Annotated in this window: 82 protein-coding genes (1 of these 82 only partly in view); 41 read left to right on the forward strand and 41 right to left on the reverse strand. The window is 61.4% G+C overall.

Translation table 11 applies throughout. The features are described 5' to 3' along the window. A protein-coding gene (locus ACF8GF_RS14840; protein WP_020189868.1) for a DOPA 4,5-dioxygenase family protein crosses the window boundary here: on the forward strand, positions 1–229 show its 3' portion. The gene continues 104 nt to the left of window position 1, outside the view; 229 of the gene's 333 nt are visible here — the last part of the coding sequence; its start codon lies beyond the left edge, outside the window; the stop codon is at positions 227–229. Between the two features lie 120 nt (positions 230–349). On the opposite strand, the gene trpA is transcribed toward ACF8GF_RS14840, so the two are convergent. Beyond that, positions 350–1,159 carry a tryptophan synthase subunit alpha gene (trpA, locus tag ACF8GF_RS14845; protein ID WP_011953131.1) on the reverse strand — a complete coding sequence of 270 codons (810 nt, stop codon included), beginning with the start codon at positions 1,157–1,159 and terminating at the stop codon, positions 350–352. Beyond that, positions 1,156–2,373, reverse strand: a complete 1,218-nt coding sequence (gene trpB / locus ACF8GF_RS14850) for a tryptophan synthase subunit beta (RefSeq protein ID WP_010951489.1) — start codon at positions 2,371–2,373, stop codon at positions 1,156–1,158. The genes trpA and trpB overlap by 4 nt, the downstream gene beginning before the upstream one ends. Positions 2,374–2,483: 110 nt before the next feature. Here trpB and ACF8GF_RS14855 point away from each other — a divergent pair, with 110 nt between their 5' ends. After that, positions 2,484–3,380: a LysR family transcriptional regulator gene (locus ACF8GF_RS14855; protein WP_176682986.1), complete on the forward strand. Its 897-nt coding sequence runs from the start codon at positions 2,484–2,486 to the stop codon at positions 3,378–3,380. Here ACF8GF_RS14855 and ACF8GF_RS14860 read toward each other — a convergent pair. Further along, positions 3,377–3,700, reverse strand: a complete 324-nt coding sequence (locus ACF8GF_RS14860; protein WP_016712811.1) for a YqjD family protein — start codon at positions 3,698–3,700, stop codon at positions 3,377–3,379. The genes ACF8GF_RS14855 and ACF8GF_RS14860 overlap by 4 nt on opposite strands. Positions 3,701–3,850: 150 nt before the next feature. Here ACF8GF_RS14860 and ACF8GF_RS14865 point away from each other — a divergent pair, with 150 nt between their 5' ends. Beyond that, positions 3,851–4,066 (forward strand): dodecin, encoded by a 216-nt coding sequence (locus tag ACF8GF_RS14865; RefSeq protein WP_012269893.1) that lies wholly within the window; start codon positions 3,851–3,853, stop codon positions 4,064–4,066. A gap of 101 nt (positions 4,067–4,167) precedes the next feature. Continuing rightward, on the forward strand, positions 4,168–4,389 hold the full coding sequence (locus ACF8GF_RS14870) for a DUF1161 domain-containing protein (protein WP_020191565.1): 222 nt from the start codon (positions 4,168–4,170) through the stop codon (positions 4,387–4,389). A 101-nt stretch (positions 4,390–4,490) separates the two neighbouring features. On the opposite strand, the gene ACF8GF_RS14875 is transcribed toward ACF8GF_RS14870, so the two are convergent. Then, on the reverse strand, positions 4,491–5,495 hold the full coding sequence (locus tag ACF8GF_RS14875; RefSeq protein ID WP_209968980.1) for an LLM class flavin-dependent oxidoreductase: 1,005 nt from the start codon (positions 5,493–5,495) through the stop codon (positions 4,491–4,493). Between the two features lie 152 nt (positions 5,496–5,647). Between ACF8GF_RS14875 and ACF8GF_RS14880 the strand changes: the two genes are divergently transcribed. Both ACF8GF_RS14880 and ACF8GF_RS14885 read left to right on the forward strand, forming a co-directional pair. Further along, positions 5,648–6,073 (forward strand): OsmC family protein, encoded by a 426-nt coding sequence (locus tag ACF8GF_RS14880; RefSeq protein ID WP_176682988.1) that lies wholly within the window; start codon positions 5,648–5,650, stop codon positions 6,071–6,073. Between the two features lie 75 nt (positions 6,074–6,148). Further along, positions 6,149–6,382, forward strand: coding sequence for a DUF1161 domain-containing protein (locus ACF8GF_RS14885; RefSeq protein ID WP_209968977.1), 234 nt, complete (start codon positions 6,149–6,151; stop codon positions 6,380–6,382). 35 nt (positions 6,383–6,417) lie between these two features. Here ACF8GF_RS14885 and ACF8GF_RS14890 read toward each other — a convergent pair whose 3' ends face one another. Together ACF8GF_RS14890 and ACF8GF_RS14895 are read right to left on the reverse strand one after the other, a co-directional pair. Next, positions 6,418–6,831, reverse strand: a complete 414-nt coding sequence (locus tag ACF8GF_RS14890; RefSeq protein ID WP_176682990.1) for a hypothetical protein — start codon at positions 6,829–6,831, stop codon at positions 6,418–6,420. 55 nt (positions 6,832–6,886) lie between these two features. Further along, positions 6,887–7,300 carry a hypothetical protein gene (locus ACF8GF_RS14895; protein WP_176682991.1) on the reverse strand — a complete coding sequence of 138 codons (414 nt, stop codon included), beginning with the start codon at positions 7,298–7,300 and terminating at the stop codon, positions 6,887–6,889. An 85-nt stretch (positions 7,301–7,385) separates the two neighbouring features. Here ACF8GF_RS14895 and ACF8GF_RS14900 point away from each other — a divergent pair, with 85 nt between their 5' ends. Continuing rightward, on the forward strand, positions 7,386–8,459 hold the full coding sequence (locus ACF8GF_RS14900) for an aminopeptidase (RefSeq protein WP_392487815.1): 1,074 nt from the start codon (positions 7,386–7,388) through the stop codon (positions 8,457–8,459). A 109-nt stretch (positions 8,460–8,568) separates the two neighbouring features. On the opposite strand, the gene ACF8GF_RS14905 is transcribed toward ACF8GF_RS14900, so the two are convergent. Then, a complete protein-coding gene (locus ACF8GF_RS14905) occupies positions 8,569–9,219 on the reverse strand; it encodes an HAD family hydrolase (protein ID WP_176682993.1) in 651 nt (216 codons plus the stop codon). 120 nt (positions 9,220–9,339) lie between these two features. Further along, positions 9,340–9,888 carry a gamma carbonic anhydrase family protein gene (locus ACF8GF_RS14910; protein ID WP_252461741.1) on the reverse strand — a complete coding sequence of 183 codons (549 nt, stop codon included), beginning with the start codon at positions 9,886–9,888 and terminating at the stop codon, positions 9,340–9,342. 66 nt (positions 9,889–9,954) lie between these two features. Between ACF8GF_RS14910 and prlC the strand changes: the two genes are divergently transcribed. The 6 genes from prlC (at position 9,955) to ACF8GF_RS14940 (ending at position 18,314) form a co-directional block, all read left to right on the forward strand. Then, the gene (gene prlC / locus ACF8GF_RS14915; protein ID WP_392487816.1) at positions 9,955–12,042 is read left to right on the forward strand and encodes an oligopeptidase A; all 2,088 of its coding nucleotides are present in this window, start codon (positions 9,955–9,957) and stop codon (positions 12,040–12,042) included. After that, a complete protein-coding gene (locus tag ACF8GF_RS14920; RefSeq protein WP_392487817.1) occupies positions 12,039–12,320 on the forward strand; it encodes a YheV family putative zinc ribbon protein in 282 nt (93 codons plus the stop codon). Before prlC ends, ACF8GF_RS14920 begins: the two co-directional genes overlap by 4 nt. 124 nt (positions 12,321–12,444) lie before the next feature. Beyond that, the gene (locus ACF8GF_RS14925; RefSeq protein WP_392487818.1) at positions 12,445–14,439 is read left to right on the forward strand and encodes a M3 family metallopeptidase; all 1,995 of its coding nucleotides are present in this window, start codon (positions 12,445–12,447) and stop codon (positions 14,437–14,439) included. A gap of 70 nt (positions 14,440–14,509) precedes the next feature. Then, a complete protein-coding gene (locus ACF8GF_RS14930) occupies positions 14,510–15,568 on the forward strand; it encodes a PA0069 family radical SAM protein (RefSeq protein WP_176682997.1) in 1,059 nt (352 codons plus the stop codon). A gap of 302 nt (positions 15,569–15,870) precedes the next feature. Beyond that, positions 15,871–16,590 carry a carbonic anhydrase gene (locus tag ACF8GF_RS14935; RefSeq protein ID WP_003253046.1) on the forward strand — a complete coding sequence of 240 codons (720 nt, stop codon included), beginning with the start codon at positions 15,871–15,873 and terminating at the stop codon, positions 16,588–16,590. A gap of 191 nt (positions 16,591–16,781) precedes the next feature. Then, positions 16,782–18,314, forward strand: a complete 1,533-nt coding sequence (locus tag ACF8GF_RS14940) for a SulP family inorganic anion transporter (protein WP_392460493.1) — start codon at positions 16,782–16,784, stop codon at positions 18,312–18,314. A 281-nt stretch (positions 18,315–18,595) separates the two neighbouring features. Here the strand turns inward: ACF8GF_RS14940 and ACF8GF_RS14945 are convergent, their stop codons facing one another. Then, positions 18,596–19,237: a hypothetical protein gene (locus ACF8GF_RS14945; RefSeq protein WP_176682999.1), complete on the reverse strand. Its 642-nt coding sequence runs from the start codon at positions 19,235–19,237 to the stop codon at positions 18,596–18,598. A 369-nt stretch (positions 19,238–19,606) separates the two neighbouring features. Here ACF8GF_RS14945 and coxB point away from each other — a divergent pair, with 369 nt between their 5' ends. Genes coxB through ACF8GF_RS14965 form a run of 4 tightly spaced genes read left to right on the forward strand, consistent with a single transcriptional unit; the run spans position 19,607 to position 23,847 of the window. Further along, positions 19,607–20,734, forward strand: a complete 1,128-nt coding sequence (coxB, locus tag ACF8GF_RS14950) for a cytochrome c oxidase subunit II (RefSeq protein ID WP_176683000.1) — start codon at positions 19,607–19,609, stop codon at positions 20,732–20,734. Positions 20,735–20,777: 43 nt separating this feature from the next. Further along, complete coding sequence (ctaD, locus tag ACF8GF_RS14955) at positions 20,778–22,367, forward strand: cytochrome c oxidase subunit I (RefSeq protein ID WP_014589242.1); 1,590 nt, start codon at positions 20,778–20,780, stop codon at positions 22,365–22,367. 9 nt (positions 22,368–22,376) lie between these two features. Beyond that, positions 22,377–22,943 carry a cytochrome c oxidase assembly protein gene (locus ACF8GF_RS14960; RefSeq protein ID WP_176683001.1) on the forward strand — a complete coding sequence of 189 codons (567 nt, stop codon included), beginning with the start codon at positions 22,377–22,379 and terminating at the stop codon, positions 22,941–22,943. A gap of 16 nt (positions 22,944–22,959) precedes the next feature. Next, positions 22,960–23,847 (forward strand): cytochrome c oxidase subunit 3, encoded by an 888-nt coding sequence (locus ACF8GF_RS14965; protein WP_176683002.1) that lies wholly within the window; start codon positions 22,960–22,962, stop codon positions 23,845–23,847. 32 nt (positions 23,848–23,879) lie between these two features. On the opposite strand, the gene ACF8GF_RS14970 is transcribed toward ACF8GF_RS14965, so the two are convergent. After that, the gene (locus tag ACF8GF_RS14970; protein WP_176683003.1) at positions 23,880–24,083 is read right to left on the reverse strand and encodes a twin transmembrane helix small protein; all 204 of its coding nucleotides are present in this window, start codon (positions 24,081–24,083) and stop codon (positions 23,880–23,882) included. Between the two features lie 51 nt (positions 24,084–24,134). Here ACF8GF_RS14970 and ACF8GF_RS14975 point away from each other — a divergent pair, with 51 nt between their 5' ends. From ACF8GF_RS14975 to ACF8GF_RS14995, 5 genes are read left to right on the forward strand one after another with little or no spacing between them, the layout of a single operon-like run. After that, positions 24,135–24,872 (forward strand): SURF1 family protein, encoded by a 738-nt coding sequence (locus tag ACF8GF_RS14975; RefSeq protein ID WP_209969946.1) that lies wholly within the window; start codon positions 24,135–24,137, stop codon positions 24,870–24,872. After that, positions 24,841–25,422 (forward strand): hypothetical protein, encoded by a 582-nt coding sequence (locus ACF8GF_RS14980; RefSeq protein ID WP_020191167.1) that lies wholly within the window; start codon positions 24,841–24,843, stop codon positions 25,420–25,422. Before ACF8GF_RS14975 ends, ACF8GF_RS14980 begins: the two co-directional genes overlap by 32 nt. A 9-nt stretch (positions 25,423–25,431) precedes the next feature. After that, positions 25,432–26,511, forward strand: coding sequence for a heme A synthase (locus tag ACF8GF_RS14985; RefSeq protein WP_020191166.1), 1,080 nt, complete (start codon positions 25,432–25,434; stop codon positions 26,509–26,511). Continuing rightward, positions 26,496–27,389: a heme o synthase gene (gene cyoE, locus ACF8GF_RS14990; protein WP_392460495.1), complete on the forward strand. Its 894-nt coding sequence runs from the start codon at positions 26,496–26,498 to the stop codon at positions 27,387–27,389. Before ACF8GF_RS14985 ends, cyoE begins: the two co-directional genes overlap by 16 nt. After that, positions 27,386–28,018: an SCO family protein gene (locus tag ACF8GF_RS14995; RefSeq protein ID WP_021784590.1), complete on the forward strand. Its 633-nt coding sequence runs from the start codon at positions 27,386–27,388 to the stop codon at positions 28,016–28,018. The genes cyoE and ACF8GF_RS14995 overlap by 4 nt, the downstream gene beginning before the upstream one ends. 93 nt (positions 28,019–28,111) lie before the next feature. On the opposite strand, the gene ACF8GF_RS15000 is transcribed toward ACF8GF_RS14995, so the two are convergent. The 3 genes from ACF8GF_RS15000 to ACF8GF_RS15010 form a co-directional block, all read right to left on the reverse strand. Continuing rightward, entirely contained in the window at positions 28,112–28,882 is a 771-nt protein-coding gene (locus ACF8GF_RS15000) for a MetQ/NlpA family ABC transporter substrate-binding protein (protein ID WP_010951512.1), read from the reverse strand. 64 nt (positions 28,883–28,946) lie between these two features. Beyond that, entirely contained in the window at positions 28,947–29,618 is a 672-nt protein-coding gene (locus ACF8GF_RS15005; protein WP_021784592.1) for a methionine ABC transporter permease, read from the reverse strand. Further along, a complete protein-coding gene (locus tag ACF8GF_RS15010) occupies positions 29,618–30,625 on the reverse strand; it encodes a methionine ABC transporter ATP-binding protein (RefSeq protein ID WP_176683007.1) in 1,008 nt (335 codons plus the stop codon). Before ACF8GF_RS15010 ends, ACF8GF_RS15005 begins: the two co-directional genes overlap by 1 nt. Before the next feature lie 227 nt (positions 30,626–30,852). Between ACF8GF_RS15010 and katE the strand changes: the two genes are divergently transcribed. Beyond that, the gene (gene katE, locus ACF8GF_RS15015; RefSeq protein WP_392460497.1) at positions 30,853–32,988 is read left to right on the forward strand and encodes a catalase HPII; all 2,136 of its coding nucleotides are present in this window, start codon (positions 30,853–30,855) and stop codon (positions 32,986–32,988) included. Between the two features lie 60 nt (positions 32,989–33,048). On the opposite strand, the gene ACF8GF_RS15020 is transcribed toward katE, so the two are convergent. The 4 genes from ACF8GF_RS15020 to zur all read right to left on the reverse strand — a co-directional run bounded on the left by ACF8GF_RS15020 (position 33,049) and on the right by zur (position 35,913). After that, positions 33,049–33,756: a PA5502 family lipoprotein gene (locus ACF8GF_RS15020; RefSeq protein ID WP_392460498.1), complete on the reverse strand. Its 708-nt coding sequence runs from the start codon at positions 33,754–33,756 to the stop codon at positions 33,049–33,051. Between the two features lie 126 nt (positions 33,757–33,882). Next, positions 33,883–34,665 carry a zinc ABC transporter permease subunit ZnuB gene (znuB, locus tag ACF8GF_RS15025; RefSeq protein WP_176683010.1) on the reverse strand — a complete coding sequence of 261 codons (783 nt, stop codon included), beginning with the start codon at positions 34,663–34,665 and terminating at the stop codon, positions 33,883–33,885. Beyond that, positions 34,658–35,431, reverse strand: a complete 774-nt coding sequence (gene znuC, locus ACF8GF_RS15030; protein ID WP_003253004.1) for a zinc ABC transporter ATP-binding protein ZnuC — start codon at positions 35,429–35,431, stop codon at positions 34,658–34,660. Before znuC ends, znuB begins: the two co-directional genes overlap by 8 nt. Continuing rightward, positions 35,428–35,913, reverse strand: coding sequence for a zinc uptake transcriptional repressor Zur (gene zur, locus ACF8GF_RS15035; RefSeq protein ID WP_176683011.1), 486 nt, complete (start codon positions 35,911–35,913; stop codon positions 35,428–35,430). The genes znuC and zur overlap by 4 nt, the downstream gene beginning before the upstream one ends. Before the next feature lie 66 nt (positions 35,914–35,979). On the opposite strand from zur, the gene ACF8GF_RS15040 reads away from it, so the two are divergent. After that, a complete protein-coding gene (locus ACF8GF_RS15040) occupies positions 35,980–36,888 on the forward strand; it encodes a zinc ABC transporter substrate-binding protein (protein WP_392487819.1) in 909 nt (302 codons plus the stop codon). 111 nt (positions 36,889–36,999) lie between these two features. On the opposite strand, the gene ACF8GF_RS15045 is transcribed toward ACF8GF_RS15040, so the two are convergent. Continuing rightward, positions 37,000–37,950 carry a homoserine kinase gene (locus ACF8GF_RS15045; protein ID WP_176683013.1) on the reverse strand — a complete coding sequence of 317 codons (951 nt, stop codon included), beginning with the start codon at positions 37,948–37,950 and terminating at the stop codon, positions 37,000–37,002. Between the two features lie 69 nt (positions 37,951–38,019). After that, entirely contained in the window at positions 38,020–38,307 is a 288-nt protein-coding gene (locus ACF8GF_RS15050; protein ID WP_176683014.1) for a DUF2782 domain-containing protein, read from the reverse strand. Positions 38,308–38,382: 75 nt separating this feature from the next. Here ACF8GF_RS15050 and polA point away from each other — a divergent pair, with 75 nt between their 5' ends. Then, positions 38,383–41,130, forward strand: a complete 2,748-nt coding sequence (gene polA / locus ACF8GF_RS15055) for a DNA polymerase I (RefSeq protein ID WP_176683015.1) — start codon at positions 38,383–38,385, stop codon at positions 41,128–41,130. Between the two features lie 545 nt (positions 41,131–41,675). Here polA and yihA read toward each other — a convergent pair. Next, on the reverse strand, positions 41,676–42,308 hold the full coding sequence (yihA, locus tag ACF8GF_RS15060) for a ribosome biogenesis GTP-binding protein YihA/YsxC (protein WP_003252993.1): 633 nt from the start codon (positions 42,306–42,308) through the stop codon (positions 41,676–41,678). Between the two features lie 201 nt (positions 42,309–42,509). Here yihA and ACF8GF_RS15065 point away from each other — a divergent pair, with 201 nt between their 5' ends. The 7 genes from ACF8GF_RS15065 (at position 42,510) to ACF8GF_RS15095 (ending at position 49,748) form a co-directional block, all read left to right on the forward strand. Further along, a complete protein-coding gene (locus tag ACF8GF_RS15065) occupies positions 42,510–42,812 on the forward strand; it encodes a cytochrome c5 family protein (protein WP_209968914.1) in 303 nt (100 codons plus the stop codon). Positions 42,813–42,843: 31 nt separating this feature from the next. Beyond that, entirely contained in the window at positions 42,844–43,461 is a 618-nt protein-coding gene (locus ACF8GF_RS15070) for a cytochrome c (RefSeq protein ID WP_176683016.1), read from the forward strand. Between the two features lie 151 nt (positions 43,462–43,612). Beyond that, positions 43,613–44,245 carry a thiol:disulfide interchange protein DsbA gene (dsbA, locus tag ACF8GF_RS15075; RefSeq protein WP_020191156.1) on the forward strand — a complete coding sequence of 211 codons (633 nt, stop codon included), beginning with the start codon at positions 43,613–43,615 and terminating at the stop codon, positions 44,243–44,245. A 12-nt stretch (positions 44,246–44,257) separates the two neighbouring features. Continuing rightward, positions 44,258–45,112, forward strand: a complete 855-nt coding sequence (locus ACF8GF_RS15080) for an endonuclease/exonuclease/phosphatase family protein (protein ID WP_103443600.1) — start codon at positions 44,258–44,260, stop codon at positions 45,110–45,112. A gap of 27 nt (positions 45,113–45,139) precedes the next feature. Next, positions 45,140–47,077, forward strand: coding sequence for a GGDEF domain-containing protein (locus ACF8GF_RS15085; RefSeq protein ID WP_392487820.1), 1,938 nt, complete (start codon positions 45,140–45,142; stop codon positions 47,075–47,077). Between the two features lie 77 nt (positions 47,078–47,154). Continuing rightward, entirely contained in the window at positions 47,155–47,943 is a 789-nt protein-coding gene (locus tag ACF8GF_RS15090) for an N-acetylmuramoyl-L-alanine amidase (RefSeq protein ID WP_176683018.1), read from the forward strand. 206 nt (positions 47,944–48,149) lie between these two features. Then, positions 48,150–49,748, forward strand: coding sequence for an EAL domain-containing protein (locus tag ACF8GF_RS15095; protein ID WP_392460501.1), 1,599 nt, complete (start codon positions 48,150–48,152; stop codon positions 49,746–49,748). Positions 49,749–49,762: 14 nt separating this feature from the next. Here ACF8GF_RS15095 and ACF8GF_RS15100 read toward each other — a convergent pair whose 3' ends face one another. Next, complete coding sequence (locus tag ACF8GF_RS15100; protein WP_392487821.1) at positions 49,763–51,544, reverse strand: KinB sensor domain-containing domain; 1,782 nt, start codon at positions 51,542–51,544, stop codon at positions 49,763–49,765. Further along, a complete protein-coding gene (gene algB, locus ACF8GF_RS15105; RefSeq protein WP_176683021.1) occupies positions 51,541–52,887 on the reverse strand; it encodes a sigma-54-dependent response regulator transcription factor AlgB in 1,347 nt (448 codons plus the stop codon). Before algB ends, ACF8GF_RS15100 begins: the two co-directional genes overlap by 4 nt. A gap of 210 nt (positions 52,888–53,097) precedes the next feature. Here algB and ACF8GF_RS15110 point away from each other — a divergent pair, with 210 nt between their 5' ends. From ACF8GF_RS15110 to ACF8GF_RS15135, 6 genes are all read left to right on the forward strand, one after another. Further along, the gene (locus ACF8GF_RS15110) at positions 53,098–53,919 is read left to right on the forward strand and encodes a BON domain-containing protein (protein WP_392487822.1); all 822 of its coding nucleotides are present in this window, start codon (positions 53,098–53,100) and stop codon (positions 53,917–53,919) included. 174 nt (positions 53,920–54,093) lie between these two features. Beyond that, positions 54,094–54,384 (forward strand): hypothetical protein, encoded by a 291-nt coding sequence (locus ACF8GF_RS15115; RefSeq protein ID WP_176683023.1) that lies wholly within the window; start codon positions 54,094–54,096, stop codon positions 54,382–54,384. Positions 54,385–54,427: 43 nt separating this feature from the next. After that, entirely contained in the window at positions 54,428–54,589 is a 162-nt protein-coding gene (locus ACF8GF_RS15120) for a DUF1328 domain-containing protein (protein ID WP_003252966.1), read from the forward strand. Positions 54,590–54,594: 5 nt separating this feature from the next. Continuing rightward, the gene (locus ACF8GF_RS15125; RefSeq protein ID WP_392487823.1) at positions 54,595–55,074 is read left to right on the forward strand and encodes an inhibitor of vertebrate lysozyme family protein; all 480 of its coding nucleotides are present in this window, start codon (positions 54,595–54,597) and stop codon (positions 55,072–55,074) included. Positions 55,075–55,820: 746 nt separating this feature from the next. After that, positions 55,821–57,149, forward strand: coding sequence for a glutamate/aspartate:proton symporter GltP (gene gltP / locus ACF8GF_RS15130; RefSeq protein WP_176683025.1), 1,329 nt, complete (start codon positions 55,821–55,823; stop codon positions 57,147–57,149). A 147-nt stretch (positions 57,150–57,296) separates the two neighbouring features. Continuing rightward, positions 57,297–58,526: a nucleoside recognition domain-containing protein gene (locus ACF8GF_RS15135; protein ID WP_176683026.1), complete on the forward strand. Its 1,230-nt coding sequence runs from the start codon at positions 57,297–57,299 to the stop codon at positions 58,524–58,526. Here ACF8GF_RS15135 and ACF8GF_RS15140 read toward each other — a convergent pair. The 9 genes from ACF8GF_RS15140 to ACF8GF_RS15180 form a co-directional block, all read right to left on the reverse strand. Further along, positions 58,508–59,143, reverse strand: a complete 636-nt coding sequence (locus ACF8GF_RS15140; RefSeq protein WP_176683027.1) for an ABC-type transport auxiliary lipoprotein family protein — start codon at positions 59,141–59,143, stop codon at positions 58,508–58,510. The genes ACF8GF_RS15135 and ACF8GF_RS15140 overlap by 19 nt on opposite strands. Further along, positions 59,140–60,078 (reverse strand): MlaD family protein, encoded by a 939-nt coding sequence (locus ACF8GF_RS15145; RefSeq protein ID WP_176683028.1) that lies wholly within the window; start codon positions 60,076–60,078, stop codon positions 59,140–59,142. The genes ACF8GF_RS15140 and ACF8GF_RS15145 overlap by 4 nt, the downstream gene beginning before the upstream one ends. A gap of 3 nt (positions 60,079–60,081) precedes the next feature. Continuing rightward, positions 60,082–60,873 carry an ABC transporter ATP-binding protein gene (locus ACF8GF_RS15150; RefSeq protein ID WP_176683029.1) on the reverse strand — a complete coding sequence of 264 codons (792 nt, stop codon included), beginning with the start codon at positions 60,871–60,873 and terminating at the stop codon, positions 60,082–60,084. Further along, positions 60,870–62,003, reverse strand: a complete 1,134-nt coding sequence (locus ACF8GF_RS15155; RefSeq protein ID WP_176683030.1) for an ABC transporter permease — start codon at positions 62,001–62,003, stop codon at positions 60,870–60,872. The genes ACF8GF_RS15150 and ACF8GF_RS15155 overlap by 4 nt, the downstream gene beginning before the upstream one ends. A 201-nt stretch (positions 62,004–62,204) precedes the next feature. Then, positions 62,205–63,230: a DUF5924 family protein gene (locus ACF8GF_RS15160; RefSeq protein WP_176683031.1), complete on the reverse strand. Its 1,026-nt coding sequence runs from the start codon at positions 63,228–63,230 to the stop codon at positions 62,205–62,207. A 93-nt stretch (positions 63,231–63,323) separates the two neighbouring features. After that, positions 63,324–64,730, reverse strand: coding sequence for a pitrilysin family protein (locus ACF8GF_RS15165; RefSeq protein ID WP_176683032.1), 1,407 nt, complete (start codon positions 64,728–64,730; stop codon positions 63,324–63,326). Positions 64,731–64,760: 30 nt separating this feature from the next. Beyond that, positions 64,761–66,419, reverse strand: coding sequence for a Na/Pi cotransporter family protein (locus ACF8GF_RS15170; protein ID WP_176683033.1), 1,659 nt, complete (start codon positions 66,417–66,419; stop codon positions 64,761–64,763). Positions 66,420–66,690: 271 nt separating this feature from the next. Continuing rightward, positions 66,691–67,461, reverse strand: a complete 771-nt coding sequence (locus tag ACF8GF_RS15175) for a TerC family protein (protein ID WP_176683034.1) — start codon at positions 67,459–67,461, stop codon at positions 66,691–66,693. A 69-nt stretch (positions 67,462–67,530) separates the two neighbouring features. Then, positions 67,531–68,838 (reverse strand): CitMHS family transporter, encoded by a 1,308-nt coding sequence (locus tag ACF8GF_RS15180; RefSeq protein WP_176683035.1) that lies wholly within the window; start codon positions 68,836–68,838, stop codon positions 67,531–67,533. Between the two features lie 267 nt (positions 68,839–69,105). Here ACF8GF_RS15180 and ACF8GF_RS15185 point away from each other — a divergent pair, with 267 nt between their 5' ends. Then, the gene (locus tag ACF8GF_RS15185) at positions 69,106–69,507 is read left to right on the forward strand and encodes a GFA family protein (protein ID WP_176683036.1); all 402 of its coding nucleotides are present in this window, start codon (positions 69,106–69,108) and stop codon (positions 69,505–69,507) included. A 39-nt stretch (positions 69,508–69,546) separates the two neighbouring features. Here the strand turns inward: ACF8GF_RS15185 and ACF8GF_RS15190 are convergent, their stop codons facing one another. The 10 genes from ACF8GF_RS15190 to ACF8GF_RS15235 form a co-directional block, all read right to left on the reverse strand. Continuing rightward, positions 69,547–71,502, reverse strand: a complete 1,956-nt coding sequence (locus ACF8GF_RS15190; protein ID WP_176683037.1) for a DUF4105 domain-containing protein — start codon at positions 71,500–71,502, stop codon at positions 69,547–69,549. Continuing rightward, entirely contained in the window at positions 71,499–71,819 is a 321-nt protein-coding gene (locus ACF8GF_RS15195) for a DUF2388 domain-containing protein (RefSeq protein WP_021784622.1), read from the reverse strand. The genes ACF8GF_RS15190 and ACF8GF_RS15195 overlap by 4 nt, the downstream gene beginning before the upstream one ends. A 36-nt stretch (positions 71,820–71,855) precedes the next feature. Further along, positions 71,856–72,149 (reverse strand): DUF2388 domain-containing protein, encoded by a 294-nt coding sequence (locus tag ACF8GF_RS15200; RefSeq protein ID WP_176683038.1) that lies wholly within the window; start codon positions 72,147–72,149, stop codon positions 71,856–71,858. An 89-nt stretch (positions 72,150–72,238) separates the two neighbouring features. Further along, positions 72,239–72,556 (reverse strand): DUF2388 domain-containing protein, encoded by a 318-nt coding sequence (locus ACF8GF_RS15205; protein ID WP_176683039.1) that lies wholly within the window; start codon positions 72,554–72,556, stop codon positions 72,239–72,241. Positions 72,557–72,865: 309 nt separating this feature from the next. Continuing rightward, positions 72,866–73,081, reverse strand: a complete 216-nt coding sequence (locus tag ACF8GF_RS15210; RefSeq protein ID WP_021784625.1) for a DUF1127 domain-containing protein — start codon at positions 73,079–73,081, stop codon at positions 72,866–72,868. A 445-nt stretch (positions 73,082–73,526) separates the two neighbouring features. Further along, positions 73,527–75,020, reverse strand: a complete 1,494-nt coding sequence (locus ACF8GF_RS15215; RefSeq protein ID WP_176683040.1) for an acetyl-CoA hydrolase/transferase family protein — start codon at positions 75,018–75,020, stop codon at positions 73,527–73,529. Positions 75,021–75,206: 186 nt separating this feature from the next. Beyond that, a complete protein-coding gene (locus ACF8GF_RS15220; protein WP_176683041.1) occupies positions 75,207–76,643 on the reverse strand; it encodes an NAD(P)(+) transhydrogenase (Re/Si-specific) subunit beta in 1,437 nt (478 codons plus the stop codon). A gap of 2 nt (positions 76,644–76,645) precedes the next feature. After that, positions 76,646–76,960 (reverse strand): NAD(P) transhydrogenase subunit alpha, encoded by a 315-nt coding sequence (locus ACF8GF_RS15225; protein WP_003252914.1) that lies wholly within the window; start codon positions 76,958–76,960, stop codon positions 76,646–76,648. An 11-nt stretch (positions 76,961–76,971) separates the two neighbouring features. Further along, positions 76,972–78,093, reverse strand: a complete 1,122-nt coding sequence (locus ACF8GF_RS15230) for a Re/Si-specific NAD(P)(+) transhydrogenase subunit alpha (protein ID WP_392487824.1) — start codon at positions 78,091–78,093, stop codon at positions 76,972–76,974. A gap of 419 nt (positions 78,094–78,512) precedes the next feature. Further along, positions 78,513–79,430, reverse strand: a complete 918-nt coding sequence (locus tag ACF8GF_RS15235) for a LysR family transcriptional regulator (RefSeq protein ID WP_176683042.1) — start codon at positions 79,428–79,430, stop codon at positions 78,513–78,515. 160 nt (positions 79,431–79,590) lie between these two features. Here ACF8GF_RS15235 and ACF8GF_RS15240 point away from each other — a divergent pair, with 160 nt between their 5' ends. Beyond that, a complete protein-coding gene (locus ACF8GF_RS15240) occupies positions 79,591–80,772 on the forward strand; it encodes an acyl-CoA dehydrogenase (protein WP_003252907.1) in 1,182 nt (393 codons plus the stop codon). Positions 80,773–80,785: 13 nt separating this feature from the next. Then, positions 80,786–82,006, forward strand: coding sequence for a CaiB/BaiF CoA-transferase family protein (locus ACF8GF_RS15245; RefSeq protein WP_176683044.1), 1,221 nt, complete (start codon positions 80,786–80,788; stop codon positions 82,004–82,006). Positions 82,007–82,450 lie beyond the last annotated feature (444 nt).

The raw sequence follows: 82,450 nt of genomic DNA on the forward strand, positions 1-82,450 counted from the left end.
CATGGGGCGCATGCACCAGAAACCGGTTGGGCCGCATCCAGACTGGAGTTGCCAGCTGGCGTTCGGGCCGGAAGTGGTGGGGGTGGTTTTGCCCTGGTTGGCGCTGTACCGCAAGGGCCTGGTGGTATTCATGCATCCGGAAACCGGGGATGAACTGGCGGATCACCGGGATCATGCGATCTGGATGGGGGCCGTGCGGCCATTGAATCTATCGGTTTTTGGGGGCTAGGCGGGGGTTGCCTGTGCTGGCCTCTTCGCGGGTGAACCCGCTCCTACAACGATATCGCAGAGCCAGAGGGTGGCACTGGCCCCGTAGGAGCGGGTTTACCCGCGAAGCAGACGACGCGGTTTAGCGGCGTGCGCCACGCACCCCTTCAGCCAATGCCGAGCACAGGCTCAATACATCGGTCACCGCCTGATCGGCGCTCTTGGCCTGGGCGATCTTGTCGACCAGTGCCGAGCCCACCACCACACCATCCGCCAGGCGGGCAATGTTCGCAGCCTGTTCCGGCGTGCGAATGCCGAAGCCAACGCTGATCGGCAGATCGGTATGCCGACGCAGGCGGGCAATGGCTTCGGTCACATGCTCGGTGGTCGCCGAACCGGCACCGGTCACGCCGGCCACCGACACGTAGTAGACGAACCCGGAGCTGCGCTCCAGCACGCGCGGCAGGCGCGCGTCGTCGGTGGTCGGGGTGGTCAGGCGGATGAAGTCGATGCCTGCGGCCTGGGCCGGGGTAGCCAGTTCGGCGTCGTGCTCTGGCGGAAGGTCGACGATGATCAGGCCATCGACGCCCGCTGCCTTGGCTTCAGCCACGAACGTGTCCACGCCAAAGCGGTGGATCGGGTTGTAGTAGCCCATCAGCACGATTGGCGTGGTCTGGTTATCCACACGGAATTCGCGAACCATCTGCAGGGTCTTGGCCAAGGTCTGGCCAGCTTCAAGGGCGCGCAGGGTGGCCAGTTGGATGGCCACGCCATCGGCCATCGGGTCGGTGAACGGCATGCCCAGCTCGATCACGTCGGCGCCAGCAGCCGGCAGGCCCTTGAGGATCTGCAGCGAGGCGTCGTAGCCTGGGTCGCCAGCTGTGACGAAGGTGACCAGTGCCGAGCGGCCTTCGGCCTTCAGCTCGGCGAAGCGTTGTTCAAGACGGCTCATGCCTGTTTCTCCTGGGCGGCCATGTGGTTCATGACGGTTTGCATGTCTTTGTCGCCGCGGCCCGACAGGCACACGACCATCAGGTGGTCCTTGGGCAGCTTCGGTGCGCGCTTGATCGCTTCGGCCAAGGCGTGGGAGCTTTCCAGGGCTGGGATGATGCCTTCCAGACGGCAGGTTGCGTGGAACGCATCCAATGCTTCGTCGTCGGTGATACTGACGTATTCGACGCGCTTCACCTCATGCAGATAGGCGTGCTCCGGGCCGATGCCCGGGTAGTCCAGGCCTGCGGAAATCGAGTGGGCATCGGTGATCTGGCCGTCTTGGTCCTGCAACAGGTAGGTGCGGTTGCCGTGCAACACGCCCGGTACGCCGCCGTTCAGGCTGGCGGCGTGCTTGTCGGTGTGTACGCCGTGGCCACCGGCTTCAACGCCGATGATCTGCACGCTCGGCTCTTCGAGGAATTCATGGAACAGGCCCATGGCATTGGAGCCACCGCCGACGCAGGCAACCAGGCTATCAGGCAGGCGGCCTTCCTTCTCTTGCAACTGGGCACGGGTCTCTTTGCCGATGATCGACTGGAAGTCGCGCACCATGGCGGGGTATGGGTGTGGGCCAGCCACGGTGCCGATCAGGTAGAAGGTGTCTTCGACGTTGGTAACCCAGTCACGCAGGGCTTCGTTCATGGCGTCTTTCAGGGTGCCGGTGCCGGCGGTAACCGGCACGATCTCTGCGCCCAGCAGCTTCATGCGGAACACGTTCGCCTGCTGGCGCTCGATGTCGGTGGCACCCATGTAGATCACGCAAGGCAGGCCGAAGCGCGCGGCGACGGTGGCGGTGGCGACACCGTGCATGCCGGCGCCGGTTTCGGCGATCAGGCGCTTTTTGCCCATACGCTTGGCCAGCAGCACCTGGCCGATGCAGTTGTTCACCTTGTGCGCACCGGTATGGTTGAGCTCTTCACGCTTGAAGAAAATCTTCGCCCCGCCGCAATGCTCGGTCAGGCGCTCGGCGAAGTACAGTGGATTGGGGCGGCCGATGTAGTCGCGCTGGAAGTACGCCAGCTCTTCAAGGAACTTGGGGTCTGCCTTGGCCGCTTCGTATTCGCGGGCCAGGTCCAGCACCAGTGGCATCAGGGTTTCGGCCACATAGCGGCCGCCAAACGAGCCGAACAGGCCATTGGCGTCGGGGCCGGGGCGGTATTGGGACTGGGTCATGGGGCGCTCCAAGGCGTAGTGAATGAGTGATGGGCTTTACTCTAACCACGGCAAGCTCGGCTGAAAACCGATAAGATTGCGCAAACTTGTCAGAAAAACTCACAGGTAAAATGGCCCACGACCTCCCTCCCCTCAATGCCCTGCGTGCCTTCGAGGCTACAGCCAGGCTGAACAGTGTCAGCCAGGCAGCGGAAGCGCTGCACGTGACCCACGGCGCTGTCAGCCGGCAGATCAAGGTGCTTGAGGAGCATCTGGGCGTCGCCCTGTTCGTCAAGGACGGGCGCGGCATCAAACTCACAGATGCGGGTGTTCGTCTGCGCGATGCCAGCGGTGAAGCCTTCGACCGGCTGCGCAGCGTGTGTTCCGAACTCAGCCGTGATGTGAGTGAGGCGCCGTTCGTACTGGGCTGCTCGGGCAGCTTGCTGGCGCGCTGGTTCATCCCGCGGCTGGGGCGGTTGCAGGCGGATTTGCCTGAGCTGCGCTTGCACCTGTCGGCGGGTGAGGGCGACCTTGACCCGCGACGGCCTGGGCTGGATGCGTTGTTGGTGTATGCCGAGCCACCGTGGCCGGCGGACATGCAGGTGCATGTGCTGGCCGAGGAATGCATCGGACCGGTGCTCAGCCCGCATTTCGCAGGCTTCCAGCGCTTGCAGGGGGCGCCCGCCAAGGCGCTGCTGGGCGAAGCCTTGCTGCACACCACTTCACGCCCGCAAGCCTGGCCGACCTGGGCGCTGCAACAGGGCCTGGACCCGGCGGCCATTCACTATGGCCAGGCTTTCGAGCACCTGTATTACCTGCTGGAAGCTGCCGTGGCCGGATTGGGCGTGGCGATTGCACCGCAGCCACTGGTCGCCGATGACCTGCGGGCGGGCCGCTTGAGTGCGCCGTGGGGCTTTTCACCTACCCAGGCGGCGCTGGCATTGTGGGTGCCACGGCGCGCCGCAGACGGGCGCGCCGAGCAGTTGGCGCAGTGGTTACGGGCAGAACTTGCGCGGCAGGGCGCTTAGTTTCGCTTGCACATCAGGTACGCCGCCAGCAGGCCCAGCGCACCAATGGCCACACCGGCGGTGGTGTAGGGGTGTTCCTGGGCGTAGTCCCGGGTGGCTATGCCGGTCTGGCGGGTGCGCTGCTTCACTTCCTCGTACGCATCGCTCAGTAGGCTGCGCGAATGACGCAGTGCGCTTTCAGCGTTGCTGCGGATTGCCTTCACCGACTTCTGGGACTCTTCCGACGCATCATGCTTGAGGTTTTCCAAGCTTTTCAGAAGGCTCTCGATCTCCGCTTCCATGCTTTCCAGGGACGTTTTACGCAGCGAGTTACGGTGCATGTTGACTCTCCTTTGCAGTATGGGCTCTAAGGATTGCGACCCTTGGCCTGCGAGAAAGTGCGATCGAACTTTCGCTGACAGTGACCGCTCGCAGGTAAACCAGGCCTGCGCTGCTAGGCTGAAACTCACTGTCACCCATGGAGAGCACTCATGACCGATCATCACACCTACAAGAAAATCGAACTGGTAGGGTCTTCGCCCACCAGTATCGAAGACGCCATCAACAATGCTCTGGCTGAAGCCGGCAAAAGCATCAAGCACCTGGAATGGTTCGAAGTGGTCGATACCCGTGGCCATATCCGTGACAACAAGGCGGCGCACTTCCAGGTCACGCTGAAGGTCGGCTTCCGTATCGCCAATAGCTGATATAGCGTCGGGCTGCATGATCTCGGCGTGATGAGGTATTCAGGAACGGGGCGCCTTGGTGGGGTCCCCTTCTGATTTCATCTGCACAAGGAAAGCGAGTGATGAACAAACTGATTCTGGCGCTGGGCCTGATGACCCTGGCCGGTGGTGCGCTGGCAGCGGGCAAACCGTGTGAGGAACTGAAGGCGGAAATTGCGGCCAAGCTGGATGCCAAGGGCGTCACTGGCTACAAGCTGGAGATCGTCAAGAAAGGCGAGCCGGCGGGCAAGGTCATTGGTAGCTGTGAGGCCGGTACCAAGGAGATTGTGTACCGCCGCGGCTGATGGGCCCGCTCATTCGCGGGCTTGCCCGCTCCCACAGTCCAACAGCGCAGGCCTTGAAGGCTCCAGTCAAACGGTGGAAACGGGCGAGCCCGCGACGAGGATCACTCGGTCTTGAGGGCCTGCGCCATCAGCTCATATGACCGAATGCGGTCCGCATGCTCATACAGGTCACAGGTAAAGATCAGCTCATCCGCACCCGTCTGTTCCAGCAGCACTTCTACCTTGGCCTTTACCTTCTGCGGGCTGCCGATCATGGCCAACCCCAGGAAGCTGCCCACCGTCTCTCGCTCATGGGGCAACCACAGCCCATCCATGCTTTCCACGGGTGGCTTCTGCATCAGGCTCTGTCCGCGAATCAGCGCCAGGATGCGCTGATAGACCGAGGTGGCCAGGTATTCGGCCTTCTCGTCGGTCTGCGCCACCACCATGGGAATGCCCAGCATCACATACGGCTTATCCAGCGTGGTCGAGGGCTTGAAGTGGTTGCGGTACACGCGAATCGCCTCGTGCATGTAGCGTGGTGCGAAATGCGAGGCGAAGGCGTAGGGCATGCCGCGCATGCCGGCCAGCTGGGCGCTGAACAGGCTGGATCCCAGCAACCACATTGGCACGTCGGTGTCGTGCCCGGGTACGGCGATCACTTTTTGATCATCGGTGCGTGGCCCGAGGTAGCGCGAAAGCTCCTCGACATCGTCCGGGAAGTCATCCGGGCTGCCAGCGCGCTCGCGTCGCAGGGCATAGGCGGTCATTTGGTCCGAACCCGGCGCACGGCCCAGGCCAAGGTCGATCCGCCCCGGATACAGGCTGGCCAAGGTGCCGAACTGCTCGGCAATTACCAGCGGCGCATGGTTGGGCAGCATTACCCCGCCAGAGCCCACGCGAATACGTGAGGTCCCACCGGCCAGGTAGCCGATCAGCACCGAAGTCGCCGAACTGGCGATGCCGTCCATGTTGTGGTGTTCGGCCACCCAAAAACGGTTATAGCCAAAGCGCTCGACATGCTGCGCCAGGTCCAGCGAGTTGCGCAGCGATTGCGCGGGGCCAGCGTCGGCGCGTACGGGCACCAGGTCCAGGGTGGAAATCTTCAGGTCACGCAGCTGCGTCATGGAGCCTCCGCAAAAGTGATTGGCCAGAGGCCTTTTTGATTCTGTATGGGCGCATTCGTTGGATTCAATGGCTGCAAGCATATTGCTCTGAACTTGCGGCAGTCGGCAGGCCTCTGAACCGTAGGTAAGCAACCCAGTGACCAGGAGGCATCATGAAAAAGACAGCATCGGCGATCTGGCAAGGTGGCCTGAAGGATGGAAAAGGTCTGCTTTCTACCGAAAGCGGCGCACTCAAGCAGAACCCTTATGGCTTCAATACACGTTTCGAGGGCACACCCGGTACCAACCCGGAGGAGCTGATCGGCGCGGCGCATGCCGGTTGTTTCTCGATGGCGCTATCAATGATGCTCGGCGAGGCGGGGCTTACCGCAGAGCGGATCGACACGGTTGCAGAGGTGACGCTCGACAAGCAAGCGGACGGTTTTGCCATTACTGCCGTGCACCTGGTGCTCAGGGCCAAGGTACCCGGGGCCAGCGAGGCTCAATTCCTGGAGATTGCCAACAAGGCGAAGGAAGGCTGCCCGGTGTCCAAGGTTTTGAATGCGAAGATCAGCCTGGATGCAGCGTTGGTGGGGTGAAACGGTGCAACGGTAGTGGTTTGCTGTAGTCTAAAGAACGTCGGCAGCGCCACTGCCCTTTTCAGGAGCCGTTCCATGATTCGCGTAGCTACCGCTGTGTTGGCTACCCTTTTCGCCACGTCTGCGCTGGCGGCCGTCAAGCCATGCGAGGAGCTGAAAGCCGAGATCGAGGCCAAGATCCAGGCCCAAGGGGTTACGTCCTACACGCTGGAGATCGTGCCCAACAGCGAGGTCGAGGACCAGAACATGGTCGTCGGGACCTGCGATGGTGGGACGAAGAAGATCATCTATCAGAAGAACGATCGATAAGCATCAGGGCTCGGGGCTGCAAAGCAGCCCCGAATTCACGGTATGCAGAACACTTCGCTAGGCTCGTTCACCACCACCTTGCGGTTGGCGTCATACAGCAGTACCTGCGGCTCCATCACTGGCGCTCGCGCCTCCAGGCGATAGCGCTCGCCGGCCTTGAAGTTGTCAAAGCGCACGGTCAGGTAGCAGGTTCGGTCCCTGGGTTGTGACATGATGCCGCCCGAGTAGATTTCATAATCGAAGCGCACCACCAGTTCGTGTTTGCCCGGCGTCACCTGAAAGTAACGGCCATCCTCCAGGCGCTTGCCGTCAAGGCGGTCGGCCATGATCACCCGGCCGGGGGTCATGGTGTACAGGTCGACCCACGCCTGCTTCGGGTCGACGGGCGGCAAGGGGCTGGCGCAAGCCCCCAGTGTACTGAGGGCGATCAGCATCATGGGCTGGCGCATGGCGAAACTCCCACTTGCGATTTACAAGTAACAAGCATAGCGCCGTTTGTGCGGTTCAGGTGCGTTGGCAACCCGCCGGCAGCCCTTGACCCAGCAGTTTTTGCTGGTGGTCGTAGAGTTTGATCCAAGGGCGGAAGCCAATGCTGCCGGCCTGCAACTGATAACGCTGCCCGGCGCTGAAGTCCTTGAAGGTCAGCTTGATCTGGCAATCGCGCCACAGCGGCTTATCGACGGGGCCGATATTGCTGGGGTTAACCGGAAACTGATAGCGCACGGTCAGTTCATGGCTGCCGGGTTGAACCTCGAAATAGCGGCTGTCAGCCCAGTCACGTTCATCTACCTGCACGGCGTCCAGCGAGGTGTTGTCGTAGCGCGTGAGGTCGATCCAGGCCTGGTTCGGGTCTGGGGCTGGCAATGTTGAACAGGCAGCGATCAACACCAGTGAGCCGGCGACCAACAATGCACGCATGGCGAAACTCCCCCTTGGCGAGATAGTCTTGGAGCGAAATGGCCTTGAGCGAGTCAGACAGTCCCGGATGCTTCGACTTTTTCTTATGCAGCGCTCAGGCCTTGGGGCACTCGACCGCAATTTCACCCGTTTGGTTCCGCTGCTTGCGGCGCTTCTGCTGAACGGTTGCAGCAATGTCACCTACTATGGGCAATTGGCGCAGGGCCAGTGGCAGTTGCTGCGGGCGCGGCAGCCTGTAGAGCAGGTATTGGCCGACCCTGCTACCCCTGCACCCTTGCGCGCGCACCTGCAACAGGCCGAACAGGCGCGGGTGTTTGCCAGCCAGCAATTGAAACTGCCGGACAACCGCAGCTACCGGGTATACGCCGACCTTGGCCGCCCTTACGTGGTGTGGAATGTGTTCGGCGCGCCCGAGTTGTCGTTGCAACCGGTAACGCACTGCTTTCCGATTGCCGGGTGCGTGGCGTACCGCGGCTACTACCGGCAAGGCGCGGCGCGAGGCGCGGCGGCGTTGATGCGCCAGGATGGCCTGGATGTGTACGTAGGCGGTGTGGAAGCCTATTCGACCCTGGGTTGGTTCGATGACCCGATTTTGTCGTCGATGGTGGGCTGGGGCGATGAGCGCCTGGCTACGTTGATCTTTCATGAACTGGCCCACCAGCGCTTCTATGTGCAGGACGATACCGAGTTCAATGAATCGTTTGCCTCGTTCGTCGAGCAGGAGGGGACGCGGCAATGGCGCGCGGCGCGTGGGCTGGCGGCGGTTGGCGGCGATCAGGGAAAGCAGCGCGACCAGTTTATCCGCCTGGTGTTGGCCAGTCGTGAGCGATTGCAGGCAATTTATGCGGGGCCGTTGGATGATGCGCACAAGCGCCGGGCCAAGCAGGCCGAGTTTGAGCGTTTGAGGCGTGAATACCGGCAGGTGCGTGATGGCCAGTGGGGCGGTGACAAACGCTATGACGCCTGGATGTATGGGCCGATGAACAATGCCAAGTTGTTGCCGTTCGGGCTATATGACCAGTGGGTGCCGGCGTTTGCGGCGCTATTTCGTGAGGTGGGTGGGGATTGGGTTCGGTTTTACGCGCGGGTCGAGCATTTGGGGCGGTTGCCGATTGAAGAAAGGAAAGCGGCACTGCAGCGTTTGATGGTTAGCCTTTGAGATTTTGGGGCCGCTTTGCGGCCCATCGCGACACAAGGCCGCTCACACAAAGGCCCTGCTTACGCCGATCGATGTGGGAGGGCCGGCTGCAAAGCAGCTCTGCTGGCCCTCAAGCCTTGCTAAAAGCCTGATGCAAATCGGCTACCGTGGCGAAGTGGAAAGCGGGTTCTTCTGCCATCAGCTCTTCCCGGCTACCAAACCCGTATCCCACCGCCACTGCCTGCAGCCCGTTGCTGCGTGCGCCGATCAGGTCATGCTTGCGGTCACCGATCATCAGCGTCTGTGCAGGGTCCAGCCCTTCTTCATCCAGTAAATGGCGAATCAGCTCGACCTTGTTGGTGCGCGTGCCGTCCAGTTCACTGCCGTAGATCACCTTGAAGTGATGATCGAAGGCAAAGTGCCGGGCGATTTCGCGGGCGAACTCCCACGGTTTGGAGGTGGCAATGTACAACGTGCGGCCCTGCCCGTTCAGGGCTTCGAGCAATTCGGGCACGCCGGCGAACACCAGGTTTTCGTAAAGCCCGGTCACGCGGAAGCGCTCCCGGTAGAAGTTCACCGCATCCCAGGCCTTGGCTTCGTCGAAGCGGTAGAACTGCATGAAAGCCTGCAGCAGGGGTGGGCCGATGAAGTGTTCGAGGCGGGCCAGGTCCGGTTCGTCGATGCCCAGCTTGGCCAGGGCGTACTGGATCGAGCGGGTGATGCCCAGGCGTGGGTCGGTCAGGGTGCCGTCGAGGTCGAAGAGGATGTTTTGCTGGTGCATGTACAGGGTTCCACTTGAGTGCTGCGTGGCCTTCTTCGCGGGCATGCCCGCTCCCACAGGTACAGCGCAGGCCTTGATGGCTCCACTGAACCCGTAGGAGCGGGCGCGCCGCGAATGCGGTCATTCAGGTTGATCGTAGCCTTCGGCCAGGTGCTGGTCCTTGAGCTTCACGTAGTTGCCGGCGCTGTAGGAGAAAAATGCGCGCTCCTTGTCGTTCAGCAGCCGGGCCTGTTTCACCGGGCTGCCCATGTACAGGTAGCCACTGACCAGGCGTTTGCCTGGCGGCACCAGGCTGCCAGCGCCGATGATCACTTCGTCCTCGACGATGGCACCGTCCATGATGGTGCTGCCCATGCCCACCAGGATGCGGTTGCCCAAGGTGCAGCCATGCAGCATCACCTTGTGCCCGATGGTCACTTCGTCACCGATGATCAGCGGGAAACCATCCGGGTTGAAAGGCCCTGCGTGGGTAATGTGCAGCACGCTGCCGTCCTGCACGCTGGTGCGCGCGCCAATGCGGATGCGGTGCATGTCGCCGCGCACCACGGTCAACGGCCATACCGAACTGTCTGCACCGATCTCCACGTCGCCCAGCACCACCGCCGAACGGTCGACGAAGGCCCTGGGCCCAACTTTCGGAGTGTGTTGCTGGAAGCTGCGAATGGCCATGATAGCGTCTCTCATCTGTGCCGATAGGCAGGCTGCCTGCTGCGGTCGGCGTCGATTGTAATTAAGATGGGGCAGTGTTTCTTCTGCCAAGGTATCCAAACCGTGACTGCGAACAACCCGCTTCTGCAATCCCACGATCTGCCGCCCTTCTCGCAAATTCGTGCCGAACACGTGTTGCCGGCGATCGAAGCGATCTTGGCCGACAACCGTAAAGCCATTGCCGAGATCCTTGAAAAGCAGGGCAAGAACCCTACATGGGCCGGCCTGGTGCTGGCCATGGACGAACTGAACGACCGCCTGGGCGCCGCCTGGAGCCCGGTCAGCCACCTTAACGCGGTGTGCAACAGTGCCGAGTTGCGCGAGGCCTACGAGTCGTGCCTGCCGGCGTTGAGTGCCTACTCTACCGAACTGGGCCAGAACCGCGCGCTGTTCGAAGCTTACCAGGCGCTGATCGACAGCCCGGAGGCTGCCGGCTTCGACGTGGCGCAAAAGACTATCCTCGAGCACGCCTTGCGTGACTTCCGCCTGTCGGGTATCGACCTGCCGGCGGACAAGCAGCAGCGCTACGCCGAAGTGCAGAGCAAGCTCAGCGAGCTGGGCAGCCGTTTCTCCAATCAGCTGCTTGACGCCACCCAGGCATGGACCAAGCATGTTACCGACGAAGCTGCGCTGGCCGGCCTGACCGATTCGGCCAAGGCGCAGATGGCCGCTGCAGCCCAGGCCAAGGGCCTGGAGGGCTGGCTGATCACCCTCGAGTTCCCCAGCTACTACGCGGTGATGACCTACGCCAGCGACCGCGCCCTGCGCGAAGAGCTCTACGCCGCCTACTGCACCCGCGCCTCCGACCAGGGCCCGAATGCCGGGCAGTTCGACAACGGCCCGGTGATGCGCGAAATCCTCGACCTGCGCCAGGAACTGGCCGAACTGCTGGGCTACAAGAACTACGCCGAGCTGAGCCTGGCCACCAAGATGGCCGAGTCCAGCGACCAGGTGCTGAGTTTCCTGCGTGACCTTGCCAAGCGTTCCAAGCCGTTCGCCGCCCAGGACCTGCAACAGCTCAAGGCCTACGCTGCCGAACAAGGCTGCCCCGAGCTGGCCAGCTGGGACGCCGGCTACGTTGGCGAGAAGCTGCGCGAGCAGCGCTACAGCGTGTCGCAGGAAGCCCTGCGCGCCTACTTCCCGATCGACAAGGTGCTGGACGGCCTGTTCAGCATCGTGCAACGCCTGTACGGCATCGAAATCGCCGAGCTCAATGGCTTCGACAGCTGGCACCCGGACGTACGTCTGTTCGAGATCAAGGAAAACGGTCAGCACGTTGGCCGTTTCTTCTTCGACCTGTACGCCCGCGCCAACAAGCGTGGCGGCGCCTGGATGGACGGCGCCCGTGACCGTCGCCGCACCGCCGGCGGCCAGCTGCAGAGCCCGGTGGCCAACCTGGTGTGCAACTTCACCCCGGCCGCGCCCGGCAAGCCCGCGTTGCTGACCCACGATGAAGTCACCACCCTGTTCCACGAATTCGGTCACGGCCTGCACCACATGCTGACCCGCATCGAGCATGCCGGCGTGTCCGGCATCAACGGCGTGGCCTGGGATGCGGTCGAGCTGCCAAGCCAGTTCATGGAAAACTGGTGCTGGGAGCCGGAAGGCCTGGCACTGATTTCGGGTCACTACGAAACCGGCGCCGCCCTGCCCCAGGACCTGCTGGACAAAATGCTGGCCGCGAAAAACTTCCAGTCGGGCATGATGATGGTGCGCCAGTTGGAGTTCTCGCTGTTCGATTTCGAGCTGCACGCCAGCCATGGCGACGGCCGCAACGTATTGCAGGTGCTCGAAGGTGTGCGTGACGAGGTGTCGGTCATGCGCCCGCCGGCTTACAACCGCTTCCCCAACAGCTTTGCGCACATTTTCGCGGGTGGTTACGCGGCGGGCTACTACAGCTACAAGTGGGCCGAAGTGCTGTCGGCTGACGCCTTCTCGCGCTTCGAGGAAGAAGGCGTGCTGAACGCCGAGACCGGCCGCGCCTTCCGCGAGGCGATCCTGGCCCGTGGGGGTTCGCGCGAGCCGATGGAGCTGTTCGTCGACTTCCGTGGCCGTGAGCCTTCCATCGATGCATTGCTGCGCCACAGTGGTCTCACCGAGGACGCTGCAGCATGAGTGAGGTAGCTGTGAACAAGACCAAGAAGCGCTTCATTGCCGGTGCCGTGTGCCCGGCGTGCAGCGAGCCCGACAAGCTGATGATGTGGAACGAAGACGGCGTACCGCACCGCGAGTGTGTGGCTTGCGGCTTTACCGACACCCTCAACGAGCAGGGCTTGTCGGTGCCGAAGGAACTGGGCACCCGGGTCAACCACCTGGCGCCGAAAGCCGCGCCGGCCAAGTTGCAGACCGTGCAGTTCTTCCCAAATCCGAAGCTGAAAAAGCCGGCTGAGTAATACGGTCATGCCACCCGGGCGCAATGCCCGGGCAGGCATGGACAGGTGTTAGATAGTCAGGCCACCTGGCACACGCTGGCCATGCAAGCTCTCTTGCTCATTTCTATCAGCAAGGTGATGCACCATGGCCAACCCTCTTCTGCAAGATAGCCATATCCCCGTCGATTACTCTTCCATCACCCTCGAAAACATGCAGGCGGCATTCGCTCACGTGCTGCAGGCACACGAGAACGGTGTCGAACGCATTATCCGTGATCAACGAACCATGCCCACCTGGGATGACATGGTGCTGGCGGTGGATGGGCTGGATAGCCGACTGCTGGCAGTGTTGTATGCCGCCTCACCACTGGTCGGCCGGGATACGGCCTGGGCCAACGCCATCATCGATTTCTACGGCAGAGTGACGGCACGCTTCGAGCAGAAATTCGCCAACACTGGCTTGCATGAGCTTTATGAACGCTTGGCCGGCAGTGACATCGGCAAACAACTGGATACCGGAAAGCGCGCCACCTTGCGTTGGCACCTGGACAAGTTCGCCGCTGGCGGTGCGTTACTCGACTCCACAGGCAAAGCGCGTCTGGCAAACCTTCAGGAGCAGATTGGCACTGTACGCGAGGCGTTCCGCGGCAACATCAACCGGCCTGGGTTCACTGTCACCGATGAAGCCGAGCTGAGCGGCCTCCCGCAGCGCGTACGCGACGAATTGGCTGCAGGAGCGCAACAAGCAGGTAAGCAGGGGTGGCTGATTGCCTGTGACGCGCTGACTACTCGAGAGGTGCTCAAACATGCTGCCAACCGCCAGCTCCGTGAGCGTGTGTACCGGGCTTTCCACGCCCGCGGCATCAGCCATGATCCGCAACAGGACAACGGCACGTATCTGCAGCAACTGGCGCAGTTGCTTGAGGCGAAGGCTCTCCTGCTCGGCTATTCCGGCCATCTTGAGCAGAGCCTGCAGGTGAAAAGTGCGGGTTCGGTAGCCCAGGTGTGCGGCTTTCTCCACGATCTGGCCGATCATGTGCGACCTGCCATGTTGCGGTGGCGTTCGCAGGTGGAGTGTTGGGCTGCCGAGCAGGGCCTGGGCAAACCCCACCCCTGGGATTTCGAGTACCTGCGGCGTGCTTCGCGCAGTGAGTTTCCTGCCGAAGCGCTGCGCGATTACTTCCCGCTGAATACCGTTGTCAGTGCGTTGCAGCAATTGGCGCAGAAGTTGTTTGGTGTAGTGCTGCAGCCCAAAGCGCTGCCTGCTTGGGATGACAGCGTGCAGCCATTCGAGGTGTGGCAGGACAGCGCTTTCATTGGCTTTCTGTATCTGGATGCCGTGCAACACGCAGGCAAGCAGCCAGACGCGGTGTTCACCACTTACGTAAGGAATCGCCGGGTCGATGCAGAGGGTATCTACCAGGCAGCCTCGGTGGTGGTGTTCAGTGATGTACCGCAAGCGCTGTCAGGTTTTCAGCCGTTGCTCGACCATTTGTCACTGCGCAAGCTTTTCCATGAATTCGGCCATGCCCTGCACCACCTGCTGGTGCGTACGACGAACCACGTCATGTCCAACGTGACCGAGTTGGGCACCGATGGTGTGGAGTTGTTCGGCAAGCTGTTCGAGCGTTGGGTCTGGGATGCAGACTATCTGGTGGCGATCTCGGCGCGCACGCAGGACGGCCGCCAACTATCCCGCAAGCAAGCCGATGGCTGCCTGCAGCAGTTACGACAGCAGGGCGTGGAGGAGATCGCGAGTGATCTGTGCCTGGCGTTGTTCGACATGGACCTGCATGGCACACCAAACGATGGCAGGTCCTTGGAACAGCGACTGGGTGATGCCCGCGAGCGTTGTGGTTACTGGCCGCTCGCTGATTTCGAACATCCGGCGCATGCCTTCGACCACCTTGTAAACGGCTACGATGCTGGTTACTACGCCTACCTGTGGTCGGATGTGCATGCCTTCGATGTGTTCACCCGCTTCGAAGCCGAGGGCCTGTTGAACGGAGCCACGGGCCGGGCACTGCAGGAAGCACTGTTCGTCCCAGGGGCATCCCGCCCGTTACGTGAAGGCATCGAGGCATTTCTAGGGCGGCAATCGAGCCAGGCAGCGTACCTCAATTGGCATGGCCTGAATTAGCCAGACCAGAGGTGCTGGAAAGATCCTGGGATGCGTTGTACTGTATATGAATACAGTATTCGGGTGAGCCATGATTCCTCCAGCACCGCAAAAGGGCCGTGGCACGGCACACAACCCACACAACCGCTTTGCCCCTGGTCATTCGGTGGCGGAAGATGACGGCTGGTACCAGGAAGTGCCGCAAACCCAGGGCACCGAGGTGCGGACCGAGACGGCCAAGTCGGTGATCAGCCGCAACACCTCGCCCGACCTGCCCTTCGATCGCTCCATCAACCCTTACCGTGGCTGTGAGCATGGCTGCATCTACTGCTATGCCCGCCCCTCACACGCCTACTGGGACCTTTCTCCCGGCCTGGATTTCGAGACCAAACTGATTGCCAAGACCAACGCCGCCGAGGTGCTGGCACAGCAATTGAGCAAACCGGGCTACGTGTGCGCGCCGATCAATCTCGGCTCCAACACCGACCCCTACCAGCCGATCGAGCGGGAACAGTTATTGACCCGGCGCTTGCTTGAAGTGTTACTGCGTTTCCGTCACCCGGTGACCATTGTCACCAAGGGTTCACTGGTGCTGCGCGACCTCGACCTGCTGGCCGAGATGGCCCGCCAGCGCCTGGCACGGGTGATGATCAGCCTGACTACGCTGGACGATGGTCTCAAACGGGTGCTCGAACCCCGAGCGGCTTCACCCGGTGCAAGGTTGAGGGCCATCCGGGTATTGCGTGAAGCGGGCGTACCGGTGGGCGTTTTGTGTTCGCCGATGATTCCGATGATCAACGACAGTGAGCTGGAGCGCCTGCTGGAGGCGGCCAGGGAGGCTGGCGCACAGAGTGCGGCCTACATGATGCTGCGCTTGCCGCGCGAGGTGGCGCCGTTGTTCGAGCAATGGTTGCAGGACCATTACCCGCAGCGGGCGGCGCATGTTCTGAGCCTGATCCGCCAGAGCCGCGGCGGCGAGCTGTACGACAGCCGGTTTGGCGTGCGCATGCGTGGTGAAGGGGTGTTTGCCGAGTTACTGGCGCAGCGCTTTGCCAAGGCAATGAAGCGGCTGGACTTCGAAGGGCGCGAGGCGCAGGCGCTGGATTGCTCGGCGTTTTGCCCGCCGGGTGGGCAGATGGCGCTGTTCTGACATGAACCCGCCCCCACAGGGGCTGCGCATTGCTCACAACGCAACTAATAACAACCAATAATTGTGCTAATACATATTGGCAACTGATGTTTTTTTGCTATTATCCAACTCCCGCCTTTTTCTCTGGAACGCCCGTTCTAGAGCCTTCTAATTAAGTTTCAGTTAAGTTTTCCCCGCTAGCGTAGGTAATAAGTCCACACCGACTGTGATCTATGGCCCGTGCGTGTCATCTAAAACCCTGCATAGCCTGAATCTTTCACCGGTAAAATGGATTTACCTACACACCGTCAAGAGGATGAATCATGCCCGTCAAGGACCCATCCAAGGTCGTACCGCAGGTCCCCGCGGAAAGCGCCGATGCTGCCCTTAAGCACATCGTCGACGGCTTCCTGCGCTTTCACCATGATGTTTTCCCGGATCAGCAAGAGCTGTTCAAGAAGCTCGCCACCGCGCAAACACCACGCGCCATGTTCATCACCTGTGCCGATTCGCGCATCGTTCCCGAGCTGATCACCCAGAGCTCGCCAGGCGACCTGTTCGTAACCCGTAACGTGGGTAACGTGGTACCGCCTTATGGCCAGATGAACGGGGGTGTTTCCAGCGCCATCGAGTACGCCGTGATGGCGCTTAAAGTGCACCACATCATCATCTGTGGCCACTCCGACTGTGGCGCCATGCGTGCGGTACTCAACCCGCAGTCGCTGACCAAGATGCCTACCGTTGGCGCCTGGTTGCGCCACGCTGAAGTGGCCCGCACCGTGGTCGAGAACAACTGCTCCTGCGGCAGCGAACACGAGACGATGCAAGTGCTGACCAAAGAAAACGTCATCGCCCAGTTGCATCACTTGCGCACCCATCCTTCGGTGGCTTCGCGCCTGGCGGCCGGTGAGCTGTTCATTCATGGTTGGGTGTACGACATCGAGACCAGCAAGATCGAAGCCTATGACGCTGCCAGCGACAGCTTCCTGCCCTTGGCCGCGGGTGAACCCGTGCCCTGCGCCACTCCGAGAGGCCGCTACTAAGCGACCCGTCCGCCGCTAGAACCTTGATAGCCGGCTGCACCCTGTGGGGTGTGGCGCGGCCTTCGGCTGCCTTGAATTCCCTGACTGCCCTGCCGGCAAGCCCGCTGGCGGCCTGCGCTTGCGCGCTCTTCAGGGGCAAATGTGCCCACGGCCAGGGGAATGGCCGTGTGTTTAGAGAAAGGAGAAACACGGTGAACATTACACAGTTGAAAGCGGCCCTGCCGCGTGAGTTGCTGGCGTCGGTGGTGGTCTTCCTGGTGGCCCTGCCGTTGTGCATGGGCATTGCGATCGCCTCGGGCATGCCACCGGCGAAAGGCCTGATTACCGGAATTATCGGCGGCATTGTCGTGGGTTTCCTTGCCGGCTCGCCGCTGCAGGTGAGCGGTCCGGCCGCTGGTCTGGCGGTATTGGTGTTCGAGCTGGTGCGCCAACATGGTATGGCCATGCTTGGGCCGATCCTGCTGTTGGCCGGCCTGCTGCAGTTACTGGCCGGGCGTCTGCGTCTGGGCTGCTGGTTCCGCGTCACTGCGCCGGCGGTGGTGTACGGCATGCTGGCGGGGATTGGCGTGTTGATCGTGCTGTCTCAGGTACATGTGATGTTCGACACCGCGCCGCAACCGTCAGGTCTGCAGAACCTGCTGGCGTTCCCGGCAACCGTGGCGGCAGCCCTGCCACAGGAAAGCGTTGGCTCAGGCTGGATGGCCGGTGCGCTGGGCTTGGGGACCATCGCCATCATGTGGGGCTGGGAGCGCCTTCGGCCGCAGCGGCTGCGCTTCGTGCCGGGTGCCCTGCTCGGCGTCGCAAGCATGACCGCCATCAGCATGTGGCTGGTCCTGCCGGTGAACCGCGTGCAAGTGCCGGCAGACCTGACCGAGGCCATTGACTGGATTCGCCCGGGTGACCTGATGCAACTGGCTGACCCTGCTCTGCTGGTCGCTGCCTTTGCCCTCGCTTTCATCGCCAGTGCCGAAACCCTACTGTCGGCTGCAGCGGTCGATCGCATGCACAGTGGTCAGCGCTCGGATTTTGACCGCGAGCTTTCAGCCCAAGGCATTGGCAACATGCTTTGCGGGGTGCTGGGTGCTTTGCCGATGACCGGGGTGATCGTGCGCAGCTCGGCCAACGTCCAGGCGGGGGCGCAAACCCGGGCCTCGGCAATCTTCCATGGCTTGTGGTTGCTGGCCTTCGTGGTAGCGCTGAGCAGCGTGCTGCAGCAAATCCCGGTGGCGAGCCTGGCGGGGGTGCTGGTGTTTACCGGGGTCAAACTGGTCGACTTCAAGGCGTTTCGCGGGCTGGGCCGTTATGGGCGCATGCCGATGTTCACCTATGCGGCGACTGCGCTGGCGATCATCTTTACCGACCTGCTGACCGGTGTACTGCTGGGCTTTGCCCTGACCTTGCTGAAGCTGGCGTTCAAGGCGGCGCGGTTGAAGATAAACCTGGTGAGCCTGGCCAAGGATGGGCATATGGAACTGCGCCTCAGTGGCGCGGCGACCTTCCTGAAGGTGCCGGCGCTGACCCAGGTGCTGGATACCGTACCGGTGGGCACCACGCTGCATGTGCCACTGGGGAACCTGAGTTATATCGACCACTCGTGCCTTGAATTGCTGGAGGACTGGAGCCGCAGCAATTCTGCCAATGGTTCGCGCTTGTTGATCGAGCAGCGGCGCCTTAAGCGGCGGATCGAGGGGCGGTTGCGGACTACGGCGGGGGTTGGGGCGTAGGAGCGGGTTTACCCGCGAATACGGTAGCGGCGGCAACGGTGAACGGTGGGTGGAAATTGGCCAGCAGGGCCGGCCCTTTCGCGGGTGAACCCGCTCCTACGACGGCCTGTGGCGAACCACCGATGCGTGTGTAGGGGCGGGTTTACCCGCGAATACGGTAGTGGCGGCAACGGTGATCGGTGGGTGGAGATTGGCCAGCAGGGCCGGCCCTTTCGCGGGTGAACCCGCTCCTACGACGGCCTGCGCCGAACCACCGATGCACCTACGCCGTGACAGGTATATCAGGCCGGCTGACCCAGCTCGACACCCAGTTGGCGCGACAGGCACGGCCAGCGCTTCCACGCTGCGCCAGTTGCCGGGCTGCTCAGCTTCTCTCGATAGGCCTCCACCGATTCAACCGCAAAGCTCTCGTCATTGAGCATTTCGTCGACCGAGTGGTGCACCACTTCATCCAGCTGGTTGGCAAAGCTTTCGCCAATCAACTGGTGGGCAATCAGGTTGGCGACAGTGGTATCGACCGGGATCAACGGCTGCTGGAAGTGGCGAATGTACAAGTCATTCACCTCTTCCACCAGGCGGTGCGCCAGGTAGGCTTCATCCAGAAGGCAGTCCAGGCCTACATGCCCTTGCATCAAGCTGGGCGGCTGCAGGAAGTAGGCTTCGGCAATTTTCAGTACAGGTTTGATCTGCGATTCGATCCCGGCTTCGCGGGCGACCTCGTGGGCGGCCTCCAGCAATTCCGGAACCTGGTCGATGTAGGCGCTGACGAAGCGCGCCAAAGTACCCTGGGCGTCCTGCTCAGGCAGTCGGATCGAGGGGTGCAGGTGGGGCAGTTGCAGCTCGAGACGCTGTTTCAATTGGCCGGTCTGGCCTTCATGTTGATGGGCTTGGCTTACCTGCTCGCGTACAGCAGCGATGTTCATGACAACTCCAGGGACATTACGTTTCAAACGGAAGACACTAAATTAGCTCGGTATACAGAATACCTAAGACGTATTTGTTATAAGCCACGCAAACGTGTGCGCTATCAGGCATATGGCTCTGCCATTATTACGCCATGCCCTATCAAGCACGCGGTTTTCAGGCCATTCAGCCATTTCATGAAGTTCATTTCACAGGCTTCATTGCGTGCCATTGGTCGCTGTCTATACTCCCGTTGAACGTGATTCGTTGATGAGGCCCGACTGCTTTTAGCAGGGGCTCGGTCGTCGAAGCCATGCAGTCTTGACCGCCGTTCCCTCTTGCCGCAGGCCACGCCTCCGGGACAACAAGAATTAGAAGGGGAACCCGCAATGATGCGACATCCACATGTCTGGATGGGCCTCCTGTTGTGGTCGGTTTATGGCCAGGCGAACGCCGCCTGGACCGTGAACATGCACCCAGGGGCGACGGAGGTCTCCAACGCCGTCTTCGACCTGCACATGACCATCTTCTGGATCTGCGTGATCATCGGCATCGTGGTGTTTGGCGCGATGTTCTGGTCCATGGTCATCCACCGCCGCTCCACTGGCCAGCAGGCCGCGCATTTCCATGAGCACACGTGGGTGGAAATTCTCTGGACGGTGGTGCCCTTCCTGATTCTGGTGGTGATGGCCATTCCGGCTACCAAGACCTTGATCGACATCTATGACGCCAGCGAGTCAGACATCGACGTCCAGGTCACCGGCTACCAGTGGAAATGGCACTACAAATACCTGGGCCAGGACGTGGAGTTCTTCAGCAACCTGGCCACCCCCACCGACCAGATTCACAACAAGGCGCCCAAGGATGAGCATTACCTGCTGGAAGTCGACCAGCCGCTGGTGCTGCCGGTGGGGGCCAAGGTGCGTTTCCTGGTGACCGCCGCCGATGTCATCCACTCCTGGTGGGTGCCGGCCTTCGCGGTCAAACGCGACGCCATCCCAGGCTTTGTCAACGAAGCCTGGACCCGTATCGAAAAGCCAGGCATCTACCGCGGCCAGTGCACCGAACTGTGCGGCAAGGACCACGGCTTCATGCCGGTGGTGGTCGAGGTCAAGTCCAAGGCCGACTACGACACCTGGCTGGGCGAGCGCAAGGCTGAAGCCGCCAAGCTCAAGGAGCTGACCAGCAAGGAATGGACCCTGGAAGAGCTGGTGGCGCGAGGCGACAAGGTCTACCACACCGCCTGCGTGGCCTGTCACCAGGCCGAAGGCCAGGGCCTGCCACCAATGTTCCCGGCGCTAAAGGGCTCGAAGATTGCCACCGGGCCGAAGGAAGACCACCTGAGCATTGTCTTCCATGGCAAGCCCGGCACGGCCATGGCCGCTTTCGGCAAGCAGCTGTCGGAAGTCGACATCGCTGCTGTGGTCACCTACGAACGCAATGCCTGGGGCAACAACAAAGGCGACATGGTCACGCCGAAGGACGTGCTGGCGCTGAAGCAGGCAGAAGCCAAGTGAACCGGGTTACTCGCGGCAATCAATGGATTGCAGGAGACAGGACATGAGTGCAGTGATCGACGACCACGCCCACGGCCACGACCATGCGCACGGCCCGGCCAAGGGCCTGATGCGCTGGGTGCTGACCACCAACCATAAAGACATCGGCACGATGTACCTGTGGTTCAGTTTCATCATGTTCCTGCTGGGTGGCTCGTTCGCGATGGTGATCCGCGCCGAGTTGTTCCAGCCTGGCTTGCAGATCGTGGAGCCGGAGTTCTTCAACCAGATGACCACCATGCATGGCCTGATCATGGTGTTCGGCGCGGTGATGCCGGCCTTCGTCGGTCTGGCCAACTGGATGATCCCGCTGATGGTCGGCGCGCCCGACATGGCACTGCCACGGATGAACAACTTCAGCTTCTGGCTGCTGCCGGCGGCCTTCCTGCTGCTGGTATCGACCCTGTTCAGCCCGGGCGGAGGGCCGAACTTTGGCTGGACCTTCTACGCGCCGCTTTCCACCACCTATGCGCCAGCCAGCGTCACCTTCTTCATCTTCGCCATCCACCTGATGGGTATCAGTTCGATCATGGGGGCGATCAACGTGATTGCCACCATCCTCAACCTGCGTGCCCCCGGCATGACGCTGATGAAAATGCCGCTGTTCGTCTGGACCTGGTTGATTACCGCGTTCCTGCTGATTGCGGTGATGCCGGTGCTGGCCGGCGTGGTAACCATGATGCTGATGGACATCCACTTCGGTACCAGCTTTTTCAGTGCCGCAGGTGGCGGTGACCCGGTGCTGTTTCAGCATGTGTTCTGGTTCTTCGGTCACCCTGAGGTGTACATCATGATCCTGCCGGCCTTCGGCGCCGTCAGCTCGATCATCCCGGCGTTCTCGCGCAAGCCGCTGTTCGGTTATACCTCGATGGTGTATGCCACCGGCGCCATTGCCTTCCTGTCATTCATCGTCTGGGCCCACCATATGTTCGTGGTCGGTATCCCGGTGGTCGGCGAGTTGTTCTTCATGTACGCCACCATGCTGATTGCGGTGCCCACCGGGGTGAAGGTATTCAACTGGGTCAGCACCATGTGGGAAGGTTCGCTCACCTTCGAAACGCCGATGCTGTTCGCCATCGCCTTTGTCATCCTGTTCACCATCGGTGGTTTCTCCGGGCTGATGCTGGCGATCGCCCCGGCGGACTTCCAGTACCACGACACTTACTTCGTGGTGGCGCATTTCCATTACGTACTGGTACCTGGTGCAATCTTCGGCATCTTCGCCTCGGCCTACTACTGGCTGCCGAAATGGACTGGCCACATGTACGACGAAACCCTCGGCAAACTGCACTTCTGGCTGTCGTTCGTCGGCATGAACATGGCCTTCTTCCCCATGCACTTCGTAGGTTTGGCCGGCATGCCGCGGCGCATCCCCGACTACAACCTGCAGTTCGCCGATTTCAACATGGTGTCGTCGATCGGCGCGTTCATGTTCGGCGCCACGCAGATCTTCTTCCTGTTCATTGTCATCAAGTGCATCCGCGGGGGCGCGCCGGCACCGGCAAAACCCTGGGATGGCGCCGAGGGCCTTGAGTGGTCGATACCTTCGCCTGCGCCCTACCACACCTTCCAGACACCCCCGGAAGTGAAATAGGAACCCGCCATGAACGGCCTGTCGGTGAAACGCCTGGTAACGCGCCTGTTGATGCTGACGGTGGTGATGTTCGCCTTCGGCTTCGCGCTGGTGCCGATCTACGACGTGATGTGCAGAGCCTTCGGTATCAACGGCAAGACCGGCGGCCAATACGAAGGTAGCCAGGTCAGTGACCCGACCCGTGCGGTGCGGGTGCAGTTCATGTCGACCAATGCCAGCGACATGGTCTGGGACTTCTACTCCACTGCCGACCAACTGGAGGTCAACCCGGGGGCGGTGAATCAGATGATCTTCATTGCCCACAACCCGACCGACCGGCCGATGAGTGCACAGGCAATACCCAGCATTACCCCGGCCGAGGCCGCGGCCTACTTCCACAAGACCGAGTGCTTCTGCTTTACCCAGCAGGTGCTGCAGCCCGGCGAACGTATCGAGATGCCAGTGCGCTTTATCGTCGACCGCGACCTGCCGGCCAGCGTGAAGCACCTGACGCTGGCCTACACCTTGTTCGACATCACCGCTCGCCACCCGCCGGTCGCGCATGTCGCGGCCCAGGACGTCCAGGGCGCCCGTTAAGGGAAGGAGAACAGCAATGGCAAGTCATGAGCATTACTACGTTCCGGCGCAGAGCAAATGGCCGATCATCGCCACCATCGGCATGTTCATCACGGTATTCGGCCTGGGCACCTGGTTCAACGACATGAAGGCGGGCCACCCGGATTCGCACGGGCCGCTGATTTTCTTCGTGGGTGCGTTGTTTCTGGCCTACATGCTGTTCGGCTGGTTTGGGGCAGTGGTCAAGGAGAGCCGCGCCGGGTTGTACAGCCCGCAGCTGGACCGCTCGTTCCGCTGGGGCATGAGCTGGTTCATCTTCTCCGAAGTGATGTTCTTCCTGGCCTTCTTCGGTGCGCTGTTCTATGTACGCGTACTGGCGGGACCTTGGCTGGGTGGCGAAGGGGCCAAAGGTGTTGCGCACATGCTGTGGCCAACCTTCGAATTCACCTGGCCGCTGCTGCACACCCCCGACCCCAAGCTGTTCCCTCCCCCCAAGGAGGTGATCGACCCGTGGCACCTGCCGCTGATCAACACCATCCTGCTGGTCAGCTCCAGTGTGACAATCACCATTGCCCACCACGCCTTGCGCCGTGACCACCGCGGTCCGCTGAAATTCTGGATGGCGCTGACCATTGTCCTGGGCATCAGTTTTATCGCGCTGCAGGCCTTCGAGTACTACGAGGCCTATACCAAGCTGGGGCTGACACTGGGCTCAGGAATCTACGGTGCGACGTTTTTCATGCTGACCGGCTTCCACGGTGCCCACGTGACATTGGGCACGATCATTCTGATTGTGATGTTCGTGCGCATTCTGCGCGGGCATTTCAACCCGGAAAAACACTTCGGCTTCGAGGCGGCCAGTTGGTACTGGCACTTCGTCGATGTGGTGTGGGTGGGGTTGTTCATCTTTGTCTATGTGTTGTGAATACGAAAACCCTGTAGGGGCGGGTGAGAACTTCAGAAAGGGGCTTGGGAGACCAATTGACCGCTGATCAAGCCCCAGGCGACCAGGCCTATGGTCAGGGCTGCCAGGGTCACCCGTACAGTCAGGGCCTTTAGCAGACGGGTCGAGTTTTCATCATCTTTGACCAGAAACACCAGGCCACTGAACAGGCTGGCAATGGTGGCCAACAGCATCAGGACAATCGCGGCCTTGAGCATGGCGTTACTCCGGGGGGATGCGGTGATGTGGATAAGTATAGCGAGGCGCCTGTGAGGCCGTTTCGCCCAGGCTGGGTACCGACGCTGGTGGTGCTTGCACTGCTGCCGGGGTTAATTGCGCTTGGTTGCTGGCAACTCGGCCGTGCCGAGGAAAAGCGCGTGCTGCTGGCCACCTATGCAGAACGGCGGATTGAAGCGCCGATCGCCGCCGCCCAGCTCCTCTCACAAGAAGACAACGCCTTCCGCCGCGTGCACCTGTATGGGCGCTTCGACGCCGAGCACAGCGTGCTGCTGGACAACCGCATGCGCGACGGTAAAGCCGGTGTCGAGCTGCTGCAGCCCTTTCACGACCAAGCCAGCGGCCTGTGGTTGCTGATCAATCGTGGCTGGCTGCCATGGATGGACCGCCGGGTGCCGGTGCACTTCGAAACCCCTGCCCAGGCCTTGGCGCTGGATACCTCTGTGTATGTCGCGCCTGGCAGCACCTTCCAGCTGCACCCGGACCCCATCGGCGGGCAATGGCCACATCTGTTGACCGCTATCGATGCAGCGCTGCTATGGCAACAGCTTGATCGTGAAGGCTTCGCCCAGGAATTGCGCCTGGAACCGGGCCCGGCGAGCTATCGCCTGGACTGGCCGGTTGTCGCCATGAGCCCCGAAAAACATGTGGGCTATGCCGTGCAGTGGTTTGCCCTGGCGACCGCTCTGGTTCTGCTCTACCTCTACTTCGGCTGGCACCAAAACAAGGAGAAACGCCATGGCCACCGCCACTCCACTGGACGCGCCTGAACGTAGCAAACCCAGAGCCCGTGGGCGTTTGCAGCTGTTGCTTATTCTGCTGGTGGTGCTTGGGCCGATGGTTCTGGCTACCAGCATGTACAAGCTCAAATTCTGGGTGCCGGAAGGCCGCAGCTACCATGGCGCCATGATTGGCAATGGGGAAAGCCGTGCCGATCTCGGCGTGGCGGGGCAGGACGATCGCTGGCAGTTGCTGGTCAGCGCACCCCAGGCTTGCACCGAAGACTGTCAGCGCCTGGTGTACCTGGCTCGGCAGATTCAGGTCGGGCTGGGGCGTGATGCCAGCCGCGCCAGCCACGCGCTGGCCGCCGCCCAGCCGCTGAGTGCCGACTATCAGGCACTGCTCGGCCGCGAGTACCCGCAGTTGCAGCGCTACCCGCTGGATGCACAACGTTACCAGCAGAAGGTTGCCGAGCCCGGCCCGCAGCTGTGGATCGTCGACCCGCACGGCAACCTGGTGCTGCGCTACGACGGCAAGGTCAACGGCAAGCACGTGCTGGATGACCTGCGCCACCTGCTCAAGCTGTCCAACATCGGCTAGGAGCCTGCCATGGCCAGACCTGGATTTCGCCTTGCTGTGTTCGCCACCCTGCTGGCACTGCTGGTCGTCCTGCTCGGTGCCTATACCCGCCTGACCCACGCCGGCCTCGGTTGCCCCGACTGGCCGGGGTGCTATGGGTTTATCAGCGTGCCCAAGAGTGAAGCGCAGTTGGCCCATGCCGAGCTGCACTTTCCTGAGCACCCGGTGGAAGCTGCCAAGGGCTGGGCCGAGATGGTCCACCGCTACTTTGCCGGTAGTCTGGCCGTGGTGATCGCCCTGCTCGCTTTCCAGGCAATGCGCCGGCATGCCCGTGATGGGCAGCCTTATCGCCTGCCGATGCTGCTACTGGGTGTGGTGCTGGCCCAGGCAGCCTTCGGTATGTGGACGGTCACCCTGAAGCTATGGCCGCAGGTGGTCACGGCGCACTTGCTGGGTGGCTTTACCACGTTGAGCTTGCTGTTCCTGTTGTCTCTGCGTCTGTCCCGGGCCTTTGCGCCCTTGCCGAAACTGCCGCTGAGCCTGCGCCGGATCGCTGCGCTGGCGCTGCTGGTGGTAATCGGCCAGATCGCCCTGGGCGGTTGGGTCAGCGCCAACTACGCCGCCGTGGCCTGCATCGACCTGCCGACTTGCCATGGCCAGTGGTGGCCGGCGGCGGACTTCAGCAACGGCTTCCACCTGACCCAGCACGTCGGCCCCAATTACCTGGGCGGACAGCTGGACAGTGATGCGCGCACGGCCATCCACATCAGCCACAGGCTGGGCGCGCTGCTGGTGACCTGCGTGCTGCTGATGCTCAGCTGGAAGCTGCACCGCTGTGGTCTCCCCGGCCTGGCGCGGCTGGTGCTGCTGGCGCTGGCCCTGCAAGTGGGCCTGGGCATCAGCAACGTGGTGTTCCACCTGCCGCTGGCGGTGGCTGTTGCGCACAATGCCGGCGGGGCGATGCTGCTGCTGAGCATGGTGCTGGTGAACTACCGCATTCGAGTGGTCGACAAGGTTCGAGTGGGTGTCGGCCATGGCTGGCGTCTGCGGCCCGTGGTCGGGGTGGGCATTTCCCATCATATGAGGAACGACTCGTGGCGACGCTTCTAAGCGTACGACGGGCTCGCTGGCGCGATTACCTTGAGCTGACCAAGCCCAAGGTGGTGGTGCTGATGCTGATCACCTCGCTGGCGGGCATGTTCCTGGCCACCCGGGCGGGCGTCAGCTGGAGCGTGCTGTTGTTTGGCAACCTGGGCATTGGCCTGTGCGCGGGTGGCGCGGCGGTGGTCAATCATGTGGTGGATCGGCGCATCGATGCGCTGATGGCGCGCACCCACAAACGGCCTTTGGCCCAAGGCCGAGTCGAGCCACTGCCGGCGCTGTTGTTCGCCTTGGCCCTGGCCCTGTTGGGCATGGTCCTGCTGCTGATGTTCACCAACGCCCTCACCGCCTGGCTGACCCTGGCCTCATTACTCGGTTATGCGGTGCTCTACACTGGCTTTCTCAAGCGCGCCACGCCCCAGAACATCGTCATCGGTGGCCTGGCCGGTGCCGCTCCGCCGTTGCTCGGCTGGGTGGCGGTAAGCGGCCATGTCAGTGCCGAACCCTTGCTGCTTGTGCTGATCATTTTCGCCTGGACCCCGCCGCATTTCTGGGCGCTGGCCATCCACCGCAAGGAAGAATACGCCAAGGCCGATATCCCGATGTTGCCGGTGACCCATGGCGAGTACTACACCAAGCTGCATATCCTGCTGTACACCCTGATCTTGCTGGCAGTGAGCCTGCTCCCGTATGCCATCCACATGAGTGGCCCGCTGTACCTGGCCTGTGCCCTGGCTTTGGGCCTGCGCTTCCTGCATTGGGCCTGGGTGTTGTACCGTAGCAGCCGGCCGCACGCGGCGATCGGCACCTTCAAGTACTCTATCGGCTACCTGTTCGCGCTGTTCATTGCGTTGCTTCTTGACCACTACCTGTTGCTGAACCTATGACCCGAACCCAGAAAACCGTCTTCATCCTCGTTGCCCTGGTCGCGTTGATCATGGGCCTTACCGTCAACAAGGTGCTTAATGGTCGTGACCAGCCTAACCCTGCCGAACTGATCGATGCGGGCATCATCCTGCTGCCGCAGAGCCGCGCCGTGGCCGATGTCACCATGACCAACCAGGACGGCCAGCCGGTGCAGATGGATGCCCTCAAGGGCAAATGGTCGCTGCTGTTCTTTGGCTACACCTACTGCCCGGATATCTGCCCGACCACTCTGGCCCAGCTGCGCCAGGTGAAGAGCGAGCTGCCCAAGGATGCCGTCGACCGGCTGCAGGTGGTGTTGGTGAGTGTGGACCCTAACCGCGATACGCCGAACCAGCTGAAGCAGTATCTGGGCTATTTCGACAAGGACTTTGTCGGGGTGGCGGGGTCGATCGAGGATACCCAGAAGCTGGCCAATGCCTTGAGCATTCCGTTCATCCCTGCGGATACCAGCAAGCCGGGGTATACCGTGGATCACAGCGGTAACCTGGCGATTGTCGGGCCGGATGGGCGACAGCGGGGGTTCATTCGGGCGCCGTTCAACAACCAGAAGCTGGGGGCGCAGTTGCCTGGGCTGGTCAAGCGGGATTGAGTCAGCCCCAAACGCTTCGCGGGTAAACCCGCTCCTACAACGATGTGTGTAGGGGCGGGTTTACCCGCGAAGAGTCCAGCGTGATAGTTCGGCTCAGAACGCCGGAACCACAGCGCCTTTGTACTTCTCGATGATGAACTGCTTCACCTCGGGCGAGTGCAGTGCAGCCGCCAGTTTCTTCATGTCGTCCGAGTCCTTGTTGTCCGGGCGGGCAACAAGGATGTTCACGTAAGGCGAGTCGCTGCCCTCGATGGCCAGCGCGTCTTTTTCCGGGTTCAGCTTGGCTTCCAGCGCGTAGTTGGTGTTGATCAGGGCTGCATCTACCTGGGTCAGCACACGCGGGATGGTGGCGGCTTCCAGCTCACGGAACTTCACGTTTTTCGGGTTTTCGGCAACATCCTTCACGGTCGACAGGATGTTCTTGTTGTCCTTGAGCTTGATCACACCAGCCTTGTCCAGCAGCAGCAAGGCGCGGCCGCCGTTGGTGGCGTCGTTGGGGATGACCACGGTGGCACCGGAGGACAGCTCGTCCAGCTTCTTGATCTTGGTCGAATACACGCCCAGTGGCTCGATGTGCACGCCGGCCACGCTCACCAGGCTGGTGCCCTTGGCCTTGTTGAACTCATCCAGGTAAGGCTGGTGCTGGAAGAAGTTGGCGTCCAGGCGCTTTTCGGCCACCTGCACGTTCGGCTGGATGTAGTCGGTGAATTCCTTGACCTTCAGCTCTACGCCTTCTTTCGCCAGTTGTGGTTTGACGAAGTTGAGGATCTCGGCGTGCGGCACCGGGGTGGCGGCGACGGTGAGGGTATCGGCCTGGGCCGAGAAGGCCGCGACAGCGGCAGCGACAGCAAGCAGCTTCTTCATTGATCACTCCTTGTGAGGGCCGCGACGGCCCCCGAACGGGTCGGCCAGGCCGACCCCATTGGGGTTACTTACGGGAAAAATGCACGACCAGTTTGTCGCCCACGCTCTGCAGGACTTGAACCAGTACCAGCAGCAGTACCACGGTCACTACCATCACATCGGTCTGGAAACGCTGGTAACCGAAGCGGATAGCCAGGTCGCCAAGGCCACCGGCACCCACCACACCAGCCATGGCGGTGTAAGAAACCAGGGTGATGGCGGTCACGGTAATGGCCGCGAAGATGCCCGGACGGGCCTCCGGCAGCAGCGCACTGGTGATGATCTGGCGGGTGGTGGCGCCCATCGACTGGGTGGCCTCGATGATGCCGCGGTCCACTTCACGCAGGGCGGTTTCAACCAGGCGTGCAAAGAACGGCGTGGCACCCACCACCAGCGGCGGGATGGCGCCTGCAACGCCCAGCGAGGTACCGGTGATCAGCACGGTGAACGGGATCATCACGATCAGCAAAATGATGAATGGCAGCGAGCGCAGGATGTTGACCACCAGCGACAGCAGGGCATAGACGCCTTTTTGTTCGAACATCTGCTTTGGCCCGCAGAGGAACAGCAGCACACCCAGTGGCAGGCCTAGCAGCACGGTGAAGAACAGCGAGCCGAACAGCATGATCATGGTATCGACGGTGGCCAGCCAGATTTCGGCCCAGTCGACGTTGGCGAAGAAACTCAGAGCGTCCATCAACGCAGTACCTCCATATGTACGTCAGCTGCCTTGAAGCGGGCGAACGCCGCTTCCATGTCTCCGCCGATCAGGGCGAGAGTGAGCTGGCCATAGGGGACATCCTTGATGCGGTCGATACGCCCGGCGAGGATGCTGTAGTCGACACCGGTTTCGCGGGCTACGGTGCCCAGCAGCGGCGCGTAGGTGGCGTCGCCCTGGAAGGTCAGGCGTACGATACGGCCTGGAACGTGGGCAAAGTCGTCGCGCTGCTCGCCTTCGTCGACCTGCTCGTCTTCCTGGACGAAGCGCCTGGTGGTGGGGTGCTGCGGGTGCAGGAACACCTCGGCCACCGAGCCTTGCTCGACGATCTTACCGGCGTCCATCACTGCCACGCAGTCGCAGACACGGCGGATCACGTCCATCTCGTGGGTGATCAGCACGATGGTCAGCTTCAGTTCACGGTTGATCTCGGCCAGCAGTTGCAGGACTGAGGCCGTGGTTTGCGGGTCGAGGGCACTGGTGGCCTCGTCGCATAGCAGGATCTTCGGGTTGGTCGACAGGGCGCGGGCGATACCGACGCGCTGCTTCTGGCCACCGGACAGCTGTGCCGGGTACTTCTTGGCGTGGTCCGACAGGCCAACGCGAGCCAGTAGCTCGGTGACGCGCTTGTCGATTTCGCTGCGCGACAGCTCGCCGGCCAGGGCCAGCGGCAGGGCGACGTTGTCGGCGACGGTCTTGGAGGCCAGCAGGTTGAAGTGCTGGAAAATCATCCCGACCTGCTGGCGGAAGCCGCGCAACTGGCTGGCGTTGAACGCGGTGACGTCTTCGCCGTCGACGATGATCGTGCCGCCGGAGGGCTCCTCCAGGCGGTTGATCAGGCGCAGCATGGTGCTTTTGCCGGCGCCGGAATGGCCGATCAGGCCGAACACCTGGCCATCTTCGATGGTCAGGCTGGTCGGATTCAGTGCGGGGATTTCCCTACCGGCAACGCGGTAGGTTTTATGTACCTGTTGGAACTCGATCACGTAGCGAACCTTGTGGGGCGCATTGAAATTTGGGTCAGCGGTTAGCTGGGGTCGCGCATTTTAGCCTTTTCCCATAGCTGTTCTTAGCATTTATTTCGTCATGCACCAATCCATCGGGCATATCGCGACAACCGGTAATCCTGATTGAACGCTCGGCAACGCCCTCCAGTCACTACTTGCACAAGCCCTGAACGGGCACGCCTTAAGACTGATGAGGAGAGCCGATCATGCCCAGCAAGAAAACGGATGCGCCCAAGCACAGCGAGGCCGCCGGCACCCAGACCCCCGACCGGGCCAATACCAATGCCAAGCTGCAGAGCCTGGAGGCCGACCGCAGCGATGCGACCGGGCATGCGCTGCGCACCAACCAAGGCGTGCGCATTGCTGACAACCAGAACTCCCTCAAGGCGGGTGATCGCGGGCCGTCGCTGCTTGAAGACTTCATCATGCGCGAGAAGATCACCCACTTCGACCATGAGCGTATCCCCGAGCGCATCGTGCACGCCCGCGGTACCGGGGCACACGGGTTCTTCCAGAGCTATGGCAACCACGCCGAGCTGACCAAGGCCGGCTTCCTGCAAGATCCGGAAAAGATCACCCCGGTTTTTGTCCGCTTCTCGACGGTTCAGGGCCCACGCGGTTCTGGCGATACGGTGCGAGATGTGCGTGGCTTTGCCGTCAAGTTCTATACAGATGAAGGCAATTTCGACTTGGTTGGCAACAACATGCCGGTGTTTTTCATCCAGGATGCCATCAAGTTCCCCGATTTTGTCCACGCGGTCAAGCCAGAGCCACACAACGAGATACCTACCGGCGGTTCGGCTCATGACACCTTCTGGGATTTCGTATCGCTGGTGCCGGAGTCGGCTCATATGGTCATGTGGGCCATGTCTGACCGCGCCATCCCGCGCAGCCTTCGAATGATGGAAGGCTTTGGCGTGCATACTTTCCGCCTGATCAATGCCGAGGGCGTGGCCAGCTTCGTCAAGTTTCATTGGAAACCAAGTCAGGGCGTGCATTCCCTGCTGTGGGACGAAGCCCAGAAACTGGCGGGCAAGGACACCGACTTCCAGCGCCGTGACCTATGGGAAGCCATCGAAACCGGCGACTACCCGGAATGGGAACTGGGCGTGCAGATTGTGCCTGAGGCTGACGAACACAAATTCGACTTCGACCTGTTGGACCCGACCAAGATCATCCCCGAGGAACTGGTACCCGTCACGCCGCTGGGCAAGATGGTGCTCAACCGTAACCCGGACAATTTCTTTGCCGAAGTCGAACAGGTTGCGTTCTGTCCCGGCCATATCGTACCGGGTATCGACTTTACCAACGACCCGCTGCTGCAGGGCCGACTGTTCTCGTACACCGATACCCAGATCAGCCGCCTGGGTGGGCCGAACTTCCACCAGATACCGATCAACCGGCCGGTATCGCCGAACCACAACAACCAGCGTGATGCGCTGCACCAGCACGTCGTGCACAAGGGCCGGGCTTCCTACGAGCCCAACTCGATTGACGGCGGCTGGCCGAAGGAAACCCCGCCTGCGGCGCAAGACGGCGGCTTCGAGAGCTATCAGGAGCGTATCGATGCGCACAAGATTCGCCAGCGCAGTGAGTCGTTCGGCGATCACTTCTCGCAGGCTCGGCTGTTCTTCCAGAGCATGAGCCCGACCGAGCAACAGCACATCATCAAGGCTTACAGCTTCGAGTTGGGCAAAGTGGAGCGTGAACATATCCGTGCCCGGGAAGTGAATGAAATTCTTGCCAACATCGACTTGAAGCTGGCGGCGGCAGTTGCGGCCAACCTGGGCCTCCCTGCGCCGAAAGCGGGTACGGTGCAGGTGAAGGGTAGCCAGCTGGCGCAATCGCCTGCGTTGAGCCAGATGAACCACCCAGGTTCAGTGGGTATCAAGGGGCGCAAGATTGCCGTGCTGGTGGCCGATGGCGTGGACGCTGTCAGCGTGGACAAACTGGTAAAGGCCCTGGAAGCGCACAGTGCCCGGCCGATGCTGCTGGGGCCGACCTCGGCGCCGGTGAAGGCGGCGGATGGCAAGCAACTGCCAGTAGCGGCGTCGATGGAGGGGATGCCTTCGATCATGTTCGACGGGATTGTCGTGCCTGCGGGCAAGGCTTCTACGGATGCGCTGGCGGCTAGCGGATTGGCCAAGCATTTCTTGCTGGAGGGTTACAAGCACCTGAAGGCGCTGGTGCTGACCAAGGAATTGGTGAAATCGTTGGGGCTCAAGGAGGACAAGGGGCTGTTGCTTGGGGATGAGCAGAAGGCAGTGGATGCCTTTGTCAAAGCGGTAGAAGGTCACCGGGTGTGGGAACGGGAGGCGGCTGCTGAAGCTGTTCCTGCCTGATAAGACCTTTTCGCGGGTAAACCCGCTCCTGCTGTAGGAGCGGATTTACCCGCGAAGCTTTTACTGCTGATGCGGGACCAGTACCACCTGTGCCGGCAACGAGCGCTGGATTTCATGCTTCTGCTTCAGCTCGAACCCATCGTCGATCTTGCGCACGCGTTTTTCCAGCAAGGTCTTCAGCCAAGGTGCATCCTCGGTGCGCGGCACCTGGAATACCACCTCACACTGGTAATTCACCACATCCGCGGCAATGTCGTCCAGTTGGCGGCGCAGCCCGCGGCTGTCGGTGGTCTTCAAGGCCACCACGGTGCTCGGCGCTGTCGGGTCGATGATGCGTGCCTTGGGCTTGGCTTCGGCGGCCTTCAGCGCAGCCTCGGCCTTTTCCAGCTCGGCCTTGCGGGCCTGGGTCACGGCGTCCCCGCCGGTCACTGCTGGCGCCTGCGGCATCAGTGCCCGGGCACGGGCCAGCGCAGTAGCTGCCGCGTTCACATCGCCCTTCTGCAGGACGATCTGGCTGCGTTGCAGGTAGGCTTCGGCCAATTGGCGCTGGTATTGCTCCAGGCGTGCATCATCCGGCGACTGGGCCTGCAGTGCTGCAAGCTGGTCTTCGGCGGTAGCCAGCTCGTTGCTGGCGATGTTCTGTTGCAACTGCTGCCAGGCATCTGCTTGGGCAGGTGCGGTGGCCTGGTCGACCGGCGCATTGGAGCAGGCAGCCAGGATCAGGGAAAACGCGGCAACAAGCAGATAACGGGAGGCGAACGGCTTCATTCCTGCGACTCTCTATTTGCGCAAAAAGCGAGCAAGTCTACACCCAGGTGCGCACGCTCGAAAATAGGCCTTACAGACCCTTTACCGGCCAAAGGTTGCAAGGCGTGCCTGCACACGCCCTGCTTTTCAGCGTTTTGGCAGGGCCAGGCTCAGCAAGAATAGCACCGCGGCGCAGACCACGATCGACGGCCCGGCGGGGGTGTCCTTGAACCAGGACATGGCCAGGCCGCCGCAGACCGCAGAGACGCCCAGCAGGCTGGCACCCAAGGCCATCTGCTCTGGTGAGCGGGCGTGCCGCTGTGCCGCAGCCGCAGGGATGATCAGCAGTGAGGTGATCAGCAAAACGCCAACGATTTTCATGGCTACCGCAATCACCACTGCGATCAGCAGCATCAGCGCCATGCGCAGCCCGGCCACGGGCAGGCCTTCGACCATGGCCAGTTCTTCGTGCACGGTAACCGCCAGCAGCGGCCGCCACAGCGCAGCGAGCAGCAGCAGGACCAGTGCACTGCCGCCGAGGATCCAGGCCAGGTCGGTGGGGCTGATGGCCAGCAGATCGCCGAACAGGTAAGCCATCAGGTCGATGCGCACATCGTGCATGAAGCTCAGCACCACCAGGCCCAGCGACAAGGTGCTGGGGGCCAGGATGCCCAGGAGGGTGTCGGAGGCCAGCGGCTGGCGTTGCTGCAATGTCACCAGCAGAATCGCCAGCAACAGGCAGCCCACGGTTACTGCCAGTGCCGGGCTGACGTCCAGGGCAAAGCCCAGGGCCACACCGAGCAGCGCGGCATGAGACAGGGTGTCGCCAAAATAGGCCATGCGCCGCCATACCACGAAGGAGCCCAGTGGGCCTGCAACCAGTGCCAGGGACAAGCCGGCAAGCAAGGCGTAGAGAAGAAAGTCAGCCATGCTTGCAGTGCTCTCCGTGAACATGGGTGCCAGGGGCGACTACCGAGCCATGCAGGTCGTGGCTGTGGTCGTGATGATGGTGGTAGATGGCCAGGCTCGGTGCTGTCTTGCCGAATAGCTCGACGAATGCCGGATCACCGCTGACTTGCTCAGGGTGGCCCGAGCAGCACACGTGGCGGTTCAGGCACACCACCTGGTCGGTAGCGCTCATGACCAGATGCAGGTCGTGGGACACCATCAGCACGCCGCAGCCGTGGCGGTCACGCAGGCGGGTGATGAGGTTGTAAAGCTCGGTCTGGCCGACTACGTCTACTCCTTGTACCGGTTCGTCGAGCACCAGCAACTGGGGTTCGCGCAGCAGGGCGCGGGCCAGCAGCACGCGTTGCATTTCGCCGCCGGAAATAGTCTGGATCGGGCTGTCGATGACTTGCTCGGCACCCACTTCCTGCAGCGCCGACAAGGCTGCCGCGCGGTCTACACCGGGCACCAGGCGCAGGAAGCGCAGCACCGACAGCGGCAGCGTGGCATCAACCTGAATCTTCTGCGGCATGTAGCCAATGCGCAGCTTGGGCTTGCGCCATACCTTGCCACGATGTGGCTTGAGCAGGCCAAGTACGGCGCGCACCAGGGTAGTCTTGCCCGCCCCGTTAGGGCCAATCAGGGTGACGATCTGGCCTGGGGCGACCGACAGGTCGATGCTGTCGAGCACCGCCTCGCCGCCAAAGGTGACGCCGACCTGCTCCAGGCGAATCAGGGCGTCGCTCATGCCGTGCTCCGGCAGCTACCGCACAGGCCGACCACTTCCACGGTCTGGGTCTCGACCGTGAAACCCACGCCTTTGGCGCTGTTGATGATCGCCTCGCTGATGCTGCTCTGCTCAAGCTCGATGGCCACATGGCAGGCCCGACAGATCAGAAACTGGCCTTGGTGCACGTGCTCGGGGTGGCTGCAGCCGATGAAGGCGTTGAGCGACGCGATGCGATGCACCAGGCCGTTTTCCAGAAGGAAGTCCAGCGCGCGGTACACCGTGGGCGGCGCGGCGCGGCGGCCGTCCTGCTCACTGAGCACCGCGAGGATGTCGTAGGCGCCCAGCGGCTTGTGGCTTTGCCACACCAGCTCCAGCACACGGCGGCGCAGGGCGGTCAGGCGCAGGCCCTGGCGGGTGCACAAGGCGTCGGCTTCAGCCAGTGCGCTGTGTACGCAATGGGAGTGGTCGTGAGGACGGTTGGCCAGCGGTGTGATGGACATGGGCAGCGACGGTTCTGGACAGAGACGTTATTATGTTACCTGTTTCTGACGACTCGAGTATTCACCGTGTCCCGATTCCTGGTTCTGTTTGTCGCTTTCATCGCATTCTCCGCGCAGGCCGACGTGCGTGTGCTCACCAGTATCAAGCCCCTGCAGCAGATTGCCGCTGCCGTGCAGGATGGTCTTGGCAGCCCTGACGTGCTGCTGCCGCCCGGAGCTTCACCCCACCATTATGCGCTGCGCCCCTCTGACGTGCGGCGGGTTGGCGATGCCGACCTGCTGTACTGGATCGGCCCGGACATGGAGAACTTCCTTCCGCGTGTGCTGGGAAGCCGCAGCAAGGCCACAGTGGCTGTTCAGGCGCTGCCGGGCATGAAGTTGCGCCACTTTGGCGAGGACAGCCATTCCCATGAGGAAGAAGACCACAGCGACCACGACCATGACCACCGCCCGGGCAGTCTTGATGCACACTTGTGGCTATCGTCGGCCAATGCGCGAGTAATCGCAGCAAAAATGGCGGCTGACCTGGCCAAGGTCGATCCGGCCAATGCGGCTCGCTATCAGAGCAACCTGAAGGCCTTCGATGAACGCCTGGATGCGTTGGATGAGCGTATCAAGGCTCGGGTGGCCGGTATTGCCGGCAAGCCGTACTTCGTCTTCCACGAAGCCTTCGATTATTTTGAGGCTGAGTATGGCTTGAAGCACGCGGGCGTGTTCAGCGTGGCATCCGAGGTGCAGCCTGGGGCGCAACATGTGGCGGCCATGCGCCAGCGTCTTCAGGAAGTGGGCAAGACCTGTGTGTTCAGCGAGCCGCCACTGCGGCCGCGCCTGGCCGAGACCCTGACTGCCGGTTTGCCTGTGCGCCTGGCCGAGCTGGATGCCTTGGGTGGCACCGATCCGGTAGATGGCAAAGGGTATGAGCGCTTGCTCGAGAAGCTGGGCGGTGACCTGGCAGGCTGCCTGGAACAGTTGTAAGCCTGTACCGGCTCCTTCGCGGGTGAGCCCGCTTCCACAGGTACTGCACAGCCCTCAAGGCTGTCGCTATCCCTGTAGGAGCGGGTTCACCCGCGAAGAAGCAGACGCGGTCTACAGCGCGAACGGCAGGTGCAAAGCCACCTGCTGGCGTTGCGCCAGACGTACTTCGAACTCGCTCGGATCGTGGATCATCACATCCATTCCGGCAAACGACTCGGCCGCAATCAGGCGCGACAGCCAGAAACGCACGCAGCCTACCCGCAACATTTCCGGCCACAGCTCGGCTTCGGCTGCAGTGAACGGCCGCAGCGCCGCATAGGCTGCCAGCAGCGCCTGGGCGCGTGGTGCATCTACTGCCCCCTGCTCATCCAGGCACCAGTCGTTCACGGTGATGGCGATGTCATACAGCATCGGCCCGGAGCAGGCATTGTAGAAGTCGATCACACCGGTCAGGTGGGTGCCTTCGAACATCACATTGTCGCGGAACAGGTCGGCATGCAGGTTGGCCCGCGGCAAGGCCAGAATCTGCGCCTTGTGTGCGCTGATTTCGTCCAGCGCCGGCTGCAGCAATGCGGCTTGCTCTGCAGTCAGGCGTGGCAGTAGCTCGGCACCCGAGGCCAGCATCCAGTCCAGACCGCGGTCGGTGCGGCGCTCGATGATGTGCTCGCGGGTGGCCAGGTGAATGTGTGCCAGTAGCTCGCCGACCTGGGCGCAGTGCTGGTTGTTGGGGGCCTTGATGTGCTTGCCCGACAGCCTGGGCTGCAGCAATGCCGGCTTGCCGCACAGCTCGCGCAGGCCGTTGCCGTCGCGGTCACGAATGGCATAGGGCACCGGCATGTCGGCGGCGTGCAGGGTGTCGAGCAGCTCGATGAAGAACGGCATGTCCTCGCTGGGCCCACGCTCGATCAGCGTCAGGACGAACTCCCCCTGTTCGAGGCTGACGAAGAAATTGCTGTTCTCGGTACCGGCGGCAATGCCCTGGAAGTCGAGCAGACGGCCCAGCTCGTACGGCGCCAGAAAGGTTTCCAGCTCAGGCCGGGTCACGGGGGTGAAGACTGACATGATGAAAAATTGCCCATACGGGCACTTCCGCCGGGAAGTGCCGGGTTGATGTGAACGGTGCGCGTCAGCTTACCACTCGAAGATCTTCCAGGACGGAATCAGCATGTCCGGCTGGTCGGATCGAATGAAATTGGCATCAGTGCCATCGGCGCGTACCAGAAAATAAGGCTTGCCGTTTTTCGGCGTGATCTTGATCGCATACAGGAAGCCGTTCTGCCGGTATTCCTGGATGGTTCTATCGCCTTCCGTGCGAATGGTCACCTCGGGATCGGCCGAGGGGGCGTCGTCCGCCGCCAGGGTGACGACAGGCGTGGTTGCCAACAGGCCGAGCAGTAACAGGCGATTGAGTGTGCGCATGATAACCTAGTCCCTTTGTCGTCAATGATTCTGGCTATTCTAGCGCCGGACCCGTCGAAAAGGTTGATTCTGCTCATGAGCCAAGCGCCCCTCGTCCTGGTGGACGGTTCCTCCTACCTTTATCGCGCCTTCCACGCGCTGCCACCGCTGACCACGTCCAAGGGCATGCCGACCGGTGCGGTGAAGGGTGTGCTGAACATGCTCAAGAGCTTGCGCAAGCAATACCCCGACAGCCTGTTCGCCGTGGTGTTCGACGCCAAGGGCGGCACCTTCCGCGATGCCATGTTCGCCGAGTACAAGGCCAACCGCCCCAGCATGCCGGACGACCTGCGGGTACAGATCGAGCCGCTGCACGCCAGCGTCAAGGCACTGGGCTACCCGCTGCTGTGCGTGGAGGGTGTCGAGGCTGACGACGTGATCGGCACCCTGGCGCGCAGCAGCGCCGCCCTGGGTCGCCCGGTGATCATCTCGACCGGCGACAAGGACATGGCGCAATTGGTGGACGGGCACATTACCTTGGTCAACACCATGACCGGAAGCGTGCTGGACGTGGCTGGCGTGCACGAGAAATTCGGCGTCGGCCCGGAACACATTATCGACTTCCTGGCCCTGATGGGTGACAAGGTCGACAACATCCCCGGCGTGCCGGGCGTGGGCGAAAAAACGGCGGTGGGGCTGTTGACCGGCATCGGCGGCGGTCTCAGCGACCTTTACGCCAACCTGGACAAAGTGCCAGCGCTGGCCATTCGCGGCGCCAAGACCTTGCCGGCCAAGCTGGAGGAGCACCGCGACGCGGCATTCCTGTCCTACGAGCTGGCCACCATCAAGGTTGACGTGCCGCTGGATGTGGAGGTCGAGGCGCTGGTGTGCGGTGAACCTGACCGCGAGGCGCTGCTGGCGTTGTACACCGAGATGGAGTTCAAGAGCTGGGTCGCCGAAGTGCAGCGCGATGCGGCCAAGGCCGGTGACGATGTTGCCCCGGCCGTGGAGCCTGCGGCCAAGGTCGAGCCCAAATACGAAACCATTCTCGACCAGGCCCGTTTCGATGCCTGGCTGGAGAAGCTGCGCCAGGCACCGCTGTTTGCCTTCGACACCGAGACCACCGGCCTGGACGCCCAGCAGGCGCAGTTGGTCGGCCTGTCCTTCGCAGTCGAGCCGCATGAAGCGGCCTATGTGCCGCTGGCCCACGATTACGAAGGCGCGCCGGTCCAGCTGGACCGCGAGGCCGTGCTGCTGGCGCTGAAACCACTGCTGGAGGACCCGGCCAAGGCCAAGGTCGGGCAGAACGCCAAGTACGACATCAACATCCTCGCCAATGGCTCCCCCGCCATCGAGATGCGCGGTGTGGCCTACGACACCATGCTCGAGTCGTACGTGCTGAACTCCACCGCCACCCGTCATGACATGGACAGCCTGGCGCAGAAGTACCTCGACCACACCACGATTGCCTTCGAGGACATCGCCGGTAAGGGTGCCAAGCAGCTTACCTTCAACCAGATCAACCTGGACAAGGCCGGCCCCTACGCCGCCGAAGACGCCGATATCACCCTGCGCCTGCACCACGCATTGCAGGCCCGCCTGGCACAAACGCCGAGCGTGCAACCGGTGCTGATGGATATCGAGATGCCGCTGGTGCCGGTGCTGGCCAGGATCGAGCGCCAGGGTGCACTGGTCGATGCCGAGCTGTTGAAGGTACAGAGCGGTGAGCTGGGCGTTAAGATGGCTGAGCTTGAGCTGCGTGCCTACGAGCTCGCCGGTGAGGCGTTCAACCTCGGCTCGCCCAAGCAGCTGGGCGCGATCCTTTACGACAAGCTGGGCATGCCGGTGCTGAGCAAGACTGCCAAGGGCCAGCCATCCACCGCCGAAGCAGTGCTCGACGAACTGGCCGAGCAAGGTTATCCGCTGCCAGAGGTGCTGATGCAGTACCGCAGCCTGAGCAAGCTCAAGAGCACCTATACCGACAAGTTACCGGGGCAGATCAACCCGCGCACCGGGCGTATCCATACCTCCTACCAGCAGGCCGTGGCGGCCACCGGCCGGTTGTCGTCGAGCGACCCGAACCTGCAGAACATCCCGATCCGCACCGCTGAAGGCCGGCGTATCCGCCAGGCCTTCGTCGCCAGCCCGGGTTACAAGCTGCTGGCGGCAGACTATTCACAGATCGAGCTGCGCATCATGGCCCATCTGGCCAAGGACGAAGGCTTGCTGCATGCCTTCCGCAACGACTTGGACGTGCACCGCGCCACGGCAGCCGAAGTGTTCGGTGTGGCCCTGGAAGACGTCACTACCGACCAGCGCCGCAGTGCCAAGGCTATCAACTTCGGCCTGATCTACGGCATGAGTGCCTTTGGCCTGGCCAAGCAGATCGGCGTCGACCGCAAGCAGTCGCAGGACTACATCGACCGCTATTTTGCCCGTTACCCCGGCGTGCTGGCCTATATGGAGCGCACTCGTGCCCAGGCGGCCGAACAAGGCTTTGTCGAAACCCTGTTTGGCCGCCGGCTGTACCTGCCTGACATCAATGCCAAGAACCCTGCCCTGCGCAAGGGCGCCGAGCGCACGGCGATCAACGCGCCGATGCAGGGTACTGCTGCCGACATCATCAAGCGGGCCATGGTCAAAGTGGATAACTGGTTGAGCGAGAGCGGGCTGGATGCCCGGGTGATCCTGCAGGTGCACGACGAACTGGTGCTTGAGGTACGCGAGGACCTGGTGCAGCAGGTGAGAGATGAAATTCGCCAGCACATGAGTCAGGCCGCCCAGCTGGATGTGCCGCTGCTTGTCGAAGCAGGCGTTGGTGCGAATTGGGACGAAGCTCACTGATTGAGCAGGTAAAACTGTGTAGGATCTGCGACGTAGTGACGCGGATCCGTGCACCGCTCAGTGCCGGGGGTGCTTAAGTTTCATGAAACTATCGCAAATAGTTTTATGGGTTTCGGAACTAAACCGGTGAAGCGGAACTCAGAGTAACTGAATGGCTGGTGAAGCCCTTCGATGCTCCTATGTTGTGTTAAGTGTTGGCAGATATCTGGACCCCGCCCTAGCGGTCCGGACTTGGACCCCGAACTTCCCCCTCCCCATACGAAGTCCGGGGTTTTTTTTGCCCGGAATTTGACGGTTGGCTTGTACTGAGCCCCCGTAGGAGCGGGTTTACCCGCGAATGCGATGTCGAATTCACCGCTGCATTCGCGGGTAAACCCGCTCCTACAAGGGCCTGCGCCCAATCACCAAAGCGTGTCCAACCCCGATCAGGTGTAGGAGCGGGTTTACCCGCGAATACGGTAGTGGCGGCAACGATGAACGGCGGGTGGAGAGCAGGCCCGGCCCTTTCGCGGGTAAACCCGCTCCTACGGTTCAGGCGCAAAGCATCAAATGACCGGCTTGTCTTCCAGTTCCATCCAGTCCGCCAGCACTCGGTAGGCGTCTTCCACGCCCAGGCGCTTGGGTGCCGAGAACAGCTGGATAGTAACGCCATCCCCCCAGCCCTTGCGGATTTCCGACTGCACTTTCAGCAGTGTGTTCTTGCCCGCGCCGTGGGTCAGCTTGTCGGCCTTGGTCAGCAGGATGTGCATCGGCATGCTGCTGGCCTTGGCCCAGTCGAGCATCATCTTGTCGAAGTCGGTCATCGGGTGACGCACGTCCATCATCAGGATCACGCCACGCAGGCACTCACGGCTGCCCAGGTAGGCTTCCAGGTGTTTCTGCCAGTGCTGCTTGAGTGGAATCGGGACTTTTGCATAACCATAGCCCGGCAGGTCGACCAAACGCCGTTCATCGTCCAGACTGAAGAAATTCAACAGCTGGGTGCGCCCGGGAGTTTTCGAGGTACGCGCCAGGCTGGCATGAGTCAGGGTATTGAGGGCGCTGGATTTGCCGGCGTTGGAACGGCCGGCAAAAGCCACCTCGTAACCCTGGTCGTCCGGGCATTGTTCGACCTTGGCTGCGCTGAGGGCGAATTTGGCTTTCTGGCAGAGGCCGAGGATGGGGTTCTTGACTTGCATGGGATATCCGATGTGGGTGTTGCCTGACTTTGTAGAGCCAAGCCTGGCAAGCGGTGTCGTTTCCGTTTGGATGGCGGAAGTATATAATGCCCCAGTTTTTGTGTGCTCATTCTCCCAGCGAAGGAGAACGGGCATGGGGTGTCGAACAATAGCTCGCGCAACAGAACGCAGCGCGGCCCCCAACCCTGAAGGTCGTTCCGCATGGCGAAATGGCTGCTTGCTGTCGGTATGTTCCTGCCGTTTTTCAGCGCACAGGCTACACAGGATCCCGAGGTGTTGTACAACCGCACGTGTGCGGGCTGTCACACCGGGCAGTTGCCACAGGCACCCAGACGGGGTGACCGGGCAGCTTGGGAGCCAAGGCTGGCGCAAGGCATGGATGTACTGGTGAAGCACGTGACCCAGGGTTTCAAGGCTATGCCGCCGCGTGGATTGTGCATGGACTGCAGTGCCGAGGACTACCGTTTGGTCATCCTTTGGATGAGCGGCAGTCCCGATACATAACATTTCACCCTTAGCCGTGTTGGATTAGCTGATGAACAAACTAGTCGTGAGTCTGCTGTTGACCTTGGGTGTCGCTGGTGCGGCCACTGCTGCGCAACCTATCAAAGGCGATGCCGCTGCTGGCCAGGCCAAGACCGCCGTCTGTGGCGCCTGCCACAATCCCGACGGCAACAGCCTGGCACCGAACTTCCCGAAACTGGCTGGCCAAGGCCAGCGCTATCTCGAAAAACAACTGCACGATATCAAGTCGGGCAAGCGTACCGTGCTGGAAATGACCGGCATGCTGACCGCATTCAGCGACCAGGATCTGGCCGATATCGCCGCCTACTTCTCCAGCCAGAAAGGCAGCGTGGGTGCCGCCGATCCCAAGCTGGTCGAGCGCGGCCGTGCGCTGTTCAACGGCGGCGACCTGGAGAAGGGCATGCCGGCCTGCACTGGCTGTCACTCGCCTAACGGCGCGGGCATCGCCCTGGCCGGCTTCCCGCACCTGAGCGGGCAGCACTCGCAGTACGTGGCCAAGCAGCTCACTGACTTCCGCGAAGGCAACCGCACCAACGATGGCGATGCCATGACCATGCGCACCATCGCTGGCAAGCTGAGCAACCACGACATCGAAGCGTTGGCCAGCTACATTCAGGGCCTGCATTAACCTTCGGTTAATGTTGTAGGCCAATGATGAAAGGGCGGCCGGGCTGCCCTTTTTTCCGTCCGCAGCCGTTACACTACAGAACTCGAGCCCTTCCCGACCTGTCTCAGTACAGGTCGCGTCGTGGCGACCCATGACTGCTCAGGAGTAAAGCATGCGTAAACTGATTCTCAGCGCTGCGCTGGTCGCCGCCAGCGTATTCGGTATGACTGCCGTTCAGGCCGCCGAGCCTGTTGCTGGCAAGGAATACATCGAGCTGAGCAACCCTGTTCCGGTTTCCGTGCCCGGCAAGATCGAAGTCGTCGAGCTGTTCTGGTACGGCTGCCCGCACTGCTACCACTTCGAGCCGACCATCAATCCTTGGGCTGAAAAGCTGCCCAAGGACGTCAACTTCAAGCGCGTACCGGCCATGTTCGGTGGCCCGTGGGATGCACACGGCCAGATGTTCCTGACCCTAGAAGCCATGGGCGTCGAGCACAAGGTGCATGCTGCGGTGTTCGATGCCATTCAGAACCAGCACAAACGCCTGACCGACAAGAACGACATGGCCGACTTCCTCGCCACTCAAGGCGTGGACAAGGACAAGTTCCTCGCCACCTTCGACTCGTTCGCCATCAAGGGCCAGGTCAAACAGGCCAAGGAACTGGCGAAGAAGTATGAAATCACTGGCGTACCGAGCCTGGTCGTCAACGGTAAGTACCGCTTCGACCTGGGTACTGCCGGCGGACCGGAAGGCGTGCTGAATGTCGCCGACCAGCTGATCGACAAGGAGCGCGCCGCCAAGTAGGCGGCATAACCCATGCCCCGCTTCAGAGCTACGCGTGGCATTGGCCTGCACGAGCCGCAGGTCAACGAACATCACCTGCAGGCCCCGGGCCTGCCTGAGGATGGCCGCCTGCGGCTACTCAGTTTCAACATCCAGGTGGGCATAAGCACCGAGCGCTACCGCCATTACCTGACGCGTAGCTGGCAGCACCTGCTGCCGCATAACGGGCGTGCCGGCAACCTGCAGAAAATCGGCAGGCTGTTGGGCGACTTCGACCTGGTGGCCCTGCAGGAAGCCGATGGTGGCAGCCTGCGCTCGGGCTACGTCAACCAGGTCGAACACTTGGCCCACTTGGGGGCTTTCCCCTATTGGTATCAGCAGCTCAACCGCAATCTTGGGCGTTTTGCCCAGCACAGCAACGGCGTGCTCAGCCGCCTGAAACCGCAACTGCTCGAAGACCATCCGTTGCCTGGCCCGGCCGGGCGTGGAGCGATCCTGGTGCGGTTTGGCGAAGGCGACGATGCGCTGATAGTGGTGATGATGCACCTGGCATTGGGGGCCAAGACCCGCGCCCTGCAGCTGGGTTATATCCGCGAGCTGATTGGCGGTTATCGTCACCAGGTGCTGATGGGGGATATGAACACCCACGCTACCGACCTGCTGGAGCACTCGCCGCTGCGCGACCTGGGGCTGGTCGCCCCACAAGTCGAGGCCACCTTCCCCAGTTGGCGACCGCAGCGTTGTCTTGATCATATTCTGCTCAGTTCAAGCCTCACGCTGGAGCGTGTCGAGGTGCTGGCGCAGCCAATTTCGGACCACCTTCCCGTTGCAGTCGAGATTCGATTGCCTGATGCATTGACTGTGGATACGCTGCCGGTTTTGAGCTAATTGCCATCACCGTTTGCGGACCCGGGCATGACTGAAGACGCTGAGCGCTGGAAAGAAAAATACCTTAAAAGCATCGAGCAGCAAGAAAAGCTCGAACGCCGTTGGGATGCCCGTCTTGACCTGCTGCGTCGGGGCCTGGTGCGCAGCACCCTGGCTGCTGAAGGCAGCGACAAGGTGGTAGACGAGTGCATGAAAGAAATGCGCGACGTCATTCGCAGCCGCAACATGGACGCCGGCCTCGCCGGCTTGATTCCGCGCCTTGAGAAAGCGGTACTGGACTCCGAACAGCGTCGCGAGACCCGCATGAATCAGGTCAGCGATGCGCTGACCGCACTGGTTGGCCAACTGCAAGGCCTCCCGCTACCCAGCGATATCTCGCGGTCATTGAAAAAGCTGGCGAAGAAGCTTGACGGTGGGGTTGCCCAGTCACGCGAGCTACCGCCGCTGTTGAGCGAGTTGAGCGGCCTGCAGGGGCGCGCGCTGTCGGCCCTTGGCAAGCCGGGTGAAGAAGCCCGACCAGGTTTTCTGCAGCGGTTGTTCGGAAGCCGCGAGGAAGATGCACAGGCAGGAGCAGCGCTTGCGCCGGTAGCGTTGCCTGCTGCCGAGATTGTGCCCCATACAGCCGGCAGTACCGAGCCCTTGCGGCCCGATGACGTCGATGCGCTACAACCGCTGCCGGCCCCTGCTGCTCTGGCTGCCGAGGTAGCCGAAGCGCCCGAGCTTGAGCTGGAGGCATTTGGCCCGGCGCTGATCGAAACGGCCGAAATACCGCCAGCCCCTTTGCCACAGGATAAGGCGCCAGTGGCGGATGCTGCAGTTGCCGCCAGCGAGCCGTTGGCTGAGGCAGAACCCTTACAAGCTCTTGAAGAAACCTTTGGTGAAGACGGCCCCTATGCACTGCCCTACGCAGTGGAGCCGCCTTACAGCCAGGTTGCCGCGCACATCGAGCAGACCCTGATCGGTCTGCTCGATGACCTCAGCCTACCCGAGCGACACAAGGCTCAGGCGCTGGAAATGCGCGAGCGGGTTGCCCGCGGCTTGAACTGGTATGAGCTGATCCCGGTGCTGGATGACTTGGCAGTACTCATGCTGGCGATCACCGACAGCGGCCAGCACGAATTCGAAACCTACCTGCAGCAGCTCAATGAACGCCTGGAAGGTTTCCAGAGCCATCTGCACGAAGCCAGCGCCGGCCACGCGGACAACAGTACCGCTGCCCGCGAGCTGGATAGCCAACTGCGTGAGCACGTCGACGGCCTGCAGAGCAGTGTGCAAGGTGCCGCCGATGTAGAAAGCCTCAAGCACATTCTGGAAAACCGTCTGGAAGGTTTGCTGGTGACCATGGACGAGCACAAGCACGAGCGTGACCGCCGCGAGCAGGAACTGGCCGGTCGCCTGCAAGGCTTGTCGGAGCGGGTGGCGAGTATGGAGCATGAGGCGCTTGGCTATCGCGAGCACCTGGAAGAGCAGCGCCAGAAAGCCCTGCTGGACCCGCTCACCGGCCTGCCCAACCGTGCGGCCTGGAGCGAGCGAGTGGAACGCGAAATGCTCGACTGGAAGGAAAACGGCGGCCACCTGGCGATGGCGATTCTTGACCTGGACCATTTCAAGCGCATCAACGACAACTATGGGCATCTGGCTGGGGACAAGGTCCTCAAGATCGTTGCCGACCAGTTGCGCAAGCGTCTACGGGGCCGTGATTTCATTGCCCGTTTTGGCGGCGAGGAATTCGTCCTGCTGCTGCCGCAGACCACGCCGGCAGTCGCCGCGCAAATGGCCGAGGGGTTGCGCGCCACAGTCGAAGCCTGCCCATTCCACTTCAAGGGTGAGCGGGTGGTGATCACCACCTCCATTGGCCTGGGCGCGTTCCGTTCTGGCGATCGCAGCGACCAGGTGCTCAAACGAGCCGATGCAGCGCTGTACCGGGCAAAGGAGCAAGGGCGTAATCGCGTCGAGCAGGGCTAGCCAGCCGCCGTCTCCTCGGCAGGCGCAGCGCAGTTGAGCACGTTATACTGTAGCGCTCATACGCTGAGGCCACTGACGTGCTTTCCACGCTAAAAAAAACCCTGATTTCCTTATTGCTGTTGTCTGTCGCCGGTTGCTCGACGGGCCTGCGCATCGACCGCAGTCATCCTTCTGCCAATCAGGACAACCGCATCCAGTTCGTTGTCCTGCATTACACCAATGCTTCGCTGGAGCGGTCCCTGGCGCTGCTTACCCATGGTGAGGTCAGCAGCCATTATCTGATCGGCGATGGCCCGGCCACGGTGTATCAACTGGTGGATGAAAACCGTCGTGCCTGGCATGCCGGTGATAGCCAGTGGCAGGGGCGCACCTGGCTGAACTCTTCGTCCATTGGTATCGAGATCGTCAACCCGGGCTTCACCGATACCCCGAACGGCCGGGTCTGGCACCCTTACAGCGAGGCGCAGATCCAGTCGCTGATCGCGCTGCTCAAGGACATTGTCAAACGCAACAACATCGAACCACGCCATATCATCGGCCACAGTGACATCGCCCCGCTGCGCAAGCTGGACCCGGGACCATTGTTCCCGTGGAAGCGCCTGGCCGATGCCGGGCTGGGTGTCTGGCCGGATGCCAGCGCCGTGGCACGGCAGCAGGCCTACTTCAGCGTCAACCCGCCAAGCGTTGGCTGGTACCAGCAGGAGCTGGCACGGTTTGGCTATCAGATCGATCAGACCGGCGTGCTGGATGTAGCCACACGCCATGTGATCGCCGCGTTCCAGATGCGCTTCCGCCCGCAGCGTTTCGACGGTATGCCGGATGCGCAGACAGCGGCGATGCTGCAGGTACTTAATCGCATGCGTTGAGTCACGGCGGGCGGGGTACTTGTTGCAGCAGCCTTGCGCTGCGAAGAGGCGTTTTTAGTCGACGCAATTGTATTGACTTTAACGGTCTCACCGCAGCCACAAGGCTGCTTCTATAAAGAGTGTGGGTGGATTGCAGCGAAGCGCCAAACGGTGAGGGTGATTATCGATTCAGTTGCTATACCTTTGTTATCAACTGGATGCCTTTGATGTCAGCCTTCTTCGCCTTGCTGCGCCAAATTTTTTACCGTCCCTGGATGCTGGCCACTTTGGCAGCGCTGGCCAGCGCCGCGGTGTTGCTCTCTGCCAGCATCGGCATTGCCCTGCAACAAATGAAGCAAAGCGAAAGCGAACAGATGAATGCCCAGGGCGAGCGTTTTCTGGACCGGCTCGAACAGGTGTTCGGCCAGTTGCGCGAAGGGGTCGACTTGTTGCAGGCCCAACCCTTGCGCGGCTGCAGCCCGGCGATGCTGGCAGCCTTGCAGCAAGTTGGCCTGAACTCGCGGTTCATCTATGAAGCGGCTTATGTGGATGGCAATGTTGCCTGCTCCAACCGCGGTGATGAGCGAGCGTTCGTTCCCCTGCGGGCGCCAGATATCCAGGGGCCGACGTACAGCTACTGGCTTAACACCACCACCGAGCCGAACGAGAACCTGGCAGCACTGATGCTGGGCCGTGGCAAGTTTCTGGTTTCCACCTCCCGTGGGCATTTGACCGATGTGGTGGACCTGCCCCCGGGCGGCAGCCTGGTGGTGGTGCTGGACAACGGCGCCCGGGCCATTCCGGTGCTCGGCCCGCCACAGGTTTGGCCACCGCCCTCGGCCTGGTCGACCAGCCACAAGTCGCTACTGGAACTCAGCGACCGGCTGATCTACCGAATGCCGACCAAGTCGCCGGATTACCAGTTGGTGTTGATCGCCCCCAGGGCCAGTCTGCCGCTGAGGATGAACGGCATGCTCTGGTTGCTGTTCCCCGGTAGCGTGCTGGCGGCCTGCTGCATCGGTTGGTTGGTACTCCAGTTGATTTTGCAACGGCGGTCGATGAGCTCAGAGTTGCAGAATGCCTTGCGTCGTGGAGAGCTGCAGGTGCTCTACCAGCCAATCATCGAGCTCGACAGCCGGCGCTGTGTGGGCGCCGAGGCCTTGGTGCGCTGGCGTCGCCCGGACGGCACCCTGACCAGCCCGGACCTGTTCATCCCGCTGGCGGAAAATACCGGGCAGATTCGCCAGATCACCGACTTTGTCCTGCAGCGTGTGCTTGAACAGCTAGGACAGCTACTGCGCTCGCACCCCAAGCTATACATATCGATAAACCTGGCGGCCTGCGATGTCATGGTGCCACGTATTGGCCGGGTGGCGGCGCGCTTGTTGGCCTTGCATCGAGTGGCACCCAGCCAGATTGCCTTCGAGGTGACCGAGCGCGGCCTGATCGACGTGGTGGTCGCCCGTGACAACCTGCAGGCGCTGCGCGCTGTGGGGCACCAGGTGCTGATTGACGATTTCGGTACCGGTTATTGCAGCCTGGCCTACCTGCAAACCCTGCCAGTGGACTGCCTGAAGATCGACAAGGCATTCATCGACGCTTTGGGCCACGATGCCGCCAGTAGCGGTGTGGCCCCGCATATCATCCGCATGGCCCATGACTTGCACCTGCGGGTAATTGCCGAAGGTATTGAGTTCGAGGACCAAGCGGAGCTGCTGAACAGCGAGGGGGTCAATTATGGCCAGGGCTGGCTGTTTGCCCGGCCGTTGAACGCCCGGCAGTTTGCCGAGTTGGTGACTCGCGGACACCTGCCGCGGCGGCTGTAGGCGCGGTAAAGCAGTCAGACCGGCAGTGCCATGTAGAACTGGGTCCCCTGCCCCGGCCGGGAAAACACGCCCATGCGACCTCCGTGCAGCTGCACAATCTCCTTGCACAGCGCCAGCCCCAGCCCAGCGCCGCCTTTCTTGCGCCCTACCTGCACGAAAGGCTCGAAGATACGGCCTTGCTGCCCATAGGAAATGCCCTCGCCGTTGTCCTCGACGCTGATGATCACCCGTTCTGCGTGCCGTCGGGCATGCAGGCGTATGCGCCCGCCGTTGGCGGTATGGCGAATGGCGTTGTGCAGCAGGTTGTCCAGCACACGGTCCAGCTGGGCGACGTCGGCCTGGATGCGCGGTAGCGGCAGGTCCAGTTCCTTTATCAGCTCGATCTGCTTGTGCGCAGCCTGTTCGGCAAAACGCAATTGCGCGTGCTCCAGCAGTTCGTCGATGGCACAGGGGGCCAGCTCGAGCTTTTGCAACCCGCTCTGATAACGGGAGAAGTTGAGCAGGTCGTTGATCAGTTGGGTCAGGCGCTGCATTTCTTCGCCGATGGTCTCCAGCAGGTCGTACTCGCGGGCCTCGGGCGGGAACTTGACCCGCTCGCGCAGCAGGCCGAAGGCCATGTGCATGCCGGTCACCGGGGTACGCAGTTCGTGGGATGCGCGCAGCACGAATTCGCTGCGCACCCGTTCGAATGCCCTTTGCTCGGTCACATCGTGCAGGACCATCACCGCGCCGAGGATTGGCCCCTGCGGGTGGCTGACCGGGGTCAGGCTGTAGGTGAGTAGACGTGACTCTTCATCGACCTCCATGTTCAGGTCGTCCGGTGGGCGGTCGAGGCTGCCCCCGCGCAGAACCTGGCGTAGTTGTTGCTCAAGCTCGGGTCGCTGCAAGGCTTCGACCAGGCTGCTGCCCACGCGGCTGTCGTTCCAGGCCAGCTGGCGCTGCGCCACTGGGTTGAGGTGCTCGAGGCGACCCTGGCGGTCGATGATCAGCAGGCCGTCGTCGATGCTGTCGAGTACGGCCTGTAGTCGCTGCTGGCCGGCCAGCAGCTCGTCAATGTTGGTGGCCTGGTGCTTGCGCAAGGCATCGGCCATCAGACCAAAGCTGCGGGTCAGCTGGTTAAGCTCGGCGGCCTGGGTGACAGGCAAGGTAACGTCGAAATTGCCCTTGCCCAGTTGGTCGGCCGCCTTGGCCAAGGCTTCGATCGGCTGGCCGATACGCCGGGCGATGTTGTGCGCGGTGATAAAGCCCAGTACCAGCACCACCAGCCCCATCAGGCCGAGTACACCACTGACCAGCAAGGCACGGTCACGGGTGCGTTCCTCGCTACGGGTAATCTGGTCCAGTGCCTGTTTGTGAGAATCGATGAGGTCGGTGCGCACCTGGTTGAACGCGGCCCCTAGTGGCTGATCGGCACCCATGCTGCGAGCGGGTGTGGCGCTGCCGCGATAGGTCTGGAGGAAGGCCTGGTAATTGCTGCTGGCCTTGCTGAAACCCGTGCGCTCACCGCCTTGCTCCAGCCCCTGGTTGAGCAGGTCCTGGAAGTTTTCCTGCAGCAGCCGCAGGCTTTCCGGGGCAGTGTCCTCATCGAGAATAAGCATCAGCTGTTCGCCCAGGTTCTGGCGCAGCTTAAGCCCCACCTCCAGGACGTGGGTGGTATCACGCACCAGTCGCTGTTGCACTGTCGCCATCTGCAGCATGCTGACCAGGCCCAGCAACAGCCCTAGCAACGCCACGGTGACGAGCGCCGAGATGCTGAGGAAAAGCCGCGTGCGCAGCTTCATGGGCGGCCACTTCATAGGTTGTACTGCTTGCGCTTGCGGTACAGGGTAGAAGCATCGATGCCCAAGGTCTTGGCGGCTTGGTCGAGGGTATCGCTGGCAGCCAGTACGGCACCGATATGGGCACGTTCCAGCTCATCCAGGCTAAGCGCCGCACCTACGCGTGGGGCATTGCCGGCGGGTTGTTCACCCATGCCCAGGTGGCTGATTTCCACGCGTTCCTGCGGGCAGATGATGCTGGCCCGTTCCACTACGTTGCGCAGTTCGCGAATGTTGCCAGGCCAGCGGTAGTTGAGCAGGGCGGTGCGCGCCTCGTCACTGAAACCGCGCGCGGGTCGGGAGTACTCCTTGACGAAACGGGCGAGGAAGCGGTCGGCCAGGATGAGGATGTCTTCGCTGCGCTCGCGCAGCGGGGGCAGGTGCAGGGTAATCACGTTCAAGCGATATAGCAGGTCTTCGCGGAAGCGGCTTTCGCGCACCATCTCTTCGAGGTTGAGGTTGGTGGCAGCCAGGATACGCACATCGGCACGTCGGGTAACCGGGTCTCCGACGCGTTCGTATTCCTTGTCCTGGATGAAACGCAGCAGTTTGGGCTGCAAGGTCAGCGGGAAATCGCCGATCTCGTCGAGGAATAGTGTGCCCCCGTCAGCCTGGTTCACCCGTCCCAGGGTGCTTTCGCTGGCGCCGGTGAAGGCGCCGCGGGTATGGCCGAATAGCTCGCTTTCCATCAGCTCGGCGTTAAGCGACGGGCAGTTGATGGTCACACAGGCTTTGCGTGCACGCTTGCTCCAGCCATGGATGGCCCGAGCCAGCTCGCCCTTGCCGGTACCCGATTCGCCAAGGATGAGGATGTTGGCGTCGGTGATGGCGACTTGGCGGGCAGTTTCAAGCACCGACATCATGGCCGGGCTATGGGAATCCAGGCCGTCCTTGGGCTTGCGTACTTCACCTTCCAAGGCTTCCAGGCGCGCAGAAAGCTGGCGCACCTCCAGTTGCTTGGCGGTGGCCAGGCGCAACTGGTCGGGGCTGCACGGTTTGACCAGGTAGTCGGCAGCGCCGGCCTGTATGGCGTCTACTGCGGTGTCGATCGCCGAGTGCGCGGTGACGATCACCACCCGCATCCACGGGGCCTGGATGCGCATCTGTGCAAGCACATCGAGGCCATTGTCTTCACCCAGGCGCAAATCGAGGAAGCACAGATCGAACACCTGGCGCTGCAGCAGGGTTTCCGCCTGTGCGGCGCTGTTGGCGGTGGCCACGCTGTAGCCCTCGTCTTCCAGGCAGTAGCGGAAGGTGCGCAGGATCGCGGACTCGTCATCCACCAGCAGAATGCGGCCTTGGTTGTCCTGGGCTGATTCCATTTCCTGTGCTCCTTAGGGAAAGATCTTTATTTAGTGTGGGAAAAATCGGGCAAGTTGCATGGTCAATTCTGAAGGATTCTGTCCTTTGCACGCTAGCCAATGGCCAGACGATGTTTACAGGCCGTGATTCTTCAATGATTTGCTTAGAGACACGCGCTGGCACATTGGTTGCGATGATTTTCAGATTTTGCCCACGAAGGAGGCACTGTCATGCCCTTTTCCCTGCGTACAGCCGTTTTGGTCGCCACCCTGCTGCCAATAGTTACCCCGGCATTCACCGACCCTGTGCAGGACGCCCGCCTGGAAGGCGCCCTGCAAACCGCTTTGTCAATGAACCGCATGCTTGATTCATTTCGTATCAAGGTTGAAGTGGACGGCAAGCAGGCGCGGCTTTCCGGTGAGGTGGAGAACGAGGTCGAGCGGCAGTTGGCCGGAGACGTGGCCCGTGCTACCCGTGGCATCGAGCAGGTGGAAAACCGGCTGCAGCTAAATGCCCAACTGGTGGAGCGCCCGCAGGAGCTGCGTGCTTACGCCCAGCGCCTGGAGGACGTGACCCTGGCAGCGGTGATTCGTGCTCGTCTGTTATGGAGCCGCACCACCGAAAAGGCACCTATAGAAGTACAAAGCAGTGAAGGTGTGGTGACGTTGCGTGGCAAGGTCGACAGTGCTGAAGCCAAGGAAATGGCGGGCGTGATAGCGCGTACCACCGACGGCGTGTATTTGGTCAACAACCTGGTCAGCCTAGATAGCGCCGCCATGGCCAAGGCGCGGGAAACACCGGCGGGGGCGCCAACCGGGCCGCAACCAAGCGACAGCTGGATCATCGACAAGATCCAGACCAGCTATCGCTTCAGTCGCAACCTCGATGGCCTGAACCTGAAAGTGGCCAGCGAAGCAGGCTTGGTGCGGCTCTCGGGCGAGGTGGTTAGCGCGGAGCAGAAAACCATCGCTGTGGAGATCGCCCGACAGATCATCGGTGTACGGGGAGTGGATGCTGACCTGCTGAAGGTGGCAACCAAGGTTGAAGGCTGATCGTGCAATTCGCACGACCACACGGGCGTCATCGTGCAGGATACGTCCTTGTGGTGTGCTTGCATGTTTTATAAATTATTGATTTATAAGGATTTTATTTAAATCAAAAGGCTGGCATGCAGGCTGCAATTACCTGTTCAGGTTTGAACAAAAATTACAGCAGGAGGAGCCAGCATGAACCGCCAATCCGTCAACCGCTCGCAGAGCGCCGCACTGCCATTGCGCCAGATGCTGACACTCGGCATGGCGATGCTGCTCACCTTGGCCGCTGGCCTCTTCTATTACAGCTTGCAGACGGCGCGTCTGGCTGAGCAGGTCGCCGCTCAGACTGCCCTGTTGACGCAGATTCAGGCAACTCGTGCCAACACCTTGGTCAAGGCCGCTGACTCCCAGCCAACTGGCCAGGCCATTGCCTCACCGGCCACCCTGGAAAAAGTTGTTCCCCAGGAACGTTGGGTTTTCTGACCTGGCGGCCGGATCGATTCCGCAAAAAGAAAGGAGAACTACCATGCTGAGTTGGGCTATCACTTTTCTCATCATCGCCATTGTCGCCGCCGTACTGGGCTTCGGTGGTATCGCGGGCGCTGCGACAGGTATCGCCAAGATCCTGTTCATTGTCTTCCTGGTGTTGTTTGTAGCCTCCTTCTTCTTTGGCCGCGGACGAGGTTGAAGAAGATGAGCAGGAAGCTTCGTTCAGCCGTGGCTGCTGCCCTGTTGCTGGGCGGCAGCGCGGCGGCCATGGCGGCCATGGCGGCCAATGACGGCCAGTTTCGGGTCGACCAACTGCTCGGCTCGGACCCGGAGTACCGGGAAACCTGGCAGGACACCATCGAAGGCGAGGAACGCCTGCCCGAGTGGGTGCTCAATCTGACCGGCAGTGCCCAGCAGCAGATGTCTGCAGTCACGGAAGACGGCGACAAGTACTTGGTCGGTCCGCTGTGCGAAAAGCAGGACAATTGCACCTATAAGCGGCTGATCGTGGCGTTCAGCTGGGACAAGGATGATGCCTACGGGATGCTCGTGGAGGTGCCCGAAGGTTTGCCGAGCGACAAGTCGCCCACCCGTCATGCGCAGTACCGCTGGCTGGGCAAACCTGACGACGGCATGAAGGCAATACTGCAGGAGCAGCTCAAGCGTGACCCGAACTGGTACTGAGCATTTATTGCCGGCACGGATGAAAGGTCACTCACTGTCACGTAATAGAAGCTGAAGCTTTCTATAGTTCAGCCTTCTATGATGCGCCGCCCCGAGGAGGGGTAGCACATGACCAAGGGGCCGGGCTGCTCTGATTGTTCCAGGATCGGAGAGGCCTAGGGGTACAGGGAGTGCCTCCAGTAATGGGCCGGGTCAGGAAAGGCGAAATCGGAAGTTTCAGGTCGGCGGTGTCACAGGGATGCCTTGCCAGACCTGACTTCCGAGGAGCCATGTAGGAAACGTCGCTTCCCTTGCGCGTTTTTTCCCCTGAGACACATTTTGTCTCGACCGTACATCAATTTTTTTTCGGACTTCTCGGCGCTTCTACAAGTGGCATTTCTGCCATTCGGATTGTCGAACAGGCCATCTTTCGTGTCCTATCTGCACCGCCAAATCTGCCGAAAAATGGCGGGTTGGTCTTGTTCGGGATTCCGAATGTTATAAATCAAGCACTTGCGAAGCTGCCGGCTAGGTCGAAAACAGTATGCGTGAACGGCATGGGTCATGCGTTTCAGGCATTAGCTTTCGCCCCTTGCCGTCGCAATAGTTGCCGCCTTTTTCGCTGGCCAGAGCGCCTTGTCGCTCGCCTGCGGTGTCCTTACATGACGTCGCCTGACGTGAAGCCTTTACTGCCCGTGACCTTGCCTATGGCTCTGTTACGCGTGCTTGCGCCAGGTGCCATGACCACTAAAACAAAGGGTAAAGACATGAAGAAGGCAAAACTGAGCCTCGCCTGGCAGATCGTTATCGGTCTGGTTCTGGGTGTTGCAATCGGCGCGCTACTGAATCATTTCAGTGCAGAAAAGGCATGGTGGATCAGCAACGTCCTTCAGCCCGCTGGTGACATCTTCATCCGCCTGATCAAGATGATCGTCGTCCCGATCGTGATTTCGTCGCTGATCGTGGGTATCGCCGGTGTTGGCGACGCGAAGAAACTGGGCAGCATCGGCCTGAAGACCATCATCTACTTCGAAGTGGTGACCACGATCGCCATCGTCGTAGGCCTGGTGCTGGCCAACCTGTTCCACCCGGGCGCCGGCATCGACATGAGCACCCTGGGCACTGTGGACATCTCCAAGTACCAGGCGACAGCGGCTGAAGTACAGCATGAGCACGCGTTCATCGAAACCCTGCTCAACCTGATCCCGTCGAACATCTTCGCAGCGCTGATGCGTGGCGAAATGCTGCCGATCATCTTCTTCTCGGTGATGTTCGGCCTGGGCTTGTCGAGCCTGCAGGCAGAGCTGCGTGACCCGCTGGTTCGTACCTTCCAGGCCGTTTCGGAAACCATGTTCAAGGTCACTCACATGATCATGAACTACGCTCCGATCGGTGTGTTCGCACTGATTGCCGTGACCGTGGCCAACTTCGGTTTCAGCTCGCTGCTGCCGCTGGCCAAGCTGGTGGTGCTGGTGTACTTCGCCATCGCCTTCTTCGCCTTCATGGTGCTGGGCCTGGTTGCCCGCCTGTTCGGCTTCTCGGTGATCAAGATCATGCGCATCATGAAAGATGAGCTGATCCTGGCCTACTCCACCTCCAGTTCGGAAACCGTGCTGCCGCGGGTGATCGAGAAGATGGAGAAGTACGGTGCGCCAAAGTCGATCTGCTCGTTCGTGGTACCGACCGGCTACTCGTTCAACCTCGACGGTTCTACTCTGTACCAGAGCATCGCGGCGATCTTCATCGCCCAGCTGTACGGTATCGACCTGTCTTGGAGCCAGCAGCTGCTGCTGGTACTGACCCTGATGGTCACCTCCAAAGGTATCGCTGGTGTGCCGGGCGTATCGTTCGTGGTACTGCTGGCCACCCTGGGCAGCGTGGGCATCCCGCTGGAAGGCCTGGCCTTCATCGCCGGTGTGGACCGCATCATGGACATGGCCCGGACTGCGCTGAACGTTGTGGGCAACGCCTTGGCTGCGTTGGTCATTGCTCGCTGGGAAGGCATGTACGATGCGGCCAAGGGCGAGAAGTACTATGCCTCGCTGATGGCCGCGAAGCGGGAAGCTGTAGTGGTTGGCGAAACCGCCAAGCGCTGAGCCTGATGGCTGTTTGACCAAGAGCCCCGACTTGTCGGGGCTTTTTATTATCTGCGAGAACTTGAGCCGCGCCTGCAAAGGCTCGCGATCCCCAGTCACAGGCTGCGATACGCTATTATTCGGGCACTTTTCAGGGGGAACATACGGATGCTCAACGGCCTTTGGCTCGGCTTTTTCCTGGTGGCGGCGGTGTCCGCCCTGGCCCAATGGCTGGTAGGTGGCAACGCTGGCATCTTCGCTGCAATGGTCGAAAGCATCTTCGCCATGGCCAAGCTGTCGGTCGAGGTAATGGTGTTGTTGTTCGGCACGCTGACCCTATGGCTGGGCTTTCTCAAAATCGCCGAAAAGGCCGGCATCGTCGAATGGTTGGCCAAGGTGCTGGGCCCGTTGTTTGCCCGTCTGATGCCGGAGGTACCACCCGGCCACCCGGCCCTGGGCCTGATCACCATGAACTTCGCTGCCAACGGCCTGGGCCTGGACAATGCCGCCACGCCGATAGGCCTGAAGGCCATGCGCGCGCTACAGGAGCTGAACCCCAGCAGCACTACGGCAAGCAATGCGCAGATTCTGTTTCTGGTGCTCAACGCCTCGTCGTTGACCCTGCTGCCGGTGACCATCTTCATGTATCGGGCCCAGCAAGGTGCGGCAGATCCGGCCATGGTGTTCCTGCCAATCTTGTTGGCTACCAGCGTCTCGACATTGGTTGGCCTGCTGTCGGTGGCAGTGATGCAGCGCTTGCGCCTGTGGGACCCGGTCGTGCTCGCCTACTTCATTCCCGGCGCCTTGCTGCTGGGTGGCTTCATGGCTTTTCTTGGCACATTGTCGGCGGCAGCGCTGGCAAGTCTGTCGTCAGTGCTGGGCAACCTCACGTTGTTTGGCGTGATCACGCTGTTCCTGGTAATCGGTGCCCTGAGACGCGTGCAGGTATATGAAGCTTTTGTCGAAGGCGCCAAGGAAGGCTTTGACGTGGCCAGGAACCTGTTGCCCTACCTGGTGGCGATGTTGGTGGCGGTAGGTGTGCTACGCGCGTCAGGTGCCCTTGAGCTGGCCTTGGAAGGCATTCGCCATGCGGTGAACTGGATGGGCATGGACACACGCTTCGTCGAAGGCTTGCCGACGGCGCTGGTCAAACCGCTCTCTGGCAGCGCTGCACGGGCGATGCTGATCGAGACCATGCAGACCCACGGCGTGGACAGTTTCCCGGCGCTGCTGGCGGCGACTATCCAGGGCAGTACCGAAACAACCTTCTATGTGCTGGCGGTGTACTTTGGTGCCGTGGGCATCCAGCGCGTGCGCCATGCAGTGGGCTGCGCACTGCTGGCCGAGTTGTCCGGCGTGATCGCGGCGATCTTTGTCTGCTATTGGTTCTTTGCCTGAACCTTCAGTTGTGCCTGATTGGCCTGGGTGATGGTCCAGTTCACGACTTGCCCCACCAGTTGGTCGCTGGCCTGGCCGAAGCCGGCGACCACTGCTGATACCCGTGTATCGTCCAGCGGTTGGCGGATTTCGAAGCGCTTGCTGGCCAGGATGCGTTGGTTGCGGCCCTGGACCAAGCGAGCGTCATAGCGGATCACCACCTCCACTCCCCCATCTGTGCGGTATTCACTCTGAAATGCCTGCAGCTCGCCGGCCAACTCGTAGTCAGCCTGCAGGTTGCTGTCGTCGGCGCTCAGGCGCTGTACCTGGCCCTCTCGCTGGAACCCATCGAGCAAGCGGTTGCGCAGCAGTACCGGGGCCGCATCGCTCCAGCGCGCGCCCTTGTAGCTGCTCACCACATTGCCTTGGGGAATCACGGCAATCCTTGGCCCCGCCAACACTTCACTGGCCAGTGGCTTGTTCAGGCGCAATGACCAGTCCAGCGCCGGTGCCGTGCGGCTAGGTTGATTTACCGGCAGGCGATAAAGGTCCACAGGTTCGCTCTTCGGCAGGATCGAGCAGGCACTGGCCAGGCTCAGCGAGGCCGCCAGGGTCAGCAGGCGCAGCGACGGATTCATGGCTGGAACTCCTTGTTGTTGTCGCGGCCAAGCAGGTAGCCGCTTGGGTCGGCCTCCAGTTGCCGGGAAATGCCTTTGAGTGCGTTAAGGGTTTCGCGCAGTTCACGAATGGCCGGGGCAAGCTGGTTCAGGCTCTGGGCGCCGTCACCAATAGCCTCGCTGTTGTTCTGGAGCAGGTTATTGATGGTTGCCGTGCTTTGGGCCAGTGACTGCATGGCCTGTTCGGCACTGCCGATCGCCTGTTTGCCTTCGCTAGCCAGCAGGCCGTTGGCATTGCGCATCAGCGCCTGGGTTTCGGCCAGAGTGGCGCTGGCCTGCTTGCCCACCTGCACCAGCTGTGCGATGGCCTCGGCGATGCTGCCGTGCTGCCCGGCAAAGGCGCCGGTGGTCTTGTCGAGGTTGGCCAGGGTGTTACTGAGGTGGCCTATGTTGTCCTCGGAGAACATCTGGTTGGCGTTGTGTAGCAACAGGTTGATGTTGGTCACCAGGTCGCTGCTGTCGTTGAGCAGGCGCGAAATTGGCGATGGCGACGCGATGATCACCGGCAGCTTGCCGTCCTTGCCTTTAAGCTCGGGGCTTTGCGGGGTGCCACCGCTGAGCTGGATGAACGAGTTGCCGGTGACGCCGGCCAGGGTCAGTTTGGCCTGGGTGTCTTCCTTCACGGGGGTATCGGCGCTCAGGCGCACCCGTGCCAATACCCGACGCGGGTCTTTCGGGTCCAGTCGCAGGGTGGACACGTCGCCCACCTTGATGCCGTTGTACTGCACCGTGCTGCCGGGGGAAAGGCCGGACACGGCTTCGTTGAACACCACTTCGTAATCCTTGAAGGCGTCGTCGACACTGGATTTGGCCAGCCACAGGCCGAACAGCATGGCCCCGGTCACCACCAGAACGGTGATCAGGCCGATGAGGACGTGATGGGCTCGGGTTTCCATTGCTCAGCGCTCCTGCCCGGCACGGGTGGCAGCCTGTTCGGCTGCGCGCCCGCGTGGGCCGTGAAAGTATTCTTGGATCCAGGTGTCGTTGGTCTTCTCGACCTCGGCCAGCGGGCCGGCCACCAGGACCTTCTTTTGCGACAGCACCGCGATTCGGTCGGTGATGGTGTACAGGGTGTCGAGGTCGTGGGTGATCAGGAACACCGATAGGCCCAGCGCATCGCGCAGGGTAAGGATCAACTGGTCAAATGCTGCCGCACCGATTGGGTCCAGGCCAGCTGTGGGTTCGTCGAGGAACAGGATGTCCGGATCCAGGGCCAAGGCACGGGCCAGCGCTGCGCGCTTGATCATGCCCCCCGACAGCGAGGCCGGGTACTTGTCGGCAGCCGAGATCGGCAACCCGGCAAGGGCCAGTTTCACCCCGGCCAGGTGCTCGGCATCACTACGAGATAGCCCGGCGTGCTCGATCAGCGGCAAGGCCACGTTCTCGGTCACCGTCAGCGAAGAGAACAGCGCGCCCTTCTGGAACAACACGCCAAAGCGCCGTTCGACCAGTGAACGCTGTTCTTCGCGCAAGCCGGCCAGGTCCTGGCCGAGCACCTTGATCTGCCCTTGATTGGGGCGGCGCAGGCCAATGATGCTGCGCAGAAGCACCGACTTGCCGCTGCCTGAGCCCCCTACCACGGCGAGGATTTCGCCACGGTACAGGTCAAGGTCAAGGTTTTCATGTACCACCTGGCGGCCGAAGCGGTTGCAGATGCCGCGGGCTTCGATTACGCAATCCTGGCCACTCACCAGCCCATCTCCATGAAGAACAGTGCTGCCACCGCATCCAGCACGATGACCACAAAAATCGACTGCACCACTGCCGAGGTCGTGTGTGCCCCCACCGACTCGGCGCTGCCGCTGACCTTGAAGCCTTCCAGGCAGCCGATGGCGGCGATCAGGAAGGCGAAGAACGGTGCCTTGGCCAGGCCTACCAGGAAGTGCTGCACGCCAATGTCGCTTTGCAGCAGCGACAGGAACATGGCCGGTGAAATATCCAGTGTCAGGGCGCATACCACCGCACCCCCAACGATGCCGCAGATCATCGCGACAAAGGTGAGCAACGGTAGCGAAATCAGCAGGGCCAGTACCCGCGGCACCACCAGCAGCTCCATGGGGTTGAGGCCCAGCGTGCGGATGGCGTCAATTTCTTCGTTGGCCTTCATCGAGCCGATTTGCGCGGTGAACGCGCTGGCAGTGCGGCCGGCCATGAGAATGGCTGTCAGCAGCACGGCGAACTCGCGCAGGAACGAGAACGCAACCAGGTCGACGGTAAAAATGGTCGCGCCGAAGTCGGCCAGCACCGTGGCGCCAAGGAAAGCGACTACGGCGCCCACCAGGAATGTCAGCAACGCAACGATGGGCGCGGCATCCAGCCCAGTCTGTTCAATGTGTGCCACTACAGGAGTGAAGCGCCAGCGATGTGGCTGGAAAGCGCGGCGCAGCAAGGTTTCGAGAATCACACCGACGAAACCAAGCAGTTGCATGCTGTCCTGCCAGAGCGTGCCGACGGCGCGGCCGATACGCTCCAGCAGCTGCAACAGCACATTGCGCTCGGCCTCCTTGACCGGGATGCAGTAATCCTGGACCGAGCAGTAGACATTCTTCAGCAGCGCCCGGCTGGCCTCAGGCAGTTCGTGGGTGCAGCGCGACAGGCGCTCGGAGCCTAGCAGTTCGGCCAGCAGCGAAGCGCCGGCGGTGTCCAGGCGGCCCAGCTGGCTGAGGTCGGCGACGGTGTCGGCAGCGCACTGCGTGCGCAGGCGCTCGCTCTCGCGCTTGAGGTTGGCGTAGTGTGCCAAGGTCCAGTCACCGGTAATACGCAGGCAGGCCGGTTGGCTGCTGGTGTCCAGGGTGGCGCTGGGGGTGGTCATAGGCTCCATGCAATTGACTCGGCGCTAAGGCTTAGGGGCTGATCATAGCGCAGGGGGCAGGGGCTGTTTGGTGATTATGTGCTGTGTGCACGCTTGGCAACAGTGACCTGGAGCAGCCTCGAGTTGCGAAGCGGTCGTGAGCGCCCACGGAAGTGGCGTGCTGTACCGACCCTTTCGCAGCACAAGGCTGCTCCGGCGCTAGGCAGGGTGTCAATTACCCGCTGGTGCATCATTGACCACCTTGAAGCGCAGCACGCCGATCACTTGCCCATCCTCGGTCAGCACCCTCACCTGCCACTTGCCTACCGGGTTGGGTGGGAAGTTCTGCTTGTGGGTCCAGGCCCGATAGCCTTCCTTGCGCCCGCCGTGGATGTCCAGGGCAATGCGGTCGACCTCCTTGCCGTCCTTTTGCCACACATGGTAGATCCGTTCGTTCAGGCCGCGTGGTGCGTTGATGGCGGTATAGGCATACAGGCCACTGCCGTGGATGCGGCTGGCAGCAATTTCGTCCAGTGAGTCGCCGGGTTGGCGGTTCAGCACTTCGGTACTCACCGCCACCTCGGTCATCCACAGGGTTGCCGGCGGTACCCAAGAGCGCAGCAGCCAGCCCCCGGCACCGACCGACAGGGTAACCAGCACCAGTGCCACCGCGCGGCGCCAATTGTTGATCGGGAAGCTGCTGGCCAGGCTGGGGAACGACAGGACCATGGCCGCGATCAGGGCCAGCTTGAAGCTTTGTGCGGTGGTCAGGTGCAGGATGATCGGGAGCGCGGTCAGCAGAGCAGCGAACAACGTCAGGGTATGCAGCGCCAGGAACAGCCAGCGCCGCGGTGCCAGCCACTTGTAGTACAGCGGGTCGATGATCGAAACCAGGCCGGCTGCGCCGAGCAAGCCGGTGAAGACCAGCTGACCGCTGTTCCAGGTGGTTGTGATGAAAAAGAACGGCAGCACGAAGAACAGCGTTTCCTGGTGGATCATCTGCGTTGCGTAGCGCAACAGCGGCTGAGGGATCTCGCGGTTGAAAGTGCGCGCGAACAGCCCGGTGAGGGTGTTCTCCAGCATCAGCCAGACCCAGCTGACCAGCATGAGCACAGCGACCCAGCTGGCCAGGCCGGCTTGGCGGTCGACCAGGATGAAGCTGCCGATACCAGAGAGGAAACCGCCGAGCGCGATGATGCCGGGGTAGCGCTTGAGTAGTTCGATGATGCGCTGGACGATATGGGGGATTTGGGGCATTGGGGGCTACAACAGAAAAGTGAGGTGGCTGTGCCAGCTTCTGCGCGGGCAACCCCGCGAAAGGGCAAGTACTGGCAAAAGGATACCGCCGATTCACTGCCGCCGTGTAGCACCACTGGGCCGTTCAGGCCCTTGCCGCCGCCAGCGCAACAGCCCCGCCGCCAGGACCAGCCCTACAAGCAAGGCCATCAGTCCGTAAAGCTCGTCATAGCCTAGCAACGGCTTTTCGATGCGCACATAGCCATCTTCCTTGAGCAGAGCCTTCAGCGCCTCGTTGGCCTGTTCCAGGCTGACCTGGCGCAGCTTGCGCACCGGGTTGGCAAAGCGCCCTTCGGTATAGTCGTTCAGCGCCCCCCAGTAGTAGTCGGCCAAGGCACTGTTGCCTTGGGTGCTCCAGCTTTCCTTGCCGATGCTGGCTTCCTTGATGCGGGCGAAGGTGTCCGGGTCCAGCCCTTCCTTGCGCAGGTGGTCGAACATGCCCTGCATCACCTTGATGGCCTTGTCGATGTCATCGCGCTCAAGGTCCGCATTGAGGCTGAGCAGGCCGGTGTCGCCAAAGCTCTCACGCTGCACGGAGGGGCCGTAGGATAGCTCGTTGCGCAGGCGCAGCTGGTCGTACAGCGCCCAGTCCAGGTAGCGCGACAGCAGGTCGAGTGTGGCTTGGTGGTCGTTGTCCAGCACCGGCTCGATGAACAGCCAGTGCAGTTTGACGCCATCGCCCAGCCAGCCGCGGGTCAGGTTGCGACGCTGCTCGGCCTGTCGGGTGATGCTTTCAAGGTTGCGACGCTCTTCTGGTTCAGTGGCGGGCAGTTCGCCAAACGACCGCTCCAGATAGGCCGGAAGCAGGCGGTCGAGGCCACCGACCATGATCAGGGTCATGTTGTTGGCCGCGTACCAGCGGTCACGCAAAGCCTGTACTTGCGCCAAGGTCATGTCGTCGAGGTTGGAGCGCTCCGGGCATTTCAGGCCCAGCTCGGTGGCCAACTGGTCGCTGGCGGGGTGGCCGATATCCTGGCGATCGAGCCAGCGCTGCAGGTGGCCATAGTGGCCGCCATCTTCGCGCTCTATGATGCGCTTGGCGGTGGCCAAGGTCTTGGCGTCGATGCGGGTATCGCGGATGACTGCCAACAGCAGGTCGAGGACCTTACGCTGGTTGCGCGCCGGGGCCTCGATGACAAAGGTGGTGTCGGCACTGCTGGTATAGGCGTTCCACTCGCCGCCAAGCGCTTGCAAGCGCTCTTCCAGCCCGCCTTCGCCTGTTTCGTCGATACCACTGAACAACAGGTGCTCAAGCAGGTGTGGCAGCTCTTTCTGCTCGCAGTCGAAATCATCCAGGCCCACGCCGACCACCAGACGAATCGCCACATGGTCACGTTCGTAACCGTTTTTCAGGATGACCTGCAGACCATTAGGCAACAGGTAGCCTTCAACCCGCGAGCGGTCGAGGGCGAACGAGGGCAGGCTGCAGATCAGCAGGCAAACGAACATCAGGCAACGCATGGGCGAGCGAGGGTCCTCAGCTAGGAGAAATCACGGCTGGCGGGCTTCATCGGGCACACTGTCGAGCATCAGCCCTCCGGTGTCCGAGCCGCCCAGTACCACATAGGCACTGCTACAGAACAAAGAGTTCAACCGCTTCATGTCGGCGATCAGCTCCAAGTGTAGCGAACTGGTTTCGATACTTTGCACGACCTTGCGCTGCAGGCGGCTGACATGGGCGTGGGCGAGGCGCCGTTCCTGGGCACGGAACCGGCGCTTTTCCCGCAGCAGCAAGCGGGCGCTTTCCGGGTCTGCACTGAGGAACACTGACAGGCCCAGGCGCAGGTTGGCCAGCAATTGCTCCTGAAGGCCGGACAGCTCTTCCAGGCCTACCCGGGAGAATTCCCGGCGCTGGCTGGTTTTCTGCTGCTGGACCTTGCGCAGCATGCGTTCGATCAGGTCACAGGCGAGTTTGAGGTTAATTGCCAGCTCTATGATTTCGGCCCAGCGGCGGTTGTCCTGCTCGCTGAGGTCTTCCCGTGACATCTGCGCCAGGTACAGCTTGATTGCGCTGTACAGGGCTTCGGCGTCTTCGCCCAAGGCGCGAACTTGCTGTGGCAAGGCGGTCTGGGTACCACGCAGGGCTCCAAGCATGGCTTCGAGCAGGCTGTCGACGATGTCCCCCAGGCGCAAAGTCTCGCGGGCGGCGTTGGCCAGGGCCAGGCTGGGCGTTTCCAAGGCCGAGACGTCGAGGTGGCGCGGACGCATCTGGCCATTGCCGGTTTCCCGTTCAGGCAGCAGGACGTTGCACAGTCGCCCCATCGGTTTGACGGTGGGCAGCATGATCAGACAGCGCAGCGTGTTGTAGAGCAGGTGAAAACCGATGACCAGTTCCTGAGGGCTGAAACTCAGCGAGTCCATCCATTCCACCAGCGGGTGCAGCACAGGGATGATCAGCACCAGGCCGATCAGCTTGTACAGCAAGCTGCCCAAGGCCACCCGACGCCCGGCGCCGTTCTGCATGCTGGTACTGATGAAAGCCAGCAGCCCGCTGCCGATGTTGGCGCCGACCACCAGCCCAATGGCTACCGGCAAGCTGATCAGTTCGGCGCCGGCCAGGGTTGCGGTGAGCAGAACCGCAGCCAGGCTGGAATAGGAAATCATGGCGAACATTGCCCCGACCAGAGCGTCGAGCATGATGTCGCCGGTCAGTGAGGCAAACAGCACTTTCACGCCCTGGGCATGGGTGATTGGCGCAGCTGCCTGCACGATAAGTTCAAGTGCCAGGATGATCAGGCCAAGCCCGATGCCCACCCGACCCAGTTGGCCGGCCCGTGTCTGCTTGCGCGAAAGGAAGAAGATCACGCCAAGGAAGATCAGCAGCGGCGACAGCCAGGACAGGTCGAAGGTCAGTACCCGGGCCATCAGTGCGGTACCCACGTCGGCACCCAGCATGATCGCCAAGGCCGGGGTCATGGCCATCAGACCCTGGCCGACGAACGAGGTGACCAACATGGCCGTGGCGTTGCTGCTTTGAACCATGGCCGTGACCAGAATTCCGGCGATGAATGCCAGCGGGCGCTTGTCCATGTTCTGGCTGATGATGCGCCGCAAGTTTGAGCCGAATACCCGGAGGATGCCGGTACGCACAATGTGGGTACCCCAGACCAGAAGCGTCACGGCCGAGAGCAGGTTGAGCAGGGTCAGCATGGCGAAGGCCCCCTGTTGCAAAGGCCCATCGGGCCAAGAAATGAAACGTGAGCGTTTGAAGAATTTTCAGTGCTCACTCAAAGCTTTAGTTGTTTTGCCCAGCTGTCGCCAGCTTCGCATGGCAGTCATTTATTTGAAACAGATCTGAAATGAATGATTGCCTGTGCGGGTCGCTTCGCGAGCAAGCCCCCACAGTGATCACGCACAGAAAAAAAACGGGCATGAAAAAGGGCCCCGCGAAGGGCCCTTGCTGTACTGCGCTTCCTTGGCCTTATTGACCCGGAATGTCCTTGCGCAGTTTCACCGGTTCATGATCTTTGCCTTCCTTGCGGGCCATGGCGGTGCGCATGCGTATATTGATGGCTTCCACCCCCAGCGAGAAGGCCATGGCGAAGTAGACATAGCCCTTCGGCACATGCACATCGAACGCTTCGGCGATCAGTACGGTACCGACCACGATCAGGAACGACAGCGCGAGCATCTTCAACGACGGGTGCTTGTCGATGAAATTGCTGATGGCGCCGGCGCACAGCATCATCACCAGCACGGCCACGACGATGGCGGCGATCATCACCGGCACGTGGGACACCATGCCCACTGCGGTGATCACCGAGTCCAGCGAGAACACGATGTCGATGATGGCGATCTGGATGATGGTGTAGAAGAACTTGCCACCTGCGCCTTTGGGCTCCTCTGCGTTCTCGTCCTCGCCTTCCAGGCCGTGGTAGATCTCCTGCGAGCTCTTCCACAGCAGGAACAGGCCACCGAAGAACAAAATCAGGTCACGGCCCGAGATGCCTTGGCCGAATACCACGAACAGGTCGGCGGTAAGGCGCATGACCCAGGTAATCGACAGCAGCAGCAGGATACGGGTGACCATGGCCAGGGCCAGGCCGAAGATCCGGGTGCGTGGCTGCATGTGCTTGGGCATGCGGCTGACCAGAATCGAGATCATGATGATGTTGTCGATACCGAGGACGATCTCAAGCGCGGTAAGGGTGAAAAAGGCAACCCAGATTTCCGGGCTGGTCAGCCATTCCATGTATTTTCCTTCGAGCGGTAATGGCAACGCGCCCCGGTCAGGGCGCGTCGCGTACGTGATACGGATGTATTAAAGACTACTGAACAGCGGGAAAATCCCCATCAGCAGTGCGCCGAGCATTATGCACAGGCATACCAGCACTGCCCACTTGAGCGTGAAGCGCTGATGATCGCCGAATTCGATACCGGCCAGGGCCACCAGCAGGTAGGTGGAGGGTACCAGCGGGCTGAGCAGGTGTACCGGCTGCCCGACGATCGACGCACGGGCCATTTCCACGGGGGTGATGCCGTAGTGGCTGGCGGCTTCGGCCAGCACCGGCAGCACGCCGTAGTAGAACGCGTCGTTGGACATGAAGAAGGTGAACGGCATGCTCACGATCGCGGTGATTACAGCCAGGTATGGGCCTAGCGCTTCAGGGATGACCGCCAGCAGGCTCTTGGACATGGCGTCGACCATGCCGGTGCCGGACAGGATACCGGTGAAGATGCCGGCGGCGAAGATCAGCCCGGTCACGGCCAGCACGCTGCCGGCGTGGGCGGCGATGCGGTCCTTCTGCTGTTGCAGGCAGGGGTAGTTGACGATCATGGCGATGCTGAAGGCAATCATGAACAGCACTGGCAGCGGCAGTACACCGGCGATCAGCGCGGCCATCAGGGCGGCGGTCAGGGCACCGTTGAAGTACAGCAGCTTCGGCCGACGTGCGTCCGGGTACTGCGAGACGGTGATTTCGCTGTGGTCGATGTCGTCGGTAGGCAGATGCAGTTCGCCCAGGCGGGCACGTTCGCGCTTGCCATACATGTAGGCAATGGCCAGGATCGCCAGCACACCGAACAGCATGGCCGGGATCATCGGCACGAAGATGTCTGACGGGTCTACGTGCAGGGCGCTGGCAGCACGCGCGGTCGGGCCCCCCCACGGGGTCATGTTCATCACACCGCCGGCTAGGATGATCAGGCCGGCCATGATCCGCGGGCTCATGCCCAGGCGGCTGTACATCGGCAGCATGGCGGCGCAGCAGATCATGTAGGTGGTGGCGCCGTCACCGTCCAGCGAGACCACCAGGGCCAGTACAGCGGTGCCGACCGAGACTTTCAGCGGGTCGCCCTTGACCAGCTTGAGGATCTTGCGCACGGCCGGGTCGAACAGGCCGGAATCGATCATCAGGGCGAAATAGAGGATGGCGAACATCAGCATCACGCCGGTAGGTGCGAGCTTGCTGATGCCCTCTAGCATCATGGGGCCGATCTTGGCGGAAAAACCACCGAACAGGGCGAACAGGATCGGTACCAGAATCAGCGCGATCAAGGCCGACAGGCGCTTGCTCATGATCAGGTACATGAACGTGATGACCATGGCAAAGCCGAGGAAGGTCAGCATGGCAATACTCCAGGCGTGGCGCGGCGAAAGGACAGTCGATTCGGGCGTATCAGCGCGTAGCGCGCTGTGCGGGGAGCATGCGGAGGGGGACTACGAAAAGGCGGGCACAGGAATACATCAGAATCACCATTGTTGTTGTTGATTGGGCCGGGCGCGGTATTGACCGGGTGCCCTGGCTGACCGGTCTTGTGCCGGTAGTGGGCGCTATCCTAAAAGGGCAAGCTTTCAGCCAGCTTTCGCTGAAGCAAAGGTGACGAGAGGTAGGTGATGCAGGATGTAACCGAAGGTGGCTGTCATTGTGGTGCCGTGCGCTATCGGCTGGAGGGCAACCTGACGGACATTGCCCACTGTCATTGTTCGATCTGCAGGCGGGTCAGCGGTGGACTGGTGGTCACCTGGCTTACCCTGCCCCGTTCCGGGTTCCAGTGGTTAACGGGCGAGCCGAACTGCTATGTGGCGCCAGCCAGTTGCAGCCGCTACTTCTGTGGGCAGTGTGGGGCGCATGTGGCGCTGGTGACCACGCATAGCCCGCAGACGATCGATGTGACGGTGGCGACGCTGGATCACCCTGAATGGGTGCGAGCCAACCGGCATATCTGGGTGGGCAGCCGGTTGCCCTGGTTGCATCTGGATGAGGATTTGCCCTCGGAAGACGAGGAGAGCCTGTAGGAACGGGCTTGCCCGCGAAAGGGCCAGCCCCTGCATGCATCACAACTGCAGACCGCCAGCAGCCTTGTGCAACGCCCGCAAGTGCTCGCCGATCTGCTTCACGTTGGCCTCGACCGCTGCAATTTCCTTGGCTCGCGACGGCTCCAGCAGCGCCCTCACCTCTTTGTCCAGGCTGGTGCTCAAGCGCAACAGCTGTGCCTGCCGCTCTCTGCTCACCTGCTCGAGGTGCTTGCGCTCTTCTGGCTGCGGCAGCCCGTAGCCTTTGGAGTCGAGCAACTCTGCCGGGCGGCTTAGAAAACCGCTGTTGGCAAGCATTTGCTTGAGCGTGGCATCGGCTTTGTTGATGCTGCCATCTTTCAATGCTGCGGCATTCAGGTAGCGCTGCTTGACCTCGTCCTGGGCCAGCAGAAGCTGCCGGCGCAAGCTGGCCTGCTCAAGCAGAAGCAGCGCCGCGCTGGTGCGCAGGTCAGCCTTGGTGAACCAGCTACGGCGCTGCTCGGCATCGAGGGCCAGCCAGTCCTCGACCAGCGCTTGCTTGATTGGCAACTGCTTTCTCAGCACCTCGAACATCGCCTGGTAGCGGTCGCGATAAGAATCGAAGCGGTAGCCCAGGCGTAGCGCTTCGCGTGGGTTATCAAGCACGCTGGTGTCTGCCAGCCCCCTGCCCTTGAGCACGGCCAGCAAACCGTTGGGCATGATGCTGTCCAGGTCGTTGAGGCGCGGATTGGCGGTGCCGCTGCGCAGCAGCTTCAATGACTCCACTGCACAGTTGTTGGACAGGAACCAGTAGTTGCCGTCATAGCTCCAGTGCATCTCGGCGGCCTGGCGCACCAGGTTCTCGATTTCGTCGCGGTTGAGCTTCAAGGGCACCGAGGCCAGGCTGCGCAGCTCGGTCTTGGTGTATTCGTCGATCACCTGGCCCAGCGGCAGCACGAATAGCCGCGACGGGTAGTTGCCGACCAGGCCGTCCCAGCTGGACAGTTGCACGTCGTTAACGAAGGCGCGGTACGACAGCACCAGGCTTTGGTCGAGGTCCAGGCGGCAATCTGGTCCGCGTGGGCGGCCCGGCTTGCAGATCACCAGGCGCAGCATGCTGTGCCCCCAACGGCTGGCCAGGTTCTGATTGGCTTCAGCCAGCAGGTAGTCCACTTCGTAGACCCGCTCCGGGTCGATTTCACCTAGCGGCTGGCGGGCGAAGTCACTGCCGGCATTGATGAAGGGTAAGCCTTTGGCACAGGTGCTCTGTTGCGGTGCCCAGCCGAAGTGTTCGTGAAGGTATTGGTACAGCGCCGGGCGACGGCAGCTGTAGCTCGGGTCGAGGAGGAAATACTCCATGTTGACCGCGATGTATTCCTTGGGGCTGCTCAACTCATAGCTGTCGGGGCTGCGCACGAATTGGCCATTGTGCTGTTCGCGCTCGCCACGTCGGCCCACGTACTGCTGCCACCCGGCCAGGTCGAGCAGGCGTGGGTCGTCGCTCAGGGTGAAGCGGCGGTCGGCCTGGCCGCGGCATTCTTCCGGCAGGCCAACCTTGCCTAGCGTACCTTGCTGGCGCTTGCAGCGTGCAATCACTGATTTTTCGGCGCTGGGCCACAGGCGGGCACGGTCGTAGAGATGGGTGAGCTCGTGCAGCACGGTGGCCAGCAGCTCTTCACGCACCGTGCCATGTGGGCGATTGGTGCGCTCGCTGGCGGCGCTGCCATCGGTGAGGCTGGGCAGCAAGCGGCGGTTGAGCTCGAGGGTGGATATCAGTGATGCCTGCCCGTAAGTGTCGGGCGGCATGCTGTCGCTCCAGCTGACCCGCACGCGGCGGTCCAGCTGCTGCTTGAAACGCGGTGGCAGCTTGCCCATTGCCTCGTCGAGCAGGGCTTGGGAGGCTTGTGCTTGTTGCGGGTCGAGGCCGGAGGCCTGCAGCTCAAGCTGCAGGTCGGCCAAGGCGGGCGTGCCGAGCAGCGTCAGGGCGCAGCCGAGCAGCCAGGCACGCACGCGCTTCACAGTGCGAGTATGGCTTCAGCCAGTACCTGGTCGCTGGCGCTGCGCGCTTCCGGTACGCGCTCGCGCAGGGTATTGAAGGCGGCCTCGAGTTGGACGCCGCGGATGTCACCGTTGCTGGCGACGAAGCTTGCAGCGTCGTCGTGGGCTTCGCGCACCACTTTGGAGTCGCGGATCGATGTGGTGGTGTCCGAGGTGAAGTCGATCGAACGGCCAAAGGCACGCACGATGATGTTGCTGGTGGCCACCAGGGTCTGTGCCTGGGCCAGGTCGGCCAGCAGCAGCATGCCGAGGGAAGCGGCAATCAGCGGTTTGCGCATGGAGCATCTCCGAAAAATACAGGGAGTCAGGTGTAGTTATTGGACGAGAATTGCCTGCGCCAGTTCCAGATCGCCGACGGCGTGTCGTGCGCAATTGTGGCGTAATGATTCCAAGGCGGCTTCCAGGCGTGCACCACGGATCTGCCCGTCGCTGGCAACGAATGCGGCGGCATCGTCGCGGGCCTGGGTGACCAGTTTGCGATCGAACGGTGCGGTTGTGACCTGGCTGGTGACATAGCCGGTGATGACCAGGCTTTGTGTGGTGGTATCCATGGCATGGGCGCTGGCCATGCCTGCGGTGGCGAACAGCAACGGCAACAGATAACGCATGAGCTTTCTTGAAGGCTGGAAAAATGAACGGCGAAGCCTACCTCAGGTGCGAGGGCCGAAGCCAACGCACCTGTTGTGCATGGCGCGTATCAGAGGGCCAGGATGGCCTGGGCCAGTTGTGCATCGCTGGCTTGCAGGGCCGGCATGTTCGAACGGATGTGTACAAAGGCGCTTTCCAGTCGGGCGCCGCGGATAGCGCCCTGAGTGCCGACGAAGCTGGCAGCGTCATCGCGGGCTGCCTGGACAATCTTGTCGTCGCGGAACGAAGAGCTCACGTCGGAAGTGGCGTCGGTGGAGGCAGCAACGGCGCCCACTACCGCGTCGGTGGTGACAACGAAACTGGTGGCGTTGGCAGTGCCGGCCAAGCCTAGCAGCAGGACGGCGCCAAGCAGGTGTTTACGGTTCATGATTGTGGACTCCTGGGTAGGTCAGGTTGGTTCTGCTGTATCGGACGTTTGCAGGGCGCGTCACGGTACGTTTTCATCAACTGGTTCTAGCAGACGGTTAGGCCAAGCGTACCACGCAGTGCTGCCTAGAGATGACAACGACCGCAATGCCAGGTAACTGTTATGGCTTATTTAAGTTTCTGTAAAACTGTACCTGTCGCAATCTGAAGCACGCTACTGCGCGTCTGTCGGGCAATAAAAAACCCGCTGCAGTCACCTGCAACGGGTTTGAGGAATTCACGGTGCCGGCGAAGCCGGCAAGCCGGGAGCTTAGCGCCAGAAAGGCTTGCTCAGCTCTTCGTAACGCTGCGACTCGCTGATACCGGCATCTGCAAGCAGGCGGGAGTCCAGGCGAGCCAGTTGACGACGGCTGGTCATACGACGCTGCCACAGCAGCAGGGTCGACAATGCGCGCAGTGGCATCGAGGCGTTGGATTGCTGGGCGTTGCTTTCAAAAACCAGACCGGAACTGAGGGTACGTTCCATGATGCTTCATCCTTCCGCTTATGGCGGGATTAGGTAGTGATTTAACTGATGCCAATGATCCTCCTCTGTCGTCCATAACAGTAGATACAGTTCAGGTGAAAGACGATGGCTCAGTTAACTGTGTAACCCTACTGTTGCACTCGAAATAGGCGCAACTGTACCGGTCTGCACACATATGGTGCGCTTTTCTGCGGTTGAGGTTTTAGAAAGGCGGAGAAGCGTTAAAATACCAGTACAGTAGAACAGTTTTAAATGTTAACTGCGTGGCACAGATTTGTTGACCCGGTCGCGTGTCGTGACAAGGTCGGAAGTGGAATCGAGAATGTCAGCAATACAGCGGAGATTGCAGGGGGCTGCTGTGCAGCCCATCGCGACACGCGGCCGCTCCTACAGGTCGCGTTAGCGGAACAGCGGGGGGAAAGCCGCTGTTCTTGCTACGACTGGATCAGCTAGCCAGCATGCGCCCGGTTTCTTCCAGGTTTTCGTGCCAGCTCAGGGCTTCACGCAGGATGTGCGGGGTATGCCCGCCACGCTGGCAGGCGCGGTCGAAGTAATCGTTCAGTGCAGCGCGGTAGTCTGGGTGCACGCAGTTGTCGATGATCGCCCGCGCCCGCTCGCGCGGCGCCAGGCCACGCAGGTCCGCCAGCCCCTGCTCGGTGACCAGTATGTCCACGTCGTGCTCGGTGTGGTCGACATGGCTGACCATTGGTACCACGCTGGAAATCGCGCCACCTTTGGCAATCGACTTGGTGACGAAGACCGCCAGGTGAGCATTACGGGCGAAGTCGCCGGAGCCACCGATGCCGTTCATCATCCTGGTGCCGCAGACGTGGGTGGAGTTGACGTTGCCGTAGATATCGAACTCCAGTGCGGTGTTGATACCGATGATGCCCAGGCGACGTACCACTTCCGGGTGGTTGGAGATCTCTTGCGGGCGTAGTACCAGCTTGTCCTTGTAGCGCTCCAGGTTACCGAATACATCGGCATTGCGGCGCGTCGACAGGGTGATCGAGCTGCCCGAGGCGAAGCTCAGCTTGCCGGCGTCGATCAGGTCGAAGGTGGAGTCCTGCAGTACTTCGGAGTACATGGTCAGGTCTTCGAACGGTGACGCGATCAGGCCGCACATCACCGCGTTGGCAATGCTGCCAATGCCGGCCTGCAGCGGGCCAAGCTTGTTGGTCATGCGGCCTGCGTCCACTTCCTTCTTGAGGAAGTTGATCAGGTGGTCGGCGATGCCCTGGGTTTCGTCATCTGGCGGCAGCACAGTGGACGGCGAGTCCGGCTGATCGCTGATGACGATACCGACGATCTTGGCCGGGTCGATCGGGATCGCGGTGCTGCCGATGCGGTCGTCGACCTTGACCAGCGGGATTGGCGTGCGGGTCGGGCGGTAGGTTGGGATATAGATGTCGTGCAGGCCTTCGAGGTTGGTGTTGTGCGAGAGGTTGATCTCCACAATCACTTGCTTGGCGAAGATCGCGAAGCTGGCCGAGTTGCCCACCGAAGTGGTTGGCACGATGTGGCCTTGCTCGGTAATGGCCACGGCTTCGATGACCGCGATGTCCGGCAGCTTCAGCTGCTGGTTGCGCAGTTGCTCGACGGTTTCCGACAGGTGCTGGTCGATGAACATCACCTGGCCGTCATTGATGGCTTTGCGCAGGGTGCTGTCGACCTGGAACGGCATGCGGCGGGCCAGTACACCGGCCTCGGTCAGTTGTTTGTCCAGGTCATTGCCCAGGCTGGCGCCGGTCATCAGGCTGATTTTCAGTGGCGATTGCTTGGCACGTTCGGCCAGTGCATGCGGTACGGCCTTGGCTTCGCCGGCGCGGGTGAAGCCGCTCATGCCGACAGTCATGCCGTCCTCGATCAGACCAGCGGCATCAGCCGCACTCATTACCTTGCTGTGCAGGGAGGACAAGCGGATACGATCACGGTACATGGATTGTTATCTCGGGCTACTGAAACTACTGCAGCGCAGTCTAGAGATTTCGCCCATTGCCGTCCCGCGACCATGGTCGTATGAGAAGCCTTGTATTTGAGCCGTTGATCCGGATCAATAAAAGAAAAGCCCCGGCAGATTCTGACCGGGGCTTCCTTTATATCAGCGGGTTTGTAGCGACTGTTGTCACTCCACCGCCTTGACCATGTCCTCGATGACCTTCTTGGCGTCACCGAACACCATCATGGTCTTGTCCAGATAGAACAGTTCGTTGTCCAGGCCGGCATAGCCACTGGCCATGGAGCGTTTGTTGACGATGATGGTCTTGGCCTTGAACGCTTCGAGGATCGGCATGCCGGCGATTGGCGACTTGGGATCGTTCTTCGCCGCCGGGTTGACCACGTCGTTGGCGCCCAGCACCAGCACCACGTCGGCCTGGCCGAACTCGGCGTTGATGTCTTCCATCTCGAATACCTGATCGTACGGCACTTCAGCCTCGGCCAGCAGTACGTTCATGTGCCCGGGCATACGGCCCGCCACCGGGTGAATCGCATACTTCACGGTCACCCCGTTGTGGGTCAGCTTCTCGGTCAGCTCTTTCAGCGCGTGCTGGGCACGGGCCACCGCCAGGCCGTAGCCCGGGACGATGATCACGCTGTCGGCATTGCTGAGCAGGAAGGTGGCGTCGTCAGCCGAGCCGGACTTCACCGGCCGCTGTTCTTGCGAACCCTGCGCCGCGCCAGCGTCGGTATCGCCACCGAAGCCGCCGAGGATGACGTTGAAGAACGAACGGTTCATCGCCTTGCACATGATGTACGAGAGGATGGCACCGGACGAACCTACCAGGGAGCCGGCGATGATCAGCATCGAGTTGTTCAGCGAGAAGCCGATGCCGGCCGCTGCCCAGCCCGAGTAGCTGTTGAGCATCGACACCACCACTGGCATGTCGGCGCCGCCGATCGGAATAATGATCAGCACACCCATGATGAAGGCCAGGACCAGCATCAGAGTGAAGGCACTGTAGTGGCCAGTGAAAGTGAACAGCAAGCCTAGGGCGATGGTTGTAAGGCCGAGGATCAGGTTCAGTTTGTGCTGGCCAGCGAACTGTACCGGTGCGCCCTGGAACAGGCGGAACTTGTACTTGCCCGACAGCTTGCCAAAGGCGATCACCGAGCCGGAGAAGGTAATGGCACCGATGGCAGCGCCGAGGAACAGTTCCAGGCGGTTACCGGTAGGGATCGGGTCGCTGATGGCAGCCACAATGCCCATCGACTGCGGCTCCAGTACGGCGGCGATGGCGATGAATACCGCGGCCAGGCCGATCATGCTGTGCATGAAGGCGACCAGTTCGGGCATCTTGGTCATCTCGACGCGCTTGGCCATGATCGAGCCGGCGGTGCCGCCGACCAGCAGGCCGACGATGACATAGCCGATACCGGCAGTGGCAAGTTCTGCCCCCAGCTTATAAATGAGGCCAACCGTAGTGAGGATGGCGAGCCCCATGCCGATCATGCCGAACAAATTGCCGCGCCGCGAGGTGGTCGGGTGCGACAGGCCCTTGAGCGCCTGGATGAAGCACACCGAGGCGACGAGGTAGAGGAGCGTTACCAGATTCATGCTCATGCTTACTTCTTCGCCTCGTTCTTGGTTTTCTTCTTGAACATCTCAAGCATGCGGCGGGTGACCAGGAAGCCACCGAACACGTTGACTGCGGCAAGGGCTACGGCCAGCGTGCCCATCAACTTGCCGGCCGGGGTCACGGTCAGGGCTGCGGCCAGCATGGCGCCGACGATCACGATTGCCGAGATGGCATTGGTGACCGCCATCAATGGGGTGTGCAGCGCCGGGGTGACGTTCCACACCACGTGGTAGCCCACATAGATGGCCAGCACGAAAATGATCAGGTTATAGATGCCGTGGGAAATCAGCATGTCTTCCATTGTCGTGCTCCTTAGCCGTTTTTGCGGACGACTTGACCATCACGGCACATCAGGCAGGCCGCGACGATGTCGTCTTCGAGGTTGATGGTCAGCGCGCCGTCCTTGTCGAACAGCAGCTTCATGAAGTCCAGCAGGTTGCGTGCATACAGTGCCGAAGCATCGGCACCCACCTGGGCCGGCAGGTTGGTCGGGCCGACGATGGTCACGCCATTCTCCTGCACCACCTGGTCTGCGACGGTCAGCGGGCAGTTGCCGCCTTGGGCGGCAGCCAGGTCGATGACTACCGAGCCAGGCTTCATCTGCGCCACGGTTTCGGCGCTTAGCAGGGTCGGCGCCTTGCGGCCAGGGATCAGCGCGGTGGTGATGACGATATCGGACTGCTTGGCGCGCTCGTGCACGGCCTGGGCCTGGCGCTGCATCCAACTGGCCGGCATTGGTCGGGCATAGCCGCCAACGCCTTCGGCGCACTCTCGCTCCTCGTCGGTCTCGTATGGCACGTCGATGAATTTTGCGCCCAGTGATTCGATCTGCTCTTTCACAGCAGGGCGAACGTCGGATGCTTCGATCACCGCACCCAGGCGCTTGGCTGTGGCGATGGCCTGCAAGCCGGCAACGCCGGCACCCAGGACCAGCACGCGTGCCGCCTTGACGGTACCGGCAGCGGTCATCAGCATCGGCATGAAGCGTGGGTAGTGATGGGCTGCCAGCAACACGGCCTTGTAACCGGCGATGTTGGCCTGCGACGACAGCACATCCAGGCTCTGCGCCCGCGATGTTCGCGGCGCGGCTTCCAGGGCGAAGGCGGTAATACCGCGTTCGGCCATCTTGCCGATCAGTTCCCCGTTGAAGGGGTTGAGCATGCCCACCAGAAGGCTGCCGCTGTTGATCAGGGCCAGTTCCTGGTCGTTGGGGGCGACCACTTTGAGTACCAATTGGGCGCCGTAGGCATCGGCAGCGCTCCCAATGGAAGCACCCACGGCTTCATAGGCACTGTCCGGAATGGCGGCGTTGAGCCCTGCCCCCCGTTGAACGGTGACCTGATGGCCCTGGCCAATCAGTTTCTTGATGGTTTCGGGGGTCGCAGCGACCCTTGTCTCACCGGTCTGCGTCTCGAGAGGAACACCAATGTGCACGACTATTTCTCCTGCGGTGACCTTTTGTCTTTGTAGAAGCCAGCACACTTCGGATGGTGCGCTGGGGCGGCTGTGGAGCGCCAACCCGCCGGATCCCGGGCGGGGCGAAGCATTTTGCAGACGAACCCAGAGGCCTTCAACCGGTTCTGGAGCGAAACGAAGTCAAAACTACAAGTCACCCTGTGACCGCTTGTCGCAGTGATAGGGCTGCAGCCCGTCAAGCATGGGCCATTGGCAGATTAGGAGAAAAAATCAAAAAAAAATCGGCCAATTCGCTTACGACTAGTTGGATGTCGCAAAATAACTCGCTAAGCCGCGTACTTAGCAGGGTTAAAGGGTATTTTTGTGCTTGCGTTACAGTTTGCGTATATGCGACATATACATATATCTGTAGGTGTTTAAAATAATTGACTACAGAGTCAATTTGTCGCGCTTGTCCCTGTCTTATTGATGTAGGCCTGAGCCTGGCTCACAAGCCAGTCGCGAAAAGCTCGTAGCGAGGCCGACTCCACCTTGCGCTCTGGAATCATCAGATAGTAGGCCTTGTCGCTACTCAGGGCATGCCTGTTAGCGACCACCAGCCTACCCTCCTCCAACTCCCGCTGGATCAGGAACGGTGGTATCAGGGCAATGCCCATGTCGTGCATGGCCGCCTGGGCGAGCATCGAGAATAGTTCATAGCGCGGGCCTGTCATGTCGCGCTCAACGTGCATGCCCACACTGCCGAACCATTGCCGCCAGGCATACGGGCGTGTGCTCTGCTGCAGCAATGGTAGTTGCGCGATGTGGCGTGCTTCGAGCACGCCTTGGCCGTTCAGCAGTGTCGGGCTGCAAACCGGTACCGGGTTTTCGCCCATCAGTTGGTGCGACTGGGTGCCTGACCAGTCTGCATCACCAAAATAGATGGCTGCATCGAAGGCAGTGTCGGCAAACAGGAAGGGCCGGGTGCGGTTGGTAAGGTTGACCGTGACCTCCGGATGGCGCTGCTGGAAGTCCTTGAGCCGTGGTAGCAGCCATTGAGTGCCAAACGTCGGTACTACCGCCAGTTCGATCACATTGGCGCCTTGCTGGCGCATCACCGACAAGGTATCGCGCTCCACGGCATCCAGTTGGGCCGCCACCTGGCGACTGTAGGACAGGCCGGCTTCAGTCAGCGTCACGCCGCGGCGCGAACGGCGGAACAGTTCCACATTGAGGAAGGCTTCAAGACCGCCGATCTGCCGACAGACGGCACCCTGGGTCAGTGCGAGTTCCTGGGCAGCCTTGGTAAAGCTCTCGTTACGGGCTGCCGCCTCGAAGCAAATCAGGGCGGCGGTACTGGGGATCTTACGGCGCATGTACGTCAACCTCACTTGTAAGGCTGTCAATAAGGCGTTTTGCCGATTTACGGAGTGACAAAATATCACTAATCGGTGCGCAATCCTCGTTTGTCCCCGCCGCCGATCAGGCCTAGGCTCAAAGGCACAAGAAACTGCCCCCTATTTCGAGGATTTGCTCATGGCCGGTAAAGCAAGCTTCAACTGGATCGACCCGCTGCTGCTGGATCAGCAGCTCACTGAAGAAGAGCGCATGGTGCGTGACAGCGCTTATCAGTTCGCCCAGGACAAGCTGGCGCCGCGTGTGCTCGAGGCCTTCCGCCACGAGCAGACCGACCCCGCGATCTTCCGCGAGATGGGTGAAGTCGGCCTGTTGGGTGCAACCATCCCCGAGCAATACGGTGGCAGCGGCCTGAACTATGTGTGCTACGGCCTTATTGCTCGCGAAGTGGAACGTATCGACTCGGGTTACCGCTCGATGATGAGCGTGCAGTCGTCGCTGGTGATGGTGCCGATCAACGAATTTGGCACCGAAGCGCAAAAGCAGAAGTACCTCCCCAAACTGGCCAGTGGCGAGTGGATTGGTTGCTTCGGTCTGACCGAGCCTAACCATGGCTCCGATCCTGGCTCGATGATTACCCGGGCGAGGAAGGTCGATGGTGGCTACCGGCTGACCGGCAGCAAGATGTGGATCACCAACAGTCCCATCGCCGATGTGTTCGTGGTGTGGGCCAAGGATGATGCAGGCGATATCCGTGGCTTTGTACTGGAAAAAGGCTGGCAAGGTCTCAGTGCCCCGGCCATTCATGGCAAGGTTGGCCTGCGCGCCTCGATCACTGGTGAAATCGTCATGGACAATGTGTTCGTGCCGGAAGAGAACATCTTCCCGGACGTGCGTGGCCTCAAGGGCCCGTTCACCTGTCTGAATTCGGCTCGCTATGGTATTTCGTGGGGGGCGCTGGGTGCCGCTGAAGCCTGCTGGCACACCGCCCGCCAATACACCTTGGATCGTCAGCAGTTTGGTCGTCCGCTGGCCGCCAACCAGTTGATACAGAAGAAGCTGGCCGACATGCAGACCGAAATCACCCTGGCGCTGCAGGGCTGCCTGCGTCTGGGGCGCATGAAGGATGAAGGGACGGCTGCGGTGGAGATCACCTCCATCATGAAGCGCAATTCCTGCGGCAAGGCGCTGGATATCGCCCGTATGGCGCGTGACATGCTGGGCGGCAACGGCATCTCCGACGAGTTTGGTGTGGCCCGTCATCTGGTTAACCTGGAGGTGGTCAACACCTATGAAGGTACCCACGACGTGCATGCACTTATCCTGGGGCGTGCGCAGACTGGTATCCAGGCGTTCTATTAATAAGGAGCAAGCCATGGGCGCGCTATCACATCTGCGGGTGCTAGACCTTTCGCGCGTGTTGGCCGGCCCGTGGTCTGGTCAGATTCTGGCTGACCTTGGCGCCGACGTGATCAAGGTCGAGCGCCCTGGCAGTGGCGACGATACCCGCTCATGGGGGCCGCCTTTCCTAAAGGATGTCGAAGGTGAGGACACCAGTGAGGCGGCTTACTACCTGTCGGCCAACCGCAACAAGCGCTCGGTGACCATCGACTTTACCCAGCCAGAGGGGCAGCGGTTGGTGCGGGAGCTGGCGGCGAAGTGCGATATCGTCATAGAGAACTTCAAGGTGGGTGGGCTGGCTGCCTATGGCCTGGACTACCAGAGCCTCAAGGCGGTAAACCCGCAGCTCATCTATTGCTCCATTACCGGCTTCGGTCAGACTGGGCCCTATTCCAAGCGCGCTGGCTATGACTTCATGATCCAGGGATTGGGTGGGCTGATGAGCCTGACCGGTCGTCCGGAGGGTGAAGAAGGCGCGGGGCCGGTCAAGGTGGGTGTGGCGCTTACCGATATTCTGACCGGGTTGTATTCCACGGTCGCCATGCTGGCTGCTCTCGCCCACCGGGATCAGACAGGGATCGGCCAACATGTCGACATGGCATTGCTCGATGTGCAGGTGGCCTGTCTGGCGAACCAGGCAATGAACTACCTGACCACGGGCACCCCTCCTCGTCGGCTGGGCAATGCACACCCCAATATAGTCCCCTACCAGGACTTTCCGACGGCAGATGGCGATTTCATTCTTACTGTGGGTAATGACAGTCAGTTCCGTAAGTTCGCCGAGGTGGCTGGGCAGCCGCAATGGGCGGAAGACCCGCGCTTCGTTACCAATAAGCTGCGGGTGGCCAACCGGGCCGAGCTGATACCATTGATCCGTCAGGCTACGGTATTCAAGACCACGGCTGAGTGGGTGGCCCAGCTGGAGGCTGCTGGAGTGCCATGTGGGCCTATCAATAACCTGGCGCAGATGTTCCAGGACCCTCAGGTATTGGCGCGTGGGTTGGCGGTGAGTATTCCGCATCCATTGGCGGGTAATGTGCCGCAGGTTGCGAGCCCGATACGGTTGTCGGAGACGCCAGTGGAGTATCGCCGGGCGCCACCACTGCTGGGCGAGCATACCGAAGTGGTGCTGGGGGAAGTATTGGGGCTGGATGCCGGCGAGGTACAGCGTCTGCGTGTTGCGGGTGTGCTTTAGATGAAAAGCGGGGAGGCCGACAGGCCTCCCCGCTTTGCTTTTCTGCGCTATCAAGGTTTATTGAAATTAAAGGTTGACGCCCTCTCGAATCCCCTTATAATGCGCCCCACTTCCAGCGACAACGGAACGACAAACTCCTTGAAATTCAATGAGTTAGACAATTCTGAAGGTGCTGTAAGGGCTACGATCAAATGATCGAAAGCGGTTGAAAAGGTGGTTGACAGTGCTTCTAAGTGCTGTATGATTCGCCTCCCGCTACGAGAGATCGCGGCGAGCCAAGTGTTTGAAGCTAAACGAGTTTCTCGCAAAAAACTTCAAAATAAACGCTTGACAGGCTCTGAGGAAAGCGTAGAATGCGCGCCTCGGTTGAGACGAAAGGCTCTTAACCAAACGCTCTTTAACAAATCGAATCAAGCAATTCGTGTGGGTGCTTGTGAGTACGGA

The sequence above is a fragment of the Pseudomonas sp. yb_5 genome, assembly GCF_043103865.1.
Classification (GTDB): Bacteria; Pseudomonadota; Gammaproteobacteria; order Pseudomonadales; family Pseudomonadaceae; genus Aquipseudomonas; species Aquipseudomonas putida_Y.

Coding starts and splice junctions, on each gene's coding strand:
- prlC (WP_392487816.1), top strand. CDS start 9,955: ATGGGGCAGTGTTTCTTCTGCCAAGGTATCCAAACCGTGACTGCGAAC.
- ACF8GF_RS15245 (WP_176683044.1), top strand. CDS start 80,786: ATGGGCGCGCTATCACATCTGCGGGTGCTAGACCTTTCGCGCGTGTTG.
- ACF8GF_RS14860 (WP_016712811.1), bottom strand. CDS start 3,700: ATGCACCGTAACTCGCTGCGTAAAACGTCCCTGGAAAGCATGGAAGCG.
- ACF8GF_RS15000 (WP_010951512.1), bottom strand. CDS start 28,882: ATGAAGAAGCTGCTTGCTGTCGCTGCCGCTGTCGCGGCCTTCTCGGCC.
- ACF8GF_RS14890 (WP_176682990.1), bottom strand. CDS start 6,831: ATGCGCCAGCCCATGATGCTGATCGCCCTCAGTACACTGGGGGCTTGC.
- zur (WP_176683011.1), bottom strand. CDS start 35,913: ATGTCCATCACACCGCTGGCCAACCGTCCTCACGACCACTCCCATTGC.
- ACF8GF_RS15225 (WP_003252914.1), bottom strand. CDS start 76,960: ATGGAAGACATGCTGATTTCCCACGGCATCTATAACCTGATCATTTTC.
- ACF8GF_RS15175 (WP_176683034.1), bottom strand. CDS start 67,461: ATGGAATGGCTGACCAGCCCGGAAATCTGGGTTGCCTTTTTCACCCTT.
- yihA (WP_003252993.1), bottom strand. CDS start 42,308: ATGCAAGTCAAGAACCCCATCCTCGGCCTCTGCCAGAAAGCCAAATTC.
- ACF8GF_RS15005 (WP_021784592.1), bottom strand. CDS start 29,618: ATGGACGCTCTGAGTTTCTTCGCCAACGTCGACTGGGCCGAAATCTGG.
- ACF8GF_RS15045 (WP_176683013.1), bottom strand. CDS start 37,950: ATGTCAGTCTTCACCCCCGTGACCCGGCCTGAGCTGGAAACCTTTCTG.
- ctaD (WP_014589242.1), top strand. CDS start 20,778: ATGAGTGCAGTGATCGACGACCACGCCCACGGCCACGACCATGCGCAC.
- ACF8GF_RS15185 (WP_176683036.1), top strand. CDS start 69,106: ATGCAGGATGTAACCGAAGGTGGCTGTCATTGTGGTGCCGTGCGCTAT.
- ACF8GF_RS15120 (WP_003252966.1), top strand. CDS start 54,428: ATGCTGAGTTGGGCTATCACTTTTCTCATCATCGCCATTGTCGCCGCC.
- ACF8GF_RS14965 (WP_176683002.1), top strand. CDS start 22,960: ATGGCAAGTCATGAGCATTACTACGTTCCGGCGCAGAGCAAATGGCCG.
- ACF8GF_RS15135 (WP_176683026.1), top strand. CDS start 57,297: ATGCTCAACGGCCTTTGGCTCGGCTTTTTCCTGGTGGCGGCGGTGTCC.
- ACF8GF_RS14855 (WP_176682986.1), top strand. CDS start 2,484: ATGGCCCACGACCTCCCTCCCCTCAATGCCCTGCGTGCCTTCGAGGCT.
- trpA (WP_011953131.1), bottom strand. CDS start 1,159: ATGAGCCGTCTTGAACAACGCTTCGCCGAGCTGAAGGCCGAAGGCCGC.
- trpB (WP_010951489.1), bottom strand. CDS start 2,373: ATGACCCAGTCCCAATACCGCCCCGGCCCCGACGCCAATGGCCTGTTC.
- ACF8GF_RS14910 (WP_252461741.1), bottom strand. CDS start 9,888: ATGGCCATTCGCAGCTTCCAGCAACACACTCCGAAAGTTGGGCCCAGG.
- ACF8GF_RS14930 (WP_176682997.1), top strand. CDS start 14,510: ATGATTCCTCCAGCACCGCAAAAGGGCCGTGGCACGGCACACAACCCA.
- ACF8GF_RS15140 (WP_176683027.1), bottom strand. CDS start 59,143: ATGAATCCGTCGCTGCGCCTGCTGACCCTGGCGGCCTCGCTGAGCCTG.
- ACF8GF_RS15205 (WP_176683039.1), bottom strand. CDS start 72,556: ATGAACCGTAAACACCTGCTTGGCGCCGTCCTGCTGCTAGGCTTGGCC.
- ACF8GF_RS15070 (WP_176683016.1), top strand. CDS start 42,844: ATGAACAAACTAGTCGTGAGTCTGCTGTTGACCTTGGGTGTCGCTGGT.
- ACF8GF_RS15100 (WP_392487821.1), bottom strand. CDS start 51,544: ATGAAGTGGCCGCCCATGAAGCTGCGCACGCGGCTTTTCCTCAGCATC.
- ACF8GF_RS15220 (WP_176683041.1), bottom strand. CDS start 76,643: ATGAGCATGAATCTGGTAACGCTCCTCTACCTCGTCGCCTCGGTGTGC.
- ACF8GF_RS14865 (WP_012269893.1), top strand. CDS start 3,851: ATGACCGATCATCACACCTACAAGAAAATCGAACTGGTAGGGTCTTCG.
- ACF8GF_RS14885 (WP_209968977.1), top strand. CDS start 6,149: ATGATTCGCGTAGCTACCGCTGTGTTGGCTACCCTTTTCGCCACGTCT.
- znuC (WP_003253004.1), bottom strand. CDS start 35,431: ATGAGCGACGCCCTGATTCGCCTGGAGCAGGTCGGCGTCACCTTTGGC.
- ACF8GF_RS14935 (WP_003253046.1), top strand. CDS start 15,871: ATGCCCGTCAAGGACCCATCCAAGGTCGTACCGCAGGTCCCCGCGGAA.
- ACF8GF_RS14925 (WP_392487818.1), top strand. CDS start 12,445: ATGGCCAACCCTCTTCTGCAAGATAGCCATATCCCCGTCGATTACTCT.
- polA (WP_176683015.1), top strand. CDS start 38,383: ATGAGCCAAGCGCCCCTCGTCCTGGTGGACGGTTCCTCCTACCTTTAT.
- ACF8GF_RS14970 (WP_176683003.1), bottom strand. CDS start 24,083: ATGCTCAAGGCCGCGATTGTCCTGATGCTGTTGGCCACCATTGCCAGC.
- ACF8GF_RS15115 (WP_176683023.1), top strand. CDS start 54,094: ATGAACCGCCAATCCGTCAACCGCTCGCAGAGCGCCGCACTGCCATTG.
- ACF8GF_RS14895 (WP_176682991.1), bottom strand. CDS start 7,300: ATGCGTGCATTGTTGGTCGCCGGCTCACTGGTGTTGATCGCTGCCTGT.
- ACF8GF_RS15020 (WP_392460498.1), bottom strand. CDS start 33,756: ATGAAGCCGTTCGCCTCCCGTTATCTGCTTGTTGCCGCGTTTTCCCTG.
- ACF8GF_RS15200 (WP_176683038.1), bottom strand. CDS start 72,149: ATGCGTTATCTGTTGCCGTTGCTGTTCGCCACCGCAGGCATGGCCAGC.
- ACF8GF_RS15195 (WP_021784622.1), bottom strand. CDS start 71,819: ATGCGCAAACCGCTGATTGCCGCTTCCCTCGGCATGCTGCTGCTGGCC.
- ACF8GF_RS14870 (WP_020191565.1), top strand. CDS start 4,168: ATGAACAAACTGATTCTGGCGCTGGGCCTGATGACCCTGGCCGGTGGT.
- ACF8GF_RS15215 (WP_176683040.1), bottom strand. CDS start 75,020: ATGTACCGTGATCGTATCCGCTTGTCCTCCCTGCACAGCAAGGTAATG.
- ACF8GF_RS14960 (WP_176683001.1), top strand. CDS start 22,377: ATGAACGGCCTGTCGGTGAAACGCCTGGTAACGCGCCTGTTGATGCTG.
- ACF8GF_RS15210 (WP_021784625.1), bottom strand. CDS start 73,081: ATGGAACGTACCCTCAGTTCCGGTCTGGTTTTTGAAAGCAACGCCCAG.
- gltP (WP_176683025.1), top strand. CDS start 55,821: ATGAAGAAGGCAAAACTGAGCCTCGCCTGGCAGATCGTTATCGGTCTG.
- ACF8GF_RS15160 (WP_176683031.1), bottom strand. CDS start 63,230: ATGCCCCAAATCCCCCATATCGTCCAGCGCATCATCGAACTACTCAAG.
- ACF8GF_RS14900 (WP_392487815.1), top strand. CDS start 7,386: ATGCAGCGCTCAGGCCTTGGGGCACTCGACCGCAATTTCACCCGTTTG.
- ACF8GF_RS15080 (WP_103443600.1), top strand. CDS start 44,258: ATGCCCCGCTTCAGAGCTACGCGTGGCATTGGCCTGCACGAGCCGCAG.
- ACF8GF_RS14995 (WP_021784590.1), top strand. CDS start 27,386: ATGACCCGAACCCAGAAAACCGTCTTCATCCTCGTTGCCCTGGTCGCG.
- katE (WP_392460497.1), top strand. CDS start 30,853: ATGCCCAGCAAGAAAACGGATGCGCCCAAGCACAGCGAGGCCGCCGGC.
- ACF8GF_RS15125 (WP_392487823.1), top strand. CDS start 54,595: ATGAGCAGGAAGCTTCGTTCAGCCGTGGCTGCTGCCCTGTTGCTGGGC.
- ACF8GF_RS15235 (WP_176683042.1), bottom strand. CDS start 79,430: ATGCGCCGTAAGATCCCCAGTACCGCCGCCCTGATTTGCTTCGAGGCG.
- ACF8GF_RS14920 (WP_392487817.1), top strand. CDS start 12,039: ATGAGTGAGGTAGCTGTGAACAAGACCAAGAAGCGCTTCATTGCCGGT.
- ACF8GF_RS15110 (WP_392487822.1), top strand. CDS start 53,098: ATGCCCTTTTCCCTGCGTACAGCCGTTTTGGTCGCCACCCTGCTGCCA.
- ACF8GF_RS15180 (WP_176683035.1), bottom strand. CDS start 68,838: ATGCTGACCTTCCTCGGCTTTGCCATGGTCATCACGTTCATGTACCTG.
- ACF8GF_RS14980 (WP_020191167.1), top strand. CDS start 24,841: ATGGCCACCGCCACTCCACTGGACGCGCCTGAACGTAGCAAACCCAGA.
- ACF8GF_RS15095 (WP_392460501.1), top strand. CDS start 48,150: ATGTCAGCCTTCTTCGCCTTGCTGCGCCAAATTTTTTACCGTCCCTGG.
- znuB (WP_176683010.1), bottom strand. CDS start 34,665: ATGGCTGACTTTCTTCTCTACGCCTTGCTTGCCGGCTTGTCCCTGGCA.
- ACF8GF_RS15155 (WP_176683030.1), bottom strand. CDS start 62,003: ATGGAGCCTATGACCACCCCCAGCGCCACCCTGGACACCAGCAGCCAA.
- ACF8GF_RS15065 (WP_209968914.1), top strand. CDS start 42,510: ATGGCGAAATGGCTGCTTGCTGTCGGTATGTTCCTGCCGTTTTTCAGC.
- ACF8GF_RS15085 (WP_392487820.1), top strand. CDS start 45,140: ATGACTGAAGACGCTGAGCGCTGGAAAGAAAAATACCTTAAAAGCATC.
- ACF8GF_RS14880 (WP_176682988.1), top strand. CDS start 5,648: ATGAAAAAGACAGCATCGGCGATCTGGCAAGGTGGCCTGAAGGATGGA.
- ACF8GF_RS15240 (WP_003252907.1), top strand. CDS start 79,591: ATGGCCGGTAAAGCAAGCTTCAACTGGATCGACCCGCTGCTGCTGGAT.
- dsbA (WP_020191156.1), top strand. CDS start 43,613: ATGCGTAAACTGATTCTCAGCGCTGCGCTGGTCGCCGCCAGCGTATTC.
- ACF8GF_RS15170 (WP_176683033.1), bottom strand. CDS start 66,419: ATGCTGACCCTGCTCAACCTGCTCTCGGCCGTGACGCTTCTGGTCTGG.
- ACF8GF_RS14875 (WP_209968980.1), bottom strand. CDS start 5,495: ATGACGCAGCTGCGTGACCTGAAGATTTCCACCCTGGACCTGGTGCCC.
- ACF8GF_RS14945 (WP_176682999.1), bottom strand. CDS start 19,237: ATGAACATCGCTGCTGTACGCGAGCAGGTAAGCCAAGCCCATCAACAT.
- coxB (WP_176683000.1), top strand. CDS start 19,607: ATGATGCGACATCCACATGTCTGGATGGGCCTCCTGTTGTGGTCGGTT.
- ACF8GF_RS15145 (WP_176683028.1), bottom strand. CDS start 60,078: ATGGAAACCCGAGCCCATCACGTCCTCATCGGCCTGATCACCGTTCTG.
- ACF8GF_RS14985 (WP_020191166.1), top strand. CDS start 25,432: ATGGCCAGACCTGGATTTCGCCTTGCTGTGTTCGCCACCCTGCTGGCA.
- ACF8GF_RS15165 (WP_176683032.1), bottom strand. CDS start 64,730: ATGCGTTGCCTGATGTTCGTTTGCCTGCTGATCTGCAGCCTGCCCTCG.
- algB (WP_176683021.1), bottom strand. CDS start 52,887: ATGGAATCAGCCCAGGACAACCAAGGCCGCATTCTGCTGGTGGATGAC.
- ACF8GF_RS14905 (WP_176682993.1), bottom strand. CDS start 9,219: ATGCACCAGCAAAACATCCTCTTCGACCTCGACGGCACCCTGACCGAC.
- ACF8GF_RS15050 (WP_176683014.1), bottom strand. CDS start 38,307: ATGCGCACACTCAATCGCCTGTTACTGCTCGGCCTGTTGGCAACCACG.